This window comes from Acetobacter cibinongensis (assembly GCF_000963925.1).
GTDB classification, from domain to species: Bacteria; Pseudomonadota; Alphaproteobacteria; order Acetobacterales; family Acetobacteraceae; genus Acetobacter; species Acetobacter cibinongensis.
In genome coordinates, this window is the sequence record NZ_BAMV01000016.1 from 57,672 (window position 1) to 173,014 (window position 115,343).

General features: G+C 54.7%; 104 protein-coding genes and 3 tRNA genes (2 of these 107 cut by a window edge). 78 read left to right on the plus strand and 29 right to left on the minus strand.

The features are described from left to right. The 4 genes from leuC to Abci_RS08670 form a co-directional block, all read left to right on the plus strand. On the plus strand, positions 1–323 hold the 3' portion of the coding sequence (gene leuC / locus Abci_RS08655) for a 3-isopropylmalate dehydratase large subunit (RefSeq protein WP_048838766.1). The gene continues 1,081 nt to the left of window position 1, outside the view; only the last 323 of its 1,404 coding nucleotides appear in the window; its start codon lies beyond the left edge, outside the window; its stop codon occupies positions 321–323. Next, the gene (leuD, locus tag Abci_RS08660; protein WP_048838767.1) at positions 323–946 is read left to right on the plus strand and encodes a 3-isopropylmalate dehydratase small subunit; all 624 of its coding nucleotides are present in this window, start codon (positions 323–325) and stop codon (positions 944–946) included. Before leuC ends, leuD begins: the two co-directional genes overlap by 1 nt. A 17-nt stretch (positions 947–963) precedes the next feature. Beyond that, entirely contained in the window at positions 964–2,082 is a 1,119-nt protein-coding gene (gene leuB, locus Abci_RS08665; RefSeq protein WP_048838768.1) for a 3-isopropylmalate dehydrogenase, read from the plus strand. Between the two features lie 204 nt (positions 2,083–2,286). Next, positions 2,287–4,407, plus strand: a complete 2,121-nt coding sequence (locus Abci_RS08670; protein WP_048838769.1) for a prolyl oligopeptidase family serine peptidase — start codon at positions 2,287–2,289, stop codon at positions 4,405–4,407. Between the two features lie 69 nt (positions 4,408–4,476). Here Abci_RS08670 and Abci_RS08675 read toward each other — a convergent pair whose 3' ends face one another. Continuing rightward, the gene (locus tag Abci_RS08675) at positions 4,477–4,941 is read right to left on the minus strand and encodes an Lrp/AsnC family transcriptional regulator (protein ID WP_048838770.1); all 465 of its coding nucleotides are present in this window, start codon (positions 4,939–4,941) and stop codon (positions 4,477–4,479) included. 134 nt (positions 4,942–5,075) lie between these two features. Between Abci_RS08675 and Abci_RS08680 the strand changes: the two genes are divergently transcribed. After that, positions 5,076–5,783, plus strand: a complete 708-nt coding sequence (locus Abci_RS08680; protein WP_244877632.1) for an AzlC family ABC transporter permease — start codon at positions 5,076–5,078, stop codon at positions 5,781–5,783. Next, positions 5,780–6,070 carry an AzlD family protein gene (locus tag Abci_RS08685; RefSeq protein ID WP_048838863.1) on the plus strand — a complete coding sequence of 97 codons (291 nt, stop codon included), beginning with the start codon at positions 5,780–5,782 and terminating at the stop codon, positions 6,068–6,070. Before Abci_RS08680 ends, Abci_RS08685 begins: the two co-directional genes overlap by 4 nt. Positions 6,071–6,147: 77 nt before the next feature. Here Abci_RS08685 and rpsU read toward each other — a convergent pair whose 3' ends face one another. Beyond that, a complete protein-coding gene (rpsU, locus tag Abci_RS08690; protein WP_006557524.1) occupies positions 6,148–6,351 on the minus strand; it encodes a 30S ribosomal protein S21 in 204 nt (67 codons plus the stop codon). Positions 6,352–6,553: 202 nt separating this feature from the next. Between rpsU and def the strand changes: the two genes are divergently transcribed. The 5 genes from def to Abci_RS08715 are packed head-to-tail and all read left to right on the plus strand — an operon-like array spanning position 6,554 to position 10,429. Beyond that, a complete protein-coding gene (gene def, locus Abci_RS08695; RefSeq protein WP_048838772.1) occupies positions 6,554–7,084 on the plus strand; it encodes a peptide deformylase in 531 nt (176 codons plus the stop codon). Next, positions 7,081–7,776 carry a ubiquinone biosynthesis protein COQ9 gene (locus tag Abci_RS08700; protein ID WP_048838773.1) on the plus strand — a complete coding sequence of 232 codons (696 nt, stop codon included), beginning with the start codon at positions 7,081–7,083 and terminating at the stop codon, positions 7,774–7,776. The genes def and Abci_RS08700 overlap by 4 nt, the downstream gene beginning before the upstream one ends. Before the next feature lie 16 nt (positions 7,777–7,792). Next, the gene (locus Abci_RS08705; protein ID WP_048838774.1) at positions 7,793–8,320 is read left to right on the plus strand and encodes a MarR family winged helix-turn-helix transcriptional regulator; all 528 of its coding nucleotides are present in this window, start codon (positions 7,793–7,795) and stop codon (positions 8,318–8,320) included. Then, a complete protein-coding gene (locus Abci_RS08710; protein WP_048838775.1) occupies positions 8,310–9,041 on the plus strand; it encodes a response regulator in 732 nt (243 codons plus the stop codon). Before Abci_RS08705 ends, Abci_RS08710 begins: the two co-directional genes overlap by 11 nt. Positions 9,042–9,046: 5 nt before the next feature. Then, positions 9,047–10,429: an ATP-binding protein gene (locus Abci_RS08715; protein ID WP_048838776.1), complete on the plus strand. Its 1,383-nt coding sequence runs from the start codon at positions 9,047–9,049 to the stop codon at positions 10,427–10,429. A 35-nt stretch (positions 10,430–10,464) separates the two neighbouring features. Here the strand turns inward: Abci_RS08715 and Abci_RS08720 are convergent, their stop codons facing one another. Next, on the minus strand, positions 10,465–11,022 hold the full coding sequence (locus Abci_RS08720) for an outer membrane protein assembly factor BamE (RefSeq protein ID WP_084597604.1): 558 nt from the start codon (positions 11,020–11,022) through the stop codon (positions 10,465–10,467). Positions 11,023–11,295: 273 nt separating this feature from the next. Between Abci_RS08720 and Abci_RS08725 the strand changes: the two genes are divergently transcribed. The 7 genes from Abci_RS08725 to Abci_RS08755 all read left to right on the plus strand — a co-directional run bounded on the left by Abci_RS08725 (position 11,296) and on the right by Abci_RS08755 (position 15,856). Then, positions 11,296–11,850, plus strand: a complete 555-nt coding sequence (locus Abci_RS08725) for a YceD family protein (protein ID WP_048838777.1) — start codon at positions 11,296–11,298, stop codon at positions 11,848–11,850. 161 nt (positions 11,851–12,011) lie between these two features. Beyond that, on the plus strand, positions 12,012–12,215 hold the full coding sequence (gene rpmF / locus Abci_RS08730) for a 50S ribosomal protein L32 (protein ID WP_048838778.1): 204 nt from the start codon (positions 12,012–12,014) through the stop codon (positions 12,213–12,215). Positions 12,216–12,308: 93 nt separating this feature from the next. After that, entirely contained in the window at positions 12,309–13,415 is a 1,107-nt protein-coding gene (gene plsX / locus Abci_RS08735) for a phosphate acyltransferase PlsX (protein WP_048838779.1), read from the plus strand. 69 nt (positions 13,416–13,484) lie between these two features. Beyond that, positions 13,485–14,450, plus strand: a complete 966-nt coding sequence (locus Abci_RS08740) for a beta-ketoacyl-ACP synthase III (protein WP_048838780.1) — start codon at positions 13,485–13,487, stop codon at positions 14,448–14,450. A gap of 38 nt (positions 14,451–14,488) precedes the next feature. After that, a complete protein-coding gene (locus Abci_RS08745; protein ID WP_261766338.1) occupies positions 14,489–14,845 on the plus strand; it encodes an integration host factor subunit alpha in 357 nt (118 codons plus the stop codon). Beyond that, positions 14,838–15,719: a MerR family transcriptional regulator gene (locus tag Abci_RS14165; RefSeq protein ID WP_244877633.1), complete on the plus strand. Its 882-nt coding sequence runs from the start codon at positions 14,838–14,840 to the stop codon at positions 15,717–15,719. The genes Abci_RS08745 and Abci_RS14165 overlap by 8 nt, the downstream gene beginning before the upstream one ends. 63 nt (positions 15,720–15,782) lie before the next feature. Beyond that, a tRNA-Pro gene (locus Abci_RS08755) sits at positions 15,783–15,856 on the plus strand. Positions 15,857–15,931: 75 nt separating this feature from the next. On the opposite strand, the gene Abci_RS08760 is transcribed toward Abci_RS08755, so the two are convergent. Then, complete coding sequence (locus Abci_RS08760) at positions 15,932–17,065, minus strand: AI-2E family transporter (protein ID WP_048838782.1); 1,134 nt, start codon at positions 17,063–17,065, stop codon at positions 15,932–15,934. Between the two features lie 214 nt (positions 17,066–17,279). Between Abci_RS08760 and murJ the strand changes: the two genes are divergently transcribed. After that, the gene (murJ, locus tag Abci_RS08765; RefSeq protein WP_048838783.1) at positions 17,280–18,821 is read left to right on the plus strand and encodes a murein biosynthesis integral membrane protein MurJ; all 1,542 of its coding nucleotides are present in this window, start codon (positions 17,280–17,282) and stop codon (positions 18,819–18,821) included. A gap of 9 nt (positions 18,822–18,830) precedes the next feature. Further along, entirely contained in the window at positions 18,831–20,102 is a 1,272-nt protein-coding gene (locus Abci_RS08770) for a UdgX family uracil-DNA binding protein (protein WP_048838784.1), read from the plus strand. A gap of 5 nt (positions 20,103–20,107) precedes the next feature. On the opposite strand, the gene Abci_RS08775 is transcribed toward Abci_RS08770, so the two are convergent. Next, the gene (locus Abci_RS08775) at positions 20,108–20,401 is read right to left on the minus strand and encodes an integration host factor subunit beta (RefSeq protein WP_048838785.1); all 294 of its coding nucleotides are present in this window, start codon (positions 20,399–20,401) and stop codon (positions 20,108–20,110) included. A gap of 216 nt (positions 20,402–20,617) precedes the next feature. Next, entirely contained in the window at positions 20,618–21,079 is a 462-nt protein-coding gene (locus Abci_RS08780) for a MucR family transcriptional regulator (protein ID WP_048838786.1), read from the minus strand. Between the two features lie 373 nt (positions 21,080–21,452). Here Abci_RS08780 and Abci_RS08785 point away from each other — a divergent pair, with 373 nt between their 5' ends. Continuing rightward, on the plus strand, positions 21,453–22,886 hold the full coding sequence (locus Abci_RS08785) for a mannose-1-phosphate guanylyltransferase/mannose-6-phosphate isomerase (protein ID WP_048838787.1): 1,434 nt from the start codon (positions 21,453–21,455) through the stop codon (positions 22,884–22,886). An 82-nt stretch (positions 22,887–22,968) separates the two neighbouring features. Here Abci_RS08785 and Abci_RS08790 read toward each other — a convergent pair whose 3' ends face one another. Continuing rightward, complete coding sequence (locus Abci_RS08790) at positions 22,969–23,850, minus strand: LysR family transcriptional regulator (RefSeq protein ID WP_048838788.1); 882 nt, start codon at positions 23,848–23,850, stop codon at positions 22,969–22,971. A gap of 116 nt (positions 23,851–23,966) precedes the next feature. Next, positions 23,967–24,908 carry a thioredoxin-disulfide reductase gene (gene trxB, locus Abci_RS08795; RefSeq protein WP_048838789.1) on the minus strand — a complete coding sequence of 314 codons (942 nt, stop codon included), beginning with the start codon at positions 24,906–24,908 and terminating at the stop codon, positions 23,967–23,969. Between the two features lie 192 nt (positions 24,909–25,100). Here trxB and Abci_RS08800 point away from each other — a divergent pair, with 192 nt between their 5' ends. The 3 genes from Abci_RS08800 to gshB all read left to right on the plus strand — a co-directional run bounded on the left by Abci_RS08800 (position 25,101) and on the right by gshB (position 28,267). Further along, positions 25,101–25,586 carry an Lrp/AsnC family transcriptional regulator gene (locus Abci_RS08800; protein ID WP_048838790.1) on the plus strand — a complete coding sequence of 162 codons (486 nt, stop codon included), beginning with the start codon at positions 25,101–25,103 and terminating at the stop codon, positions 25,584–25,586. Positions 25,587–25,716: 130 nt separating this feature from the next. Then, positions 25,717–27,180 carry a glycosyltransferase family 39 protein gene (locus Abci_RS08805; RefSeq protein ID WP_084597605.1) on the plus strand — a complete coding sequence of 488 codons (1,464 nt, stop codon included), beginning with the start codon at positions 25,717–25,719 and terminating at the stop codon, positions 27,178–27,180. A gap of 94 nt (positions 27,181–27,274) precedes the next feature. Beyond that, entirely contained in the window at positions 27,275–28,267 is a 993-nt protein-coding gene (gene gshB / locus Abci_RS08810; protein WP_048838792.1) for a glutathione synthase, read from the plus strand. 7 nt (positions 28,268–28,274) lie between these two features. Here the strand turns inward: gshB and Abci_RS08815 are convergent, their stop codons facing one another. After that, complete coding sequence (locus tag Abci_RS08815; RefSeq protein WP_048838793.1) at positions 28,275–28,520, minus strand: hypothetical protein; 246 nt, start codon at positions 28,518–28,520, stop codon at positions 28,275–28,277. 153 nt (positions 28,521–28,673) lie between these two features. Between Abci_RS08815 and Abci_RS08820 the strand changes: the two genes are divergently transcribed. The 4 genes from Abci_RS08820 (at position 28,674) to Abci_RS14300 (ending at position 31,914) form a co-directional block, all read left to right on the plus strand. Continuing rightward, positions 28,674–29,360 (plus strand): class I SAM-dependent methyltransferase, encoded by a 687-nt coding sequence (locus Abci_RS08820; RefSeq protein WP_048838866.1) that lies wholly within the window; start codon positions 28,674–28,676, stop codon positions 29,358–29,360. A gap of 206 nt (positions 29,361–29,566) precedes the next feature. Then, positions 29,567–30,817 (plus strand): heme-copper oxidase family protein, encoded by a 1,251-nt coding sequence (locus Abci_RS08825; protein WP_048838794.1) that lies wholly within the window; start codon positions 29,567–29,569, stop codon positions 30,815–30,817. Continuing rightward, positions 30,814–31,779: a heme o synthase gene (locus tag Abci_RS08830; protein WP_048838795.1), complete on the plus strand. Its 966-nt coding sequence runs from the start codon at positions 30,814–30,816 to the stop codon at positions 31,777–31,779. The genes Abci_RS08825 and Abci_RS08830 overlap by 4 nt, the downstream gene beginning before the upstream one ends. 3 nt (positions 31,780–31,782) lie before the next feature. Beyond that, positions 31,783–31,914 carry a hypothetical protein gene (locus tag Abci_RS14300; protein WP_261766327.1) on the plus strand — a complete coding sequence of 44 codons (132 nt, stop codon included), beginning with the start codon at positions 31,783–31,785 and terminating at the stop codon, positions 31,912–31,914. A 91-nt stretch (positions 31,915–32,005) separates the two neighbouring features. Here the strand turns inward: Abci_RS14300 and Abci_RS08835 are convergent, their stop codons facing one another. From Abci_RS08835 to Abci_RS08865, 7 genes are all read right to left on the minus strand, one after another. Beyond that, on the minus strand, positions 32,006–32,206 hold the full coding sequence (locus Abci_RS08835; protein WP_048838796.1) for a hypothetical protein: 201 nt from the start codon (positions 32,204–32,206) through the stop codon (positions 32,006–32,008). 88 nt (positions 32,207–32,294) lie between these two features. Beyond that, positions 32,295–33,266, minus strand: coding sequence for a Tim44 domain-containing protein (locus tag Abci_RS08840; RefSeq protein ID WP_048838867.1), 972 nt, complete (start codon positions 33,264–33,266; stop codon positions 32,295–32,297). A 22-nt stretch (positions 33,267–33,288) separates the two neighbouring features. Next, positions 33,289–34,629 (minus strand): TldD/PmbA family protein, encoded by a 1,341-nt coding sequence (locus tag Abci_RS08845; protein ID WP_048838797.1) that lies wholly within the window; start codon positions 34,627–34,629, stop codon positions 33,289–33,291. Beyond that, positions 34,626–35,894, minus strand: a complete 1,269-nt coding sequence (locus Abci_RS08850) for a M16 family metallopeptidase (RefSeq protein WP_048838798.1) — start codon at positions 35,892–35,894, stop codon at positions 34,626–34,628. The genes Abci_RS08845 and Abci_RS08850 overlap by 4 nt, the downstream gene beginning before the upstream one ends. Before the next feature lie 56 nt (positions 35,895–35,950). Further along, positions 35,951–37,351, minus strand: a complete 1,401-nt coding sequence (gene thrC, locus Abci_RS08855; RefSeq protein WP_048838799.1) for a threonine synthase — start codon at positions 37,349–37,351, stop codon at positions 35,951–35,953. Between the two features lie 125 nt (positions 37,352–37,476). After that, a complete protein-coding gene (locus Abci_RS08860) occupies positions 37,477–38,625 on the minus strand; it encodes an L-dopachrome tautomerase-related protein (protein ID WP_052944809.1) in 1,149 nt (382 codons plus the stop codon). Positions 38,626–38,755: 130 nt separating this feature from the next. Further along, positions 38,756–40,264: a carboxypeptidase M32 gene (locus Abci_RS08865; RefSeq protein ID WP_048838869.1), complete on the minus strand. Its 1,509-nt coding sequence runs from the start codon at positions 40,262–40,264 to the stop codon at positions 38,756–38,758. Positions 40,265–40,402: 138 nt separating this feature from the next. Between Abci_RS08865 and Abci_RS08870 the strand changes: the two genes are divergently transcribed. From Abci_RS08870 to Abci_RS08880, 3 genes are read left to right on the plus strand one after another with little or no spacing between them, the layout of a single operon-like run. Beyond that, complete coding sequence (locus Abci_RS08870) at positions 40,403–42,280, plus strand: tetratricopeptide repeat protein (protein ID WP_048838800.1); 1,878 nt, start codon at positions 40,403–40,405, stop codon at positions 42,278–42,280. A 41-nt stretch (positions 42,281–42,321) separates the two neighbouring features. Continuing rightward, on the plus strand, positions 42,322–44,973 hold the full coding sequence (gene mutS, locus Abci_RS08875) for a DNA mismatch repair protein MutS (protein WP_048838870.1): 2,652 nt from the start codon (positions 42,322–42,324) through the stop codon (positions 44,971–44,973). Between the two features lie 60 nt (positions 44,974–45,033). Then, positions 45,034–47,985, plus strand: coding sequence for a [protein-PII] uridylyltransferase (locus Abci_RS08880; RefSeq protein ID WP_048838801.1), 2,952 nt, complete (start codon positions 45,034–45,036; stop codon positions 47,983–47,985). A gap of 70 nt (positions 47,986–48,055) precedes the next feature. Here Abci_RS08880 and Abci_RS08885 read toward each other — a convergent pair whose 3' ends face one another. Next, positions 48,056–48,916, minus strand: a complete 861-nt coding sequence (locus tag Abci_RS08885) for an NUDIX hydrolase (RefSeq protein ID WP_048838802.1) — start codon at positions 48,914–48,916, stop codon at positions 48,056–48,058. 185 nt (positions 48,917–49,101) lie between these two features. Between Abci_RS08885 and Abci_RS08890 the strand changes: the two genes are divergently transcribed. The 4 genes from Abci_RS08890 (at position 49,102) to fusA (ending at position 53,978) form a co-directional block, all read left to right on the plus strand. Then, on the plus strand, positions 49,102–50,883 hold the full coding sequence (locus Abci_RS08890) for an ABCB family ABC transporter ATP-binding protein/permease (RefSeq protein WP_181015839.1): 1,782 nt from the start codon (positions 49,102–49,104) through the stop codon (positions 50,881–50,883). A gap of 74 nt (positions 50,884–50,957) precedes the next feature. After that, a complete protein-coding gene (locus Abci_RS08895) occupies positions 50,958–51,251 on the plus strand; it encodes a hypothetical protein (protein ID WP_048838804.1) in 294 nt (97 codons plus the stop codon). A 112-nt stretch (positions 51,252–51,363) separates the two neighbouring features. Then, positions 51,364–51,669 (plus strand): 50S ribosomal protein L28, encoded by a 306-nt coding sequence (gene rpmB, locus Abci_RS08900; RefSeq protein WP_048838805.1) that lies wholly within the window; start codon positions 51,364–51,366, stop codon positions 51,667–51,669. A 221-nt stretch (positions 51,670–51,890) separates the two neighbouring features. Beyond that, the gene (gene fusA, locus Abci_RS08905) at positions 51,891–53,978 is read left to right on the plus strand and encodes an elongation factor G (protein ID WP_048838871.1); all 2,088 of its coding nucleotides are present in this window, start codon (positions 51,891–51,893) and stop codon (positions 53,976–53,978) included. 128 nt (positions 53,979–54,106) lie between these two features. Here fusA and Abci_RS08910 read toward each other — a convergent pair whose 3' ends face one another. Together Abci_RS08910 and Abci_RS08915 are read right to left on the minus strand one after the other, a co-directional pair. Beyond that, positions 54,107–56,254 (minus strand): AsmA family protein, encoded by a 2,148-nt coding sequence (locus tag Abci_RS08910; RefSeq protein ID WP_048838806.1) that lies wholly within the window; start codon positions 56,252–56,254, stop codon positions 54,107–54,109. A gap of 218 nt (positions 56,255–56,472) precedes the next feature. Further along, the gene (locus Abci_RS08915; protein WP_052944810.1) at positions 56,473–59,262 is read right to left on the minus strand and encodes a phosphoenolpyruvate carboxylase; all 2,790 of its coding nucleotides are present in this window, start codon (positions 59,260–59,262) and stop codon (positions 56,473–56,475) included. A 135-nt stretch (positions 59,263–59,397) separates the two neighbouring features. Between Abci_RS08915 and Abci_RS08920 the strand changes: the two genes are divergently transcribed. The 9 genes from Abci_RS08920 to Abci_RS08960 all read left to right on the plus strand — a co-directional run bounded on the left by Abci_RS08920 (position 59,398) and on the right by Abci_RS08960 (position 67,400). Next, positions 59,398–60,696 carry a DUF445 domain-containing protein gene (locus Abci_RS08920; protein ID WP_048838807.1) on the plus strand — a complete coding sequence of 433 codons (1,299 nt, stop codon included), beginning with the start codon at positions 59,398–59,400 and terminating at the stop codon, positions 60,694–60,696. Between the two features lie 142 nt (positions 60,697–60,838). Then, a complete protein-coding gene (locus Abci_RS08925; protein WP_048838808.1) occupies positions 60,839–61,303 on the plus strand; it encodes an SUF system Fe-S cluster assembly regulator in 465 nt (154 codons plus the stop codon). Positions 61,304–61,306: 3 nt separating this feature from the next. Continuing rightward, entirely contained in the window at positions 61,307–62,797 is a 1,491-nt protein-coding gene (gene sufB, locus Abci_RS08930; protein WP_048838809.1) for a Fe-S cluster assembly protein SufB, read from the plus strand. A 13-nt stretch (positions 62,798–62,810) separates the two neighbouring features. Then, complete coding sequence (gene sufC / locus Abci_RS08935) at positions 62,811–63,581, plus strand: Fe-S cluster assembly ATPase SufC (protein WP_048838810.1); 771 nt, start codon at positions 62,811–62,813, stop codon at positions 63,579–63,581. Then, on the plus strand, positions 63,578–64,855 hold the full coding sequence (gene sufD / locus Abci_RS08940) for a Fe-S cluster assembly protein SufD (RefSeq protein ID WP_048838811.1): 1,278 nt from the start codon (positions 63,578–63,580) through the stop codon (positions 64,853–64,855). The genes sufC and sufD overlap by 4 nt, the downstream gene beginning before the upstream one ends. Then, entirely contained in the window at positions 64,855–66,096 is a 1,242-nt protein-coding gene (locus Abci_RS08945; RefSeq protein ID WP_048838812.1) for an aminotransferase class V-fold PLP-dependent enzyme, read from the plus strand. The genes sufD and Abci_RS08945 overlap by 1 nt, the downstream gene beginning before the upstream one ends. Further along, positions 66,093–66,557 carry a Fe-S cluster assembly sulfur transfer protein SufU gene (gene sufU, locus Abci_RS08950; protein WP_048838813.1) on the plus strand — a complete coding sequence of 155 codons (465 nt, stop codon included), beginning with the start codon at positions 66,093–66,095 and terminating at the stop codon, positions 66,555–66,557. The genes Abci_RS08945 and sufU overlap by 4 nt, the downstream gene beginning before the upstream one ends. Beyond that, a complete protein-coding gene (locus tag Abci_RS08955; protein WP_052944811.1) occupies positions 66,544–67,014 on the plus strand; it encodes an SUF system Fe-S cluster assembly protein in 471 nt (156 codons plus the stop codon). Before sufU ends, Abci_RS08955 begins: the two co-directional genes overlap by 14 nt. A 17-nt stretch (positions 67,015–67,031) precedes the next feature. Beyond that, complete coding sequence (locus tag Abci_RS08960) at positions 67,032–67,400, plus strand: HesB/IscA family protein (RefSeq protein WP_048838814.1); 369 nt, start codon at positions 67,032–67,034, stop codon at positions 67,398–67,400. On the opposite strand, the gene Abci_RS08965 is transcribed toward Abci_RS08960, so the two are convergent. The 3 genes from Abci_RS08965 to Abci_RS08975 all read right to left on the minus strand — a co-directional run bounded on the left by Abci_RS08965 (position 67,345) and on the right by Abci_RS08975 (position 71,388). Next, positions 67,345–68,676 carry a class I SAM-dependent RNA methyltransferase gene (locus Abci_RS08965; RefSeq protein ID WP_261766331.1) on the minus strand — a complete coding sequence of 444 codons (1,332 nt, stop codon included), beginning with the start codon at positions 68,674–68,676 and terminating at the stop codon, positions 67,345–67,347. The two genes, Abci_RS08960 and Abci_RS08965, sit on opposite strands and share 56 nt — an antisense overlap. A 2-nt stretch (positions 68,677–68,678) precedes the next feature. After that, a complete protein-coding gene (locus tag Abci_RS08970; RefSeq protein ID WP_371861394.1) occupies positions 68,679–70,652 on the minus strand; it encodes a DEAD/DEAH box helicase in 1,974 nt (657 codons plus the stop codon). 280 nt (positions 70,653–70,932) lie between these two features. Next, on the minus strand, positions 70,933–71,388 hold the full coding sequence (locus Abci_RS08975) for a membrane protein (RefSeq protein ID WP_048838817.1): 456 nt from the start codon (positions 71,386–71,388) through the stop codon (positions 70,933–70,935). A 206-nt stretch (positions 71,389–71,594) separates the two neighbouring features. Between Abci_RS08975 and Abci_RS08980 the strand changes: the two genes are divergently transcribed. The 31 genes from Abci_RS08980 (at position 71,595) to Abci_RS09130 (ending at position 104,057) form a co-directional block, all read left to right on the plus strand. Beyond that, entirely contained in the window at positions 71,595–72,989 is a 1,395-nt protein-coding gene (locus Abci_RS08980; protein ID WP_048838874.1) for a bifunctional ADP-dependent NAD(P)H-hydrate dehydratase/NAD(P)H-hydrate epimerase, read from the plus strand. 81 nt (positions 72,990–73,070) lie between these two features. After that, positions 73,071–73,155: transfer RNA gene (locus Abci_RS08985), tRNA-Leu, on the plus strand. Between the two features lie 88 nt (positions 73,156–73,243). Further along, positions 73,244–74,575 (plus strand): trigger factor, encoded by a 1,332-nt coding sequence (tig, locus tag Abci_RS08990; protein ID WP_048838818.1) that lies wholly within the window; start codon positions 73,244–73,246, stop codon positions 74,573–74,575. Positions 74,576–74,743: 168 nt separating this feature from the next. After that, positions 74,744–75,409 carry an ATP-dependent Clp endopeptidase proteolytic subunit ClpP gene (clpP, locus tag Abci_RS08995; protein WP_181015836.1) on the plus strand — a complete coding sequence of 222 codons (666 nt, stop codon included), beginning with the start codon at positions 74,744–74,746 and terminating at the stop codon, positions 75,407–75,409. Between the two features lie 117 nt (positions 75,410–75,526). After that, positions 75,527–76,792 carry an ATP-dependent Clp protease ATP-binding subunit ClpX gene (gene clpX, locus Abci_RS09000; protein WP_048838820.1) on the plus strand — a complete coding sequence of 422 codons (1,266 nt, stop codon included), beginning with the start codon at positions 75,527–75,529 and terminating at the stop codon, positions 76,790–76,792. Positions 76,793–76,978: 186 nt separating this feature from the next. After that, positions 76,979–79,498 carry an endopeptidase La gene (gene lon / locus Abci_RS09005; RefSeq protein WP_084597606.1) on the plus strand — a complete coding sequence of 840 codons (2,520 nt, stop codon included), beginning with the start codon at positions 76,979–76,981 and terminating at the stop codon, positions 79,496–79,498. A 143-nt stretch (positions 79,499–79,641) separates the two neighbouring features. Beyond that, on the plus strand, positions 79,642–79,926 hold the full coding sequence (locus Abci_RS09010; RefSeq protein WP_048838822.1) for an HU family DNA-binding protein: 285 nt from the start codon (positions 79,642–79,644) through the stop codon (positions 79,924–79,926). A 94-nt stretch (positions 79,927–80,020) separates the two neighbouring features. Further along, positions 80,021–80,095 (plus strand) — tRNA-Val (locus Abci_RS09015). A 227-nt stretch (positions 80,096–80,322) separates the two neighbouring features. Then, the gene (locus tag Abci_RS09020) at positions 80,323–80,688 is read left to right on the plus strand and encodes an NADH-quinone oxidoreductase subunit A (RefSeq protein ID WP_048838823.1); all 366 of its coding nucleotides are present in this window, start codon (positions 80,323–80,325) and stop codon (positions 80,686–80,688) included. A 17-nt stretch (positions 80,689–80,705) separates the two neighbouring features. Beyond that, positions 80,706–81,269: a NuoB/complex I 20 kDa subunit family protein gene (locus Abci_RS09025; protein WP_048838824.1), complete on the plus strand. Its 564-nt coding sequence runs from the start codon at positions 80,706–80,708 to the stop codon at positions 81,267–81,269. Between the two features lie 28 nt (positions 81,270–81,297). Continuing rightward, positions 81,298–81,924 carry an NADH-quinone oxidoreductase subunit C gene (locus tag Abci_RS09030; protein WP_048838875.1) on the plus strand — a complete coding sequence of 209 codons (627 nt, stop codon included), beginning with the start codon at positions 81,298–81,300 and terminating at the stop codon, positions 81,922–81,924. Further along, a complete protein-coding gene (locus Abci_RS09035) occupies positions 81,921–83,204 on the plus strand; it encodes an NADH-quinone oxidoreductase subunit D (RefSeq protein WP_048838825.1) in 1,284 nt (427 codons plus the stop codon). The genes Abci_RS09030 and Abci_RS09035 overlap by 4 nt, the downstream gene beginning before the upstream one ends. Beyond that, positions 83,201–83,845: a complex I 24 kDa subunit family protein gene (locus tag Abci_RS09040; RefSeq protein ID WP_048838826.1), complete on the plus strand. Its 645-nt coding sequence runs from the start codon at positions 83,201–83,203 to the stop codon at positions 83,843–83,845. Before Abci_RS09035 ends, Abci_RS09040 begins: the two co-directional genes overlap by 4 nt. Positions 83,846–83,856: 11 nt before the next feature. Then, positions 83,857–85,185 (plus strand): NADH-quinone oxidoreductase subunit NuoF, encoded by a 1,329-nt coding sequence (gene nuoF / locus Abci_RS09045; protein WP_048838827.1) that lies wholly within the window; start codon positions 83,857–83,859, stop codon positions 85,183–85,185. A gap of 4 nt (positions 85,186–85,189) precedes the next feature. Next, positions 85,190–87,265 (plus strand): NADH-quinone oxidoreductase subunit NuoG, encoded by a 2,076-nt coding sequence (gene nuoG / locus Abci_RS09050; RefSeq protein WP_048838828.1) that lies wholly within the window; start codon positions 85,190–85,192, stop codon positions 87,263–87,265. 6 nt (positions 87,266–87,271) lie between these two features. Beyond that, the gene (gene nuoH / locus Abci_RS09055) at positions 87,272–88,297 is read left to right on the plus strand and encodes an NADH-quinone oxidoreductase subunit NuoH (RefSeq protein WP_048838829.1); all 1,026 of its coding nucleotides are present in this window, start codon (positions 87,272–87,274) and stop codon (positions 88,295–88,297) included. A 2-nt stretch (positions 88,298–88,299) separates the two neighbouring features. After that, the gene (nuoI, locus tag Abci_RS09060) at positions 88,300–88,788 is read left to right on the plus strand and encodes an NADH-quinone oxidoreductase subunit NuoI (RefSeq protein WP_048838830.1); all 489 of its coding nucleotides are present in this window, start codon (positions 88,300–88,302) and stop codon (positions 88,786–88,788) included. A 37-nt stretch (positions 88,789–88,825) separates the two neighbouring features. Further along, complete coding sequence (locus Abci_RS09065) at positions 88,826–89,539, plus strand: NADH-quinone oxidoreductase subunit J (RefSeq protein ID WP_048838831.1); 714 nt, start codon at positions 88,826–88,828, stop codon at positions 89,537–89,539. Next, positions 89,536–89,859, plus strand: a complete 324-nt coding sequence (nuoK, locus tag Abci_RS09070; RefSeq protein WP_048838832.1) for an NADH-quinone oxidoreductase subunit NuoK — start codon at positions 89,536–89,538, stop codon at positions 89,857–89,859. The genes Abci_RS09065 and nuoK overlap by 4 nt, the downstream gene beginning before the upstream one ends. 8 nt (positions 89,860–89,867) lie before the next feature. Beyond that, complete coding sequence (gene nuoL / locus Abci_RS09075) at positions 89,868–91,808, plus strand: NADH-quinone oxidoreductase subunit L (RefSeq protein ID WP_048838833.1); 1,941 nt, start codon at positions 89,868–89,870, stop codon at positions 91,806–91,808. A 61-nt stretch (positions 91,809–91,869) separates the two neighbouring features. Then, entirely contained in the window at positions 91,870–93,321 is a 1,452-nt protein-coding gene (nuoN, locus tag Abci_RS09080) for an NADH-quinone oxidoreductase subunit NuoN (RefSeq protein ID WP_048838834.1), read from the plus strand. Between the two features lie 9 nt (positions 93,322–93,330). Beyond that, the gene (locus Abci_RS09085) at positions 93,331–94,092 is read left to right on the plus strand and encodes a biotin--[acetyl-CoA-carboxylase] ligase (RefSeq protein WP_048838835.1); all 762 of its coding nucleotides are present in this window, start codon (positions 93,331–93,333) and stop codon (positions 94,090–94,092) included. Further along, positions 94,076–94,888, plus strand: a complete 813-nt coding sequence (locus Abci_RS09090) for a type III pantothenate kinase (RefSeq protein ID WP_048838836.1) — start codon at positions 94,076–94,078, stop codon at positions 94,886–94,888. The genes Abci_RS09085 and Abci_RS09090 overlap by 17 nt, the downstream gene beginning before the upstream one ends. A gap of 8 nt (positions 94,889–94,896) precedes the next feature. After that, a complete protein-coding gene (locus Abci_RS09095; protein WP_048838837.1) occupies positions 94,897–96,543 on the plus strand; it encodes a ribonuclease J in 1,647 nt (548 codons plus the stop codon). Between the two features lie 153 nt (positions 96,544–96,696). Next, positions 96,697–98,013, plus strand: coding sequence for a proline--tRNA ligase (proS, locus tag Abci_RS09100; RefSeq protein WP_048838838.1), 1,317 nt, complete (start codon positions 96,697–96,699; stop codon positions 98,011–98,013). Between the two features lie 2 nt (positions 98,014–98,015). Next, entirely contained in the window at positions 98,016–99,263 is a 1,248-nt protein-coding gene (locus tag Abci_RS09105) for a lipoprotein-releasing ABC transporter permease subunit (RefSeq protein ID WP_048838839.1), read from the plus strand. Continuing rightward, positions 99,256–99,939, plus strand: a complete 684-nt coding sequence (locus Abci_RS09110; protein WP_048838840.1) for an ABC transporter ATP-binding protein — start codon at positions 99,256–99,258, stop codon at positions 99,937–99,939. The genes Abci_RS09105 and Abci_RS09110 overlap by 8 nt, the downstream gene beginning before the upstream one ends. A gap of 203 nt (positions 99,940–100,142) precedes the next feature. Next, positions 100,143–100,905, plus strand: a protein-coding gene (locus Abci_RS09115) for an IS5 family transposase (protein ID WP_146806837.1) whose coding sequence is annotated in 2 segments (ribosomal slippage) — positions 100,143–100,477 and positions 100,476–100,905 — 765 coding nt in all. Because the reading frame shifts where the segments join, the coding sequence is not laid out codon by codon here. A 1,584-nt stretch (positions 100,906–102,489) separates the two neighbouring features. Further along, positions 102,490–102,639 (plus strand): hypothetical protein, encoded by a 150-nt coding sequence (locus Abci_RS09120; RefSeq protein ID WP_158319790.1) that lies wholly within the window; start codon positions 102,490–102,492, stop codon positions 102,637–102,639. 486 nt (positions 102,640–103,125) lie between these two features. Continuing rightward, positions 103,126–103,353, plus strand: coding sequence for a hypothetical protein (locus Abci_RS09125; protein ID WP_146806839.1), 228 nt, complete (start codon positions 103,126–103,128; stop codon positions 103,351–103,353). A 14-nt stretch (positions 103,354–103,367) separates the two neighbouring features. Then, positions 103,368–104,057, plus strand: coding sequence for a hypothetical protein (locus Abci_RS09130; RefSeq protein ID WP_146806842.1), 690 nt, complete (start codon positions 103,368–103,370; stop codon positions 104,055–104,057). 958 nt (positions 104,058–105,015) lie between these two features. On the opposite strand, the gene Abci_RS09135 is transcribed toward Abci_RS09130, so the two are convergent. Then, positions 105,016–105,501, minus strand: a complete 486-nt coding sequence (locus Abci_RS09135; RefSeq protein ID WP_048838843.1) for a glutathione peroxidase — start codon at positions 105,499–105,501, stop codon at positions 105,016–105,018. A 251-nt stretch (positions 105,502–105,752) separates the two neighbouring features. Between Abci_RS09135 and Abci_RS09140 the strand changes: the two genes are divergently transcribed. After that, a complete protein-coding gene (locus Abci_RS09140) occupies positions 105,753–106,559 on the plus strand; it encodes an IclR family transcriptional regulator (RefSeq protein ID WP_048838844.1) in 807 nt (268 codons plus the stop codon). Between the two features lie 63 nt (positions 106,560–106,622). Then, on the plus strand, positions 106,623–107,450 hold the full coding sequence (locus Abci_RS09145; protein WP_048838845.1) for a DUF3108 domain-containing protein: 828 nt from the start codon (positions 106,623–106,625) through the stop codon (positions 107,448–107,450). Positions 107,451–107,550: 100 nt separating this feature from the next. Here Abci_RS09145 and glmS read toward each other — a convergent pair whose 3' ends face one another. Next, positions 107,551–109,374, minus strand: a complete 1,824-nt coding sequence (glmS, locus tag Abci_RS09150) for a glutamine--fructose-6-phosphate transaminase (isomerizing) (RefSeq protein ID WP_048838846.1) — start codon at positions 109,372–109,374, stop codon at positions 107,551–107,553. Next, positions 109,374–110,720 carry a bifunctional UDP-N-acetylglucosamine diphosphorylase/glucosamine-1-phosphate N-acetyltransferase GlmU gene (gene glmU / locus Abci_RS09155; protein WP_048838847.1) on the minus strand — a complete coding sequence of 449 codons (1,347 nt, stop codon included), beginning with the start codon at positions 110,718–110,720 and terminating at the stop codon, positions 109,374–109,376. The genes glmS and glmU overlap by 1 nt, the downstream gene beginning before the upstream one ends. Before the next feature lie 113 nt (positions 110,721–110,833). On the opposite strand from glmU, the gene Abci_RS09160 reads away from it, so the two are divergent. Beyond that, complete coding sequence (locus tag Abci_RS09160; protein WP_084597603.1) at positions 110,834–111,523, plus strand: HAD-IA family hydrolase; 690 nt, start codon at positions 110,834–110,836, stop codon at positions 111,521–111,523. 5 nt (positions 111,524–111,528) lie between these two features. Here Abci_RS09160 and Abci_RS09165 read toward each other — a convergent pair whose 3' ends face one another. The 4 genes in view from Abci_RS09165 to Abci_RS09180 are tightly spaced (each overlapping or abutting the next) and all read right to left on the minus strand, a layout consistent with a single transcriptional unit that may run on beyond the window. Further along, complete coding sequence (locus Abci_RS09165; RefSeq protein ID WP_048838848.1) at positions 111,529–112,302, minus strand: nucleotidyltransferase family protein; 774 nt, start codon at positions 112,300–112,302, stop codon at positions 111,529–111,531. Next, the gene (locus Abci_RS09170; RefSeq protein WP_048838849.1) at positions 112,299–113,102 is read right to left on the minus strand and encodes a sterol desaturase family protein; all 804 of its coding nucleotides are present in this window, start codon (positions 113,100–113,102) and stop codon (positions 112,299–112,301) included. The genes Abci_RS09165 and Abci_RS09170 overlap by 4 nt, the downstream gene beginning before the upstream one ends. Next, entirely contained in the window at positions 113,099–114,193 is a 1,095-nt protein-coding gene (locus Abci_RS09175; protein ID WP_048838850.1) for an LptF/LptG family permease, read from the minus strand. Before Abci_RS09175 ends, Abci_RS09170 begins: the two co-directional genes overlap by 4 nt. Next, positions 114,190–115,343 carry the 3' portion of an LptF/LptG family permease gene (locus Abci_RS09180; RefSeq protein ID WP_048838851.1) on the minus strand. Its footprint extends 61 nt past the window's final position, so 1,154 of the gene's 1,215 nt are visible here — the last part of the coding sequence; the start codon falls outside the window, past its right edge; its stop codon occupies positions 114,190–114,192. The genes Abci_RS09175 and Abci_RS09180 overlap by 4 nt, the downstream gene beginning before the upstream one ends.

Below are 115,343 nucleotides of genomic sequence, written 5' to 3' on the forward strand. Positions count from 1 at the left end.
ATATTGCAGCGGGCCGCAAAGTGGCTGAAGGCGTGCGCGCCATGATTGTTCCTGGCTCTGGTCTGGTCAAACGTCAGGCGGAAGAGGAAGGTCTGGACAAGATCTTTCTGGATGCCGGGTTTGAGTGGCGTGAGGCTGGATGCTCCATGTGCCTGGGCATGAATCCGGACCGTCTGACACCGGGGCAGCGTTGTGCCTCAACGTCCAACCGCAACTTTGAAGGCCGGCAGGGGCCGGGGGGGCGTACTCACTTGCTCTCTCCTGCCATGGCTGCTGCTGCTGCTGTAACTGGCTGCCTGACAGATGTAAGGGAACTGGCATAATGGATAAATTTACGGTTCTGTCTGCTGTGGCTGCGGCGCTGCCGGAAGCCAATATTGATACAGACAAAATTATCCCGGCACGTTTCCTGAAAACCACCCAGCGCACAGGCTTGGGCAAACATGCGTTTGATAGCATGCGCTATCGTCCGGATGGCTCTGAAAACCCGGATTTTGTGCTGAACCAGGTGCCGTGGCGTAAAGCTGAAATCCTGATCACGCATGAGAACCTTGGGTGTGGTTCCTCACGCGAGCATGCTCCATGGGCGCTGCTCGACTTTGGCATCCGCTGCGTTATTGCGCCGTCTTTTGCAGATATCTTTTTCAATAACTGCTTTAAGAACGGTATTTTGCCGGTATGTCTGCCGCGGGATGTGTGCGACGCCCTGATGGGTGATGCAGCAATGGGCAGCAATGCTCGCCTGACGGTTGATCTGCCGCGTCAGGTCGTTATCCGTCCTGATGGTGAAGAAGTGCCGTTTGAGATTGACCCTTTCCGTAAGCACATGTTGCTGGAAGGTCTGGATGATATTGGCCAGACTCTCCAGCATGAAGGGGAGATCAAAACGTTTGAAAGCCAGGTTGCGCAAGAACGCCCCTGGATGCCTGCAATTTCCATTGATTAATCTGTTTGGAGAGTTCCATGTCCAGCCAGCCTACTAAAAAGCTGCTTATTCTGCCGGGTGACGGTATTGGCCCGGAAGTTATGCAGGAAGTGCGCCATATTATTTCCTGGTTGGAAGCAAACCGCGGGCTTTCCTTTGATATCAGTGAGGACCTGGTGGGCGGAGCCTCTCTGGCGCAATACGGTGAGCCACTGCGTGATGAGGTGGTTGAAAAAGCCCGTGCGGCCGATGCTGTTCTGTTTGGCTCCGTCGGTGACCCGCGCTGGAACCATGTGGGTTTTGACAAACGCCCTGAGCTTGCCATCTTGAAACTGCGTCAGGAACTGGCGCTGTTTGCCAATCTGCGTCCGGCAAAAGTTTTTGATGCTCTGGTTGATGCCAGCACGCTGAAGCCTGATGTGGTGCGCGGTCTGGATATCATGATCGTGCGTGAGACCGTGGGCGGGATCTATTTTGGTAACCCACGCGGGATTGAAACCCTGCCAGATGGCAGCAAGCGCGGTATCAACACAGAAGTTTACACCACCGCAGAAATTGAGCGCGTAGCTCGCGTGGCATTTGATCTGGCGCGTAAACGGTCCAACCGTGTCTGTTCCGTTGAAAAATGCAACGTGATGGAAAGCGGCCTGCTGTGGAAAGAGGTTGTGACAGACCTGCATGCCCGTGAGTATCGGGACGTTGAACTCTCTCACATGCTGGCGGATAACTGCGCCATGCAGCTGGTGCGTAACCCGCGCCAGTTTGACGTTCTGGTAACAGGCAACCTGTTTGGTGACCTGCTGTCAGACCTTGCATCCATGCTGACGGGCAGCCTCGGCATGCTGCCTTCCGCGACCCTGGGTGCGGTTGATAATGAAGGCCGTTGTCCTGCTCTGTATGAGCCCATTCATGGTAGTGCACCCGACATTGCTGGGCAGGGCATTGCCAACCCGATTGCCCAGATACTCTCTTTCGCCATGTTGCTGCGTTATTCCCTGAACATGCAGGCCGAAGCAGTGCTGGTGGAAGACGCGGTGTCTGCCGTGCTGGCCAAAGGCTTGCGGACTGCGGATATCATGAGTGACGGGAAAACACGTGTCAGTACCTCGGAAATGGGTGCGGCAATTGTGAACGAACTTGGTAACGTGCAGGCCTAAGGCCTGCATAACTCCTTCTCCTTTCCACAGTGACGTGGGGAGGGGGGGGCATGGCGGTCAGGGTCAAGGCCGCCATTTCAAACGGTTTTTCCAAGAATTAGCTAAAAATATGCATAGTTTCAGATGAGCAACGACATCGTGGGGTCTTTGCGGTAGAGTTCTGAAATTATTGCGACACTATGCACAGAATAAGGAGCATTCTTAATGCGTCTGGGACGTTGGATACTGACGTGCGCGGCATCAGCGCTGGTTATGGCGGGTGCGGCTGCTCATGCTGAAACTCAAACAGGCGGGGCGCAGAAAGACACTTCTTTTCTGAACGATATTCACGGTAAGCAGGCGCTGGACTGGGTAAGGGCACAAAACCGCCATACCACCTCCACGCTGGAAAAAGACAAGCGTTATGAAGGGTTCTACAAAAGCACTCTAGCAGTGCTTCAGGCGCCAGACCGGCTTGCCGTACCGCAACTGCTGGCGGGTGGTATCTGGAATTTCTGGCAGGATGCCCAGCATCCCCATGGTATCTGGCGTACGGCGTCTGAGCAGTCTTACCTCTCCACCACACCGGCCTGGCAGATCAAGCTCGACATTGATGCGCTTGCAGCCAAAGACCACGCAAATTGGGTTTTTAAAGGCGCAGACTGTCTGGCGCCAGCAGACGAAAAATGCCTGGTCATTCTCTCCAATGGAGGAGAGGACGCAGATACGCTTCGTGAGTACAATACGCGCACCGGCGAGTTCGTGCCTAACGGCTTTACCTTTTCCCGCTCCAAACAGCAGGAAGCCTGGGTGGATGAGAACACGGTTCTGCTGGCGCGGGAGTGGGATGATAAAGGCGCAAGCCTGACGCCGTCCGGTTACCCCTTCATTGTGAAAAAAATGGTGCGTGGGGCAGCACCGGGGCAGGAAAAGGAAGTGTATCGCGGCGCACCATCAGACATGATGGTTGCCCCCATGACACTGACGGACGGGGATGGAGGCAAGCTGGTTCTGATACAGCGGAGCCAGACGTTTTTTGAGTCACACTATGCTGTAGTGGAAGGTGACACGCTGCGTTGGCTGAAACTGCCAGCAAAAAGTGAAATTCACGGTCTGCTTAAAGGTCGTCTAGTGCTCTCTGTGCAGGAAGACTGGCAGCCCGAAGGGATGCCTTTGGTACCTGCTGGTAGCCTTGTTTCTGTAGATCCAAAAAATACGGAACGTGGGGTGGAGGTTATCTTCACGCCAGATCCATCCCAATCCATTGATCAGGTTGGCGTTACCAAAAATACTGTTCTGGTCAGTCTGTTTGACAATGTGCGTGGTCGTGCAATGCGCTTTACAGCCGTGCAGCCAGGGCGGCCCTGGAGCGGCCAGGTTTTGGACCTGCCGGATATGGCATCCATTCATATTGTTGATACTGACAAACAGTCCGACAAGGCTTTCCTGAGCGTTGAAAGCTACCTTGAGCCAGAACAGCTTTGGCTGTTAGGAGAGGACGGGCAGCCGCATAAAGTTAAGAGTGCGCCTGCACGCTTCAAGTCGGCTAACCTTCAGACGGAGCAGTTCTGGGCTCAGTCTCCAGATGGTACACGGATACCGTACTTTGTTGTTCATAAACGCAACATGAAGTTGAATGGCGCCAACCCAACCTTGCTGACAGCTTATGGTGGTTTTCAGGTTTCTTACACACCCACCTATGCGCCGGAAATCGGTAAGCTCTGGCTGGAGCGCGGGGGGGTGTATGTTGTTGCCAATATTCGTGGCGGGGGCGAATTTGGCCCGCAATGGCACGAAGCAGGGCGCAAGTCTGGCCGCCAGAAAGTGTATGATGATTTTGCAGCCGTTGGTCAGGATCTGGTGGCCCGCAAAATTACCAGCACGGCGCATTTGGGTATTCGGGGCCGCTCTAACGGGGGACTGCTGGCTGGCGCTGAAATGGTGCAGCATCCGGACCTCTGGAACGCAGTTATTATAGGCGTGCCTTTGCTGGATATGGAAAATTTTGAAACCATGTCTGCTGGTGCATCGTGGGCGGATGAGTACGGATCAATGTCTGTGCCGAAAGAAGCAGACTTCCTGAAAAAGATTTCCCCGCTGCATCACCTCAAGGCTGATGTCACCTACCCAACGCCTTTCATCTTTACCGCGACAAGCGATGATAGGGTGGGGCCGGTGCATGCCCGGCGGTTTGCCGCGAAGCTGGACGCGTTCAAAAAGCCATTTTTCTATTATGAAGATATAGAAGGTGGGCATTCCGGTACTGTAAACGCACCAGAAGTGGCGCATGAGAGAGCACTGGAAGCAGTGTATCTGTCTCACCGTTTAATGGACAAACAACACTAAACCCGAACGCACGCTACGCGTTGAATTAGCCCCCTTTCACAAGAAGGGGGCTTTTTTTGTGACGTGATTTTACAATGGAATTTCCCACGATAGTTTGACTTTTTGCATGGGAATATCGGTTTTTAAACTGCGCACCCCTTTAACGCGAGCAAGATGCTCCGCCTGAAACTGGCGGTAGGTCTCAATATTTTTTGCAACAACGCGCAACAGAAAATCACAGTCACCTGCCATTAAATGACACTCTACAACCTCTGGTGACGCCTGAATGGCTTTCACAAAGTGGCTGACGGTATCTTCATCCTGCCCTTCCAGCCAGACGCGCACAAATACGGTGGTTGTCACACCCAGTTTTGTCGGGTTGAGCAAGGCAACATAGCGGTCGATAATGCCAGCGTCTTCCAGCATTCGGACACGCCTCAGGCATGGGGTAGGGGAGAGCCCAACCTCTTTTGCCAGTTCCACATTGCTCATACGGCCGTTTCGCTGCAACGCGGCCAAAATACGTTTATCTATTCTGTCCAAGACTGATGGCATAAAATTTCTTTCTAAAAAGAGTTATTAGCATATTACTCTAATAATTCAGAGTTTTGGAGATGATTTTGCACACACCTGCTTTGGGGTGTTTGCTATAAACAGGTCTCCTTTTTCTCCTGTCTGGAAACCCTATCGTGCAGGTTGCCTCTGCTTCCCACTGTCCTCCGTCTACGCGCATGGAGGTCTTACGCGGTCTGCGTTCTGCTTTGCCTATTATGCTGGGCTTTATTCCGTTTGGTCTTGTGCTTGGTGCGCAAGCCCGGATGCGTGGTTTTGCCCTCTTTGAAGTGCCTATGATGACAGGGCTGAATTTTGGAGGTGGCTCGGAATTTGCCGCTGTGGGGTTGTGGACATCTCCCCCACATATCCTGCTCATTGTGGGCGTCACGTTTCTTGTAAACAGCCGTCATCTGCTTATGGGTGCGGCACTGGCACCGTATTTGCGTGCTATCCCACGCAACAAAATGCTCTTTTGCCTGTTTTTCATGTGTGATGAAACATGGGCCTTAAGCCTGACGGATGCCCGTAAAACAGGGTTTAGCCTGCCTTATTATATGAGTGTTTCCCTCTGCCTGTATATGAGTTGGGTCATTGGTACCGCAATAGGGGCGGTTGCCGGACCGATTATGGGAGACGTGAGCCGATACGGTTTTGATATGGCTTTTCCAGCAGTATTTTTTGTATTGCTGCGCGGTATGTGGAAAGGCATGGCTTCGGCTTTGCCGTGGGGTGTCAGTCTTGGCGTGGCCGTTGCCGCTTATATGGTTTTACCTAAAGGCTGGTACGTCCCGCTGGGAGCAGTGTCAGGCGGAGCGGTTGCATGGGTGCAGGCACGGTCATGACTGTTCTCACCCTGTTATTGATGGCTCTTGCCACATATTGCACGCGTATTGGCGGCTATCTCTTGTTAAACCGGCAGCATATTGCGCCCCGCACAGCCAAAGTAATGGAAGCAGCGCCCGGCTGCGTGTTGATAGCCGTACTCGCGCCTGATTTTGCCTCAGGCCGGATGGCAGATTTACTGGCGCTGACCGTGACACTCGTAGCGGCTATGCGTTGCTCGTTACTGGTTACCGTTTTGGTAGGGATTGGGAGCGGCTGGTTCTTCCGTATGATACTGCCAAGTTAAGGTTGGCAGCTAGACAAAGAAAAAGGCCGGACACCATGTGGTGGTCCGGCCCTTTTTTTGATCCCTGAAGGGAAGGCTTAGAAGCCTTCGCGTTCCAGGCGCTTGCGTTCCATCTTGCGAGCGCGACGAACTGCCTCAGCAGACTCACGAGCTTTACGCTCAGACGGCTTTTCAAAGTGGCGGCGCAGCTTCATTTCGCGGAAAATGCCTTCGCGCTGCATTTTCTTTTTGAGTGCCTTTAGAGCCTGATCGACATTGTTGTCACGGACGAGAACGTGCACTTGGTCACTAACCCCTGTTTCAGAAAACCCGGTTACCCCGGTTTTGAAGTGATATAAAAAAAGGAGCAGGCAGCACGCAAGGCACATGCCGATTCCTCTATTGGCGGCCTCTATAACACGGGCTTGCGGAAAGACACAATTCGTTCTTGCTTCTTATCAACAAACTCTTGTGACAGAGTGCGGCTGCAAGAAGGAGAGAAACATGGCCATTCTTAAAATTGCACGTATGGGTCACCCGGTTCTACTCCAACGGGCGACCCAAATTGAGGACGTTACGGCACCGGACATCCAGCGCCTTATCTCTGATATGAGAGAGACATTGGCGGATGCAGGTGGTGTTGGGCTTGCGGGGCCACAAGTGCATGTTTCAAAAAGGCTTTTTCTCTACTCCGTGCCGCAGGCCCGTAGTGAGGGAGAAGATGATCCGGCCCTTGATGTCCAGATTATTCTCAACCCTGAGCTTGAGCCGGTGGATGATGAGATGATCCCAAGGGTGGAAGGGTGCCTGTCTATTCCCGGTTTGCGCGGGCAAGTGCCGCGTTACAAGCGGGTCCGTTATGCGGGCTATGACGAGGCTGGCAAACGCATTAACGGTGTGGCTTCTGGTTTCCGGGCGCACGTTATGCAGCATGAAATGGACCATTTGGACGGGATTCTCTATCCCATGCGCATGACAGATTTAGGCCGTCTTGGTTTTGAGGCGGAAATGGTACGGTACGGGGTAAGGGCATGAATGTTTCGGCTGGGCTGAAAATACAGCAGGCAATTTCTTTTGCAGTCGCAGGACTGGCAGCAAGCAGTATGCCAGCCCCGCTGGAGCGGGATGCTGTGCGGGATGAAGCCCTGCGTAAAGTGGCCGCTGTTGCAGGGGAACGCGGGTGGCGGATGGCCACATTGCGGGACGTTGCCGGACCGGAGGCTGACCTGCTGTTTCCCGGTGGGCCGGTAGAGATGGTTGAATCCTGGTCTGACCTGTGTGACCGGGACATGCTTTCCGCCATGCTGAGTTGTGAGGAAGAGCGCTTGAGCCAGCGGGTTAAGCAGGCGCTCCTGCTACGTCTGCCGGTTGATAGAGCCATGCGTACTGGAGCCAGAAGCGGTTTTGGCGTGCTGGCAGCCCCCTGCGCCGGGGGGGCTTTGCGGCGCAGCATGTTGCGGACCGTTAACGCCATCTGGCAGGCCGCGCAGGATGAGTCTTCCGGCGTCACCTACGTGACCAAGCGCCTGACGTTGGGAAGCGTATATGCGGCAACCCTTCTGTTCTGGCTGGCCAGAGGGCAGAACGAGGCTGATATGGCGCGGTTTGTTGAGCACCGGCTTGCTGGCGTTCTGCGGATAGGCAAACTCAAAACGCGCCTGTTGGGCGTGTTTATGCGGCCTGAGCCTAGCTCTGTTCATACCGCCACCTCTGCTGAAGCAGCCTAAAAAACTGGATCTGAGCATGAGCGGGTATCGCCCAACGGATGAAGCTGGTGCAGGGCTGCTCTTTTTACGGGAAGAGCAGATTCGTCTTGCTCAAACCATGATGTTTCTGGCCGGGCGCGATATGGCGGAAGCCGTATCTCCGATTCTGGAAGAGCATGGCATTGGCCGGGCGCATTATAGGGTATTGCAGGTGTTGGCCTTCAGCCCCCGCATTCCTGTCAGCCGCCTGCAGGACATTTTAGGCGTAACCAAGCAAAGCCTTGGCCGTACGTTGGGGGAAATGCAGGAGCGCGGCTACCTTGAAAGCGAGTCCTGCCTGCGTGACCGGAGGCAAAAGCTTTTACGTTTGAGCAAAGCAGGCCAGACTGTTGAGGCTGAGCTTTTTGCTGCGGCAAAGCACCGTTTGATGGGCGCTTACCGGGAGGCAGGTGGCGCTGCTGTTGAGGGGTTCCGTCGCGTCATGTGGGGGATGCTCTCGGAAAGCAGTCGTGCTCTGGTGGCTGATGAAGGTACAGCGCGAAAGAAGGGACGTCATGGCGCATAATCCGCACGATTTTACATACGAAGAAGGTACAGCCCCTCACGTTATCGTTGTGGATGATGATGCACGGCTCAGGCGGCTGTTGCAGCGCTATCTTTCCGAAAACGGGCTGAGAGTCAGTGTTGCCGCCAATGCTGCGGAAGCCCGGAAAGCTCTGGGTGGGATCCAGCCAGACGCTATGGTGCTGGATGTGACCATGCCGGGAGAAGATGGGTTGGAATTAACCCGTGCCCTGCGTGAAGCGCGGCAGGAATTTCCGGTTATTCTGCTGACAGCCCGTGGCGAACCGGAAGACCGCATCTCTGGTCTGGAGGCAGGGGCAGATGATTATCTGGGCAAACCATTTGAGCCACGCGAGCTGCTGTTACGGCTAAAAGCTCACCTGCGGCGGCTTGCTCCTGCTCCCGCAGCCGATAATCTGCGTATTATTCGGCTGGGGGATAAAGAGTTTGACCCGGTGAGAGCTCTTTTATCCGGCCCGGAAGGTAATATTCACCTTACTGGCGGGGAGGCGGCACTTTTGTCCGTGCTGGCCCGCAGACCCAATGACGTTTTCACGCGGGATGAAATTGCTCGTGCCCTTGATATGGCGGAAATTGGAGAACGCGCCGTGGACGTACAGGTCACACGGCTCCGCCGTCGTATAGAACCTGACCCGCGCGAACCACGCTTTCTTCACACCATTCGGGGCCGGGGTTATGTGCTCAAGCCCGGTGTGCAGTAACCCCCATGGGGTGGCAGACGTTCCATTATTTTCCCCGCAAGGTTCTCCAGTCCCGCAGGGTGGAAAAATCCGTGCGTCGGGTTTTGCCGCGCTCCCTGCTGGGACGCTCCTTGCTGATCGTCTTCATACCTTTGCTGATTACGCAGGCCATTTCTCTCGAACTTTTTTACGGTAATTTTCTTAAGGTTGCCTCCCGCCGCCTTTCCAGTGCTGTGGCGGCCGAAATAGTTCTGTCCCTCAATGCGTTGGAAAAACTGCAAAAACAGAGCGACAAACAATGGTTTGTGGCGCAGGCGCGGGACCATTTGCTGCTTGTTGAGACATGGAAGCCCAATGCACGACTGCGGCGGACAGGGTTCAATCATGTTCTAGGCCCGATGGATGAAGACCTGGCGCATGCTCTGCAAGAAACAATCGACAAACCGTTTTTCATAAACTGGCATAATGACCCGCATACGGTGCTGATCTCCATTCAGCTCAGTGACGGTGTGCTGGAGGTGGAGGCCCCTCGTAAACGGTTGGATATGGGCCAGATCTGGCTTTTTGTGGCGTGGGCGCTGGGCAGTTCCTTACTGCTTTTCACCATTGCCAGCCTGTTTATGCGTAATCAGGTGCGGGCTATCCGCCGGCTGGCCCATGCTGCGGAGCAATTTGGTTTGGGGCGGGATATAGGGCCAATCAAGCCAGAAGGGGCGCAGGAGGTTCGGAAGGCAGCGATAGCCTTTAACCGGATGCAGGACCGGATTTTCCGCTTTGTGTCCCAGCGTACCGGGGTTCTTGCTGGTGTCTCGCATGATTTGAGAACACCTTTGACCCGCATTCGTCTGTCTTTGGCCATGATACCACAGAGGGGAACCGTACAGGCGGAGGCCCTCAAGGAAGACGTGGAGGACATGATTGGCGATGTGGTCGAGATGGAACACATGATCGACAGTTACCTCTCCTTCGCGCGCGGGGAAGGGGCGGAAACACCCGTGCCGGTTGAAGTAGCCCCTTTCCTGCATGATGTAGTGTTTGCTGCACGGCGGGCGGGGGCGACCGTTTATGCTGTCAGTGTCCAGAAGGACTTGCAGGCCGTCATGCGGCCAGATGCCATGCGCCGTGCACTCATGAATTTGCTGGATAACGCCCGCAGGCATGGGGGCGGCATTACGCTTAAGGCGCGTGTCATCCCGGAAGGGATATGTCTGCTGGTGGATGATGACGGACCCGGCATACGGGCGGAGCAGCACGCTGCTGTTTTCAGGGCTTTTGAGAGCGGCGGTAGAAGCGGTGGGACAGGGCTTGGCCTGACCATTGCGCGAGACATCGTGCGGGCCCATGGCGGGGAGATGGAGCTCTCGACCTCGCCGCAGGGCGGTTTGCGTGTAAGAATTATTCTGCCGTAAACGCAGCGGGGCTGCGCTTACGGTCTCAGGATATTTTAGAGAGAGTTACCGGAACCAAAGTGGCCGGGGCCGGAGTTCTGCCCCATCATGCCTGTGCCCGTGGTGCTGCCAGCGCCCATAAGGTTCTGCATGGGGTTGTAACGGCCCACGTTACCCAGAATTTGCTGAAGAATATTGATGCTGGTGCCCGGTGTGGGGGTAACCTGACTGATCATGGCAACCGGGCGTGCATCTTTCCGGCTCAGGGTGCGCAGGCTGTCCAGCGTACCGGCCTGATTGAACTTAAGCACAACAACCTGCTGTTTCTTCACGCCCGGAAAATCCATGGGGCGGAGATAGGTTGTCATGGAAATATAAATCCATGTGTTGTCATCAAACGCGCCACGCGTTGTGGATGACCCTAGAAGGTCAACGGCATCCGCCCGCGTGCTGGTGCCCGGAATAAGCTGGTTGTAGTCATCTGCTTCAACCAGCGAGCCACGCGGAATGGGTGTGGGACGGAAGACTGCACAGCCAGACAGAACGCCAAGGGCAGCAAGAAGGCTGCCAGCTTTACGAAGACGCGCCATTGTGTGTGAGCGTTGCTGCATCATGGTCTGTCGGGCACCCCGGGTTGTGCGGTCATTGGTCATCAAACGCATGGCTGTACCCTCTTGCAAAAAGGTATAGCTCCCTTGTCGGATGCCCCAACGGGCGCGGTGCGTCAATTACTGAATACCACATGCCTTCGTTTTTGCCGCAAAAATGCACATCAAGGTCTTACGGTACCCTTACTTTATGATACGGCATGAACCGTGCCTTACCTGTTCGTGAGGTGTGACGTATGCCGCGCCGTCTCTCATGCTGGTGTTTTTCAGGAGGTTTACATGGCTCCTAAGTCCGAATTTTCCCGCCCTACCGCAGTACGCCGAATCGGAGTTGGCGGTCTTTCTATTACAGTGGAAGCCACGGCTGAAGAGTGCGTGCAGATTGCCGCCCGCTTGAATTTGCCTGAAGTCAGCCTGCTGCGTTGCAAATACCAGTTGCAGGTAGGCCGGCGGAATGTGGTGACAGCTCAGGGCGCTCTGGCAGCACGCTTCAAGCAGAACTGCGTTGTGACCCTTGAACCTTTTGAGGACGTGCTGGCAGGCTCCTTTACGGTAGAATTTGTGCCTGAAGAACATTTTGAGGAGAGCGGAGAGCCTGATCTGGAGGCCATCGACCAGATCCCCTACGAAGGAGACTCCGTTGATCTTGGTGAAGCTGCGATTGAACAGTTTGCCCTGGATTTGCCTCTCTATCCGCATGCTCCAGATGCCAAACTACCCAAAGGGGTTGTCATGAAGGAAGAAGAGGTAGAAAAAAGAGCGCGTGAAGAAGCGCAGGCAGAGCGCGTTAATCCGTTTGCTCAACTTGAACGGTTGCGCCGTAAAGATAGCTAATGTGCAAACACGGGTTTTCTTGAGCTGTTGCTTGCGAAAGCAACAGCTCTCTGCTACAGCCCGCGCTCAATCTGGTTAATAAACCTGTTTTGTTTGTCTGCTGCACGGCATTCTGTGCTGTGTGCAGTCGCTAAAGAATTGTTTTGGAGGGGCTCGGGCCCATGGCTGTACCTAAAAGAAAAACCTCGCCTTCACGCCGTGGCATGCGTCGCAGCCATCAGGCTCTGACTGCTGAAGCTTTCGCTGAATGCTCAAACTGCGGTGAACTGAAGCGCCCGCACAACATCTGCAGCCACTGCGGCCACTATGATGGTCGTGAAGTGATTGCCGCAGGCAAAGCACTGAAAGTTGCTGTTCGCGCCTGATTTCAGGTGAGTGCCTTTGATCTGTTGTCATGACTGTTAAGGGCGCATAGCACGTATAGGAGTGGGCATCTGCGGCATGGCAGAGAAGCAGGCATGAGCAATAGAGAGATTCCAGAAACTTCCCCTTCAGAGCAAAGCGAGGCTTTCAGCCTGGCTGTGGACGGAATGGGTGGGGACGGGGCTCCCGATGTGGTCGTTGCCGGACTCGCCATCGCTGCTGATCGTCACCCCGGTATGCGTGTGCTTCTGACGGGCGATGAAGCAAAGCTTCGCCCGCTGCTTGCCAGGCACCCGAAAGCAGAAGCCATCTGCACCATCTGGCATACAGATGAGTCCATCCCCATGGACATGAAGCCAACTGCGGCCCTGCGGGTCCGGAAGTCTTCCATGCGTCTGGGGATGGATGCTGTTGCAAGCGGTAAGGCTCGTGGCGTTGTTTCTGCCGGCAATAGTGGTGCCATGCTTGCCTTGGCCAAAATAGTGGTCAAAACCCTGCCTGGCATTTCACGCCCTGCCATGGCAGCTATCAGTCCTACCATTAAAGGCGATGTGGTCATGCTCGACCTCGGGGCCAATGTGGTCTGTGACTGGCGTAATCTCGTAGAATTTGCGGTTATGGGAGAGGCGTTTGCAAAAGCCGTACTAGGCTTGCCCGCCCCCCGTATCGGCCTTCTTAACATCGGTTCTGAAGAACTGAAGGGTGACGAGAAGCTGCGCATTGCTTCCGAAGTCCTGCGTGAAAGCCCTCTGGCATCCCAGTTTCATGGGTTTGTTGAAGGGCATGATATTACCGCAGGCACCACCGATGTGGTGGTGACAGACGGTTTTACAGGCAATGTTGCGCTCAAGACGGGTGAGGGTGCGCTGAAAATGGCCACCACGCTCCTGCGTCAGGTCTTTAGTCGCAGCCTGGTGGCCAAGCTTGGCTACCTTCTGGTTCGCCCCGGTTTGGAGCGAATGAAGGAGTGGCTAGACCCGCGCCGCTATAACGGCGCTGTATTCGTTGGTTTAAATGGTGTTGTTGTAAAATCTCACGGTGGCACAGACGCCGAAGGTTTTGCCGCTGCCGTTGATGTCGCCATGGACATGGTAACGCATGGTTTCAACGATGGTATTCGTGAGCGTTTGTCCCACATGGGGGCGCTTCTTTCCCATCAGCAGAGTGTTGCAGAGCGCGAACCAGCAGTTATAGCGTCCTGAGGCACACGTACGCAGAGCTTCGCCCATAACTGGTGTTGGCGTAAGCGGCTGGATAATGAAAGAACAGAGATGGCGAGACGTTCGCTCCTGGTAGGGTTTGGCAGCTTTCTGCCGGATCGGGTCGTAACTAACGATGAACTGGCAGCCCGGCTTGAGACCTCTGACGAATGGATAAAAACCCGTACCGGTATCTCCCGCCGTCATATTGCTGGCCCTGACGATACGGCAGCCAGCATGGGGGCAAAAGCGGCCAGCCGTGCGCTGGAGTATGCCGGTCTGGCTGCCACAGATATTGATGCGGTTATCGTTGGAACCTCCACGCCAGATCAGGCTTTCCCAGCCACTGCTGTCCGCATTCAGGCTGAACTGGGTATGACGCAGGGCTTCGGCTTTGATATTGCCGCGGCCTGTTCCGGCTTCATTTTTGCGCTTTCTACAGCCGATTCTTTTATTCGCTCCGGTTTGGCCCGCAACGTGCTGGTCATTGGCAGCGAGGTCTATTCTCGTATTGTTGACTGGTCAGACCGCGGGACCTGTGTGCTGTTTGGTGACGGCGCAGGCGCGGTTGTTCTGTCTGGTACAGATCAGGCTGGTGAGGCTGGTATTCTGTCAACACATCTTCATTCTGACGGTACGGCAGGGGACCTGCTGTATGTTGATGGCGCAGTCGGCCGCCCAGAGATGAGTGGTCACTTAAAAATGAACGGGCGTGATGTGTTTCGGCACGCCGTAGCTAAACTTTCTTCTTCAGTGGATGAAGCGCTGGAGGCTGAAGGCCTGTCCTACAGTGATGTTTCTTGGCTGGTGCCGCATCAAGCCAACATCCGTATTATTGAAGGCGTTGGTAAAAAGCTTGGTTTGCCGCCAGAACAGGTGGTGGTGACCGTTGATCGTCATGCCAATACTTCCGCCGCATCGATTCCCTTGGCGCTTGATGAAGCAGTGCGTGATGGCCGCATCAAAAAGGGAGATCTGGTGCTGATGGAAGCATTGGGTGGCGGCTTGACGTGGGGCTCTGCCCTCGCGCGGATGTAATTTTTCTGGCGTGATGGCCTACTTGTCACACGGAGTGAATTGACGGCCCTTTTTTACATGCTAGGCTCAGGGCTATGGAAACTGTCACGCGTGCGTCTCTGGTAGAAACTATCTATCAGCAGGTTGGGCTGTCCCGGAAAGATTCAGCCGTTTTTCTGGAAGATATTCTGGAAACGGTGATGCTCGCCCTTGAAGAGGGGGAGAGTGTGAAAATCAGTGGTTTCGGGACGTTCTCTGTTCGCCAGAAAGGCCAACGGAGTGGGCGTAATCCCAAAACGGGGGAGGAAGTGCCAATATTGCCCCGTTCTGTGCTGGTCTTTCGACCAAGTCAGCTTCTCCGTGCACAAGTAAACCATGAGTCTGTTGATGCAGGCTTTGAAGATGATAATGACTGACCCTAATTTACAGCCGATTGAAGCCGAGAACGTGCCTTCGGTCGAAGAAGAATTTCTGCACTCGGAAAAAGGTCCGAACGCTTTTCGGACCATTAGCGAAGTCGCTGATGAGTTGCATGTCCCTCAGCACGTTTTACGGTTTTGGGAAACGCGTTTTGAACAGGTCCGTCCGCTTAAACGGGGCGGTGGGCGGCGTTATTATCGTCCGTCCGACATTGATCTCCTGAAATACATAGCCGATCTTTTGTATCAAAAAGGCTACACCGTTAAAGGCGTTCAACGCCTTTTGCGAGAGGGCGAACAGCCTCTGGTCAGTGCAGAGCCAGAGATGCCTGATGCAACGGCTGAACATCCCATTTCTTCGGGCGCATCGGATGATTTTTCTGTCGGTGAGGTCGTGGATGGTGGCCGCATTGCGCAGCCGGAAAATGATATTGCAGAAGAAGCCTCTCTTTCTGCTTGGGACGTGACAGATACTCAGGCAGAGCAGGGCGATCGTGCGGCAAGCGAAGATACGCTCGTTCATGCAGGCGCTCATTATGTTGAAGATAGCACAACTGAGCACACGCTTGGGCATTACGGAGAGGGTGCAGTCGTTACTGATGCGCCCCCTGTAGCAGAGCAGGACGATACATCATCTTCATCAGAAGATTCTCTTCCCGTTTTGTCTGAGGCAACGGTAGAATCCTTGCAGTCCGAAGAGGATTCTTCTGCCGAGGAAGCGCAGGCAGAACCTCACGCAGTGTCTTCGTCTGTTAATGAGACGCAGGCTGTAGAGGTTGCGGAACTGAAGCAAGCAAATCAGCGTTTGCGCGAGGATCTTGAGGATATTCTGGTTGAGTTGCAGTCTTTAAGGCAGCGTCTTTCTGCATAAAAAAGAGAAAGGGTGACTTGTGCCTTTCTGGAGAGGCTGCTAAAGACCTCTTCACCAAGCAAACGGGCAGTAGCGCAGTCTGGTAGCGCATCAGTCTGGGGGACTGGGGGTCGTGGGTTCGAATCCCGCCTGCCCGATATCTTGTTTGCTTGAGACTTTCCTTACAATAAGAAAGTGCTGTGGGTGTTCTTAATGAACACCCTTTTTTGTTGTCAGGTCTCTATCTGGTTTTGGCGGCGGGAACTCCCAACAGTCCAGCGGCGCCATACAAGGTCGAGCGCAGCCATGGCGGCGGGGCCAACAAATAGCCCCAACAGCCCCCACGTTTCAGCTCCTCCCAGAATACCCAAAAGCACCCATAGGAAGGGCAGTTTCGTGCTGCCGCCAATCAGGACGGGGCGGATAAAGTGATCTGCGACAAAAATGACAATTGCACCAATGCAGAATGCAATAATGCCCGCCATTGATGCGCCTTGCGCCAGAATGAGCAGAGAGACAAACCCTATGGCGATCATGGCGCAAAAGGGGATCATGGCAGCAACACCGGTAATAACCCCGAACAAGGCCGGATGCGGGGCGCCGCACAGAAAATAGACAAAACCCATGAGTACGCCTTCGGCAATACCCACCAGAACAAGGCCTTGCACCGTGCCATGTATGGACGCAACAATCTGGCGGGCAACAATTTCACCTCTGCGGCCAAAAGCGCGGCGTGACGCAATGCGGCACTGGTGGACCACCGAAGAGCCGTCCTTGTAGAGGAAAAACAAAGTCACGATAGAAAAGCAGAACAAGGTACCTCTGTGCGCAACCTGTGCGCCAACCGCCTTGGTAACGGCCATGCCTTTACTATCAAGTGCACCGACAAGGCCGGAAACGTCTTTAGGGTTGGCAAGGTGGGCCTGCCACCATTGCGTCAAGGTTTGGCGACCGAAGGGCAGGTGAGAGATGGCTTCGGGAACAGGCACACCGGTTTGTCGTGCTTTTTCCAGCCAGCTCAAGGCGCTCTGGGCCTCTCCCACGGCTTCCAGTGTAATAAGCAGAAGCGGAATGACAAAAATAAGGGTCATGGCAGCGGTAAACAGGAACGGAAGTAATAAGCCTTTTGCTGCTTTGGGCCAGAAGAGCTGCGCCCGCGTGTAAAGCGGCCACGTGGCAACCGCAAAAACACATCCCCACATGAGTGCCGGCATAAAACCGCGAATGGTGTAGAGAGCAATGGCCAGGATGAAAAACGCCAGAACATTGCGCGCAATCTCTTGCCCCCTGCGGGAGCGGTGGCTGGCCTTGACAAGAGTGCAGCGCGGCGGCCCGGAAATCTTGGCCTGTGGCGTGGTGTCTTGCATTCCTGATGAAACTCCCTTTGGCCTGAGCGATGACTTATTTTGTGTCAGTGTTTTGTGCTTTTCCAGAGTGGAGGACCAGCACGAATAGAGATAGGCATTCTGTATTAGATAGCATAGTTACGTCCTGATGCAGGCATAAGAACCAGAACAGACGTTTTGCGTATCCGCCTCTCCCCTTCCATGCGGGCTTTGGCTCTTTTTCTATACAGGTCTCATGTTCAGAAGTTTCCTTACTGTTGGCGGTTGGACCATGCTCAGCCGTATTCTCGGGTTGGTGCGTGACCAGCTTCTGGCGGCGTTCATGGGTGCCGGTGCGCTCCAGGATGCGTATCTGGTAGCGTTCAGACTCCCCAACATGTTCCGAAGGTTATTTGGGGAAGGGGCATTTAATGCGGCTTTCGTGCCGCTTTTTTCTTCAATCCTTGCCAAGGAAGGGGAAAGCGAGGCGCGTTTTTTTGCACGCCGTGCCTTAGGGCTCATGCTTGTCTGGCTGACCGCTCTCTGTGTGCTGGGCGAAGTGTTCATGCCGCAGATCTTGCCAGTTATCGCCCCCGGCTTCCTGAGGGAGGGGCAGCAATATGCTCTTGCCGTTAGCCTGAGCCGTATTACGTTTCCGTATCTGGTCCTTATCTGCGCGGCGGCTTTGGTGGCAGGTGTGCTCAATGGCCTGCATAAATTCAGTATGGCAGCGGCCGCCTATCTGGCTTTCAACGTTGTGGGCATTATCGCCATTCTGTTTGTGTCCCCCTATATGCCCAATGTGGCTTACGCCGCGGCATGGGGGGTTACGGCGTCAGGGGTGGTTCAGTTAGGGCTGTTACTCTGGTCGTGTCACAAGGCCGGTTTTGGTCTGATGCCTCTGGTTCCCAAATTTACGCCGCGTATGCACTTGTTGCTCAAACGCATGGTGCCAGGCCTTATAGGAAGTGGTGTCGGGCAGATAAACCTGACCATTGATACCATTATTGCAACGTTACTGCCTTCCGGCAGTGTTTCACTGATGTATTTTGCTGACCGTATCAATCAGTTGCCGCTCGGCGTTCTGGGGGCTGCTGCTGGCACAACGCTTTTGCCAGTTCTGACGCGCCATTTGGCCGCCGGAGAGCATGAGGCCGCTCGTGCCGCCCAGAACAGATCAATTGATTATGTTCTACTCCTGACCTTGCCAGCTGTTGCCGGGTTGCTGGTGTTGGCCGGGCCTATCATGATTGTTCTGTTTGGCCACGGCTCCTTTACCGAGCAGGATGCCTTGCTCTCAGCGCGTGCGTTATGTGCCTATGCTTTGGGTCTTCCCGCCTTTGTCATGGTGAAAGTGCTTTCTCCTGCATTTTTTGCGCGGGGGGATACACGAACGCCTGTGTACGTGGGCATAGGCATTCTGGTTTTAAATCTGGTTTTGAACCTGCTGCTCATGAAACCGTTGGTTTATGTGGGGCCTCCATTAGCCAGCAGTCTGGCTGCATGTCTAAACGTTGCATGTCTGGCGTTTTTGCTGAGCAGACGGAATGCGCTGGAGTTGGAAGCACAAACAAAACGGCGGTTGCTGTTAACCTGTGTGGCATCTGGGGTGATGGGGGGCGGGCTATGGGCCCTCACGGCTGTCATTACTTTCCCCCATGGTTTGTTTCTGCGGGGCTTATGGCTGGGGGCCATGGTGCTGGCAGGAGCTATGCTCTACGCCGTGCTGTTGCATCTTTTTGGTTTGACGGATTTTGCCAGTTTGGTGGCGCGCGTCCGGCGAAAACTACGGAAGTAAGGTAAGCTGATGGAGCGTGAAGAAGGCGTCACACACATTGTTCTGGCGCATGAGGTAGATTTTGCCACATGGCGGCAGGCAGTACGCTATCACGTTTCCAGAGGAACAAGGCCAGAAGAGCTTTCATGGTCGGTCCTGAAATCCGCCGATATTTTTGGTCAGAACGTCTCCCACCCTGTTTGGAAAGCACCTGAAGCGGGTGGCGCACTGACCCTGCCGCGGAGTTTGGTGGAGCGTTTGGTTCTTGCCATTCAAGTACAGGATCCAGACCGTTTTTCACGGCTTTACAAGCTTGTCTATCGGGTTGTTCATGAGGGATTAGACCTCCAACAGGACAACATAGACTCTGACAGGCTACTGGTTGACCAGTGGGTCACGAGTATAAAGCAGGAGAGCGCTGCGTTTCGTCAGGCATTTGCAGCGCACTACCGGAACGGTGGCCGGGATGCTTGGTACTATGAGCCTCATAATTATATTCTGGAAGCCAACGCCGCATTTTGTCGCGCTCGTGTCGCGGAAAGATGGGCGGTCCACACGCCCTATCGCAGTATGCAATGGGATGGGCGTGCACTCTTTTTTGGTGAGGGAGGCCGTGCATCATCCCTATGGCAGCCTGATGCAGCTTGGCCTTGGGAGGGTTACCCCAATACTGTCTTGATCCCGACAGAGACGGAGCGCCAGCAGGCGGAAACTCTTGATCAACTCGGTGCAGAGGCAATGGACTGTCGGTCTTGCGCGCTGTGGAAGCCTGCTCAACGTACCGTTTTTGGTGAAGGGCCGGGGACGGCACGGATTATGGTGGTGGGCGAACAACCGGGAGATCAGGAAGATAAAGCTGGTCACCCCTTTGTCGGGCCAGCAGGTCAGGTGTTTGATAGCGCTTTGCGGGACGCAGCGCTTACGCGCTCAGATGTGTATGTGACAAATGCCGTTAAACACTTTCGGTTTACATGGCGCGGCTCCCATAGGCTGCATCAGAAGCCTGAGCAGGAGAATATTACTGCCTGTCGCCCATGGCTGGACGCTGAGCGCCGTCTTGTTAAGCCGGAGCTTATTGTGATGATGGGGGTTACGGCAGCGCAAAGTCTGCTTGGTCGCCCAGTCACTATTTCGCGGGAGAGATCACGGATTTTTGATCTTGGGCCTAGCGTACAAGGCCTCGTAACTGTCCATCCGTCTTATCTATTGCGCCTGCCTAATCAGGAAGACAAGCAACGGGAATATGCCAGATTTGTTGAAGACCTAAAGCTGGCACAGCACTGTGTGACGGTTAAACTGTAAATAGTTTATGGAATGTCACGGTCCTTATTGAGCCGTGCATGAAGTTCCTTGCCTGTTTTAAAGAAGGGAATGAACTTCTTTGACACCTCAACCTGCTCGCCAGTTTTTGGGTTGCGGCCAATGCGAGGGTCTCGCTCCTTGACTGAGAAAGCGCCAAAGCCCCGCAGTTCAACGCGGTTTGCGTCGGCCAGACTATCAGAAATAGCACCAAAAACGGTATTCACGATTAACGTGACATCTTTGAGTTGTAGGTGAGGGTGCTTTCTCATTAAAGCGGCGATGAGTTCAGATTTGGTCATGTTTACCTTCCAGGCTCGTACAATCTGACACAATAAGACAGAGAAAACGGGCGCGCAGGAAAAGTGGAAAGACGCGCTTTGCAAGAGAACTGTGTAACTTACCGCTATGTGAGAGATAGCGTTATCTGACTTTCGCTATACCTGTGGGTTTCGTCAATATGTAAGATGCCGGTGTGCGGGAACCAGAGCAATACACACCGGCTTTTTCAGAAAAATTTAGCCAGCCTGCTTCTTGCTGCGGCGGCCACGGCCTACTGTTTCTTCCCCTTCGGTCGTGGCGTGAATTTTGCGGCCAAGGCCAATTTCACGAGCAAGGGTAGAGCGGCGTTCAGCGTAGTTTGGTGCAACCATTGGGTAGTCGGTCGGCAGGCTCCAGCGTTCACGGTACTGTTCCGGAGTCATGCCATAGGCGCTTTGCAGGTGGCGCTTAAGCATTTTCAGCTTTTTGCCATCTTCAAGGCAGACAATGTAGTCAGGAAAAACCGAACGTTTTACGGGAACAGCAGGCTGAAGCTTTTCCGGTTCGCTCTGTGGCAGGTCAGCTGTTTTAAGGGCCTGATAGACATCCTTGATCAGCGCAGGAATTGTTGCCGGGTCTGTCTGGTTGTTAGAAACATGTGCGGAAACAATCTCGGCAACCAAATCAAGAATGATGGGGTAGCTCTGGTTCTCAGTCATGGTGCATCCATTATATTTTGTTTTCTGAATGTTTCACTCATATATGTCCTATTCTTTCTTGTGAATAGAGAATGTTCAATTTTGACTGAACAACTTAGTTTTTTATCTAGGAGAGTGGTCTTTTTTTATGCGGAGAAGAGGCTGAACAAGTAAAAAAATAAAACTCTCGTAATGTTTTCTTCTTGATTCTCCTGAAAACAGCCTTAAGCGCATGTGTTCTGCTTATGGTTCCGTAATCAGGATGATTGCTTGTTCTGCTGGAAGAGAGCTTCTTTCTTGAGAAAACGCCTAGGCGACGAAATGCCACAAAGCTGGCATAAGTGGGTCAGAATTCTACAACATGACTTTATAAAGAAACGAGAAAGCTCTTGGTATGACAGAAAGCCCGACCTCATTAGCACCGATCATACCCGTCGTTTTGTCTGGCGGGACAGGGAGCAGATTATGGCCCATGTCCCGTGCCAGTTTTCCCAAGCAGCTTTGGCCGTTGATCAGCCATCGCAGTATGCTGCAAGAGACATTGCTGCGCGGGCAGCGTTATCTTGCGCCTATTATTGTTTGTAATGAGGAGCATAGGTTCCTTATTGCAGAGCAGGTCAGGGAGGTTCTCTCAGAAAAAGCCCAGATTGTTCTGGAGCCTGTGGGCCGTAACTCAGCGCCTGCTATCACCGCTGCGGCATTATTGGCGGCCCAAACTAATCCGCAGGCTATATTATGGATGATGCCTGCCGATGCTGAGATTACCGAGCAGCAGGTTTTGATGCAGGTAATGGATAAAGCCATCAAAGCGGCGGCGCTAGGGCGCATTGTAACCTTTGGTATGACCCCAACCCGGCCAGAAACCGGCTACGGGTATATAGAGCAGGGCGAACCTCTTTCTGATGTAGAAGGGGCGTATGTTATTCGGTCTTTTCGTGAAAAACCGGATGAAAAAACAGCCGAATTTTTCCTGAACGAAGGAAATTATTTCTGGAATTCAGGTATGTTTGTGTTCCGAGCAGACGTATTGCTGTCGGAAATGCAGGCCCATGCTCCCGCAGTGCTTGCGGCTGTTCAGAAAGCCTTTGAGCACAGGAAGGATGATCTGGACTTCATACGCTTGCAGCGTGAGGCTTTTGAGCAGGCGCCAGATATTTCCATTGACTATGCCATTGCGGAAAAAACCAAGCTCTCCGCTGTTATCCCTGCCAATCTTGGTTGGTCAGATGTCGGCAGTTGGGATGCGTTGTGGGAGATCAGCCCAAAGGATGACCATCATAATGTCTTGGTGGGAGACGTTTTGGTTGAGGACGCGCAAGGATGTTACGTGCGTTCTGAGGGGGCACTTACCGCGGTATCCGGCCTTGAAGACGTAATTGTGGTTGTGACGCCAGATGCTGTGCTGGTAACCCATAAAAGTCAGGCGCAAAACGTCAAAAAAATTGTTGATCGTTTGAAGAAAGAAGAGCGCGCAGAAGCCTCATCACATCGTAAATGCCACCGACCTTGGGGGTTTTACGAAGGGTTGATCTGTAATGACCGCTTCCAGGTAAAGCGTATTGTTGTTGATCCCGGTGGTAAACTTTCACTGCAAAAGCATTTTCACCGCTCAGAACACTGGGTTGTGGTTGGCGGCGTTGCTCTTGTAACCCGTGATGACGAAGAACTGCTGGTGCGGGAGAATGAGAGTGTGTACCTGCCGCAGGGCTGCAAACATCGTCTGGAAAACCCGGGGAAAATTCCATTAACCCTGATTGAAGTGCAATCGGGCGCGTATCTCGGAGAAGATGATATTATAAGACTAGAAGACAGTTATAATAGAAATTGATAAATAAAACGGACTTAATACCAAAAAAGCTCCCCGGAATGGGGAGCTTTTTTGTAAGAGCAACCGAGTCTGGTAACGTCTGTTACCGTATGCCCAGCTCACTCATCAGGAAGTCACGGAATACCGCCACGCGCTTTGAGCTGCGGAGTTCTTCCGGGTAAACAAAATAGGCATCCACTGTCGGGGTCGTAATTTCCGGCAGAATTTGCACCAGATCAGGAAATTCCTTGGCGGCATATGTTGGGATGGACCCGATGCCAAGGCCTGAAGAGATAGCATAGGCCATTGCAGCCATACTGTTTACTTCCAGCCGTGCAGCCTGTTTCACACCGCTTGCGCGTGTAGCGTCGGCCAGCCAGTTGATGTGCGCAACCGGTGGATGATGTTCCCCGAACAGAACAAGCTGATGCGTGGAAAGGTCTTCCAGCGTCTTAGGTGTGCCGTATTTCTCAATATAAAGCGGGGCTGCAAAAATTGGCAGGTGGAAGTCCGCCAGATGCCGCTGAATAAGGTCTGGCTGCCGTGGGGCGTGCATACGCACGGCAACATCAGCTTCCCGCATCCCCAGATCGAGGTCGTTATCTTCCAGAATAAGGCAGATATCGATGTCAGGGTTTGCTGACATAAACTTATGCAGTCTGGGCATAAGCCAGCAATTGCCAAAACCTGTTGTGGTTGTAACGCGCAGCCGTCCAGCGGCCTTTTCCTTGCTTTCGGTTAAAAGCGTTTGTGTCATTTCAAGTTTTGAAAAGACCTCACGCACCGTCTTATGCAACGTCTCGCCCTGTTCTGTGAGAATAAGCCCACGGGCATGGCGATGAAAAAGAGGAACCTGTAGAACGTCCTCAAGCGCTGAAATCTGGCGGGAAACCGCAGATTGGCTAAGATTGAGAACGTCCCCAGCGTGGGTAAAGGAACCCGCTTCGGCTACAGCATGGAAAACCCGGAGTTTGTCCCAGTCCACGCACGCCTCCTGCAATGATTGAATGAAGTGTTTTCAGAGTATCATTATGTAACTCTGAAATCATTACGTGCAGTAATTGTAACTCCGGGTCAAGGGACTACGCGTTGTGAAGAAGCTCACTCCGCCAGATAGCGTTCAGCATCGAGTGCAGCCATGCATCCGCTTCCAGCCGCCGTTACCGCTTGGCGATAGATCTTGTCCTGCACATCACCTGCAGCAAAAACTCCGGGTACGGAAGTATGGGTGGAACCGGGTTTGGTCACAATATAATTGTCAGCATCCAGTGTGAGCTGATTTTTGAAAATTGCCGTGTTGGGAGCGTGGCCGATCGCAACAAACACGCCATCTGTTGGTAGCGTGGTCAGGGTCCCATCCTGCGTGTTCCGGAGCCGGATGGCAGACACCACAGCGGGCTCGCCTTCGGCTAGAATTTCATCAACAGCAGTGTTCCAGAGAATAGACGTTTTGGGATGATTGAAGAAACGATCCTGAAGGATTTTTTCAGCGCGCAAGCTGTCTCTGCGGTGGATCAGGGTTACGTGTGCTGCATGGTGGGTGAGGTAAAGGGCTTCTTCCACAGCGGTATTGCCGCCACCAACAACGACAACATTTTTACCCCGGTAGAAAAATCCATCACAGGTAGCGCAGGCGGACACACCAGCCCCTTGCAGTTTCTGTTCGCTTGGCAGGCCAAGCCATTTGGCCTGAGCACCTGTCGCGATAATGACTGAGCGGGCGACATACTGCGTGCCGGAATCTCCCACCAGACGGAAAGGCGCGCCAGACTGAAAATCCACAGAAGTAATGATATCGTGCTCAATCCGGGTGCCAACATGCGCAGCTTGCGCGGCCATTTGTTCCATCAGCCAGGGGCCTTGCACAGCTTCAGCAAAGCCGGGGTAGTTTTCAACGTCCGTTGTAATCATCAACTGCCCGCCAGGCTGAAGGCCTGCAACCAGCACGGGTTTGAGATTTGCACGGGCAGCATAAATGGCAGCCGTGTAGCCCGCAGGACCCGCACCTATAACAAGCAGGTCTGTCGTGATGGTTTCGGTCATATATAGCTAGCCTTTCGTGACGTGGAGCCGCTCATGGTGGTGGGAGCGCGGAGACTGACGACTTATAGGCGATATGGCGGGTGCGCCCCGATAGAGCAAGAGTGTAGCGTTTGCGGGCACACGCTGTGCATGGCATATACAGGGCACATAATTTGTTAAAACAAGGCTGCGGCGCATAATGGAACAAACAAGGTGACGGAACTGGACGCTGTTGACCTACGAATTGTAGCAGAACTGCAAGAAGATGGGCGTATGACCAATGTTGAATTGGCGCGCCGGGTTGGTATTTCTGCTCCTCCCTGTCTTCGTCGTGTCAGACGGTTGGAAGAGCTTGGGGTTATTCACGGCTATCATGCCCGCCCCGATGCTGCCACGCTGGGGTGGCCAATCACGTTTTTTGCGCTGATCGGGTTGGATAGTCAGAAAGAGGCGGTGCTGTCCGCGTTTGAACATCATCTCGCTGAATGGCCGGAAGTGCGGGAGTGCCACATGATTCGCGGTGGTGGGGACTTTCTGGTGCGCCTGATTGCCAAAGATGCGGCGCATGAAAACCTTCTGACCCGCCATCTCACGGAAGCCCCGCATGTTATTCGGGTTCAGACACTCCAGACAATTCGGACTAGCCTGGAGCGCAGTGGTGTGCCCTTGCCTGTGGATGGTGAGACACGCTCAAAGTGAAGCCTCCGCCCTCAGATGTTGCCCTGTGGTTTTTTGTTGAATCACGGTGGGATCGCATAGAAAAACGCGGTGATGGGCACGGCAGCATCTGTGCGATTCTACAGTTATCTTGCACTCGGATTTTTGGTCAGTGAATAAGGTGCCATACTGGGGCTGGTTATGTGCGCTGGCTGCCCTGACAGTGCTGCGTATAGGTGTCAGCGCATGGCTCCCCTTAACACCTGATGAAGCTTATTACCGGGTGTGGGCACTGGCGCCTGCTACAGGATATCTTGATCACCCTCCCATGGTTGCGGTGTTCATAGGGTTTGGTATGGCTTTGGCCGGTGATACGGCCTGTGGCGTGCGTCTGCTTGGCCCTGTGAGTGCGGCTCTGGGTAGCCTTTTTCTGGTTCTGGCGACACGCCGATGGGGACTGTCCCGTGGCCTGGCCCCCTCACAGTCAACAAAGGCCGGTATTCAGGCTGCTGTTCTGCTCAATGGCACCCTTGCTTTGGGTGTGGGGACAATCCTGATAACCCCAGACACGCCTCTTCTTTTTTTTATGGCACTTTTTTTATGGAGTCTGAGTGGTCTGCTCCAGTCACGGCAAGGGTGGTGGTGGCTGGTGGTAGGTGCCAGCGCGGGTTTAGGCTGTGCCAGCAAATATACCGCCATATTGCCTGTCGCAGGCCTCTGTGTGTGGTTGTTGGTTTTTGCTTCTGGCCGGATGTGGCTGAGAACTCTCTGGCCGTGGCTAGGTGGCCTTTTCGCAGCCCTTTGTCTGGCTCCCGTGGTTTGGTGGAATGCCCACCATGGTTGGGCCAGCTTTTTAAAGCAGGGCGGCCGTGCAGGGGATTGGCATCCCAATAAAATAATCACTTATTTTGGAGAGTTGCTCGGAGGGCAGATAGGCTTGGCAACACCAGGCATCTTCCTGTTCTTTGTTGTGGGTGCTGTGGTGCTGTTTCGGCAGAAGGATGCCATTTCTCGGGTCTATACCTGCATGGTTGCCGTGTCTGCTGCGGTTTTTATTCAGCATGCTTTTGGGGCGCGGGTGCAGGCAAACTGGCCGGTTGTTTTATATCCCATCCTCTGCATGGCCGCGACGCTGCCAGCGTGGCGTTGGTGGAAAGCCGCGAGCGGCTTGGGTATGGCCCTGGTAGTTCTGGTTATAGGGCAGGCCCTTGCAACGCCTTTAAAGCTGTCCCCGCATTTTGACATGACCTTACGGCAAATGGGCGGATGGGCAGAACTGGCACCAAAGCTTGATGGTCAGCTACCCGAACATGAGCCCCTGATTGCCGATGAATACGGGCTGGCAGCAGAATTGGCATTTTATGCTCCAGCCTCACGTCCTGTTATTGCAGTTGAGCCGCGCTGGGCGCTGTTTGCACTCCAGCCCTCGGCCTGCACAGAAGGGTATCTGGTCAGAAGCCACCGGCGGCATGACGCGCCAGATCCTGCCGTTTTTACTGTTTTGGAGCGCCTGCCAGATGTGGTGCGTGCCCGCCGTGGCGTCGTGGCCGACACCTATTCCGTTTATAAAGTGCGGTTGCAGTGTACTGCGCTGGGGCGGGGGCAAGATGCCGTTCTTCTCCCTCGGCATGGTTGAAACTGCACTTTGCGTGCTGCGCGGGTTTGGACAGCGGCGCGGAACAGCGATACGGTACCTCCTACTTACGTGATACTAAGGGAAAGCACAGGGCATGGCAGTGACACTCAATGTGGCCGTCCAGATGGATCCGCTGGAACATATCAATATTGATGGGGATTCAACTTTTGCCTTGATGCTGGAAGCACAGGCACGCGGGCACTCTCTTTTCGTTTATGAAGTGCCGTCTCTGGCGCTTGGGGAAGGGGTTGTCACACCCGGGCAGGCGTCTGCGACACAGGTTACAGCTTGGTTGCGCCCGGTGACGGTCCAGCGCAAAAAAGGCGACCACGCTACATTTGGTGAGGGAGCCCGGCGTTCCCTGCGGGATATGGATGTCGTCCTGATGCGTCAGGATCCGCCGTTTGACATGGCATATATCACCGCCACGCATCTTCTGGACCATGTACATGGCATTGGGCCAGACAAGGCTCTGGTTGTGAACGACCCGCGTTGGGTACGGGATTCGCCGGAAAAATTGCTGGTAACGCACTTTCCACATTTGATGCCGCCAACCCTCGTGACATGGGATGCCGAGCAGATCCGCGCTTTTCGCGCTAAATGGCGTGATATCATTGTTAAGCCGCTTTTCGGGAATGGCGGCAGTGGCATTTTTCGGATCAAGGAAGATGACCAGAACCTTAACGCCCTCCTTGAAATGCATTTTGCCCGCTCCCGTGAACCGTTGATGATCCAGCGTTACGAGCCAGCCGTGAAGGCAGGTGACAAGCGCATTATTCTGGTGGATGGCAAACCGGTTGGGGCGATCAACCGTGTGCCTTCCGGAGATGATCATAGGTCCAACATGCATGTGGGTGGGGTTGCCCAGAAAGTTGCTCTGACTCCACGGGATGAGGAAATCTGCGCTGCAATTGGACCGTTCTTAAAAGAACATGGTCTGATTTTTGTGGGGATTGACGTGATTGGCGATTATCTGACCGAGATTAACGTGACCTCTCCCACAGGTTTACAGGAACTGGAGCGGTTTGATGGCGTCAATGCAGCAGCCACAATATGGGATTGCATTGAAACCAAACTGAGAGGCTGACAGAACTTTACTGCGGTGTGCTGGTGGTGTGCGCCGTAGTGTCCTCTGGTTTTGGTGCGCCTTCTTCCGTTTTCTTGGGAGACGCAAATAGCTCAGCAGCGTGACCAATACCGTCTTCATCATCGGGATATTTCAATGCTGGGTCTTTTCCAAAACGGTTGTCTAACCAGCTGAATATTGCGCCGCGCCAGAAGTAGCTAAACGTTGCAACCCAGGCGCAAAGGGCAAACAGGATAAGGATGAATTGCAGCATGTTTCCCTACAGGTAAAATAACGGTGTTGCGGGTGAAGGTAAGGGCATTATGGGGCCTGAGACAAGGGCGCTTTTATGGCGCGTTTTATTTAAAACAAAGGAAGAAGCGTAGTGGCTCTTGAAGAAATCAGCGCCAGCGGGCAGAGAGAGAGCATGAGTGAAGTTTTGCACAAATGCGCACCCGGCGGTCAGGGTGAAGATCCGGCACCTTCTCGGTCTGCCTTGGATGCTGAAGCCGTAAAGGCTGCTTATCGTCGGTGGGCAGGTGTGTATGACACCGTGTTCGGCAGCGTTTCCGGCTTTGGCCGCCGTAGAGCGGTTGAGGCAGTCAATAGCCTGTCTGGTACGAAAGTGCTGGAAGTTGGCGTTGGAACGGGGCTTGCGCTTCCGTTTTATACCAAAGACAAGCAGATCACCGGTATCGATCTATCGGGTGACATGCTTGCCCGTGCGCGGGAGCGCGTGCAGCGCGAGAAGTTGGGCAATGTTGATGCCCTGCTGGAAATGGACGCTGAAGAAACCTGTTTTGATGATGCGTCTTTCGACATCGCTGTGGCCATGTTTGTCGCCTCTGTGGTGCCGCACCCACGCAAGTTGCTGCGTGAGCTGAAGCGTGTAGTCAAACCGGGCGGCCATATCCTGTTTGTAAACCACTTTCTGGCTCCCAATGGCGTGCGTGGTGCGGTGGAGCGCGGTATGGCGCGTGCGTCCCGCTCACTGGGGTGGCATCCTGACTTTGCTATGGAATCCCTGCTTCCGCCGGAAGATCTGGTGCGTGCACGCATCCAGCCAGTTCCGCCTGTGGGGCTGTTTACACTGGTAACACTAGACAACATTTAACCCGCTTCACGTTCTGTCGCCCTGTTTACACACAGCAGGGCCGACCGACGTGCGCGGCTGAAACGCTCGTTTCCTTATAAAAAATCCGTTATAGGGATGGCTTCTTAAGGTGCAGGTGAAAGCCAAGCACGAAACTGGAAGTATGTGGGGTGCACAGCATGGCCTCTGCTCAAGCGGACCAAAGCCAGAATAAAAGGCAGGACACTATGGAACAGCGCACTTTATCCATGAACGGGGTAGGGATGGGTTATCTGGTGTTGGCAGTGATTGCGGCCTTGCTTGGTGGCGGTAGTTCTGCGCTGCAAAGTGCCGGGCTGGTTCCTGCATCAGGTTTCTGGATGGCGCTAGAACAGAACCACGCCTCACTCATGCTTCTGTTTGTAGTTATTCCTGCCTTTATTGGTGGTTTCGGGACGCTCTGGCTTCCTACAGCCCTTGGTCGTGCTGGCATGGTCCTGCCTCGTCTTAACGCTGTGGCCCTCGGGTGTCTGGCAGTAGCGGGCGGGCTTATGGTTGGTGCTCCAGCCCACCAGTATGCAGCGCTCTTCCTCTGGTGCGCCGGTACATTACTTGCGGCCATGACAGTGCTGGCAACACTCTTTGATAGCCGCGCGGATGGCGCAGCACGTGTTACTTTCTCTCCCTTTATATGGGGGGAAATGCTGGCTTCTGCTGTTCTCTTGCTTACTGTGCCTGTACTGGCGGCTTTGGCTACGCATCAGCAGAGCGCTGGTCTGGCATTCAGCACAGCTCTGGTGGAATTTTTTGCCAAACCCGTGACGTTGGTCACCTTGCTGGTTGGGTTCGGTATTGTGTTTGAGACGGTTTCTGGCACCGTGCGTTTCCCCATGCGTTGGGTTGTCAGCCTTATGACGGGAGCAGCAACAATCTGCACGGTCCTCTGGGTCAAGGCAGCTTTTGCTCAGGGCTCCGGTAGTGACATTGCAGGTCTGTCGCCTTTAGTGGTGGAGTCTTGGGTGCTGGGTGCCACAACACTGGTATCTGTTCTTTTGGCGTTTGTCTGGATGGTTGGGACATGGCGGACATATTTATCTGCTCGTGTGCCGGTTCTGTGGGGGCTGGGCTTTCTTCTGGTCGTGTCTACCGGCTGGGTCAGCCAGTTTACGCAGGGTGGCGGGCTTCATTCCGCACTTCAGTTCGGCATGCTGTATGCTGTGTTCTGCGGTGTTTATTTCTGGCGCGGTGAGCTCTGCGGGCGCTGGTACTCCACAAAATTGGCCACTGTGCAGTTTGGCATGATGTGTGTAGCGACCGTTCTGGCGGTTCCCAGTCTGTCTGCCGCCACTCAGGTTGTGAGCAGCACTCTGTTTGCACTCTCTGGTCTGTGCTTCCTTCTTACAATGGGCCTCAGCTTTTTTAAGGATGAACCTATGCCGCAAAAGCTGGGCGGGGCACGTGCAATACTACAGAACAACGCTGGGATGGTCCGCTCATGAGCGATACAGTAGCCGCGTCAACAGGGACTTCTACCCGTATTCGTTTTAAGGCGGATCGGGTTGGTACCACGGCCAAGGACTGGGTCCAGCTTCTCAAGCCGCGTGTTATTTCTCTGGTGGTTTTCACGGGCGCTGCGGGCATGATTGTTGCCCCAGGCCATATTTCCCTTTTTGAATCCGTTGTGTCCATTATCTGTATCTGTTTGGCATCTGGTGCAGCAGGTGCGATCAACATGTGGTATGACCGCGACATAGATGCCGTCATGCAGCGTACGATTACACGCCCTATTCCCGGTGGCCGCATTCCGGAGCAGGAAGCGCTGGCTTACGGTGTTGGTCTATCCTGCCTGTCTGTCTGTCTCATGTGGATAGCGACAAACGCTTTGGCAGCGGGAATTCTGGCTTTTTCCATCTTTTTTTATGCTGTCATTTATACAATGTGGCTTAAGCGCTCCACACCGCAGAATATTGTAATTGGTGGTGCAGCAGGGGCATTTCCGCCCATGATTGGCTGGGCGGCAGCAACCGGGCATATGGCGGTTCTGCCGCTGGTTATGTTCGGTATTGTCTTTTTCTGGACCCCACCGCACTTTTGGTCCCTGTCTCTTTATGCCTGTAAGGATTATGGGCGTGCAGGCATTCCCATGTTGCCCGTTGTTAAAGGGGCGCGGCACACCAGGTGGCAAATTCTGGCCTACACTTTTGTCTTGCTGGCAGTGTCTCTGGTGCCTTCCGTCATGCATTTGTGCGGCTGGCTTTATACAGCAACAGCGCTCATTCTAGGGCTTGGGTTTATTGCCTGCGCGGTTGCTGTGCTGCGTGAACCGCAGGACGCAAATGGTGTCAGCCTTAAAGGTGATAAAGCGGCAAGAATATCGTTCCGGTTTTCTCTGGCGTACCTGTTTCTGCTGTTCTGCGGTCTTCTGGCAGATCATGCCTTGCAAAGCTTTATGGGGAGCTAATCAATGAGCACTCTTCTCACACAGCAGGAAAATGCGGAAAAACAGAAACGGCAGAAAGGCCGTCTGACGGCTATGCTTGCCTTCATGCTGCTGTTGGCCGGTATCATGTATGGGCTTACGTTAGGCCATCTATAATCCGGCATCCTGACAACAGAGCACTACAAAAGCCCTGCTTCTTACGAAGTTCAGGGCTTTTTTTAATAGGGAAAGAGGCGGCTGTTACAAATTATGCCCGTGATGCAGGGCCAGATTTTTTACCAGATGCCGCCAATACATTATCCAGATCAATCGGCACACCATGCTCTTGAAGTTTGATAACTTCTGCTTTCAGGTCCGCCATCTGCCGCTTACCCCAATAATGCATAAACACGCCAAAGGCTGAGGCTGAACTGGCGAGAACGAGCGCTGCAATTTCAAGGTAAAGCATGGAAACAGCCTGTTTGGATCATAAAAAAACTCCCGACCACTAAAGGCCGGGAGTTTCCAAAAAGCAAGAGATGCTGGCTGTGAAAGGCTTAAGAGCCGGAAGCCTGCTGAATGGCGGACAACAGCCAGCGACCACCACGGGATGGGCGCGTGAAGGTCCACAGTTCGGTAACTGTCACCGGCTCAGTGGAACTGCCTTCAATAACCTGGCCAGTTGCGTTTGTAGTCAGGTCAATCAGGCTGTAGCGCATAGCCACAGTGGCGTAATCCATACCGTTTTCGCGCCATGCCTCAGCCAGATCTCCCTGAATGAAGTGCACGTTGGATACAACATTGCGTGCCCCTTGCGCCGCCAGAGCAGAAAGCTGCTGGTTGAAGTAGGAGACCATTTCCGGCGTTGCCATTTGCTGCATTGCCGTAATGTTCTGCTGGTTCCACGCATTCTGAATATCAAGCAGAGTTTGCTGAAAAGCCTGATAGTCACTGGCTACGATAGGCAGTGCGCTGGATTGAGGCGCCGTCGCGCCCGATGGGGCAAAAGACCCTGTAGAGCCCTGTGACAGGTTGAACCCGTTGGCGCCTGCGCCGCCAGTAGTCCGGTTTTTGGAAAAACGACGGACCAGCCACATGACAACCCATACAACCAGCATAATCTGAAGCAACAGGCCGATCAGGCTGAAAAAGCTGCCAATACCACCAAAGAAGCCATGCCCGCTGAGGAGGCCAAATAGTCCGGCCCCCAACAGCCCGCCAGCCAGCCCGGTCAGGAATGGGTGCCGTGGCCGCATGCCCTGCATACCCATGCCCTGCCGATAAGGGGCCTGTGCCCCAAACCCGCTATTAGGCATGGGGTCTGTACGCGGTGTGATGGAGCGATCCATGGGGGATGCACTGTAAGGGGTAGTGCGGGTGGCGGGCGGCGCGCTCCATGTCCGGCTGCCACGGCTGCCCATGGAGCTGCCTTGGCCGGGGCGGGCATCAGCCTGATAGGCCAAAGGTGCCCCCAGCAGGCTCACGGTCAGCAAGGCTGTGAGAGCAGAAGAAAGGTAGCGCTTTTTCACGGTAGCGGGTGTCTCCACAAAGTTAGGCCCCAGCAACACTTAGGGCATCTGACCTTAATGTGGGGGCGTCAGTGCCAAAACGGAACACTAAATCGTTGGCTACTACCAAAGACGCGAAAATATCAAGCAAGTTCCCGGCCAGCGTGAACTCGGCTACGGCTTCGGCAATCTGGCCATCACGGATCATGAAGCCAGAAGCACCCCGGCTGTAATCTCCTGTCAGGCCATTAATGGAGGAGCCCATCATTTCTGTAATGAACAGGCCTTCCTTTATGTCCGCCATCAAGTCGGACGGGCTGAGATGGCCTGCGGCAAAAGCCAGATTGGTGGCAGATGGGCCGGGAGGGCTGGATGCGCCACGGGCCGCACGGCCGTTGCTGGTTAGCCCAAGCTGGCGGGCGCTACGGGTATCCAGCACCCAGCTTTTCAGCGTACCGTTTTCCACCAGAGTAAGGGGTGCTGCCTGCGTACCCTCACCATCAAACGGACGGGAGCGCAGGCCGCGGGGACGGGTGGGGTCATCCGTTACCGTAATGCCATCAGCAAAAATCTTCTGGCCCATTTTGTCTTTCAGGAAAGACGTACCCCGTGCAATGGCCGAGCCATTAATGGCTCCCACAAAATGCCGCAGAAAGCTGTTGGCAATACGGGGATGAAACACCACCGGATACCGGCCTGTACGCGGGCGGGTAGGGTTTAAGCGGGCGACTGCATTTTCGCCTGCCTGTATGCCCAGAGTGGTTGGGTTCGTCAGGTCAGAGAGATAGACAGCGCTGCTATAATCGTAGTCGCGCTGCATGGTCTCACCTTGACCTGCCAGCACGCAGACAGAGGTTGAGTGGCTGGTGCGCGCATACGACCCCAGAAATCCCTGCGATGTTGCAAGAATAACTTCCGTTCGCCCAAAGGAGGCACTGCTGCCCGCGCTGTTGGTCACACCCTTGATGGCCAGAGCAGCATGCTCGCCCTCGGTTGCACGCGCCAGTAGAGCGTTGGCATCTGGTTCAGCCGTGTCTGCCAGATCAAGCGTGTTGGTGGTGTGGGTGCCGGTCAGGCTATGCTCAGCCAGCCCGGCAAACTGGTCATCTGGCAGAACCTGCGCCATGGCAAGCGCTTGTTCAACAAGTCCGTCAAACCGTGCCGTGTCCAGAGTGGTGGTGGACACGATAGCGGATTTCTTGCCGGAAAATACACGCAGGCCGAGGTCTGTGGTCTCAGATCGTTCAAGCTCTTCCGTCACGCCGTTCCGCACACCCGCACCAATAGCTGTGCTGGATACAAAAACAGCATCGGCTGCATCTGCGCCAGCAGAGCGGGCGCGGCGCAGAAGGTCAGAGATTTTATCGAGCGTGTTTTCACTCATGCGACAAGTTTCTCCGTAATATCGCTCAGGGATGGCACATGGCTGATGGGGCCAAGGGCTGCCAGTGTTGGCTGCTGCCGGAAAATGCGCGCTGCAACACGGCAGATATCAGCCTGCGTAACAGCTTCTACACGCGCAACTGTTTCAGCAACCGGCACAATGCGGCCAAAAAGCTGAAGCTGGCGGGCAATCTGTTCACACCGGCTTCCCGTGCTCTCCAGTGACATCAAAAGCGAGGCCTTGAGCTGTGCATGGGCACGGTTCAATTCTTCCTGCCCTACGGACAACTGAACCTTGCGCAGTTCTTCCAGTGTTACAGGCACCAGTTCAGCACATTGTTTTTCGCCTGTGCCTGCATAAATGCCAAACAGCCCGCCATCTAGGAAAGGTGCGTTAAAGGAATAGACGGAATAGACCAGCCCGCGCTTTTCCCGGATTTCCTGAAACAGCCGGGAAGACATGCCCCCACCCAGCAGCATGGAAAGCAGCAGAGCAGCATAATAGTCTGGGTCGTTAAACCCTACGGACGGGAAGCCCATAACCACATGGGCCTGATCCAGGTCTTTCTCCTGACGGAATTCACTTCCTGCATAGAGGGCAGGTGGTGTGGGGATTTGCGGTGTGGTGGGCAGGTCAGCAAAATGTTGCTGCACGCGCTGCACCACATCATCGTGATGCAGGTTGCCCGCAGCGGCCACAACCATGTTGCTGGTGGTGTAATGGGTGCGCATGTAACGCATGAGCGTATCGCGGCTCATGGTTTCAATCAGCGCTTCCGTGCCCAGTGTGGGGCGGCCCATAGGCTGGTTCGGGAAAGCAGCCGCCTGGAAATGGTCAAACACCACATCGTCAGGCGTATCATTGGCCTGCCCGATTTCCTGAAGAATAACGCCGCGCTCACGCTCTATTTCGGCCGGGTCAAAGGTGGAGTGCGTGAGAATATCGCCAATGATATCAACACCCAGGTCCAGATTTTCCTTGAGCAGCTTGACGTAAAAAGCAGTCTGTTCACGCGCGGTGTAGGCGTTGATATGGCCGCCTACATTTTCGATTTCCTCAGCAATCTGAAGCGCTGAACGGCTTTCTGTGCCTTTGAAGGCCATATGTTCCAGAAAATGGGACACACCGTTTTCTTCAGCAGTCTCGTCTCGTGTGCCTGTGGCCACATAGGCCCCGAAGGAGACGGTTTCAACACGCTCCATACGCTCGGTTACAACGGTCAGGCCGGAGGGAAGGCGGGTCAGATTGATGGGGTCGGTCGTCATTCTTGTCCTGAAAGAAAAGGCCGCACAGGGCGGCCTGAAAAAAGAAAAAATAAAGCTTAGTGAGTGTTCGATAAGACTGCGGCGCGTACCGCATCTTTTATGGCGTCTGGCGTGGCAGGTACCGTGCGATATCGTTCCTCACGAGAGAACAGGTCTTCCAGATGCACGGGCAGCGCAGGATGAATGCCTGTTGCCGCCACCATGGCATCCGGGAACTTGGCCGGGTGTGCTGTTGCCATGGCAATCATGGGCACGCCTGCCTCACGGAATTTTCGTCCTGCGGCAATGCCGATAGCGCTGTGCGGGTCTGCCAGATAATTGGAGTTCTGGTGCAGTGCCTTGATTTCGGCTTCCGTCTCGCCATCGTCAAGGGCCAGCCCGGAAAAGACCGTGCGTGCTTTTTCCCACGTCTGTGCGGGCACATCCATGTGACCGGTACTACGGAAGCCGGTCATGATGCGGGCACAGGCTTCTGCATCGCGGTCGAGCAACTCAAACAGCAGCCGCTCAAAGTTTGAGGAGACCTGAATGTCCATGGACGGAGAGAGGCTGGGGATAACCTCTTTCATGGTCATGTCATTGGCATTCAGGAAGCGGGTCAGAATGTCATTGCGGTTGGAGCCAACGCACAGGCGGCGGATAGGCAGCCCCATCTTGCGGGCGGCCCATGCGGCCAGAATATTCCCGAAGTTGCCGGTTGGAACGGCAAAGGAAACCTCACGGTCCGGCGCGCCAAAGTTCAGGGCAGCATACACATAGTAAGGGATTTGGGCGGCAATACGCGCCCAGTTGATGGAGTTGACGGCGGACAGATGCATATCCGTACGGAACGGCATGTCAGCAAAGCAGGCTTTAACCAGATCCTGACAGTCATCAAACGTGCCTTCAACCGCCAGGTTGGTCACGTTGGGTTCCAGCACTGTGGTCATCTGCCGGCGTTGCACTTCTGAAGTACGGCCTTTGGGGTGCAGAATAACAACCGACAGGCGGTCACGGCCACGGCAGGCTTCAATAGCGGCGGACCCGGTATCTCCAGATGTTGCGCCAACAATGGTAACGTGGCTGTTCCGCTCTGCCAGAACATGCTCAAACAACTGGCCCAGCACCTGCATGGCCATGTCTTTGAAGGCCAGTGTGGGGCCGTGGAACAGTTCCTGCACAAACAGGCCATCTTCAACCTGCGTCAGCGGGACAATGGCCGGGTGATCAAAGCCTGTATAGGCCTGTGCGCACAGGCGGCGCAGGGTCGCGCCCTCAATATCACTGCCTACAAAAGGGGCCAGCACGCGGGCGGCAAGTTCCGGGTAAGGGAGGCCGCGCAGGGCTTTCCACTCATCTTTGGAAAAAGAGGGCCATGTTTCCGGCAGATACAGGCCGCCATCTTCGGCCAGACCAGTCAGCAGGACATCGGAAAACGAGAGAGCGGGAGCCTTCCCCCGGGTCGAGATATAGCGCATGTGCGGGTTATACCCTGAATAGAGAGTGGCGCGAAGTGGGCTTGTGCACCGTTTATGGTCAGATGGCCAAGACCAGTCCACGCCGCCCGTGAAAACTACTATGAGAGAGGGAAAGTTGCCGCACCTCAGGGGGCGAGCGGTGCCGGAGGCAGTGTCAGTTTATACACTGTAACCGGCCAGGACACTGTAGGCGCTGCGTGCGTAAACGCTGCCGTATGGTCAAGCTGCGCTGCTGGCACATACAGATGCCCCGCATTATCCAGCCCCGGCGTGGCAGGCCATTGCAGGCGCGGGTCGGTAATCAGGCGGCGGGGGACACGCCCGACCGTGTAACTGAGGATACTGCCCGTTGTAATATCAGACCAGTATAGCGTGCCGTCCGGCGCAATCGTCATGCCGCCCAGAGAAGGCGTTTTAAACCACTGGGTTACACTTTCTTCAAACGCTGCCGCCGTAACGTCAGGGTCCGTGAAAATACTGGTCTCAACGCGTGATAGATAACCACCGGGCGGTTGCACCACAATCCATTTACCATCGGGGCTCACAGCAATCATGCTGGCATCAATGGCCAGCAAGTGCCCTTCAGCCGTTTTAACCGGCCCGGTTGGCGTAACAATGGGGCGCGTTGCCATGAGCGACGGGTGCCGATCAAGGAAGCGGCGTGTGGTGCCGTTTTTCAGGTCAATAACCAGAATGCCCGCCACACCGGAATCTGCCACATAGGCCGTATCATCATGCACGGCCACCCCGGACAGGATGCTCTCTTTGTGTAAAGCCGTACTGTCTACAACAACTGTGCGCACAACTTTGTTCTGCTTAGTATCAATCTGTATGAGTTTGGCAGGAGCGACTGCGGTGGCTTTATGATCCGGCACGCCGCTATCCAGTACCCACAATGTGCCATCTTCCCGCAGGAACATACCGGCAGCGGAAACAATGCGCTGGCTTGCGTCACCATCCAACGCGTTCCAGCTTTCTGACGGATAAGGGCTGAACGTGCCGTCCTGTGCCCGCACGGACAGTTGGGGAGGTGTATTGCCAACCCAGATAGGCGCTTCAAAAATAAATCGGCCATCCGGTAGCGGTACGATGGCATCCCATACCTGTTTGTCTGATTTTATGGCCGGTGTCAGGGCAGATGCAGACAGTTCCGGCACCTTTGGCATGTGCAATGCAAAGGCTGGCTGGGTACCCGCCAGCAGGCAAATGCCCGCAGTTGCAAGGGCAACCCGCAGAGCAGACTGGTGAGGAAATACAGAAGAACGGAAAAGCATAGGGCAGAGGGCCTTATGGCGGAGCGGCGGAAACATGAAGTGTAGTTTCCGCCGCTTTGGAAGTGGAGGCAACCGCATTCTGCGCATGGCGCACGGGTGTGGCGGGCGGGTTGAAACCCAGCCGCCCGGCTTAAGCGCCCGCAGAGCGGCTCAGATAACGGTTGCGAATATGGGCAAGGTAGGCGTCTGCTTTAAGGGGGAAGCCGGTGGCAGTCTGTAAAATTTCTGGCATTGAGGCACTGCTGGCGCGGCTATGCACGTTGGTGCGCAGCCAGTGCATTAGGGGTGAAAAATCGCCCTGCGCAACAGCGGGTGCAATGTCGGGAGACTGTTCGTAGGCGGCCGTACGCAGTTGCGCAGCCGCCATAGCCCCCAGCGCATAACAGGGGAAGTAGCCAAACAGGCCCTCCGGCCAATGGATATCCTGCAAGCAGCCGCGCCGGTCATCCGGTACGTCCAGCCCCAGCAGCGCCTTTATGCCGTCGTTAAAGGCACCGGGCAGGTCTGCCAAAGACAGGTCGCCGCTTACCATTGCTTTTTCCAGCTTATAGCGCACCAGAATATGCGCCGGGTAAGTGACCTCATCAGCGTCTACCCGGATAAAGCCGGGCTGGACATGAATAAGGTGACGATGCAGGTTTTCGGCCTGCCACGCGGGGGTTTGAGATGCTCCAAAAGCCTCGCGCACATGCGGAGTCACCCAGTCCACAAATGCACGGGAGCGACAAACCTGCATTTCCACCATAAGGGACTGGCTTTCATGCAGCGTCATGCCGCCAGCTTTGCCTACGGGCTGTGAGACCCATTCTGCTGGCAACCCCTGCTCATATAAGGCATGGCCGGTTTCATGCAGCACACCCATCATGGCGGGAATAAAATCGTCTTCCACATAACGGGTTGTCAGGCGCACATCATAAGTGGCCCCACCGCAGAAGGGATGCGTGCTGACGTCCAGTCTGCCTCGGCTCATGTCAAAGCCAAGCTGTTGCATGAGTCTTCGCCCCAGAGCTTCCTGCTGCGGGACGGGGAAAGGACCGGTCAGGGGCAGCGCGGGTGGCAAACTGGCCTGTTTTTCCAGCACAGCACTGATCAGGCCGGGTAGGTCTGCTTCCAGCTTGGTGAAAATAGGGTCGATATGGCTTTGGCGGGTGCCGGGGTCGAACGAATCCAGCAGCGCATCATACGGAGAGAGGCCCATGGCCTGCCCTTTGGCGGTTGCGGTCTGGCGCGTCAGGTTCAGCACCTCAGTCAGGTGCGGCAGAAAGCCTGCATAGTCGCTCTGTGCCCGGGCTTCGCGCCATGCCATCTCACTGCGGGTTATGGCCTGTGTCAGCGCTTCAACCAGATCACCCGGAAGGGCCGTGGCATGAGCATGGCTACGGCGCATTTCTGCCAGATTGGCCTTTTGCCATGCTGTCAGGGTGGTGCCTGCTTCTGCATCGGCCAGAAGGTCCGTCATTGCAGGGGCGGTCAGAATATCATGGCGCAGCCCGGCAAGGGTCGCCAAGGTATCGGCCCGCCGGTCAGCAGCGCCGTGCGGCATGATAACTTCCTTGTCCCAGGACAAAATGCCTAAGGCATCATTCAAGGAGGAAAGGCGGGCGAAATGGCGCTCTAGCGTCTGATAGGCTTTGCTCATGCCGCCATCATAATGCAGGACACCAGCCAACGGAATGTGCAGCGCTGGCATAAAAAGCCCTAAAGAGGGATAAATATCGTAGAGGGCTGGGCCATTTGGCATACGGACCTTCCCGACCATGAAACTTAGGACGTGACGATGCAGCAGGTTCCAACAGACTCCGAGCATGCATCGGTTAACGCGGCGCTGGAGTTGCTGGCGCACGGCAATGCGGAACTGGCAGCCGAGCGCTTGACGGCCCTTGTACGAGCCGCACCTGAGAATGCCGAGGCATGGCACGGTCTGGCCTGTGTTGCCCGCGCCAACGGCAGCGCGGACTCCGCCTTAAAGCTTGCCGCCAAGGCCATTACACTCAGCCCACAGGCCCATTTTCATATTACCATGGGGTTGGCGCTCCTTATGCTCGGTCATACGGAACCGGCGCGAGCTGCTGTGAATGTTGCCGTCATGCAAACCCCCCGTGACCCGCGCGCCCATCAGGCTATGGCAGATGTGCTGGAGGCACAGGGGCGGGTGGAGGATGCAGCGCAGGCACTTAAAAACGCACTACGTCTGCGCCCATTGGAAACAGACCGGCATTTGGCGCTTGCCGCCTTTCTGGCGCGGCATGGCCGGGTGGCGGAGGGCATTCGTGCGTCCCAAAAGGCTGTGGCATTGGAGCCGAATAATATTTTTGTGCACAATCAGCACGCGCTCTTGCTGGAGAGAGCCGGGAGAATGCGTGATGCAGCGCCACATTTTGCGCAGGTTGCCGCTGCTCTGCCGAAGAATGCCGCGGCTCTTGCAAACTATGGGGCGGCTCTGTTTGCTCAAGGAGCCTTTGAGGAAGCACAGCAGGTTCTCACCCAATCTGTGCACAAACAGCCAGACGCAACAGAAACACACAGCAATCTGGGGCTGGTGCACATGGCGCTCGGTGCTCTGCCAGAGGCGGTGGAGCATTTGCAGGCTGCCTGCACCCGGTGTCCGGACGATGCTCGGCTGGCTACAAATTACGGCACAGCGTTAGCCGAGAGTGGCCGGACGGCAGAAGCAGAAGCGTTGTTCCGCCGTGCAATGGCTCTTCCCAGTGCGTCAGAGCAGGATAGGGCACGCGCACGCTTTAATCTGGGACCACTTTTGCTGGGTGAGGGACGGTTTGAGGACGGCTGGCGCTATTTTGAGGCGCGCAAAGACCTCTTGCCCCAGGGTCACACGCAAGGGCTACCAGACTGGAAGGGGCAGGCACAAACCACCCCTGTCTTGCTGTATGCTGAACAGGGGTTGGGGGATACACTCCAGTTTTCAAGATACATCACTTATGCCGCGTCACGTGCTCCAGTGCTGCTGGTCGTGCCCTCCGCCGTGCGAGGTTTAATGATGCGCCTTGATTGGGGAGATGCGGTGACCGTATTGCCCGAGGGGGCACATGCGGCAGAGTACGGTGCCACGGCGGCCTGCTCCCTGTTAAGTCTGCCTTATGTTTTGGGCATGGCTGAACCGTTTGCATGGCAACCGCAAGTTGATCTGCCCTGTCTTGCTCCGGCTGTAACAGAGCAGATACGGGTGGGGCTGTGCTGGGCTGGTAATCCTACCTATCGTTTTGACCGCAGGCGCTCTTTGAACCCAGTGTGTCTTGAGCCTCTGGCACGGGTGGAAGGGGTGTCTTTTTACTCATTGCAACAAAACCCGGAAAACCTGCTGCCCTTTGCTTTGGCTCCGCTACCGGAGGGGGATCTGGTGCAGACTGCCAGCATCATACAGGGTTTGGATGCCGTGGTGACGGTTGATACCGGCATGGCGCATCTTGCTGGCCTGTTGGGAAAACCGACATGGCTGCTCAATCGTTTTGGCGGAGACTGGCGGTGGGCCCAGGGGGCTATAATGCATCAGACGACAGGGGAAGAACGCAGCCTCTGGTACCCGAGTGTCAGAGTGGTAACCCAGCCGCAGGCAGGCGAGGGCATGGCCCCATGGCATGAGCCGGTGGCACGGGTTGCGGCCGCTTTACAGGCTTTGGTGCAAAAGCCTGCCTGAAGGCGGTTGCCCCCGCCACGCAGGCCCTTATGATAAGCGGTATGACGCGTTATTCTCCCGAGGGTGCCACCCCTGCCATGGCGCAATGGTTTGCGCTGAAAGCAGAAAATCCAGAAGCCTTGCTGTTTTTCCGCATGGGCGATTTCTACGAACTGTTTTTTGACGATGCCACAGCCGCAGCAGCGGCGCTGGACATCGCCCTGACAGCGCGTGGCAACCATGCCGGGGAGCCCATACCCATGTGTGGTGTGCCGGTAGCTGCGGCCTCAGCCTATCTGGCACGGTTAATCCGGCGTGGGTTCCGTGTTGCCGTGGCAGAACAGACAGAGGCACCACGTAAGGGAAAAGGGGCCAGTAAAGGCCCTCTGGCGCGCGCTGTGGTGCGGGTTATTACTCCCGGCACCCTGACAGAGGACGAATTGCTGGAGCCGGGGCGCTCCAACCTGTTGCTGGCCTTGGTAGAGTCTACGGCTTCCACTGGACGGGGCCGTAAGAGCAAAAATGCTGAAGCCGCACAGCCGGAGGCTCCTCTTGGTGCAGCGTGGATTGATGTGTCCACCGGCCTGTTTGAGACAGCGCACATCACGCAAAAAAATCTGGCTGGACTGCTTGGGCGTCTCGATCCCGCCGAAATTCTTGTGCCGCCGGGTTTTCCATTAGGGGATTTTGAAAGCTGCCGTGCGCCAGATGTGCTGGTGCCCGGTGTAGAGGCCGCCCGCCAACGGTTGGCCTCCGCTTTCAGCGTTGCCAGTGTAGATGCGTTTGGCACATTTTCAGACGAGGAAGCGGTAGCTGCGGCTCTGGCGGTTGAATATGTGCAACGCAGCCAGGCCGGGAAGCTGCCTCGCCTGGCACATCCCAGCCCCCAAACCGATGGTGGTATTCTGGGCATAGACCCAGCTACGCGGGCTAGTCTGGATATTTTGCGGGCGCGTGATGGCGGGATGGAGCATACGCTTTTTTCTGCTGTTAATCGGGCTGTGACCGCTGCCGGTGCGCGCCTTCTGGCAGAATGGCTGGCAGCACCTCTGACCGATACAGGGCGTATTGCAGCACGACAGGAGGGGTGGGTGTGGCTGCGTGATGCCGGAACCTGCCGTGACAGCCTGCGCGATGCGCTGAAGAAAGCGCCCGATATTGCCCGTGCCCTCGGGCGTCTTTCATTGGGACGGGGCCAACCACGAGACCTTGCCAGCATACGGGACGGTCTGGCCGCTGCAAGAGAGGCTGCATCTGCCTTAGGCGGTAGCAAGGCGGACCTTCCACCTTATCTGGACAAGGCTGTAAGCCGTCTTGGTGTGGCAACAGACCTTCAGGCAGAACTGACGCGCGCACTGGCCGAAAACTTGCCTGCCCGACTGGAAGATGGTGGCGTTATTGCCGCCGGTTATGATGGTGAACTGGATGGCTACAGGGGGCTGCGGGATAACTCCCGCCGCATTGTAGCCGGGTTGCAGACAGATTATGCCGCCCGATTCGGTGTGGCCAGTCTGAAGATCAAGCACCACGCCCAGCTTGGCTATGTGATTGAGGTTCCAGTTTCTGCCAGTAGCCGCATGAAAGATCAGGACGGGCTGATGTTCCGTCAGGGTACGGCCAGTAATGCCCGTTTCTCCACGGAAGAACTCTCTGGTCTGGATGCCAAGATTGCGGAAGCCGGTGAACGTGCGGCTGCGCGGGAAAAAGGCTTGTTTACGGCCTTGGCTGAGGCCGTGCTGGCGGAGCAGGATGTGCCCGTTCTGGCCAAGGCACTGGCTGTATTGGATGTCTTGCAGTCCTGCGCGGCCCTTGCTGCGGGTGGTAGCTGGTGCAGACCTGTGGTGACGGATGATGGCGCATTTGACCTGCACGGTTGCCGCCACCCGGTTGTTGAAGCCGCTCTGCCAAAAGGCACACGCTTTACCCCCAACGGCTGTGACCTTTCGCCAAAACGGCGCGTCATGTTGCTGACCGGGCCTAACATGGCGGGGAAATCCACCTTCCTGCGGCAGACCGCTCTCGCCATTATTCTGGCACAGGGTGGTTTTCCTGTGGCGGCGGACAAGGCGCATATTGGAGTGGTGGATCAGCTTTTCTCCCGCGTTGGCGCGTCGGACGATCTGGCGCGGGGTCGCTCCACTTTCATGGTGGAAATGACCGAGACCGCAGCGATTCTCAATCAGGCCGGTCCACGCTCTCTGGTTGTGGTGGATGAAATCGGGCGCGGAACAGCTACATTGGATGGCTTGGCCATTGCGTGGTCTGTTTTGGAAGCCTTGCATTCAACGGTAAGATGCCGTGCAATTTTTGCAACGCACTTCCACGAACTCTCAGGTTTGGTTGATACCCTGCCCAGGCTGTCCCCCCACACAATGGCGGTGCGGGAGTGGCGTGGGCAAATTGTGTTCCTGCACGAAGTTTTGGCCGGTTCAGCTAAAAAAAGCTGGGGTGTGCATGTTGCACGGCTGGCAGGCGTCCCTACGTCAGTTGTAGAGCGGGCAGGGCGTTTGCTGCGGGAGCTGGAAAAAGACCACGCAACAGGCCCCAAACCTCTGCCACTGTTCGACACGCAGAAGACTATACCGCAAGAGGACGAAACTACGTTAAGAAAGCGTCTGGTGGATCTGGACGTGGACGCCCTGACACCTCGTGCAGCACTGGATATGCTCTATGAGCTTCACAAGGAAGCCATGCACGATACCAAGAGCGCTTAGGCGTGCTAGACTAACCTCACTTATCTCAAGACCTGTCTTTTGGAGCAGAACTCGACCGCAATGCCGCACGCCCCTGTAAATGCCGCCCCCGGGCAGCCTGATGTCGCCGCATTGGCCCTTCTTACTCCGGAAGGGCTGGCAGTCTGCCTTGCCCGGGAACTGAGGGATGCAACCCCGCCAAGTGCTACCATCCCGCCGCGTGATGAAGCCGTGGCTATCTTTCGGCGCTATCTTGGCCGTTATCAGGCAGATGTACGCGCACGGTTTGAGCGGCATGACCTCAAGGGGGCTGCTGCCGCAAAGCTTATTGCTGCGTTTACCGATGTGCTGCTGCGCGGGATAGTTGACCTTGCTCTCCGCGCTACTGGTTCCGCCAGCGGTGTGGAGGAAATCGGCTCAGAAGGGTGTTCCAGTGGGCGGCTGGTTGTGGCTGCTACTGGTGGTTATGGCCGTGGGCTGCTTGCACCGTTCAGTGACATTGACCTCCTGTTTCTGACAGAAGAGGGCAATGTTAGTGATGCCCACCGACTGGTGGAATATGTCCTCTATTTCCTGTGGGACTTGGGCGTGAAGGTCGGCCACGCCACCCGCACCATTACCGAATGTATTGAAGAAGCCCGCAAGGACACCACTGTTCGCACAGCCTTGCTGGATGCCCGCCTTCTGGCGGGTGATGCCGCGCTGTTTGCCATGCTGGAAGCGCGTTACATTGTCGCCTGCGTGGAAGCCGGAGCCTCTGGTTTTATTCATGACAAGCGGCGTGAGCGGCTGGAGCGGCATCGCCGTTTTGGGGATAGCCCGTATCTTGTTGAGCCCAATATCAAGGAAGGCCGGGGCGGCCTGCGTGACCTGCAAACGCTGTACTGGATGTGCCGCAACACCTTTGGCACCCGGCATGTTACGGACCTGCTGGCACCAGACTTTATCTGGATGGGCATACTCACCGCGCAGGAAGCGGCCCGTGCCCGCCGCTCGTGGGACTTTTTATGGACCGTCCGGCTTCACCTCCACTACGTGGCTGGTCGGGCGGAAGAGCGCCTGACATTTGACATGCAGCCCGTTATTGGCGCGCGGATGGGGTACACCCGTCATGGTCGCCAGAATGGCGTTGAGCGCTTTATGCGGCATTACTTCCTGACAGCGCGTGAAGTTATGCGCCTGACCCATGTACTGGAACCCGCCGTACTCAGGCAGGCGCAAGGGCCTGTGGCCACGGCCGCCAAACCGGATGATGCCATGCGGGAAGCAGGCTTTACCCTGCTTGATGGGCAAATCCTGCCAGAGCGCGGTATCTCGTTTGACCATGAACCTATCAAGATGATGCAGTTGCTGGACTGGGCGCGTAACCGCCGCAGGCCGCTGCACCCCATGGCGCGGCATCAGCTTATCCGGTGGGAACGGCGGGCTATGGCCTTGCGCGAAGACCCGGAAGCAGCCCGTATTTTTCTGGACCTGCTGTGTGGGGATTCGCCCAGCCCTGAGCCATCCGGCCGCCGCCGCCGGGAAGTGGCCATGCCGTCCGATTCCGAAGCGCAGGTTATGACCAGCTATGAGCAACATGCGCCTCCGGGTCATGCCCACTGGCTGCATATTCTGAACGAGACGGGTATTTTTGGCCGGCTTATTCCTGACTGGGCACGCATCGTCGGCCAGATGCAGTTTGATACCTATCATGTGTTCACAGTGGATGAGCATACGATAGAGGCCGTCCGCATTATGGACGAAGTGGCCGCAGGCCGCATGGCCGATGAAATTCCGGTTGCGTATGAACTGGTCAAGGGCCTGCATTCCCGCCGGGCGCTGTACATGGCCGTCCTGCTTCATGATGTGGCCAAGGGGCGCGGGGGCGATCATTCGGAAATCGGGTCGGAAATTGCGGCTGAACTCTGCCCCAAGCTTGGCATGTCCGGGGAAGAGACAGAGACAGTTTCCTGGCTGGTCCTGCATCATCTGCTATTGAGCCATACCGCCTTCCAGCGGGATATTGATGATCCCAAAACCATTCTGGATGTGGCGGATATCGTGCAGTCTCCAGAGCGCCTGCGTCTGCTGTTGCTGCTGACTATTGTGGACATGCGTGCCGTCAGTTCCCGCGTCTGGAATGCATGGAAGGCCACCTTGCTGCGCGAGCTTTATGTACGCGTGGCGGAAGTTCTGGCGGGTGGTCTGGCAACGACCGAGCGCGATGTGCGCGTACGTCATGCCAAAGACATAACAGCCGAAATTCTGGCAGAAGATGGTGTGGCCCAGCCGGATATTGAGCGCTTTCTAGAGCTTGGTTATGCAGGATACTGGCTGTCGTTCGACCACGAAACCCATAAGCGCCATGCCCGCCTGATCCGGGAAGCTGATGCACGGGAAGCGCCGTTGACGGTCGAAGTTCTGCCTCTGCCTGCACGTGGCGTCACGGAAGTGACCGTATATTCCGTGGACGTACCGGGACTGTTCTCCAAAATAGCAGGGGCTCTTGCTCTGGCCGGTGCGTCCATTGTGGATGCGCGTATTCATACCATGATGCATGGCATGGCGCTGGATACCTTCTGGATTCAGGATACGGCAGGCAGCGCGTATGAAGAAACACACCGGCTGGTGCGCCTCTCTTCCTTGATAGAGCAGGCATTGAGCGGCCAGATTGATATTAAGGCTGATATTGCCCGGGCAGGCTTTGGCCATATGCCGCTGCGTATGCGGGCCATTCATGTGCCGCCCCGCGTGGTGATTGATAACGGGGCGTCAAATACCTACACGGTTATCGAAATCAACGGGCGTGACCGGCCCGGCTTGCTGCATGATGTGACTGCCACCATGAGCGATGAAAGTCTGCAAATCGCCTCAGCCCATATTACCACCTACGGGGTGCGGGCTGTGGACGTTTTCTACGTGAAAGATCTGTTCGGCCTGAAAATTACCGACAAAAAGCGGCTGGATGAAATACGGGAAAACCTGCTTGCATGCATGAAGGCAGCCGAAGCAGAAGCCAAAGCCTTGCTGGATGCCAAGATGTCTGCCTGATGGGCGGCAGAGGCACTTAAAAACAGTAAAAGCGGCAGGCCGGGGTCATCCGGCCTGCCGCTTTTTTATCCTACCGTTTGCCTGGGCTTGCCGGGGAGAGGCCTTTATCCAACCCCTGACGCAGCGCTACCCCGACATCTGAATGTGGGTCGATCAAGCCGTGGCGCAGGAAAAGGTCAATCAGCACAAGGTTGACGTTAAACTTGAACTCATCCGTATCCCGCACGAGCGTAAAGGCTTCGGTCAGGGGCATGAGTGTAAAGGATTCAACCTCACCGTCAGCGGCAACCGGCTCAAAACTTTCCGGCAACAGCAGGTCGTAGCAATACAGAATATCGCGCCTCAACCCTTCCGGCCTGTTCAAGGCATATAAAATGCGCCCTTTGTTTTGCGCCTGACCTGCCAAGTCAGGTCCAATGCTGGCTTCTTCTTCTGCTTCCTTTAACAAGGCGGCGTGGGGGGCATAGCCTGCGGGTACGCCGCCAGCCACCAAGTGGTCGAGTTTGCCGGGGTCGAGCCGCTTATTACGGGCACGGCGGCCTGTCCATAAATGCAGGCCATTTGCTTTGTGAACCAGTCCGTTCATATGCACGCCGATGGCGACAAACCCGAACAAGGGCAACGCACCACGGTCAATCCGGCCCACAACCGGTGTATCCAGGTCAGGCATGACATCAAAAAGTTCATGATGGGAGCGGTAAAAGCCTTCCTGCGCCAAAGTCTCGCCCCGCGCTTCCAGTTCGGTCGGGTTGGCCAGAGCAAAGCCTTGCGTGCGTGAGCCAAGGCCTGCCTGCTCCAGCCGGTCAGCAATGGCAGGATCTATCCAGCCTGCCTGTTTGCCTCCCAACCGGAAAGGGAAGCGCGCGCCGGGTATCTCCGCTGTGTTGCATTCCCTGAGGTGGCGTAGAAAAGGCGTATCGTCTGACGGCATGAAAAATCCTGTCATGCTGATGCTAAAAATGAAGTATCAGCCTTTTATCTGGCTTGTGTGGGCCAGAGGCAAGGTGTGGCGGGGTTGCAAAATGTAAAAGGCGTGGCACATCCGTCTGTATGTCCCCACGTCAACGGCGGGTTTCCGGTCCGCCTAAACAACCGGCTTCCGTTACGTTGTCCCGTTTGCTCCCCTACCTTTGGCCGCGTGAAAACAGCAGCCTGCGGTGGCGGGTGGTGCTTGTACTGTGCGTCATGGTGGGAGGAGAGTTGGCAACGCTGGCTGTGCCATTGGTTTACAGTCAGGTGGTTGACCGGCTTTCCCATCCGCTGAGTCTGGCCTTGGCTCCGGCTGCCATTATCATCGGTTATGGTGCGGTGCGTCTTCTGTCTGCGGGGCTGACCAACCTGCGGGACGCACTTTTTGCGCCGGTACGGTTCCGGGTGGCGCGTAAGGCGGCCTTCCGCAGTTTCAAGCATATGCATCAGCTCTCTCTGCGCTTTCATCTAGACCGGAATACAGGTGGTGTAACCCGGGCTATTGAGCGGGGGACGGAGGGCGTTGAAACCCTTTTGCGTATGGGGATGTCACTGTCTCCCACCATATTGCAGGCGGTTTTGGTCGCTGTTGTCATCTGGCGGCTGTTCGACTGGAAATATGTTGCCCTGATTGCTTTGATGATTGCGGCCTATATTGGTTTTACCATGAAGTTCACCTCATGGCGGTTGGGGATCCGCCGTCAGATGAACGAAACCAATACCGAGGCTACCGGCAAAGCGCTGGATAGCCTTTTGAATTATGAGACAGTCAAATATTTCGGCAATGAACGGCATGAGGCCCAGCGGTACGATAACGCCCAGGCCCGGTATGAAACAGCCGCCCGTAAAACCCAGTATTCTCTGGGTGTGCTCAACTTCGGGCAGGCAGCCATTATTGCCATAGCACTCACCCTTATCATGCTACTGGCAGGGCGGGATGTTGAACTGGGTCGGATAACCGTGGGCCAGTTTGTCATGGTGAATACCTATCTGTTGCAGCTTTACGGACCGCTCAACTTTTTAGGGTCAGTCTACTCCGCCATTCGCACCGCTATGGTTGATTTGGAACATATGTTCGGTCTGATGGAGGAGGATATTGAGGTGGCAGACCCTGCCAATCCTTTTCCCATAGAAGCGCATCTGCAAGGCCATCAGGCTGCGGAAGTTGCGTTTGAGGATGTCCGGTTTGGCTACAGCCCGGAGCGCGAAATTCTACATGGTGTGAGCTTTACGGCCAGACCCGGTATGAAGGTGGCTATTGTTGGCTCAACAGGTGCTGGGAAATCGACCATAAGCAGGCTGCTATTCCGGTTTTACGACACATGGTCCGGTACCGTGCTGGTGGATGGTCATGATGTGCGGAGTTACCGTCAGGCTGACCTCAGAGCGGCTATAGGCGTGGTGCCGCAGGATACCGTGCTGTTTAACGATACAATAGGCTACAACATCGCCTATGGCCGTCTGGGGGCTACTCCAGCGGAGGTAGAGCAGGCCGCGCGGTTGGCCCAGATACACGATTTTATTGCCTCCCTGCCTGACGGCTATGACACACAGGTAGGGGAGCGGGGCCTGAAGCTTTCCGGCGGTGAAAAGCAGCGTGTGGCCATTGCACGCACAATTTTGAAAGACCCACGCGTTCTTGTGCTTGACGAGGCGACAAGTGCGTTGGACACCCATACCGAACAGGAGATTCAGGCAGCCCTGAAAACTGTCTCGGCACAGCGCACCACGCTTGTTATCGCGCATCGCCTCTCCACGATTGTGGATGCAGACGAAATTCTGGTGATGGGGCAGGGGCGTGTGCTGGAGCGGGGCACCCATGAGGCCTTGCTGGCGGATGGTGGTGCTTATGCAGGGATGTGGGCGGCCCAAAGTGCCGAGACCATCACGCCTGCCCCGGCAGGTGAAAAAGCAGACGTACAGGTTTAGGCTGGTATTGTAGCGAATCGCGCAGGCATGGGTGCCTTAACCGCCTGTGTTGAAAAGAAAGAGGACAAGATTTTATGACGGACACAGCAGCTACCCCTTCCGTTGCGGAGCACGCTCAGGACGTACCGGAAGATCTGGCACGGTGCGCCATGGTGATAGAAAGCGCGGTAGACCATCTGCTTAAGGAAAAGCACCCGCCATTGGCTGTAGCCTCGGCTCTGCTGGGTGGCTCACTGAGTCTTCTGGCGCGCACAATGGATAAGGAAACCATTTTGCGCATTCTCGACTCAGCAGCCAATAGCGTGCGCTCAGGGGAAGTTCATGCATCCATGACAGCAGAAAACGGCGCTGAAAACGAGAAAGCCTGAGGTCAACCCTTGACGGAAGGTGGTTGCTAAGCCATAAGCCGCGCCAATCCTGAATGTGGTCGCCGGGCGCTCGTCTCGGCCCTCTGTTTCTAATTTAGACAAGGATGAGACAATGTCCCGTCGCTGCCAAATCACCGGCAAAGGCGTGCTGACCGGCAATAACGTCAGCCATGCCAACAACAAGTCCCGCCGTCGTTTCCTGCCTAACCTGCAGGAAGCGTCCCTGATCTCTGAAACGCTGAACGCACCTGTGCGTATGCGCGTCACAGCTCGCGGTCTGCGTACCATTGAACACAATGGTGGTCTGGATTCCTTCCTGACCAGCACGCCTAACCGCAAGCTGCCTGAAGAAGCCCAGGTCATTAAGCGCCGCGTTCTGCGCGCTCAGGCCAAAAAGCAGGCAGCTGCTGGCGCCTGATTCAGGGGTTCTGCCTTAATACCGCCAGTTCCGGACCTGCTATTATCTAGCTGGCCCGGTTTCTGCGGTTCTGGTGCCCAACAAGGTGTTGGGCATCTTTACGTCTATCGGCCGGTTTCCGGCAGCCGGGCTACCTGACACACTCAGGTGCCAGCACGGTGTTGGCGGCCACAGGCGCGAAGGTTGTTCCATCGCGCCTGACCTGTTTTCTGGAGGTTTTCGTGTCCGCCAAATCCGAACTCTCAAAGATCCGTAATATCGGGATCACCGCGCATATCGACGCGGGCAAGACAACCACGACTGAGCGTATTCTGTACTACACCGGTGTGTCTCACAAAATTGGTGAAGTGCACGAAGGTAACACCACCACTGACTACATGGCGCAGGAACGTGAACGCGGTATCACGATTACCTCCGCTGCCGTGACCTGTGAGTGGAACGACCACCGCATCAACATCATCGACACCCCCGGACATATTGACTTCAACATTGAAGTTAACCGCTCCCTGCGCGTGCTCGATGGCGCGGTGTTCATCATTGAAGGTGTTGCTGGTGTTCAGCCGCAGTCTGAAACCAACTGGCGTCTGGCTGACCGCTACAAGGTTCCACGCATCATCTTCATCAACAAGCTGGACCGTACCGGCGCAGACTTCTACCGTGCATTCGACACGCTGAAAGAAAAGCTGGATATCGTTGCTATCCCGCTGCAGTTGCCGATTGGCGCAGAAGACCAGTTCCTCGGTGTGGTCGATCTCGTTGAGATGAAGGCCATCGTCTGGGAAGGTGGTGAACTGGGTGCAAAATTCCACGACGAAGAAATTCCGGCAGACCTGAAAGAAAAAGCTGCTGAAGCACGCCAGAACCTGATCGACACGGCTCTGTCCGTTGATGAAAAGGCAATGGAAGAATACTTCGAGAACGGTGACGTCTCCAAAGAAACACTGAAGCGCTGCATCAAAAAAGGTGCACTCACCGGTGAATTCCGTCCGGTTCTGTGTGGTACGGCGTTCAAGAACAAGGGCGTTCAGCCTCTGCTTGATGCCATTATTGACTACCTGCCAGCTCCTGATGATGTTGAAGGCATTCGTTGCGCTCCTCCGGAAGGTCAGGAAGACGACGAAACAGCACAGCCCATCATTCCGGTTGACCCGAATGGCAAGTTTGCTGGTCTGGCATTCAAAATCATCAACGACAAATACGGTACGCTTACCTTTGTGCGTGTCTACCGTGGCGTTCTGAAAACGGGTGATACCGTTCTCAACACCACAAAAGGCCACAAGGAACGTATTGGCCGTATCTACCAGATGCATGCTGACAAGCGTGAAGAACTGAGCGAAGTTCATGCTGGTGATATTGCTGCATTCGTTGGCCTGAAAGACAGCCAGACGGGTGATACGCTGGCTGATGCATCCGATCCGGTTGTTCTGGAACGTATGACCTTCCCGGTTCCGGTTATCGACATTTCTGTTGAACCGAAAACCAAAGACGCTGTGGAAAAAATGACACTGGCTCTGCAGAAGCTCGCTTCTGAAGATCCTTCCCTGCAGCTGAAAACCGACCAGGAAACAGGTCAGACCATTCTGTCCGGCATGGGCGAACTGCACCTCGACATCATCATCGACCGTCTGCGTCGTGAATATGGCGTGGATGCAAATGTTGGTGCTCCGCAGGTTGCTTACCGTGAAACCATCACGAAGCCACACACGGAAATCTACACCCACAAAAAGCAGTCTGGTGGTTCTGGTCAGTACGCTGAAGTCAAGATCTGCTTTGAACCGCTTGAGCGGAACGAAGACATCCAGTTCGAAAACAAGATTGTTGGTGGTACCGTGCCGAAGGAATATATTCCTGCGGTTGAAAAAGGTATTCGCGTTCAGTCTTCTACCGGTGTTCTGGCAGGCTTCCAGACCGTGGACTTCAAGTTCACACTGCTCGACGGTAAGTACCATGACGTTGACTCGTCCGCTCTGGCGTTCGAAATCGCGGCAAAGGCTTGCTTCCGTGAAGGTATGAAGCAGGCTGGTCCTGTTATTCTGGAACCGATCATGGACGTGGAAGTTACCACCCCGAACGATCACGTTGGTGACGTTGTGGGTGACCTTAACCGCCGCCGTGGTATGATCCAGAGCCAGGAAACATCCGGTTCTACAGTTATGGTTCGCGCTCATGTTCCGCTGAAAGAAATGTTTGGTTACATTTCTCATCTGCGTTCCATGACGAAGGGTCGTGCATCCTTCACCATGCAGTTCCACCACTACGATCCGGTGCCACGCAACGTGGCTGAAGAAATTGTGTCTCAGTCTAAATAATTTCTTCCCAGTTCGCTGGACCAAAAAGAAGCCGCTCCATTTTGGGGCGGCTTTTTTTATGCTTGCATAAGAGGGTAGTGACCCTCAGTGCTCAGGCTTGAAGCTGCTTTTTACAGCAGCCTCATAACTCAGTTTTTCTTTTTCAGCTTTGCATTCCATGCGGCCCGGATTTCCGCAGGAGTCATTTGTTTTTGCGAGGCTTTTCCTTTCTGCGTGGTGGCATTTGACCGGGATTTTGATTTTGCAGGAGTAGCCTGCGGCACCACGCTGCCCTTTGTGCCACGCGCATGGGACAAGCTGCCGGGCGCTATCCCCGCAGCCGGGTGAGCATTCACTTCCTGCACAGCGCGGCTGCATATGGATTTGTCACCTACGCCAAACTGGATGGTAGGCAGAAGGGCCAGTGGTGGGAAAACAAAACCCAGCCCTGTAGCAGCCGCTGCACGGCCCAGAATTTCAGCTCCTGGCAACACGGTGGGAGACTTGATGTGCCCCGTAATATGAAAAGCACCGGGGAGGGACGCAATGGTTACGCCCTGAGACCGCGTGGTGAGCGCGTAGTTCAGCGTGTTATCCCGGAAATTAATGCTGCCACTGCCAAGAGTTCTGGCCTCGCCTGTTTCGAGCAGAAGCGTGTTGGTCGACACAATGCCATTGCGTAATGGCATGTCGGCAATAAAGCATTTTATGTCCGTATGAGACGGCAGGCCAAGAGCGCTCAGCACGGCATTGCCAAGCTGCAGGCCAAGTACGTTTGGCAGGATAGCGGTAATATCCCCACCCTGATCCAGCACCAGCGTCAAGCCACCGTTGCCTGCTGCCATCAGGCTGGCCACGGAGTTACCCTTTGCCTTCAGGGTCATGTGCCCACCAATAATCCCTTTGGCTTTTGAATCGGTTGTCGCCTGCATGATGCGTGACAGATCGATGCGGGAAAAATCGACCTGTGCGGTGGTATCAAACACTTTGCCATCCGGCTTCAGCGTTGCAGAGCTGGCGAGCGTACCGCTGCCTACCGCAAAATTCAGTCGTTTGAGGTCAATGGCCCCATCAGTCACAAAAAACTCTGTGTCGATGTTATCAAGCGGCAGTTGCTTATTTTGAATATGCGCACCGTGGTAGGTTACATGCGCATTAACAGCATTGAGCTTGGGAATGTTGATGGGCGTGTCCGGCAGAACGGTATTGCTCTTTGTGTCTGCTTTCTTCTGCCCATCGGTTTTGTTGGGTTTCGCGCCAATAAAACCACCCAGGTCCACAAGGTCTACATGCTTTGACGCCAGATTAGCTTCAATTAACGGCGGTTTTTTATGAGGGTCTACAGCAATGGTGCCACCAATATCGCTCTGCCCCATTTTGCCTTCAAAATTTTTGAACAAAATGTGGGTAGGCGTGTAGTCCAGATTACCCGTCACGCTGTAGGCAGGGGTCTGAGGAATAGGCACACCAGTCAGCGGGTAAAGCAGGGACATATCAGGCCCGGCAAAATGCAGCTTAAGCTGCGCGCCTCCCAAAACCAGCGGATGGACTATGCTGCCTTGTAAGGTTGCTGTTGTGGGGCCGTTTTGTATGCGTAGGTCAACAGGGTAGGGCGCTTTGTCCGCAACAAAGGACAGAATGGCCCCCCCGATAAAGCGTGCCGTAATGGGCTGCTGTGCATAGCGGCCCTTGGCATCAACCCGAATAGTGCCGCGACTGTCCCCTTCTGGTGGGGTGGTGTTAACCGCCATGGTCATGTCGGCTCGCATGGGGGCATGCAGAACATGGAGCGCTCCAGAGGTAATGCGCAGTTCACCAATATCCGGAAGAGAAATGGAAGTTGCATCGGATTGTTTGTTATCGCCGGGAGCGGGTTTTCCATCTTCGGTGAAGGTGTAGTTATTCACACCATCTTTGCGGGCGAGAATGTCGAGTTTGGGTTCGTCCAGCGCGATAAGCGGAATATGCACCGCGCGGTGCCAGAGATAGGACCAGATATCAAAAGATGCGGTAACGCTTTTAGCTTCGGCAAACAGGCTTTTTTCCTGAGCAAAAGTCTTGGGCTGCTCAACTTTCAGGCCGTCTACGCTAACGGTGATAACCCGGCCCAGCCCAACATGCAGATGCTCAATGCTGGTTTTACGGTGCAAGGCCGCAGTAGCCCGAGAGTTGACCATTGGAACAAACCAGTCCCACGACCAGAAAACAATCAGCAGCACAATGGCAAGCCCAAAGCACGCCAACCCCGTTAGAACAGGATGTCTTCTGGCAACGGATACAGAGGGTGTCTGGGTCATGAAAGCCCCCCACCGAGAGTGAACACAGGTTCTGGGGGGCTGGAGTTGTAAGTTCTTTTGTTCATAGCCTGACCGTATTTGATAAAAGGATTCAGGCTATAAAAACGTGTGACAGTAAAAATTGGTTCCGGAGAGGAGAGGCGCTGAGTCAAAAGGTTAGGTGTGATGGCACTTCACACCATGCTGGATGAGCCACGCGATATCCTTTTGATTTCCCTTTATCCAAAAGCACCAATTTCATGCATAATCGCCACGCTGATCTCGTGCATCAGGTCGTAGCAGTGTTTCATGGGAATAAAGATCTGCTGACGTTCCCGCCCATAAAGGTTCTCGTCACGCAGGCCTGCCGGTTCATGAAAATCCAGTGTTGATACGGCTGTTCCGGCAGAAAAAATATGGTCCAGTTCTTCCAGTACGCCCGGAATATCAAGGCATAGGATCTGTTGCATCATGGCTTCGCGGTTAAAGCCTCCGCGCGGCATAAAGAACGGAATGTCACAGGCCAGAAGCCAGATACGTTCAATCAGCGCGATGCGTATGGCGTGGAGCGCACGCAGGCGCTCAGAGCCGTGGGGTGCGTCTTCCCACGCTTCACGCAGTGCCAGATGGTCTGCCTGTACCCGGCGGAACAGGGCGTGGAGGTCGGATGAGAAGTCGAGTTTCTCCAAGTCTCGCATCAGGGACAGGAAAGCGGCTCTGCGCTGGCGCTGAGGGTCCCGTGTTGCGCGGTCCAGCCAGAAGCCGGGGTCCAGCAGATGGATGACGGATTTTAGAACCCGGTCATCCGAGCAGGCGAGGGCATGGCGGGCAAAGTCCAGCGCACAATGAAAACGTGGGCTGGACGTGTTGAAGGTTTCAAATGTCTCGGGGTGGCGCAGTACGGCGGTACCCAGCCCCTGCAACGTGTTGGCGCACCAGCCTAACTGCTGAAGGATGGCATTGTTGGGAATGGCCCGGAGCTGGCTTGGGTGGCTGATACGGGTGCGATTAGCCGATTCCGCGCTTTGCCGTGCAGGCGGCCGTGAGCCTGTACGGTCAATCAGGGCGGGGCCAAAGGCCCCCAGCAGTGCGGCGTAACCGGGGTCTTCCACCAGCCGGGTCATACCCTCCGCAATGCTGGAGAAGAAGTCTGCGGAGAAGTCAGGTTGATCATAAACGGGGTCAGATTCGGCCTGAAGGGGTGTGAACAGGTAGTCAGCAATTGTTGCTATTGTGGCCCCGGCAAGTAGCGGCGTGCCGAAGAGCAGATAGCCGTCCCCGCCCTGAAAAGCGGTTTCTTCCCGGCAAACAATGCCAGACGATGCAAATTTGGACCGGGCATGATGCGGTGACAGATAGTTGAAGCGGTCAGCGAGCCGGAAAGGGTGTGCGCCCCGTCCAATACTCTCGCCATGGGTATCAAAGAAAATCACGGTAACGTCTGTCAGTCCCCACCGGGCCAACAGGTCATGAATTTTAAGGCGCAGACGTTCAATCAGGTTTGTTGCAGCCAACTGGCCCACATAACGCCCGGAATCGGAGTAGCCAAACTGGAAGCAGATGCGCCCCGTGCGCTGCACATAAGCCCGCCAGGCAGGGGAGCGGAGTGCTTCTTCTACAATCCGGTCACCGTTGGTCAGCGCTTCTTCCGTTTCAAAAAGGGGGGAAATTTCCAGTTTGTCGGCAACACCAAAATATGTGGCGGCCCATAAGGCGGCCAGCAAGGTGTAGCCGCTTTCTGTTTCGGCAATCAGGAAGCGGACAGGCGTGTCTGAATCAATATGTTTGAGAATCTGGGCCACGGTCATCATCAGACGCCCGGCGGTAGAGGGGTCCCCCATCAGGGACCCGAAATCGACCGGCACGGGCTGCACCTGTTCCAGAGCCTCGTTAATGCGGGCCAACAGGGTACGACGATGAGCCGGGTTGCCCGGCATATCCAGAATATCCAGTTTCTGCCGGACAAAGTTATGCACCTGCGCGGCGTTAAGACGGACATGGGTATGCGCCAAGGCTAAGCCATGTGCTAGAAAACCGGCACGGGCTACGGCAAGCTGTTCCTGTTGGTCTGTCGGCGCGTTTTTAATGGCGTCCAGCAGGTCTTCATCCAGCTCTCGTGCGGAGGTCAGGGCCTGCGCATGGTGATTCACCATAACATCAGCAAAGGCCGCTACAGTGTGCGGGTCAGGTTGTGTGGGGGTGTTGGCTAATTGCTGTTCAACACAGCTTATGGCTTTGGTAAGGCGCGTTGATAAATGCGGTATGGCGTCACGGTAGTCCGCCAGTTGCTCTTGTAGGCGCTCAAGTTGCAGCAGCTTCATGCGGAGCCGTAGGCGTAGCGTATCCCACCAGCCAATGTCCGTTCGTCCGTCCGTATCGTACCCCACCCAACTAGTCGCAATAACAGGGTGCGGAGCAAGGTGCTGCCAGCTGTCAGGCCATGTTTTCCGGGCTGTGTGAATAAGCGTGGCGTTCAGGCTGTCCATGGCATCACGGGCGCGGGTGATGGCTTGTGTTGCCAGGGTAAATTCTTCGTTCAGAGTCGGGGGAGCGGCCCGGCGGTGCGTTTCAAAAAAAGGCGCGGTATCAGGCAAAACCGGATGGGAGGCACAGTCTGCCAGTGCGGCATACACGGTATTGTTCAACGCAAAAGTAGGGTGTGCGGTAAACACCGCCGCAAACCGTGTGGGAGCTACAGCCTGCATGAAGGCTTCAGGAGTCTGTTCTGGCAAAGCCTTGAAAAGCTGGTTCACACTTTCCTGTAGCCTGCGCTGTGTGTCGTGCGTATTTGCCCCGCCCACATAGCGGTGCAGGCGGCCCGCACGGCGCAAGAAGGCGCTGTCTCTCACAGCCTGAATTTGCAGGGACACATCCTCTACCGACAGCGCTCCATCGGCCAGGGCGCTGGCAATAACCTGTGCGGCGGCTGTAACCGGGTTGGAGGTATCGGTCGCACGCGGGCCATAAGGCGCTGTGAGCAGCGGCGTTAGGAAAGACTGGAACTCTTCAGGAAAAGAGGAAAGGTCCATGATGTGTCGTACCCGCAAGTTGTCATTTTTATTGTTAGGCCAGTGCCGGGGGAAACAGTTTCATGTCTTGGCGCGGGCGGCAACAACCTTCACGCACTCTTGGGGAGAGCGCTGTGGGGTGCTATCTAGTGAACCATGATAGTGTACCCTGAGAGTGACGCAGAAAAAGCGGCCCGCAAAACCCTTAAACGCTACCAACGGGCAGCAACGGGGTTACTTGTGTTTATGGGAGGGCTGACTGTTGCGGGGTATGCCGCACCTGCCGCGGGCTGGGTAAAAGACGGCTTCGGGCTTGAGATGCTGCGCGCCGGCGCGCGTGCTGGCGTGGTGGGCGGTTTGGCAGACTGGTTTGCGGTTGTGGCCCTGTTCCGTCACCCCATGGGCCTGCCGATCCCACATACCGCGATTCTGCCTGCGCAGAAGGAACGACTTGGGCGTGCTTTGGGGCGTTTTGTATCCGGGCAGGTTTTTACGGAAAAAGAGGTAACACGCGTTCTGGAGCGCGTAGATATTCCCAGTTTTCTGGCCAATATGCTGGATGAGCCAGGCACTCGGGAGACAATAACGCGCTCACTGCTCTCCTCCATGCCGCAAATGCTGGACCGGTTGGAAGATGGGCGTGCCAGCGCGGCTATCAGTAAGGCGCTGCCCCATCTGGTGGGCGGAAACAGTCTTGCCCCCATAGTGGCAAAGGCATTGCGCAGCCTTGTGGATGATGACCGGCATCAGGAAGTGCTCTCGTATTTCCTCAGCCAGATCAAAGATGGATTGCAAGCCAAGGAAGGTGCCCTACGCGGCATTATTGAAGACCGCGTGCGGGAGCAGGGGGGACGCTTGCTTGGCTGGGCGATTGGCGGATCTATCGCGACCCGTGTGCTGCTGGCTGCCAGCAAGGAGCTAGAGCGTGTGGACCCTCAAAATTCTACCTTGCGAGAAGGATTTACCGCATGGGTGCGCGGTCAGATTGACCGTATAGAAACAGACCCTGAACGTGGGTCGGAAATTTCCCAGACCATCATGAGCGTCCTGTCGCATGAAAGCGTTGTGGTGTGGTGGGGCGATATCTGGCAGCGTTTCCGCCGTTTGGTGGAAGAAGATATTGAAGACCCGAACGGTCGCATAGCGTCTGTTATTCAGGAGGCAGTGGACCGTATGGCCATACAGGCCAGGCAGGACCCCGCCTTGCGTCAGAAAATTATGGATGGCGTGAGCAAGGCAACTTTCAAGGCTCTTCCTTTTATCCGTGAACAGATGGCGGATTTTATTGCCAAGGTCGTTGCCGGGTGGGACGCCGTGCAAATTGCTGAAAAACTGGAATTGCGGGTTGGGAAAGAGCTGCAATTTGTAAGGTTTAACGGCACACTTGTTGGATTCGGTGTGGGGGCGGCATTGTTTGCCGTGCTGCGGCTGCTCTTTGGCGTTAACGCACAATAGGGGCTGGTATGCCCTTCCGGCCAGGCAGATCACGTTTGCGCGGCATGCGGGAAAGGTGTCGTTTTCGGTTGACGTTTGGTCCGCTTAGTCTCATGTGTCTGAAACAGGACCTCTCAGGTCTCCAATCAGGTAATGCAGGATAATGCTGAAACTTTCCCGGCTGGCTGACTATGCGGTCGTTATTCTTGTTAATCTTGGCGAGCAGGACGGAGTGGTCACATCCCCCGCTCTGGCCACGGAAACAGGCGTGCCAGAACCCACTGTCGCTAAAATTCTTAAAGTGCTCTCTGCCAATAAATTCGTGCTGTCTCAGCGCGGGGCCAAAGGCGGTTACCGTCTGGCGCGCCCATTGGCGGAGATCTCGGTTGCCAGCGTTATATCTGCAATGGACGGTCGGATTGCCCTGACAGCCTGCGTGGATGGCGGAGAGTGTGATGCCGGCGTATCCTGCGGCATGTGCGGCAGTTGGGACACGATCAACAAAGCCATACGGGATACGCTTGAAGCGATCTCACTGGAGACCATGCGGCAGAACAGTACATGCGGTTCTGCCTTCATGAAGAAAAACGTCCTGACCAGTGGCAACACACAATGTGAAGGGGCTTGAGCCATGCCAGCAGTGACAGAAACCCGTGAAGCGGTCGAAAAACTGGGTCAATCCTCCTACAAATGGGGGTTTGAAACCGAAATTGACATGGATCTTGCCCCAAAAGGGCTGAATGAAGATACCATCCGCCTGATCTCCGCCCGGAAAGAAGAGCCTGAATGGCTTCTGGAATGGCGGTTGAGCGCCTATCGGGCCTGGCTGACAATGGCGGAACCCAAATGGGCCAAGGTGTCTTATCCTCCCATTGATTATCAAGATCTCCACTACTACGCCGCACCTAAAAAGAAGCCCGGCCCCAAGTCCCTTGAAGAAGTGGACCCTGAACTGCTGCGGACCTATGAAAAACTGGGTATTCCGCTGCATGAACAGGCTTTGCTGGCCGGGGTGGAATTGCCGGAAGGCGAGGTTGCGCGCACCCCTGTTGCTGTGGATGCGGTGTTTGACAGTGTGTCTGTTGTCACCACCTTCCGCAAAACGCTGGAAGAAGCAGGCGTTATTTTCTGCCCCATTTCCGAAGCAGTGAAAGACCACCCGGAACTGGTGCGGAAGTATCTGGGCACCGTTGTGCCTGCCGGAGATAACTTCTACGCAGCACTCAACTCGGCCGTGTTTACGGATGGCTCATTTGTCTATGTGCCCAAGGGCGTGCGCTGCCCCATGGAGCTTTCCACCTACTTCCGCATCAACGCCCGCAATACCGGGCAGTTTGAGCGCACGCTGATTGTGGTGGAAGATGGTGCCTATGTGTCCTACCTGGAGGGCTGTACGGCCCCCATGCGGGACGAAAACCAGCTTCACGCCGCAGTGGTTGAACTGGTGGCGATGGAAGATGCGTCCATCAAATATTCTACGGTCCAGAACTGGTATCCCGGTGATGAAAACGGGCGTGGGGGTATTTACAACTTCGTGACCAAGCGCGGTGCCTGCCGTGGTGCCCGCTCCAAAATTTCATGGACACAGGTTGAGACCGGCTCGGCTATTACGTGGAAGTATCCGTCCTGCATATTGCAGGGGGAAGGCTCCGTAGGGGAATTCTATTCCGTTGCCGTGACCAACAACCATCAGCAGGCGGACACCGGCACGAAGATGATTCATATTGGGCGCAATACGCGCTCAACCATCATTGCCAAAACAATTAGTGCGGGCCAGTCAGACAGCACATATCGTGGGTTGGTGCGCGTGCTGCCCAAGGCATCCGGCGCACGTAACTTTACACAGTGCGATAGCCTTCTGATTGGGGACCAGTGCGGGGCACATACCGTGCCTTACATTGAAAACCGGAATATGGCCGCCCGTATTGAACATGAAGCCACCACGTCCAAAATATCAGAAGACCAGCTTTTCTACTGCCGCCAGCGTGGCTTGTCGGAGGAAGATGCTGTGGGCCTGATAGTCAACGGCTTCTGCCGGGATGTGTTGAAGGAGTTGCCCATGGAATTTGCCGTGGAAGCTCAGAAATTGTTGCAGATCAGCCTTGAAGGCAGCGTAGGGTAAGGAAGGGCAGAACATGACCCAGTTTTTGGAAATTTCCGGTCTGTGTGCCCGGATTGATGCGGACGGGCAGGAAAAAGAAATCCTGCGTGGGGTGGATCTGACCATTCCACCGGGTGAGGTCCATGCCATCATGGGGCCGAATGGCTGCGGTAAGTCCACCCTGTCCTACGTTCTGGCTGGACGGGAAGAGTATGAAGTAACTGCCGGGTCTGTGCAGTTTCATGGTCAGGATCTGCTGGCCATGGAGCCGGAAGAACGCGCTGCGGCAGGTTTGTTTCTGGCCTTCCAGTCTCCTATTGAGTTGCCCGGCGTTAACAATGCTAACTTCCTGCGTACAGCCGTCAATGCTGTGCGGCGCGCCCGTGGGCAGGAGGAGCTTGATGCCGTTGCCTTCCTGAAGGCCGCGCGTGAGGCTGCAAAGTCCCTCTCCATGGCGCCGGATATGCTCAAGCGTAACGTCAATGTCGGCTTCTCCGGTGGGGAAAAGAAGCGGAATGAAGTGTTGCAGATGACACTGCTTCAGCCCTCTTTTGCCATCCTGGACGAAACAGATAGTGGCCTGGACGTGGACGCCCTGCGGATTGTTGCCGAAGGTGTGAACCGCATGCGTTCCCCTGAGTTTTCTGCGCTGGTCATCACCCATCACAAACGTCTGCTCGACTACCTGAAGCCAGACCGTATTCACGTTATGGCAAAAGGGCGCATCATTCATTCTGGCGGGCCGGAACTGGCTGAGCAGATTGATACAGAAGGTTACACCCGCTTTCTTGCGGAGGCCGCGTGAACGCCATAACGAAAAATCCAAAAGCAACCTTGCAGTCGTTTGAAGCCCGTTTTGACACAATAACGGACCAGACACGCAAGGCTGCTCTGGGGGCTCTGCACCGGGTGGGTCTGCCTGACCGCCGCGTGGAAGAGTGGAAATACACTGGCCTGCGTTTCCTGACCGAAACGCCGTTTGCTGCTCCTGCACAAACGTATGATGCTGCACAGGTGCAGGCTGAACTTGATCGGCTTGGCGTTACACACGGTCCGGCAGAGGCGCTGCCGCGTCTGGTGTTTGTGAACGGCCTGTATTCTGCGGAATTTTCTCGGAAGCCCGCTTCGGCCGAGGTGTCTTTCTTTGCGCAAACCAAGTCTTTTGGTGTGCAGGCGTGCCCTGACCGGGATCCGCTGACAGCGCTGAATACCACTTTGGCGCAGGATGGTGTGACCTTATCCGTGCCGGAAAATGGGGATGCAGGGCATGTGCTGCTCATCTCCATAGGGCAGGCTGACGCTCCTGTGTCCTTCCATCCTCGCCATGCTGTTGCTCTGGCCGAAGGGGCTAAACTGTCCCTTACCTGTATTCAGGCGGGGCAGGGCCGGTATCTGCATAATCCCGTTCTGGAAGTTTCCGTTGCTGCCCGTGCAGAGTTGCAGCATGTAACGGTGCAGGCAGAAAGTGATGATGCCGCCAGCCTTGCAACACTCTACGCGCAGGTGGATGAGCACGGCAGCTATAATAGCTTTGTTCTTGGCTTGGGTGCAGCGCTGGCGCGGCACGAGGTTCATGCCACACTGGCTGCGTCTCATGCACAGGTTCACGTTAACGGTGCCCAGCGCTTGCGTGCGCGTCAGCATGGTGACCTGACCAGTGTTATCACCCATGCAGCACCGGATTGTATCTCCCGTCAGACCGTGCGCAACGTGTTGGATGGTCAGTCTCGCGGCGTGTTTCAGGGCAAGGTTCTGGTCGAACGGATTGCCCAGAAGACCGATGGCTACCAGATGAATCAGGCTCTGCTTTTGTCTGAGCAGGCTGAGATTGATGCCAAGCCCGAGCTGGAAATCTACGCGGATGACGTCAAATGCAGCCACGGGGCAACCGTAGGCGCGTTGGATGAAGACCAGATGTTCTATCTGCGTAGCCGCGGCGTGCCGTATGCGGAAGCCCGGCAAATCCTCATTCATGCCTTTCTGGAAGAAGCGCTGGCGTTGATTCCGGATGAGACGGCGCGGGCTCTTTGCAGCCACATTATGGCCCAACGGTTTCCCGTAAGTGGGGAGGAGGCATAATGTCCGTTCTGCAGCACAAAAACACGCTGGATAGTGCCGCAATCCGTGCCCAGTTCCCCATTCTTGGGGAAAAGGTGCATGACCGGCCTCTAGTCTTTCTGGACAGCGCGGCTTCAGCACAGAAGCCCGTTGCAGTCATTGATGCCATGGCCAACACCATGCGCACACAATATGCCAACATCCATCGCGGCCTGCATTGGATGAGCGAACGCACGACCGAGGCCTATGAAGGTGTGCGTGATCTGGTGGCTGCATTTCTCAATGCGCCGTCCCGCAATGAAATTGTATTCACGCGGAACAGCACAGAAGCCATTAATCTGGTCGCACATTCTTTTGGCGCATTGCTCAAGCCGGGGCAGGCTGTGGTTATTTCCGAAATGGAACACCACGCCAACCTGGTGCCGTGGCAAATGCTGCGCGACCGCGCAGGCATAGAACTTCGGATTGCCCCGATTACAGACGCGGGTGACCTAGATCTGGAGGCCCTGCAAACTCTGTTGGCAGACGGCAAGGTCGGGTTAGTCGCTGTTACGCATATGTCCAACGTGCTTGGCACGGTCACGCCTGCCAAAGCCATTGCAGATATGGCCCATGCAGCCGGTGCGCAGGTTCTGTTTGATGGCAGCCAGTCCGTTGTGCATCGGAAAACCGATGTGCAGGCGCTTGGGGCAGATTTTTATACCTTTACCGGGCACAAACTGTACGGGCCAACAGGCATTGGGGTGTTGTGGGCGCGTAAAGAACTGCTGGACGCCATGCCACCCTTTATGGGTGGCGGGGACATGATCTCCACCGTCACGTTTGAGCGCTCAACATGGGCCAACGTGCCGCATAAGTTTGAAGCGGGAACGCCCGCCATTATCGAGACGATCGCTCTCGGGGCTGCCATTACATGGGTGGAAAGCATTGGTATGGACGCCATTGCCGCGCATGAGGCATATCTGACAGCGTATGCCTTGAACCGTCTGCAAGATGTGCCGGGGCTAAACATTGTTGGTCAGCCGCAGGACCGTGGTGGCGTTATTTCTTTCACAATGGCTGACGTGCATCCGCACGATATTGCCACCCTGCTGGACCGCAACGGGATTGCAATACGGGCAGGCCACCACTGTGCGGAGCCCCTCATGCGCAGGCTGGGGCTGACTGCCACTGCGCGGGCCAGTTTTGGGCTCTACACCGTTAAGGAAGAAATTGATGTGCTGGCAGATACGCTGGTGCGCATCCGGGATTTCTTTGTGTGACGCAGGTGCTCGACGGTTCAGCACTCTATGACCAACTGATTGTTGCACGCTCTCGTACCCCGCTCTTTGCAGGACGGCTGGAGCAGGCAGAAAAAGTTGGTAACGGCAAAAATCCGCTCTGTGGTGACAAAACACGGGTGGAACTTGCGCTGGACCACAACCATATCAGTCAGGTGCGCCATCAGACACGAGGATGTGCCATTTGCCTGGCCGCAGCGGACCTGATGGCCGAGCGTATTCTTGGCCTCAGCCCGGACCAGGCGTTAAAAGTCGGGCAACGTTTTTCTGCTTTACTGGTGGAAGATACGGTGCCCGCCACCCATGAGGGTGAGTTTGAAGAAAATGCCGCATTGGGGCCACTTATGGCGTTTGCCCCATTGCGTGCGCACCGTTCCCGTATTCGGTGTGCAGAATTGCCGTGGGTCGCTTTAAAGGAGGCGCTTTCTCATGACGACGTTTGAAAAGGTGCACGCTCCTGACACGCAGCAGGAAAATGCACCGACTGATCATCCGGTTCTGAAGACAGACGGAACAGAGGTCCATGCAGAGCAGGCCAAGGTGGAAAGCTGGCAACCTGATGATGCTGAGGTAACTGCTACGCCAGAAGCCTCAGGCCCGGTTGATGAAGATGCCATTATCGGTGCCATTGCTACGGTGCATGACCCTGAAATACCGGTCAATATCTACGAGCTTGGTCTGATTTACGCGATCGATCTGTACGATGATGGCCGTGTAAAAATTGAAATGACCCTGACTGCCCCAAACTGTCCCAGTGCGCAGGAACTGCCGTTGCAGGTTAAAGAGGCAGTTGAGAAAGTGCCCGGTGTAGTTGCCGCAACGGTTGATGTCGTGTGGGATCCACCGTGGGATATGTCCCGCATGAGCGATGAAGCCCGCCTTGCACTGAACATGTTTTAACGGGAAAGGACGGAACAATGTCACAGACCATAGTTGCGCCACCTGCAAAAAGAGAATTGCCCCCCCTTATGCGTCTGACAGATGCAGCAGCGCACCAGTTGGAGCAGCTTTATAAAACGGCACATGCCGGGCAGACGCTCCGCATTGCCGTGACAACCAAAGGTTGCTCCGGCAAAGCGTATGATATGCAGTTTGTTGAAGCGGCATCTGCCGGTGATGAAATTGTAAGAGATAAAGGCCTGACCCTTTTTGTGGACAGCAAAGCCGTACTGTTTCTTATCGGGTCAGAAATGGACTTTCAGCAGACAGACCTCTCGGAAGGGTTCGTGTTTATAAACCCAAACGAGAAGGGCCGCTGCGGCTGCGGCGAGAGCTTTCATGTGTGAAGCCGCAAACGGCTTCCACTTCTGCTGACCACAGGAACTGGTCAATCACCTGCACGCTTGTCAGACTGTATCCGGCAGCATGCAGGGCCTCAGCATCTTTTGCCAACGCTGCCGGATTACAACTGACATAAACGACGTGCTTTGGTTTACCCAAAGTCAGTTGTTTCATCTGTAATCTGGCACCCGCATGGGGCGGGTCGAGCACAACGGCTGCAGCCTCCCCCAGTTCACGGGCCATAATGGGCTGACGGTTCAGGTCCCGAAGAGAGACATCCAGCTTATAGCCGCTCGCAGCCGTTTTCAGGCATGTCGCAGCCGGTGGATAACCCTCATACGCCACCACTCTGGCTAACGTGCTGAGTGGGAAGCTTAACGTTCCACATCCTGCATATAGCTCAATAATCGAGTCTCGTTTGGCAAGTTTGGCCGGTAAGGCAGCCAATACAGCGTCCTGAATCCAGCGTTCACTTTCCTGCGTTGCCTGCAAAAAAGCCCCTGGCGGTGGGGCAACAGAAGCAGCGGCCAAGCTATGAAACACGGAGCCTCTTTGGGCAACGGTCTCATACGTATCCGAACCACGCTGATACCAGTTGATGCGTGGGATAGACAACGAATCGGCAAAAGCTGCCAGCCGGATTCTGTCAGCCGCAGTTAATGGCCCGTCAGTGCTGAAAAGAATATCCAGTCCCGAATCGAGCAGATTGATTTGTATTTCCCCAGCCTGCCGCAGGCCTTCCAAGCTTCGGAGGACCTGCCGCAGGGGCTGAAGCGCCGCAAACAGGGTTGGGTGCATGATCTCGCAGGTTGTTAAATCAACGATCTGCGCACTTCCTCGGGCATGCAGGCCTAAAAGCAGTTCTTTCCCGTTCCGACGAATCGCAAGATCTGCACGCCGGCGGGAGTGCGGGGGAACCTGATGCTGCACAACCTCAGGTAGAGTTTTAAAGCCTGCTTTCTTGAGAGCAAAAAGAACCCGATCCGTTTTCCAGCTTAGCAAGGCGGAGGGCGCAACATGCTGTAACGCACAGCCGCCACAGGTCTCAAAAAGGGAGCAGGGAGGGGTAACCCGATCTGGTGAGGGCGTATCAATGCGCTCCACATGCCAGTCTTTTCCACCACGGGATGTAATGGTGACGGTATCACCCGGTACTGTGTTCGGAAGATGGATGACTGTTCCATCATTCAGACGGGCCATTCCGTCGCCTTGTGCGCCCAGATACCCAATAGTAACGGTCCGCTCTGTGGGAGCGGACCGTATTACGTCATTTTGTGTCACAGTCAGGAGTGCTCTACCGTGCCGTCATCCGTGACCGACATATCGGATGTCGGGGTGGGAAGGTCTGCCAGAATGGTGGTGCGGCGTGGCAGAAGCATGAAAGAAGGCACATCCTTGCCAAAACCAACAAATTCTCCGGCAGGCATGGGCGGCGCTTCGTCGCGCATCCGCTCACGGTAAGGCTTCTGCTGGCCGTTCCGGGGTGGTGCCGTGTGGGGGGCTGGTGCTCCCCTGTTGCGGCCACGCGTCTGCTGCTGCGTATCTGCTGCTGCTTGTGGTGCCGCAACAGGTGCTTCCTGCACAGGTGCGGCGTCTTTTGGTTTATTGTGCTGCGCAGGTTTGCCTTGCCCGTCCCGGCGAGGCCGGTCGCGGTTGGCAGCATGACGGGACGGCCGTTTTTCGTCTGTCCAATCCAGCTGGTTAACGCCCTCAACCGTCAGGCGGTTGATCGGTTTACCTGTCAGGGTCTCAATAGCCTCGGCTAACGCTTTGTCGTACGGAGTAGCCAGACTGTAGGCATGGCCTGTCCGTCCTGCCCGCCCTGTGCGACCAATGCGGTGCACGTAATCTTCTGCATGGAATGGCAGATCAAAATTGAAAACGTGCGACAGGCCGCCAATATCAATGCCGCGGGCTGCAACATCAGAGCAAACCAGCACCTTGAGTTCGCCGTTCTTGAATTTTTCAAGCGTGGCGAAACGCGCAGACTGGGGTAGGTCACCGTGCAATGCGCCAACGGCAAAACCATGCTTGGTCAGGGAGCGTGTCAGAACGTCCACATCGCGTTTGCGGTTACAGAAGACAATGGCATTCTGCATGGCTGGGTCACGCAGCATGCGGCGCAGCGTGTCACGCTTGTTAAACTCATCAACGACCACAAGCCCGGTTTCAATCGTCGTTGCGACAGACGATTCGCGGCTGACTGTAATTTCCTTGGGAGAGTGCAGGAAGGCATCAGCCAGCTTCCGGATGGGCGGAGCCATGGTCGCGGAGAAGAAGAGAGTTTGCCGGTTTGCCGGCAGGAAACTCACGATTTTTTCAATATCGGGGATGAAGCCCATATCCAGCATACGGTCAGCTTCATCAATAACCAGAATACGGGTCTGGGTGAGCAGCAGGCCACCGCGTTCAAAAAGGTCCAGTAAGCGGCCTGGGGTGGCAATCAGAACGTCCACACCACGGTTCAACACCTCTTTCTGGTCCGCCATGCTTTCTCCGCCAATCAGCAGAGCATGGGTCAGTTTGAGGTATTTGCCGTAATTTACAAAGTTTTCGGCAACCTGAAGAGCCAGTTCACGCGTTGGCTCCAGAATAAGGGACCGTGGCATGCGGGCCCGAGCGCGAGAATCGGACAGAATTTCCAGCATCGGCAACGTGAAAGAAGCCGTTTTGCCGGTACCTGTCTGAGCAACGCCCAGGACGTCTTTCGCCATCAGAATGGCTGGAATAGCCTGCGCCTGAATGGGGGTGGGGTGCACATACCCCATGTCCTCAATGGCACGCAAAATGGGTTCGGAAAGTTCCAGATCCTTAAAGAGGGGTTTGTCCTCTTTGGCTGGTTCCTGCGCCGTTTCTGTAGCCGAATGCTCAGGTGCGGCCTCTGTGTCCGCAACTGGGGCTGCCTGAGTGGCAGCGTCTACAGCCTCCGGCTCAACCTCCGGGGTTGGTGTTTCTGCAGGAGCCGTATCGACTTCTTCTACAGCTTCTGGAGCCTCTTTTTTTGCTGCAGCGGCAGGCTTTTTCCGGACTGCGGTTTTCCGCACAGGCGTTTTGCGTGCCCGTGTGGTTTTGGCAGGGGCTTTTGCAGGGGCAGCGTCCGCTGTCTCAACACTCTCAGTGGTCTCTGTAGCGGGTTGATCTACGGACTCAACAACGGCCTCAGCAGTCGCTGCTGCTTTCGCTTTTGGCGCGGCGCGGCGGGTCCGTGTCGTTTTTTTGACAGGTTTGGCCTCTACACTACCGTCAACAGGCTCCACCGCCACACTTTCCGTATCGGCTTTTACCGAAACGTCAGAGGCGGCCACGTCCGTTTTTTTACGGGTGCGGGTTGTGGTTTTGCGGGGGCGTGCAGGTGTTTTGGCTGTCAATATACTCTCGGGAGTAGTCAGTCATTATGAAGCATGGACCGACAGGCCCTTGGTTTTCCCCCGCGCCAAAAAATTGGCGCAAGGTCATAAACTGAAGCCGGTCAGGCGAATGTTCCGATAAAGGGAAACGCTGTTAGAATCAAGTTTTCCAGTAAACTCTCTCCCGCGCTCATACGAACGGGTGGCCCATGGCTGCGACCAGAACGGCAAGAACACCCATTGCTACAATTATAAGAATTTGAGAGCGAATGGAGTCGAAGGTTGCAGGCTGCGGGCGGATGGCCCGACGGGCTTTCTGGTAAGGGCCGCTCACAATGCGGACAAACAACAGCGCCATGATAACACCCAAACCCTGCATTGCGTTGGTTGTCCATGGAACATGCGCAAACCCGCCTTCATGCAGGATAAGCAGCCAGCCGGTGATCAGTGCTGTGGGAATAACGTGTGTCAGCATTTTGAAAAAACGGCCAAGCGTTTGTAAATGCACAGAATTACGCTGCGTATTATCAAGCAGGCTTAGGCTTGGGCGCAAAATTGCGGTGGCATAAACAGCCCCACCAATCCAGACGACAATGCAAAGAATATGAAGTGCGAGAACAAGGCTCCACACAATGGAATGAGACATGCAGACTCCGCTTTAACAAGAAACCGAAAAGACCCTTAAAGGGTTAGAACTGCGCGCCACAGTTAGGGTTCAATAGGGGCGTAGCACACTTAATCTGCCTGATTGCCAAGGCAAGGCCTTGGGTGCAAGTCAGTTTGCAGGATGTCAGGAGAGAGAATTTGCCAGCTTCCCCTTATTCTGCCCTTGCGCTCTACACCCCGGAGGAAATGGGGCGGATAGACCAGATGGCAGCCCAAAGCGTATCCGTGTCAGTGTTGATGGAGGCCGCAGGCCGCGCTGTTGCGCGCGCGCTCTGTCAGCATTTCAGGCCATGTCGTGTGCTGGTTTTGTGTGGCCCGGGCAATAATGGCGGAGACGGCTATGTTGCGGCGCGTTACCTGGCCCAGGCTGGTTGGCCAGTTAGTGTTGCCGCCTATGGTGAGCCAAAGGCTGGAAGCGTTTCAGCGCTCGCTGCGGCCCGTTTTAAAGGGCCGCGTCAGCCATTCACGCCGGAAGAAGCCCAGAGAGCGGACCTTGTGGTGGATGCTGTGTTCGGTGCTGGGTTAAGTCGCGATCTTGATAAGGGTGTGAGTGCCGTGCTCGGCGCAGCCAGCAGACGTGTGGCGATTGATATGCCGTCAGGCATTGACGGTGGCACAGGTCAGCCTCGTGGCAGGGTGAGCAAAGCGCTCATGACCGTGACTTTTGTGCGTCCCAAGCCAGGGCACTTACTGTATCCGGGGCGAGAGGATGTGGGTGAACTTGTGGTGGCAGATATCGGCATGCCATCGGCCGCATTGGCGAGTGTTCCTCCGCGCGCATGGCGTAATCACCCCGGATTGTGGCACCTTCCCGTGTTGAGTGCTGAAAGCCACAAATATACGCGCGGTGTGGTGAGTATCTGCGCTGGGCAGTCTATGCCCGGAGCGGCCCGCTTGTGTGCTGGCGGTGCGCGATCCGCCGGAGCCGGGCTTGTGCGGATAGCAGCAGAGCAGGGGGCTGATCTGTTCCGCTCAGGTCCTCCGGGACTGGTGGTGGATGACGCACCGCTCCCCGATCTGCTGGAGGATGCGCGCCGCAAAGTCTGGGTGTGTGGTCCTGGCCTCACCGAACGTGAAGTCGAGGGGGCGCTCCCACTGCTCCTTGCCGCACAAAAAACTGTTTTGGCGGATGCGGGGGCATTGTCAGCTTATGCTGGTGCGCCGGAAAAACTGCGGGGCGTTGCGGTCATCACGCCTCATATGGGTGAGTTCACCAAACTCTTTGGTCCTGTGGGTCAGGATTTGCCGACTGCGGTGCGTAAGGCGGCAAAGGATCTCAACGCGGTTGTGGTGCTCAAAGGGCCAACAACGCTTATTGCTGCGCCGGATGGACGACTTGCCGTAAATACACATGCCAGTCCGGCTTTAGGGACTGCCGGGTCGGGTGATACTCTGTCTGGCGTCATTGCGGCTTTACTGGCTGCGGGGATGGCTGCGTGGGATGCGGCAGGCGCGGGTGTCTGGCTGCATGGGGAGGCTGGCCTTCAGGCTGGCGCATGGCCTTTGGCGGAAGATCTGGACCGTTATCTGGGGCCTGCGCGGGAAAAAGCGACTAAAATGCAGGGTGGCGCATTAATCTGAAAGATAATGCAAAAGAGTATCTTGCCCCCACCCCCACACTAGGCTACATGCTCCCACCTTGTGACGGGGCATTTTAACCGTGCGGGCGTGGTGGAATTGGTAGACACGCCAGATTTAGGTTCTGGTGACGCAAGTCGTGGGGGTTCAAGTCCCTCCGCCCGTACCAATTTTAGATTGGTAGCCCCGTCCTTCCGCAGCAGCCTTTCGGCACGATGCGGGTTTTTTAAGTTTGTACCGAAAGGAAGGCCTGGCCGATGCAGGTTACCGAGACCCTTTCCGAAGGGCTGAAGCGTGGTTTCACCATTACCATTCCGGCAGCAGATCTTCAGACGAAGCAGGATGCTCGTCTCAAAGAAGTTGCCGCAGGTCTGACTCTTCCTGGGTTTCGTCCGGGCAAAGTGCCTGTTTCCGTAGCACGTCAGCGCTACAGCGCAGCCGTGCGCGCAGAGGTTCTTGAGCAGACCGTCTCCGAATCCCTGCAGTCAGCTCTCGAAGAGCGCGGTTTCCGCCCTGCTGGTCAGCCTCAGGTTGATCTGGTTTCCGGTCAGGAAGACGGTAGCGATCTTGTTTTCAAGGTTGAAACTGAAATTCTGCCAGAAATCACAGTCCCTGACCTGTCCGACCTTTCCCTGACGCGCCTTAAAGCCGTTGCCAGCGATGAAGCGGTTGACAAGGTTGTAGCTGATATTGCCAAGCGCCAGCGCAACTTCGAAAAAGTTGAAGAAGTTCGCCCCGCTGCAAAAGGCGACATTCTGACGGTTGATTTCGTTGGTAAGCGCGATGGCGTTCCCTTCGACGGCGGTACGGCTGACGATGTGAATGTGGAAATTGGTGGTGAAGGCTTCATCCCCGGTTTTGCAGAACAGATCGAAGGCATGACGCCTGGTGAAGAAAAAATCATCACCGTCACGTTCCCTGAAAACTACGGTGCAGAAGAGCTTGCTGGTAAAGAAGCAACCTTCGACATCAAGGCTAAAGAACTGAAAAAAGCCGTTGATGCACCAGTGGATGATGAACTGGCTAAAAAGCTCGGTTTTGAAACCCTTGAACAGCTGCGTGATCTGGTCCGCAAGCAGGTTGAAGGTGAGTACGAACAGCTTACACGTCTGCGTATCAAGCGCGATCTGCTGGATGCTCTGGCAGCCAAGACAGTTTTTGCTGCACCTGAAGGTATGGTTGATGCTGAATTCAACCAGATCTGGCAGCGCGTCGAATCTGATCGTAAAGCTGATCAGCTTGACGACGAAGACAAAGGTAAGGACGAAGAAACCCTTCGTGCTGATTACCGCAAAATTGCAGAACGCCGCGTGAAGCTGGGTCTGCTGCTTGCTGAAATCGGTCGTAAGAACGCCATTACCGTAACGCAGGATGAACTTGGCCGCGCCATGCGGGCAGAAGCCATGCGCTATCAGGGTCAGGAACAGCAGGTGTTCCAGTTCTTCCAGAACAACCCGCAGGCGGTTGAATCGCTCCGTGGACCGATCTTTGAAAACAAGGTCGTGGATTATCTGATAGAACTGGCCAAGGTGGAGGACAAAGAAGTCACTCCCGAAGAGCTGTCGGACATTCCTCCAGCTAACATCTGAGGCCTTAGTGTCCCGCCAGTGTGAACTGGCGGGACACTCTTTTTCAGCCTGTTTTTCTTTTCCGGGGTGGCATATTGCCACTTTATCTCTATCTTGAATGAGAGTGCCCAACCAACGCCCGTATGCTTAACGGGTGCGGGGGTGGGTTTGTGCAGGTTTTTTACGGGAATGACTAACATGAGGGATCGTGATCCCGTTGAGATTTTCAGCAACGCTATGGTACCCATGGTGGTCGAACAGACCTCAAGGGGTGAGCGGGCATTCGATATTTATTCCCGCCTGCTTCAGGAGCGGATCATTTTTCTGACCGGCCCTGTCTATGACCAGGTGGCCTCTCTGATCTCTGCTCAGCTTCTTTATCTTGAAAGCGTAAACCCCACGAAGGAAATTTCCTTCTACATCAATAGCCCTGGTGGCGTGGTGTCTGCGGGGCTGGCTATCTACGACACTATGCAATATATCCGCAGCCCGGTGAGTACCGTGTGTATCGGTCAGGCTGCCTCCATGGGGTCTCTGCTGCTTGCAGGCGGAGAGAAGGGGCGGCGTTTTGCGCTGCCTAATGCTCGCGTCATGGTGCATCAGCCTTCTGGTGGTGCGCAGGGGCAGGCAAGTGATATTGAAATTCAGGCCAAAGAAATTCTTATCATTCGTCAGCGTCTGAATGAGATCTATCGTGAGCATACGGGTCAGACTCTGGAAGATATTGAACAGAAGCTGGAACGCGATAGTTATATGTCAGCAGAGGAAGCTCAGGCTTTCGGTATTGTTGACACAGTCATCACGCACCATAAGGCGACTGAAGACACGGCAAAAAAGGATAAAGACCATCCTTAATATGGTGTACAGCAACACTCCTGTTACAATGCAGGGGTGGTCCACCTTTCGGGTGGATAAGCCTAACAACGCGGCCCTCGGTTATCTGAGGCCTGGGATGATCGAGGGAGTGGGCTCATGAACGCGAAGTCCGGTGATTCCAAGAATACGCTTTACTGCTCTTTCTGCGGTAAATCACAGCATGAAGTGCGGAAGCTGATCGCTGGTCCGACCGTGTTCATCTGTGACGAATGCGTCGAGCTCTGCATGGATATTATCCGTGAAGAGCACAAGACGACATTGGTCAAATCCCGCGAGGGTGTGCCAACACCTAAAGAGATCTGCAAGGTTCTGGATGACTATGTCATTGGGCAGTTTGAGGCTAAAAAGGTTCTCTCTGTCGCGGTGCATAATCATTACAAACGCCTGACACAGGCCACCAAAAGCAATGATGTCGAGATTGCAAAATCCAACATCATGCTTATTGGTCCTACGGGTTCAGGCAAGACGCTGCTTGCACAGACGCTGGCACGTATCCTTGATGTTCCCTTTACGATGGCAGACGCCACCACGTTGACAGAGGCTGGCTATGTTGGGGAGGATGTTGAAAACATCATCCTCAAATTGCTTCAGGCTTCTGACTACAATGTGGAGCGTGCACAGCGCGGTATTGTCTATATCGATGAAATCGACAAGATTTCACGTAAGGCAGAAAACCCGTCCATCACGCGTGATGTCAGCGGCGAGGGTGTGCAGCAGGCGCTGCTCAAACTGATGGAAGGTACGGTAGCTTCTGTTCCGCCACAGGGTGGGCGCAAGCATCCGCAGCAGGAGTTTCTTCAGGTTGATACTACCAACATGCTGTTCATCTGCGGTGGTGCGTTTGCCGGTCTGGACAAGATCATCTCTGCACGTGGCAAGGGGTCAGGTATCGGCTTTGGTGCTGATGTCCGTTCTTCTGATGAGCGCCGCACGGGTGAAATTCTTCAGGATGTTGAACCAGAAGATCTGATGAAATTTGGGTTGATCCCGGAATTTATCGGCCGTCTTCCGGTCCTGGCCACGCTGGGCGACCTTGATGAGGCAGCGCTGATCAAGATCTTGAGCGAACCTAAAAATGCTCTGATCAAACAGTATCAGCGTCTGTTCCAGATGGAAGACGTCAAGCTGACCTTCACTGATGATGCCATGAAGGCCATCGCGGATCGTGCCATTAAGCGGAAAACCGGCGCACGTGGGTTGCGGTCCATTATGGAAAGCATCCTGATGTCCACCATGTTTGACCTGCCGGGCCTGAACACGGTGGAAGAAGTGGTTGTAAACCGGGACGTGGCGGAAGAAAAAACTAGTCCTGTCTATGTTTACGGTAAAAACAAGGAAGCCCCTGCTGAGCAATCAGCCTGAGGGGTGAGGTACAAAAGCCAGTAGAGAGTAAATTTCTACTGGCTTGGTTTTTCTATAAGCCCATTGCTAAATGGGTCATTCGTAACGACATGTAGAGGCGGAGGCCTTTTTGGTGCCTCTACGGGCCTGGGGGCATGCCGCAAGCGGGTGCCTTGGCCTGGATCGTCCTTGAAGGAGGTCATGGTTATGGCTGAAGAAAAGAAACCAGCAGTCAAGCGCAAGCGTAAGGCTCCGGCCAAAGAGCAGACCCCTCAGGTCGTGTCTGCCACGCCCGTATCAGATGAATCCGTAGCCGAAACTGTAGCAACAGCGGTTCCCCCCAAAAACAATCGTGTCGCAGTGCTTCCGCTGCGGGATATTGTGGTTTTCCCCCACATGATTGTTCCGCTCTTTGTTGGGCGTGAAAAATCCGTCAAAGCTCTGGAATCTGTGACGCGTGAAGACCGTCAGATTCTGCTGGTCGCCCAGAAAGATGCGGCACAGGATGATCCGGGCGTAGACGATGTGTATCGTTTTGGTACCGTGTCCACCATTCTCCAGTTGCTTAAACTGCCAGATGGCACCGTAAAAGTGCTGGTGGAAGGCGTGCGTCGTGCCAAGGTGAAAGAACTGCACGATATTGACGGGCATTTTGAAGCGGAAATTGAGGAAATTTCCGAACAACCGGCTGCTGGGCCGGAAGCGGAAGCCCTTGGGCGTTCCATTATTTCCCAGTTTGAAGACTACATTAAGCTCAACAAGAAAATTGCCTCTGAAGTTCTGGTCTCTCTCAACCAGATCACGGACCTTTCCAAACTTGTTGATACGGTTGCCAGCCATCTGAACCTCAAGATTTCCGAAAAGCAGGAAATTCTTGAAGCACCAACCGTCATGCAGCAGATGGAAAAGGTTTTCGCTCATATTGAAGCGGAAATTGGGGTGCTTCAGGTTGAGAAAAAAATTCGCAACCGTGTCAAACGCCAGATGGAGAAGACCCAGCGCGAGTACTATCTGAACGAACAGCTCAAAGCTATTCAGAAGGAACTGGGTGAAGGCGAAGACGGCAAAGACGAAACCAGCGAGATAGAAGAGCGGATCGCTAAAACCAAGCTTTCCAAGGAAGCGCGGGAAAAAGCGATTGCCGAACTGAAGAAGCTGCGTGGCATGAGCGCCATGTCTGCCGAATCAACAGTGGTACGGAACTATCTGGACTGGATTCTGGGTATCCCTTGGAAAAAGCGGACCAAGGTTCGGCACGATCTGGCGGAAGCTGAGACCATTCTGGATACCGATCACTACGCGCTGGACAAAGTGAAAGAGCGTATTCTTGAGTATCTGGCGGTCCAGAGCCGTTCCCAGAAACTCAAAGGGCCGATTCTGTGTCTGGTGGGACCACCCGGTGTTGGTAAGACGTCTCTGGCTCGGTCTATTGCTAAGGCTACGGGCCGCCAGTACGTGCGGATGTCACTGGGTGGTGTGCGTGATGAAGCCGAGATTCGGGGGCATCGCCGCACATATATTGGCTCCATGCCCGGAAAAATCGTGCAGGGTATGAAAAAAGCCAAGGTGTCCAACCCGCTCTTCCTGCTGGATGAAATTGATAAACTGGGCGCTGACTGGCGCGGAGACCCGGCTTCTGCGCTGCTGGAAGTGCTGGATCCGGAGCAGAACAGCACCTTTGCCGATCATTATCTGGAAGTAGATTATGATTTGTCAGACGTGATGTTCGTGACAACTGCCAACAGCCTGAACATGCCGCAGCCTCTGCTGGACCGTATGGAAATCATCCGCCTGTCTGGCTACACGGAAGACGAGAAGGTTGAAATCTGCCGTCGTCACCTTATTGCCAAGCAGGCAGACGCCCATAACCTCAAGGCAAGCGAATGGTCGATCAGTGATGACGCTTTGCGTGACCTGATTCGCTATTACACGCGGGAAGCCGGGGTGCGTAGCCTTGAGCGTGAGATCGCTAATCTTGCCCGTAAGGTTGTGAAAGAGATTGTGACGGGTAAAGCCAAAAAAGTGGCCATTACCGTGCGTAATCTTGAAAAACTGGCCGGGGTCAAGCGCTTCCGTTACGGAGAGACCGAGGCGGAAGACATGGTGGGTATTGTCACCGGCTTGGCGTGGACCGAGGTTGGCGGCGAAATTCTGACTATTGAAAGCGTCATGGTTCCCGGTAAAGGCGGAATCGTCGAAACCGGGAAACTGGGCGATGTGATGAAGGAGAGTGTGTCTGCTGCGTTCTCTTATGTTCGTAGCCGCGCCACAACTTTTGGTATCGTCCCGACTCTCTTCGATAAGCGCAGTTTTCACGTTCATGTGCCCGAAGGTGCGACTCCTAAAGACGGGCCATCAGCCGGCGTTGCTATGGCAACATCTCTGGTTAGTGTTCTGACAGGCATACCCATTCGGCGCGATGTTGCCATGACAGGTGAGATCACACTGCGTGGGCGTGTGCTGGCAATTGGCGGATTGAAAGAGAAGCTTCTTGCCGCAGTCAGGGCAGGGATCAAGACGGTCTTTATTCCCAAGGATAACGAAAAAGACCTGACGGAAATTCCTGATTCTGTGAAGAAAGATCTGGAAGTTGTGCCTGTCTCCCATGTGGATGAGGTGCTGGCGCGTGCGCTGGTGCGGCAACCAAAACCCATCCACTGGGAAGAAGTATCGGAACCTGTTCCGGGGGCGGAAGGAGTTAAGCCCGCTGCGGTCCTGCCGCACTGACAGGAAACAGCACTATGACGTCGATCTTTGCGCTTGATCGGTTGACGTAGCGAAAAACGGCTTCATAGTGCGACCGGGAAGCGGACAGGCGGAACCAAGCCGCCCGCCGCGCCAGCAATTGTGATACTTAAGAAAGGCGTAAAATGGATAAGCCGCTCAACAAGCAGGAACTCGTTGCGGCAGTAGCCGATGAGGCTGCTCTGCCAAAGGCGAAGGCTGGAGAAGTGGTCGACGCCGTATTCGGTGCTATCGAGAAAGCCCTTTCTGGTGGGCAGGAAGTTCGTCTTGTTGGTTTCGGTACGTTTGTGACCGCTACCCGTAAGGCAGCCAAAGGGCGTAACCCACGCACCGGCGAGGAAATTGATATTCCTGCTTCTACCTCTGTCCGTTTCAAGCCGGGCAAGGCACTGAAAGACGCCGTGAGCTAATTTCTTCAAAGAAAATAGTTTTTTTGGCGAACGGGCGGCAAAACCTTAAAAAAAGGGGTTGCCGCCCGTTTTCATTTGTGGCACATACTGCGGCGGGCGGTTAGCTCAGCGGTAGAGCGTCTCGTTTACACCGAGATGGCCGGGGGTTCGATCCCCTCACCGCCCACCATTCCACTTTTTAAGTGGAATTATGCAAGTAAGAGCTTCGGCTCTTACCTTCCATAAAAAAGTAAAAATCTGGTTATTAAGCCTTAATAATCAGAGAGATATCCCAAGTAATCACGGGAAAGTTCCCGCTAATACTGCGCTGAGGCATGGTTGTTCTGTGCGTCAGGGAGTAGTCTTGCCTGCAACACGTTTGGTTTCATAACCTTAACGAAAGCAGGAGCGCCCCCAATGCAATCTGTTTTAGGTGACTACGCGCCAGTTCTCATATTTGGTGCCATTTCGGTAGTCATCGCAGCCGCCATGTTAGGTATGGCGTTGGTGAGTGGGCATCAGAAGCCCTACCCAGAAAAAACCACGGCCTATGAATGCGGCTTTGAGGCTTTTGATGATGCCCGTCGCCGCTTTGATGTGCGGTTTTATCTGGTGGCTATTCTGTTCATTATTTTCGACCTTGAGGTCGCCTTCCTTTTTCCATGGGCGGTAAGTCTGTCTCGCATCGGGCTATTTGGTTTCTTGTCCATGCTGGGGTTCCTCAGCGTGCTGGGTATCGGCTTCCTGTATGAGTGGCGCAAAGGCGCGCTGGATTGGGATTGAAAGGGGAGACGCTGCCTATGTCTGAATCTTCACATGATGATGTCGTGCTGTGGAACCGTGAAGCACTGCCGCCCGGCCCAGAGCAGGACGCAGTGGTGCGCGGTATAACCGGCGCTATTGCCGAGAAAGGCTTTGTTGTTGCCAATCTCGACAAACTGGTAAACTGGGGCCGCACAGGTAGCCTGTGGCCAATGTCTTTTGGTCTGGCATGCTGCGCTGTGGAGATGATCCACGCCTACATGCCACGCTATGACCTTGACCGTATGGGCATTATTCCGCGCGGCTCGCCTCGTCAGTCTGATGTCATGATTGTCGCGGGCACACTTACCAACAAAATGGCCCCGGTGCTGCGCCGCCTGTATGAGCAGATGGCAGAGCCCCGTTGGGTTATTTCCATGGGTTCCTGCGCTAACGGGGGCGGGTATTACCACTACTCTTATTCCGTGGTGCGTGGCTGTGACCGTATTGTACCGGTTGACGTCTATGTGCCTGGCTGCCCGCCTACGGCAGAGGCGCTGATCTACGGTATCATGCTGCTTCAAAAGAAGATCCGTCGGACGGGGACAATCCTGCGTGGCTGAGCATTCCCTTACACTGCAGGCGTCCCGCATGCAGGGGCAGGTTGGTGCCATGGCGTTTACGCTGGCAACATCCTTGCCCGACATCCATATGGCGGCAGTAGAAAAAGGCGAATTGGTTGTAAAAACCACGCGTGAGCGGTTGCTTACTCTCCTGACCCAACTGCGGGATGACCCACGCTACCGGTTTGAGCAGCTTATGGACCTATGCGGTGTAGATTATCTCAGCAGGCCAGAGCGGTTTGATGTGGTTTATAATCTGCTCTCGGTCACGCATAACCACCGTATTCGCGTTATCGTCACAACGGATGAGACCACGCCCGTGCCATCAGTTCACCATCTGTGGCCAAGTGCTACATGGTGGGAGCGTGAATGCTATGATCTGTTCGGCGTGGTGTTTTCTGGTCAGCCAGATATGCGCCGTATTCTAACAGATGACGGTTTTGAAGATTTCCCTCTCCGCAAAGACTTCCCTCTGACTGGGTATGAGGAAGTGCGGTACGATGTTGAGAAACGTCAGGTCGTAAAAGAACCTGTTTCTCTGACACAGGATTTCAGAGATTTTGATTTCGTGTCGCCGTGGGAGGGAATGCTCACGCTGCCGGGTGATGAAAAAGCCCATGAGGTCAGGCAAGGTATCAAGAGGGCCCGTGGATGACAGAGTTTCAGAACGCCCCTGACAGGTCCGTTGAGACACTCCTGAAGCAGGATATTCCTGAAACCCTTTTGCCTGATCAGCAGGTTGAAGGGGGTGCGCCTAGGCGGATTGTGGAGTTTGACTCGCATAAACTCAACTTTGGTCCGCAACATCCGTCAGCGCACGGGGTGCTCCGGCTTGTGCTGGAACTGGAAGGCGAGGTGGTAGCCCGCGCAGACCCGCATATCGGGCTGCTCCATCGGGGTACGGAAAAGCTGATAGAATATAAAAGCTATCAGAAAGCCCTGCCATATTTTGACCGGCTGGATTATGCCTCCCCGATGTGTGAAGAGCAGGCTTTTGCTCTGGCTACAGAAAAACTCCTGGGGATTGATATTCCGGAACGCGCTAAATGGCTGCGGGTGCTCTTTGCGGAAATCACCCGTATTCTCAACCATATTCTCAATATTACCGCGATGGGCCTGGACTGTGGTGCAGTCACCCCCGCTTTGTGGGGATATGAAGAGCGCGAGAAGTTGCTGGAGTTTTATGAAGCCGCTTCAGGGGCTCGGTTCCATGCCAATTACTTCCGGCCTGGTGGCGTTGCGCGTGATATTCCGACGGAACTGGAAGACCGCATTGGCATCTGGTCCAGAGAATTTCCGGCCTGGATTGATGAGCTGGAAGGCTTGCTGACAGAAAACCGTATCTGGAAACAGCGTACAGTCGGTATTGGGATTTTTACGTCAGAACAGGCTTTGGCATGGGGGTTCAGTGGCCCATGTTTGCGTGCTTCCGGTGTGCCATGGGACCTGCGGCGCAGTCAGCCTTACGACAATTACCATAAGGTTGATTTTAAAGTGCCAGTAACCCGGCAAGGTGACTGTTATGACCGCTATCTGGTGCGCATTCAGGAAATGCGAGAAAGCGTCAAGATTATTACGCAGTGCCTTGCCATGATGCGTCCGGGTGCGGTGAAGGTGCAGGACCCCAAATTTGCACCACCACCGCGTGCGGAAATGAAGCGCTCAATGGAAGCGCTCATCCATCACTTCAAATTGTATAGCGAGGGCTATCACGTGCCGCCCGGAGCAACCTATACAGCAGTGGAAAGTCCGAAAGGCGAGTTTGGGGTGTATCTGGTAGCTGATGGCAGCAATAGGCCTTACCGCTGTAAAATACGCCCAACAGGCTTTGCTCATTTGCAAGCGCTGGATGAGTTGTCCCGCCGCGCCATGCTGGCGGATATGGTAGCTGTTCTTGGCTCGCTCGATCTTGTGTTCGGGGAGGTTGACCGTTGACATCATCTTGGAAACCGGCTGAGCAGCCGGAGAGTTTTTCTTTTGATGCGGCGTCAGAAGCTGAAATTCAAACGGTTCTGGCCAAATATCCCCCCGCACGCAAAGCTAGTGCCGTCATGCCTTTGCTCTACATTGCGCAAAGGCAGATGGGCCGGATGACCGGAAGCGCCTGGATACCACTCGTTGCGATGGACGAGATAGCACAGAGGCTGGAGATGGCAGCCATCCGTGTTTATGAAGTTGCGTCCTTTTACACCATGTTCAACACGCAACCGATCGGCCGCTATCATTTGCAGGTCTGCACCACCACACCATGCTGGTTACGTGGTTCTGATGATGTGACGCAGGCTTGCAAAAAAGCAACTGGTATCACCAGTTTTGGCGAAACCAGTCAGGATGGACTGTTTACCCTGACGCAGGTTGAGTGTCTGGGGGCATGCTCGAATGCGCCCATTTTGCAAGTTGATGATGATTTCTATGAAGATATGGATGCGTCCAGCACTGAAGCTCTGATTGCTGCGTTGCGGGACGGAACCAGACCGCCGCCTGGGCCAGCCATAAACCGTAATGGCTCCGCGCCGGAAGGTGGGCGCAAAACCCTGCTGGAAACAGCAGGCCCAACACCTTCAGTCACGCAGTAGGAGGGACGGGTATGTTGCAGGACAAAGACCGTATTTTTACAAATCTATACGGTCAAAATGACTGGAAACTGGCCGGTGCCCGCCAGCGTGGGGATTGGCACGACACCGCAGCTATTCTTGCCAAAGGGCGGGATGCCATTTTGGCGGAAATGAAAGCTTCCGGCTTGCGCGGGCGTGGTGGCGCAGGGTTTCCCACCGGGCTTAAATGGTCTTTTATGCCAAAGCAGTCGGATGGCCGCCCAAGTTATCTGGTCATTAATGGGGACGAATCAGAACCCGGCACCTGCAAAGACCGTGAGGTCATGCGGCACGAGCCTCATAAGTTAATAGAAAGCGCTCTTATCGCGTCTTTTGCTATGGGGGCGCACGCAGCCTATATTTATATTCGTGGCGAGTTTTTCCGTGAAGCAGAGCATCTGCAATATGCGGTGGATGAAGCCTACGCAGCAGGACTTCTTGGTCCCAATGCTGCTGATACCGGCTGGGATTTTGATTTCTATATCCATCGTGGTGCCGGTGCCTATATTTGTGGCGAAGAGACAGCGTTGCTGGAAAGCCTTGAAGGTAAAAAAGGCCAACCCCGCATGAAGCCACCATTCCCTGCGGGTGTCGGGCTTTATGGGTGCCCCACTACCGTCAATAACGTGGAAAGTATTGCGGTTGCCTCAACCATTTTGCGGCGTGGCGGGGCGTGGTTTTCCAGTTTGGGGCGTCCCAATAACGCTGGAACCAAGCTCATGGCTATTTCCGGGCATGTAAATACACCATGCGTGTTTGAGGAAGAGCTAGGCGTTCCGCTCAAAGAGATTGTCGAAAAACACGGTGGCGGTGTGCGCGGTGGATGGGACAATCTTCTGGCTGTTATTCCGGGCGGGTGTTCCGTGCCGGTGCTTCCAAAATCGGTCTGTGAAACTGTTTTGATGGACTACGACAGCCTGCGTGCCGAACGCTCCGGGTTGGGCACTGCCTGCATGATTGTGATGGATCGTTCGACCGATATCATTGAGGCAATTGCCCGCTTCTCCCGCTTTTTCAAACACGAAAGCTGTGGCCAGTGCACACCCTGCCGGGAAGGGACCGGGTGGATGATGCGCATGATGGACCGCATGGTGCAGGGGCGCGCAGAGTTGGAGGAAATTGACCTGTTAGAGCAGGTCACCCGGCAGGTGGAAGGCAATACCATCTGTGCGCTGGGGGATGCTGCGGCATGGCCTATTCAAGGGCTTATCCGGCATTTCAGGCCTGAAATGGAAGCCCGTATCCAGCACTATAAGGCTGCTTTGGGCAGCACCGGACTTGTTCAGGTGCCAGCCCAGACCATGCCCGTAGCAGCGGAGTAAAATTATGGTCAGGGTCATTGTTGATGGCACGCCAGTTGATGTGCCGCCCGGTTCAAGCGCTCTCCAGGCCTGTGAAGCCGCAGGTAAGGAAATACCTCGCTTCTGCTACCATGAGCGGCTGTCTGTTGCGGGTAACTGCCGTATGTGCCTTGTGCAGGTCGTACGCGCCCCCAAGCCCGTTGCGTCCTGCGGTTTTCCGGTTGCGGACGGTATGGAAATCCTGACGGATACCGAGGTTGTACGCCGTGCCCGCAGAGCGGTCATGGAGTTCCTGCTTATCAATCACCCGCTGGATTGCCCCATTTGCGATCAGGGCGGCGAGTGTGACTTGCAGGACCAGGCTTACGGCTATGGCACTGGTGTGTCCCGGTATCAGGAAGCCAAGCGTGCTGTAACGGACAAAGACCTGGGGCCACTGGTTAAAACGGTCATGACGCGCTGCATTCAATGCACACGCTGCGTCCGTTTCACGACCGAGGTGGCTGGCACACCAGAACTTGGCATGGTCTCGCGTGGGGAAAATGCGGAGATCACAACCTATGTCGAAAAAGCCCTGACGTCTGAGCTTTCCGGCAATCTTATTGATATTTGCCCCGTGGGTGCGTTGACCGCCAAACCATCGGCTTTCCGGGCCCGCTCATGGGAATATAAAAAGACAGATAGCATAGATGTCATGGATGCTGTGGGCACAAACATCCAGATACAGGCCCGTGGCGGCGAGGTGATGCGGATTGTCCCGCGTGTCAATGATGCTGTGAATGAAGAGTGGCTGTCAGATAAAGGCCGTTTCTCTATTGATGGTCTTAAACGCAGACGGCTCGATCACCCTTGGGTGCGCGTGCATGGCAAGTTACACAAGGCCTCCTGGCAGGAAGCATTTGTTTCTCTTGCCCGCAGGCTGGAAGGCGTGCCGGGTGAGCGCATTGGTGCTCTTGCGGGAGACCTTTGTGACGCAGAAAGTTTGTGCGCCCTTAAAGACCTCATGACCGCACTTGGCTCTGCCAATATAGACTGCCGTCAGGATGGCGCGTGGTATGACACCTCGCAGCGCTCCGGTTACCTGTTTAATAGCGATATTAGCGGTATTGACGATGCCGATGCCCTGTTGCTGATCGGGACAAACCCACGGCATGAGGCTCCTGTGCTCAATGCGCGTATTCGTAAACGGTTTTTACGGAGCGGGCGCGGCAAATTTCCAGTTGCTACACTCGGTGTGCCGACAAGTGATCTGACCTATCCGGTGGAAACACTGGGAGACGGGCCAGAAGGCCTGAAAACTCTTCTGGATGGATCACATGCTTTTGCGGACGTGCTTAAAAACGCCAAACGACCCATGATTATTGTAGGGCACGGCGCTTTAACCCGTCCGGATGCAAAAGCTATTTATACAGCCGCTTATAGTTTGGCGCAGCAGGTGGGTGCCTGTGCGGAGGGCTGGAACGGTTTTAACATTCTGCATACGGCAGCATCGCGTGTAGCGGGTCTGGACCTCGGTTTTTTGCCGGGCCAGCGTGGCTTGGCGGGCACCAACATGCTCCGTAACGGCGTGGAAGTGCTCTGGCTGCTCGGTGCCGATGATTTTCCGTTAGAGAAAATAGGGCCAGAAACTTTTGTGGTCTATCAAGGCCATCATGGTGACGCTGCTGCTGCGCGGGCGGATGTAATCCTTCCAGGCGCGGCTTATACCGAAAAACCCGGCACATACGTTAACACCGCAGGGCGTGTGCAGCGGGCCTTCAGGGCTATTTTCCCGCCGGGTCAGGCCAAGGAAGACTGGCGCATTATACGTGCCTTTTCTGAAGTGGTTGGGCACACGTTGCCTTATGACACTCAGGACGGGGTGCGGGCGCGAATGGCAGAGTTGAACCCCATCTTTGCAACTGGGGGCGGAGCAACATCCGACCGCCTGTTAGGGCGGGTTGGTGTAGACAATCCGATATTATCGGATCTGACGGGCTATCCCTTCCGGGCCGTGATTGCGGACTATTATCAGACCAACCCGATAAGCCGTGCCAGTCCCACCATGGCGGAATGTTCCCGCGTGTACGGCTCGGCACACGCTGCCGTAGCAGCGGAGTAGAGGCCCATGGCGTATTTCTTTTATCACACGCTGGCTGGCCAGATTATCCTGATGGTGCTGGAAACGCTGGCCGTTCTGGTGCCGCTGCTTCTGGGCGTTGCGTATCTTACCCTTATGGAACGTAAGGTCATGGCGGCCATGCAGCGCCGCCGTGGTCCTAACGTGAATGGCCTGTTTGGTCTGTTGCAGGCGTTTGCAGACGCCATCAAGATGATTTTCAAGGAAACGGTTATTCCCGCCGGGGCTAATCGTGCCCTGTTCCTGTTTGCGCCGTTCCTGACCTTCTCTCTGGCCATGGTGGCTTGGGCGGTTATCCCTACGGGTAATGGGTTGGCTGTTGCCAATATCAATGTGGGTATTCTGTACCTGCTGGCAATTTCATCTCTGGGTGTTTACGGCATTATCATTGCCGGTTGGGCATCCAACTCCAAATACGCCTTTATGGGGGCCATGCGCTCGGCTGCGCAGATGGTCTCTTACGAAGTGTCCATAGGCCTGATTATCGTGTCAGTGTTGCTGGCTGTTGGTAGCCTGAATCTGAACGATATTGTGCTGGCGCAGCGCCATATCTGGTTCTGTCTGCCCATGTTTCCCATGTTTATCGTGTTCTTCATTTCAGCGTTGGCAGAAACGGGGCGCGCGCCATTCGACTTGCCAGAAGGCGAGAGCGAGTTAGTGGCCGGGTTTTTTGTTGAGTATTCGTCACTGGCATTCGGGCTGTTCTTCCTTGGCGAATACGCAAACATGATCCTTATGTCGTCCATGGTGAGTATTCTGTTTCTTGGTGGCTGGCTTCCTCCTCTGGGGCTTGCGCCTTTTACATGGGTGCCGGGGCCGCTTTGGCTGGTTTTCAAAATCCTGTTCTGCCTGTTCGTGTTTATCTGGGTGCGCGCCACATTCCCGCGCTTTCGGTATGACCAGTTGATGCGTCTTGGCTGGAAGGTGTTCCTGCCGTTGTCGCTCGTGTGGATGATCGCAACGGCTGCCTTTCTCATGGCCACAGGTTTGCTGCCGCAGGTTGGGGGTGTTTGATTATGAAGACTTTTAAAAACACTTTGCGCTCCTTCCTGCTGGTAGAGCTTGCCGCCGGTATGGCAGCCACATTCAAAATGATGTTTCAGCCGAAAGCCACCATCAACTACCCTTATGAAAAAGGGCCTCTCTCGCCCCGTTTCAGAGGGGAGCACGCTTTACGCCGCTATCCTAATGGAGAGGAGCGCTGCATTGCCTGCAAACTGTGTGAGGCAACATGCCCTGCCGAGGCCATAACCATTGACGCCGAAGAACGTGATGATGGTTCTCGCCGCACAACGCGCTACGACATTGACATGACCAAGTGCATTTACTGCGGTCTATGTGAGGAAGCGTGCCCGGTGGATGCCATTGTAGAAGGCCCAAACTACGAATTTGCGACCGAAACACGTGAAGAGCTGTTGTACGACAAGGACAAACTGCTCGCGAATGGAGACCGCTGGGAAGCCTTGCTGGCCCGGCGTCTGGAACTTGACGCGCCGTACCGCTGAAGGGTGCGCAGGTTATGGCAGGGCAGGAGAGAAATAGATGATACCGCAGCTTGTTTTTTACGTCTTTGCAACGGTGCTTCTGGTTTCAGCGGTTATGGTCATAAGTGCGCGAAACCCTGTGCATTCGGTGCTTTTTCTTATTCTGGCTTTTTTTAACGCAGCAGGTCTTTTTCTGGTCGCGGGCGCTGAGTTTCTGGCCATGTTGCTGGTCATCGTTTACGTGGGCGCGGTGGCAGTTCTCTTCCTGTTCGTCGTCATGATGCTGGATATAGACTTCACAAAAATGCGGGAAGGCTTGCAGCATTACGCGCCACTTGGCGCTTGCGTGGGGGGAGTTCTGTTTTTTGAACTCATCATGGCTTTCAGTGACTGGAAGATGGTGCCTGCTTCCACCATAGCGCCGCTGACCGGTGCGCCCGGCCTTACCAATACGGCCGCTTTGGGCACACTGATCTATACCCATTATGTGCTGCTGTTTCAGGCCTGCGGTCTGGTCCTGCTGGTTGCCATGGTCGGTGCAATCGTGCTCACCCTGCGGGATACCGGTATGGGCCGACGCCAGATTATTGACCGGCAACATGCCCGCACTCCGGCGGACACGCTTGAACTTGTAGATGCCCCCCTTGGGGCGAGTGTCTCGGCTCAGGGTGGTTTTCTGCGCCCGCATCAGTCGTATCATGAAACTTCAGTGCCCGGCTCCTACGCCTCAGGCGGGATGATAGAGGCAGAGAAAAGGGAGGAAGAGGTATGACCTCGGCAATCGCCCCCATCGGGCTTATGCCCTATCTTGTTGTGAGTGCTGCCATGCTGGTGCTGGGCGTGTTTGGGATTTTCCTGAACCGTAAAAACGTCATCATCATTCTCATGTCCATGGAACTTATCCTGCTGGCGGCCAATCTCAATTTTGTCGCGTTTTCGTCTGCGCATGGAGATTTGTCAGGTCAGGTCATGGTGCTTTTCGTTCTGACCATTGCCGCAGCAGAGGCCGCCATTGGTCTGGCTATCGTTACTGTCTATTTCCGCAACCGTGGCTCCATTCAGGTTGAAGACGCCACGATGATGAAGGGGTGAGCACCACCATGCAAACCGATCTTCACCTGTTTGCCGCGGCAATTTTTCTACCTCTTGCGGGGGCGGGTATTGCAGGGCTGGGCGGTCGCCTGATTGGCGATAGTCTGGCAAAGCTTGTCACGCTGGTCTGCATGGCGGTTGCTACCGTGTGCGGCATACTGGCTCTGTGTCACGGCTGGAGCTCAGGCTTTGCGCCTCATGCGCTGCTGGTCTCAGACTGGATCAACGCCGGTGGCTTTGAGGCACGCTGGATGCTGCGCTTTGATACATTGTCCGTTACCATGACGGCTATGGTACTGAGTGTCTCATTGCTCGTGCATTGCTACAGCCTTGGCTATATGAGCCATGAAACCATGCCGGTTTACCGGTTTTTTGCTTATCTTTCCCTGTTTACCTTCGCCATGCTCATGCTGGTCTCTTCCAACGACCTTGTGCAACTGTTTTTCGGTTGGGAAGGGGTGGGGTTGGCCAGTTATCTGCTCATCGGTTACTGGTACGACCGGCCTGCCGCTACGGCGGCTGCCATCAAGGCATTTGTAGTCAACCGTGTTGCTGATCTGTTTTTTCTGGTCGGTATCGGCCTGATTTACGTGCTCTTCCACACTGTGCAGTACGATGCCATTTTCGCGTCCATACCGCATGTTCTGGGCAGTGATTATACGGTGCTTGGCACGTCCGTCAGCTTGGTGGAACTTATCTCTCTCCTGCTGTTCATCGGGGCTATGGGTAAATCGGCCCAATTGTTTCTGCACACTTGGTTGCCAGATGCCATGGAAGGGCCGACCCCCGTATCCGCCCTTATTCATGCAGCAACAATGGTGACCGCCGGAGTGTTCCTCATGGCGCGGGTCTCTCCATTACTGGAATTTGCGCCGGTGACACGGAATTTCATTATTTTCATTGGCGCAACAACCTGCTTTTTTGCCGCAACCGTGGGTATGGTGCAGCCGGATATCAAACGCACCATTGCTTACTCCACCTGCTCGCAGCTTGGTTATATGTTTGCTGCCGTTGGCGTGGGGGCTTACCAGGCCTCAGTCTTTCATCTGACAACGCATGCCTTTTTCAAAGCCTTGCTGTTTCTGGGCGCAGGCTCGGTTATTCACGCCATGCATGATGAGCAGAACATGTTCCGTATGGGCGGGCTCTGGAAAAAACTGCCCCTGACATACGGTGCCATGTGGGTAGGTAGTCTGGCGTTGGCTGGTGTGTTTCCGTTCGCGGGCTACTGGTCAAAAGACGCCATTCTCAACGCTCTTTGGGCTACCCAGACCGGTATGAGTCATTACGCCTGGGTGCTGGGTACAGTCACAGCGTTTATCACCGCATTTTACAGCTGGCGCCTGCTTCTTCTGGTTTTTCATGGAAGCCCCGCCAATGTGGCTGCGCGAGACGCTGCGCACGAAAGCCCTCTTAGCATGAGCCTGCCTCTGGTTGTTCTCTCACTCGGTGCGGTGATTGCGGGTATTATTCTGGCACCCTTCTATATTGGGGAAGGGCAGGTATTGTTCTGGCATGGTGCAATTTTCAATGCGCCCGATAACCGGATCATGGAAAACTTTGAGCATGTTCCGTCCATTATCGGCCTTATGCCGTCTTTGGCCGGACTTGCTGGCATAGCTGTGGCCTACGTCTTCTACAGCATGGCACCACGCCTGCCTGCGCAAATGGCAAGTGCTTTCCGCCCACTTTATGTGTTTTTGCTCAACAAATGGTATTTTGACGAGCTTTACGGCTTTATTTTTGTCAGACCCTACAAAGCCATTGCACGGGCACTGTGGAAAAATGGTGAAGAAGGCGCAGTAGAGGGCCTCCCTCGGGATCTGGTTCGTCTGACGTCTCAAAGTGCGGCGCAGGCTGTCCGGATGCAAACCGGCTCAATAGCCATTTATGCGTTTACCATGCTGGCTGGCCTTGTGGTGCTTCTTACTGTGGCTTTGTGCGGTTAGGGAGGAAAATCATGCCTTCACAGTTTTCCTCTCATATCGGTTACGGACGGAGCGCTGCCCAATGACCCCCAATGCAGTAAACTGGTCTCTGGCAATTCCGGAAATTGGCCTGGCGCTGTCCGGCCTGCTTATTCTGGTCATTGGTGTGCTGCAAAAGCGCGGGGAGGGGTTTTTCTCCTGTGCCACGCTGACAATCGCGGCGTTTATAGGGTGCGGGTTTCTGGTCGCACTTTCACCCGATGGTGTGGCTTATGCGGGCACGTTTGTTAATGACAGCTTTGCGCGCTTCATGAAGGAGCTTGCCCTTGTCGGCGGATTGCTGGCAACGGTGGTAACGGTTGGCTACCAAGGGGAGGCACGCGGCACGCACGCTCCGCTGCCCTTTGAAACACCCATTCTCATGTTGTTCTCCACGCTGGGCGCCATGATCATGGCGTCTTCCGGCAACCTGATGACCTTGTTTGTGGGGCTGGAGTTGTCCTCACTCTCCATCTACATTCTGTGTGCGTTGGAGCGGGATAACGTCAGGTCTTCTGAAGCCGGGCTGAAATATTTTGTGCTTGGATCGCTGGCATCAGGCTTGCTGCTCTATGGCATGTCCCTGATTTACGGTTACGCTGGCACTATGGATTATGCTGGCCTGCTGACCGCTATTGGCAGTGAAGAAAGCCCTCCGCTTGGCCTGATGGTCGGGATAGTTTTTGTTGTTGTCGGGCTGTGCTTCAAGTTATCCGCTGTGCCTTTTCATATGTGGACGCCCGATGTGTATCAGGGCGCACCAACGCCCGTTACAGCTTACATGGCCAGTGCCCCCAAATTTGCGGCGTTTGCGCTGTTTCTGCGGGTTATGACAGGGCCATTCGGCACCATGGCGCCACGCTGGCAAATTCTGGTGGAAGTCGTCTCACTGCTGTCCATGGTTTATGGAGCGCTGGCGGCTATCCCTCAAACAGATATCAAACGGCTTATGGCGTATTCCTCCATTGGGCATATGGGCTACGCCATGATGGGGCTCGCCTCAGCCTCAGCGGCTGGGGTGCGCGCTACGCTCATTTATCTGGCGGCCTATCTGGTCATGAACGCAGGTGTTTTTGCCGTCATCGCCACCATGCAGCGTAAAGGGCATGAGGTGACAACAATAGCTGATCTGGCCGGGCTGGGGCGTAGGGAGCCTGGCCTTGCAGCGGCTTTGGCTATTTTCATGTTCAGTATGATCGGTGTGCCACCTCTTGCCGGTTTTTTTGGCAAGTTCATGGTGTTCGCCGCTGCTTGGCAGTCACATCTTTACGCGCTGGTTGCCATTGGCGCTCTGTCCAGCATTGTGGGAGCTTATTATTATCTGCGGATTGTCAAAGTGTTGTATTTTGAAGAGAGCGCAGAAGCATTTGACCCACCGGCCACCACTCTGTTGTTTGTAACCGGAGGTATGAGTGCAGCGACAGTGCTCTTTATTCTGGCGCTTGGTCCGCTTATGACTGTAGCCCAACACGCAGCACAGGCGCTGGTTGGGTAAGGAGAGGGAATGAAGGCAGTTTGTCCGCCATGGCGGTTGGAATGTTACGATGAACTGACTTCGACCTCGGATGTCTGTATGGAGCGTGTACGCGCTGGAGAGCCACCGGGCTTGGCGCTTCTGGCCCTCCGCCAGACCAAAGGGCGGGGTAGCCGCGGGCGTCAATGGGTTGACCCCGGCCAAAGCCTTGCTCTCTCCATGACGCTGGATGCCGGTTGTATTCCTGACAAAGCTCTTGGCGGGTGGCCTTTTGTTGCCTCCCTGGCGTTTTACGAGGGGCTGGCGGAAGTCGTTCCTACTGCCCGGGCTTGTCTGAGCATCAAATGGCCCAACGATATTTTGCTCAGTGGGCAGAAGCTGGGCGGTATTCTGATAGAGCAGGATGGGCAGTCCCTTGTTATCGGGATGGGGGCTAATCTGGCACAGGCACCGGATGCAGAAACTCTCGGTCGGCAAGCTGCCTCTCTGGCGCATTACGGCATCCCGGAACCCCGCTATGTGGCGGAGGCTATCTTACGCCAGATGTCCCATTGGTGTGCGGTCTGGGCAGAGCAGGGCTTCTCTGTTTTGTGTTCAGAATGGCTTTCAAGGGCACATCCTGTTGGCACGCCTCTTGTGGTAAAGGGCGGGACTACTTATGAACAGGGTCTCTTTGCAGGATTAGCCCCCGATGGGCGGCTCCTGCTTGAAACGGAAAATGGAATGAAAATGATAGCAACAGGGGACATCCTGCTATCATCACAGGAGGTCGGCGGTGCTGCTCGTCATTGATGCTGGAAACACCAATGTTGTGTTTGCTGTGTATGATGGCGCTAAATGGCTGGGTACATGGCGTATTACCATGCAGGCCCAACGCACGTCTGACGAATATGCGGTCTGGCTTCTGGCCCTGCTGAAAATGCAGGGTATTTCTGCCAATGATATTGAGGGCGCGGTTATAGGGACAGTTGTGCCAGCGGCGCTCTATCATTTGCGTACCCTATGCCGCCAGTGGTTTGCGGTTGAGCCGCTTCTGGCCTCAGCACGGTTGGACTGGGGTTTTGCCATCAAGATGGATAATCCTGACGAAGTTGGGGTGGACCGTCTTTTAAATGGACTTGCGTCACACCATCTCTATGGTGGGCGGTTGACGGTCATAGATTTCGGGACGGCTACGACCTTTGATGTGGTCGATGCAGAAGGGAATTATTGCGGCGGCGTTATTGCACCAGGCATCAATCTATCTGTTGAAGCCCTCCATCAGGCGGCAGCACGGCTGCCACGTATTGGTGTGGGGCGTCCAGTGGTTGATTCCGTTATCGGGCGTAACACTGTCACAGCCATGCGCTCAGGGGTTTTCTGGGGGTATGTTGGTTTGATTGAGGGGATCGTTGAGAGGATCAGGAAGGAGGTCGGGCAGGATATGAAAGTGCTCGCAACCGGTGGTCTGGCTCCGCTCTTCTCAGAAGGAACGACGGTCTTTGACCATGTGGATTCAATGCTGACCCTAAACGGGCTGCGGATATTGGCGGGGCGGAATCCCTTGCCGCGTCTCACACCAGAAAAAGATCTTTTGACAGAAGGATAGTTAAACGAATGACTGAACAGACCGGCGATTTCGCCTTTCTGCCCTTGGGTGGAACGGGCGAGATCGGCATGAATCTTAACCTCTATCGTCTGGGTGAAACCTGGCTGGCGATAGATTGTGGTATTGGTTTTAGTGGCAATGATACGCCCGAAGCTGAAATTCTGGTACCAGACCCCACCTTTATTGTTGAGCGCCGTGACCAGTTGGCCGGCTTGGTTATTACCCACGCGCATGAAGACCATATTGGGGCTGTAGCGCATATATGGCCACTCCTTCAGTGCCCGGTTTATGTCACCCCGTTTGCAGGCTCCGTCCTGCGGCGCAAGCTGGGTGAAGCCCGGTTGCTGAACGAGGTTCCTATTCATACCATCCCGTGTGGCGGGACGTTTGATGTCGGGCCGTTCAATCTGGAATTCATTCCCGTTACCCATTCTGTGCCGGAAGCACAGGCTGTTGTGCTGCGTACGCCCGCTGGCGTTGTGGTGCATACTGGTGACTGGAAGCTTGACCCTGACCCACTGGTAGGCCCGCCCACTGACACCAAACGCCTGAAAGAGGTGGGTGATGAAGGCGTGCTGGCGCTGGTGTGTGACAGCACCAACGTCATGAAATCTGGTCCGTCCCAGTCGGAAGCTGAAGTGCGCCGGAGCATGACGGACCTTATCAGCAGCCTTAAAGGGCGTATTGCCGTAACATGCTTTGCGTCCAACGTGGCGCGCGTGGAAAGCATTGCCATGGCGGCCCAGTCTGCGGGGCGCACGGTTGTTTTGGTCGGGCGTTCCCTGCGTAATCTGGACGTCTCAGCGCGCGAATGTGGGTATCTGTCCGGCGTACTGCCGTTCCTGACTGAGCAGGACGTGAATGACCTGCCAGACGATCAGATTGTAATGATCATCACCGGCAGCCAAGGTGAACCACGTTCTGCCCTGTCTCGTATCTCGCTCGATATTCACCCGAATATTTCCCTGGGTGAAGGTGATACCGTTATTTATTCCAGCCGTATGATTCCCGGTAACGAACGGGCCATCATGGCGGTGCAGGATAATTTGTCACGTCGCGGCGTGCGCGTTATTACCGATAAAGAGCATTTCGTGCATGTGTCCGGCCACGCGACCGGTGATGACGTACAGGCCATGTATGATCTGGTGCGTCCGCAGTTTGCCGTGCCGGTTCATGGTGAGTGGCGGCATCTGACGGCTCATGCGGCACTGGCGCAGGACAAGGGCATTACGCCTATTCTGCTGGAAGATGGCGATATTCTTCGCCTTGCTCCCGGCAAGGCAGAAGTGGTGGATACCGCCCCCAGTGGCCGTCTGGCGCTGGATGCAGGGCGTCTGCTGCCCATGAATGGTGGTGTGCTGGCTGCTCGCCGTAAAATGCTGTTCAATGGTGTGGTGATTGCCAGCTTTGCCGTGGATGACGAAGGCTTCGTGATTGGCGAACCCAAAATCAGCGCCCCCGGCCTGCTTGAGCCAGACGATCTGGAGAGTGTGCGCGTGCGCGAAGAGTTTGCGAACGCCATTGATGTCATTCCCGATGAATTGCGGGGCGATGATCAATCCTTCCGCGATGCAGCCAAAACGGCCCTGCGTCGTGCCTTAGGGCGTAAACTGCAAAAACGCCCGCTGGTGGACGTGCATGTGCTGCGCGTCTGACGCAGCCTCCACCCAACAGAAGACGCTGTAAAAAAGGAAGCCCGCTTTGCGCGGGTTTTCTTTATGGCTACAGTGTTTTAGAGCAGAACATTCCACATAGTATTTTTCTGCGGCTCTTTCCTGAGCCGCTTCCAGACAAGGCTGAGCATAACCATGCGTCTTTCGCGCAGTTTCCTTCCCACGCTTAAAGAAAATCCGGCAGAAGCCCAGATTGTCTCGCACCGCCTGATGTTGCGGGCTGGCCTTATCCGCCAGACAGCCTCTGGTATCTATGCGTGGTTGCCCGCAGGGCTCAGGGTTCTGCGCAATATCAGCCAGATCGTGCGGGAAGAGCAGGACCGTGTTGGCGCGCAGGAAGTGCTTATGCCTACGCTTCAGTCCGCTGATCTTTGGAAGCGTTCAGGCCGTTATGACGCCTACGGCCCGGAAATGCTGCGTATTCAGGACCGCCACAAGCGTGACTTGCTGTACGGACCAACCAACGAGGAAATGATCACAGACCTGTTCGGGCAGGGTGTGAAGTCTTACAAAGACCTGCCACAGGTTCTGTACCATATTCAGTGGAAATTTCGTGATGAAGTCCGCCCGCGCTTTGGTGTAATGCGGGGCCGCGAATTCCTGATGAAAGATGCCTACAGCTTTGATCTGGATTATAAGAGTGCCGTTGCAAGCTATCACCGCATGATGCTGGCTTACCTGCGCACCTTCCAGCGTCTGGGTGTGCGGGCTGTGCCTATGCGTGCCGATACCGGCCCAATCGGTGGTGAACTGAGCCACGAATTCCTGATTCTGGCCCCCACCGGGGAAAGCGGCGTGTTTTACGATGCCGCGCTTGAAGATCAGGATTGGCTGGACGCCCCCGTTGATGTGAACAGCCAGCGTGAGCTGGAAGCCTTTTACGAGCGTGTGACAACACCTTATGCCGCCACGGACGAAATGCACGATACCGCTGCATGGGATGCCGTGCCTGAAGACCGCCGCCGGGAAGGGCGCGGGGTTGAGGTCGGGCATATTTTCCACTTTGGTACCAAATATACCAAGGCAATGGATGTCAGCGTCGTCGGCCCAGACGGCACACAGGTTTACCCTGAAATGGGGTCTTACGGCATTGGGGTCTCCCGTCTGGCAGGTGCCCTTATTGAAGCCAGCCATGATGAAAACGGGATTATCTGGCCAGATGCGGTAGCGCCGTTCAAAGCTGCTATCCTGAACCTGAAAGTTGGTGATGAAACCTGTGATGCCCTGTGTGAGCAGATTTACAACACCAACACAGAAGCATTTCTGTACGATGACCGCACAGATCGTGCCGGTGCCAAGTTTGCTGATGCTGACCTGATGGGCCATCCTTGGCAAATTGTGGTTGGCCCACGGAGCGCTAAAGAAGGTCGCGTCGAACTGAAGCGCCGTGCCACAGGTGAGCGCCACGACCTGAGCGTGGATGATGCGCTGGCTCTGGTTCTGGCAGGCTGAACATGTTTGGCCCCTTTGAGCGCGCCATAGCAGGCCGCTACTTGCGGGCAAGGCGCGGGGAGCGCTTTGTCTCTGTTATTGCTATTTTCTCGCTGGTCGGGATTGCGCTCGGGGTGGCCACACTCATCATCGTCATGGCGGTGATGAACGGGTTTCAGGCAGACCTGATGGACCGCATCCTTGGTCTGAATGGAGACCTGAGCATTTACGGCGCGGGCCGTACCATCTCTCACTATGAGGAGGTGACGGACCGGGTAAAAAAGGTGCAGGGTGTCATCAGTGCTACGCCATTGGTTGAAGGTCAGGTTCTGCTCAGTGCAGGGTCGTTCAATTCCGGTGGGGTTGTGCATGGCATGACCAAGCAGGGGCTGCTGGACCTCAAGTCTGTCAGTTCTTCCCTTATTGCAGGCTCTCTAGATGATTTTCAGGGCGATGATGCTGTGGCTGTAGGCGTCACGCTGGCATCCCGCGCAGGGCTGAGCATTGGCTCACGTATTACTCTGGTCTCACCGGAGGGGGCCGCAACGGCATTTGGTACAGTGCCGCGTGTGCGCGCCTATCATATCGTGGCTATTTTTGACGCGGGTGTGAATGACTACAACGCAAGTTATGTCTTTCTGCCCATGCACGCGGCCCAAGTCTATTTCCAGATGCCTGATAAAGTGACCCAAATTCAGGTCATGGTGCAGGATGCCCAGAATATTCGCCCTGTCACCATGCGTATTGTAAACGCGGTGGGAGATCCCGGCCTGCGGGTGCTGGACTGGACCAATGCCAATAATGCCCTGTTTGGCGCGGTGCAGGTGGAACAGAATGTCATGTTTCTTATCCTGGCACTGATTATCCTTGTGGCAGCCTTTAACGTTATTTCGTCTCTCATCATGATGGTGAAGGACAAAACAGGCGATATTGCTGTTCTACGGACCATTGGTGCCAGCCGTGGTGCCATTATGCGTATTTTCCTGATGTGCGGTGCATCCGTAGGAGTAACGGGCACAGTTGCAGGCACGTTGCTGGGCGTTGTTTTTTGTCTCAATATTGAGCGTATTCGCCAAGTGCTTCAGTCTCTTACCGGTACCAACCTGTTCAATCCGGAAGTGTATTATCTGACACATCTGCCTGCCAAACTGGTTTGGACACAGGTGGGTGAAGTTATTGCAATGGCGCTCACGCTGTCTCTTCTGGCAACCCTTTATCCATCCTGGCGTGCTGCCCGCACGGACCCAGTGGAGGCCCTGCGTCATGAGTGATGTGGTCCTGCGCCTTTCAGGCGTAAAAAAAACCTACCAAAGCGGGGAGGATGGGTCGCTTCCCATTCTACAAGGGGCGGATTTTACCCTGCATGCGGGAGAGCTGGTTGCACTGGTTGCTCCCTCTGGTACCGGAAAATCCACACTGCTCCATTTGGCGGGTCTGCTCGATACGCCAGATGAGGGCACGGTGGAAATCTGCGGTCAGAATACGCACGGCATGGCCGATGCAGGCCGTACAGCGCTGCGGCGTGACCAGATAGGCTTTGTGTATCAATTTCATCATCTCCTGGCAGAATTCACAGCGCAGGAAAATGTGATGTTGCCGCAAATGATAGCCGGTGTGCGCAAGGCAGAGGCACGTAGCAAAGCTCAGGACCTGCTGGGCCTATTTGGTTTATCCCACCGCGTTAAACATTTACCGGGCAAGCTGTCTGGTGGGGAGCAACAGCGCGTGGCTATTGCCCGTGCGTTTGCCAATAATCCTGCCCTGCTGCTGGCGGATGAGCCAACGGGTAATCTGGACGTCCGTACGGCCGATGGCGTATTTGACGAACTGCTAGCAGCCGTACGTGGCAAGGGGCTGGCTGCGTTGGTGGCAACCCATAATGAAGAGCTACTGGCCCGTATGGATCGTGTCATCACTTTGCAGGATGGTTTGATCGTCTCGCGGTAAAAAACGATTCGGCCCTGTATCTTGTGCACACAGGCGTGAACAAGATGGGCTGGATTTTAGGTAACCTGAATACGTGGGCACCCAAAATAAGACGCAATAGTATTGCTATCGAAATCAAGAACATCGTTAGGTTCAGGACTTATTGATTCATTGAACTGAGCAGAGTGTTGTGATTCACAGGTTTACCGGTGGAGATTGAGCCTGTGAGTGACGTGTTTTTGCTTTCTGAGCAGCAGATGGAGAGGATCAAGCCGTTTTTCCCTCTTGCGCATGGTGTGCCACGAGTGGACGACCGTCGTGTTCTGAGCGGGATCGTTTATGTAATCCGCAACGGCCTTCAGTGGAAAGACGCTCCGAAAGCGTATGGTCCGCACAAGACTTTGTATAATCGCTTCATCCGGGGGAGCCGCCTCGGTGTCTTTGACCGGATCTTCGTCGGGCTGACAGAACAGGCAGGCCGTTCGAAACGCCTGATGATTGATGCAACACACCTCAAAGCGCATAGAACGGCAGCGTCCCTGCTCAAAAAGGGCTTTTCCCCGCCATATCGGGCGGACAAAAGGCGGACTGAACTCAAAACTCCATGCCATATGTGATGGACAGGGACGCCCTGTCCGCCTTCATCTGGCTGCTGGACAGGTCAGTGATTTCAAAGGCGCTAATTTTCTGCTCGCAGACCTGCCGGATGAGACAGAGGAAGTCATCGGTGATCGGGGATACGACAGCAATACAATCAGGCAATCTCTCGCAGACCGGAACATCACTGCCTGTATTCCGCCGAAGAAGAGCAGGAAATCAAAGCCACCTTACGACTGGCATCTGTATAAGAAGCGCCATCTGATCGACAACATGTTCGCAAAGCTGAACGACTGGCGACGTGTTGCGACCCGATATGACCGGTGCGCTCATACCTTCATGTCCGCAATCCACATCGCCGCATCCTTCATCTTCTATCTCAAAGAATGAGTCCTGAGCCTAGAGCTGTTCCGCTGAACTCTTAATCGAAAAGGTGACAGTAGAGGCGTGATGTGATTGACCGTTTTCGTTGATGGGGACAGTGGTGGCGCGCGCATTGAGTGACGATATTTGGAAGCGGGTTCTGGAGGCCGGAGTTAGGGGAGCGTCAGTTCGCTCGATTGCGGCGCGGTTCGATGTTGGGATTGCAACAACGATCCGGTCTCCGGCGTGAGGAGGATAGCGGTAGCTGACGCCCCGTCGCTTGAGCAAGCCGCGCAGGCCATGGCTGGACGAGCATGAAGCGTTCATTGTCGGCACGATCGAAGCGCAGAAAGACATCACGCTTCACGAAATGACGGCGCGTTTGAAAAGCGAACGGCTCATCGAGATGGGTCGCAGTATGCTTAGTGGCTGTGTGCGGCACCACGGAGAATATTCAAAAAACCGCTCATGCACTGGAGTAGGAGGACGTCATGAAACGACGAGAGGAGTGATTTGATTTCCAGCTTGACCGAGATCCGGAATGCCTAGTGTTCATTGACGAAACGAACCTTCGCGTGAAGATGATCCGGCTGTACGGACGTGCCTTGTGCGGGGAACGCTGCTGCACCCTTCGTGCATAGTGGTTTAGATACTCAGGCATGTTATGCTGAGCTCGTAAATAATTTGATGTCCGATATCAATATAGAAGCATCTTCTACGGCTATTTTTTTGACAGGTCGAGCTACAGTTCGTCAAAAAACTTTTAAAGTTTGGCTTAGGTTTTGTGAGGGAAAGTGGTGACAGCTATTCTATAAAATTGCAGGAAACAATGGTACTCGCGTTGGGCATTATTGACCTAAAAAAAGGGGGGGAGAATAAATATGAGACCATCAAACGTTTATATAATAAATGGTGGCCTTCAGTATGGAAATATATTTCTTAATAGAGAAAAAATGAGAACTAATTTTATCAATAATATTGATAAGATAAAAAAAGAAGAATGGGAAATATATCCTTGAAAAATAAGTAGAAACACTTACGATGTCGATGTATTTGTTTTTTTTGGGTCAAAATTTGTTGTCAGTGAGAAGGCAAAATCTATATTAGAGCCTTATTGTAAAAATGTTGCAGATTTTCTTCCTGTGCAGCTTGGTGAAAGAATTTACTGGTTTGTTAAAAGCTATGTCGGGTACGATTGTACTTTAGAAGATGAAATGAAAGGAGATAGAATTATAACACCAATGCTAACGTATTGGTCGGATATTAATAAGTTTATGTTTGATCCTGAAAAAATAGTAAAAGCTCCATTCATGTTTCGGTGTTCAGATGATCCAATCTTTATTTTCTGTACCGATCAGTTCAAGGATCTTGTCGAGGGGCTGGTATTGTTGGCTTTGAGTTCGAGCATCTTTGGAACTCGGAAACCGGTGGGATATGGCGTGAACGTGAACCAGTTTTTGGGCCGGAAGCAACTAAACTAAACAGAGAACTTGAAGAAAATTGGGAAATTAACAAAAAAAATATGGACTATTGAATCACGTCCTCAAACAGAAAATGGAAATTCTGAAGTAAATAAAGAGTGGAGATATTTTTTCATATAGGTCACGAAGAATGATTTCCTCTAAGGATATTTTGCGTTTTCAGAAAATCGATCAAACTAAAGCGGTTCCGCTGAATTCTGAATCGAAAGATGACAGCAGAGGCGCGATGTCATTCACCGTTTTCATTGATGGAGACGGTGATGGCGCGCGCATTGAATGACGATATTTGGAAGCGGATTCGGGAAGCCGGAGGTGGGGGAACGTAAGCCAGTTCGATTGCGCGCGGTTCGGCGTTGGGATTTCAAACAGCGATCCGGTCTCCGGAGTGAGCGTGAAAGCGGGAGCTGACGCCCCATCGTCAGGGCAAGCTGCGCGGGCATAAAGCGTTCATTGCCAGAATGATCGAAGAGCAGAAAGACATCACGCTGCACGAAATGGCGGCGCGTTTGAAAAGCAAACGGCCCGTCGGGATGGGGCGGAGGATGCTTAGTGGGTGCGTGCAGGACAAACGGAGGATATTTCAAAAAAACCGCTCATGCACTGGAGCAGGAGCGTGAGGACGTCCTCAAACAACGACAGGAGTGATTTGATCTCCAACCTGACCTCGATCCGGAACGCTTAGTGCTCATTGACGAAACGAACCTCGCCGCGAAAATGCCTCGTCCGCGAGGACGTGTCTTGTGCCGGGAACGCTGCCGCGCTCTTCGTGTATGGTGCGGTAGATTTTCAGGCGTATTATGCCGAACTGATAAATAATTTGATGTCCGATATCAATATAAAAGCATCTTCTGTTGCTAATTTTTTGAGAGGTCGAGCTATGGTTCATCAAAAATTTTTGAAATTTGGACTGGATTTAGCGAGAAGAAGTAGTGACAGTTATTCTATAAAATTACAGGAAAAAATGGCATTGGCTTTAGGAATGATCGGTCTGTAAAGGGGAGAGTAAACGTGAACCCACTAAATGTTTATAGAGTAACTGGCGATTTACAGTACGGCAATATATTTTTGAATTTGGAGAAAAAGGGGCCTAATTATATTCGCGATGTTGATGTTGTAAAAAAAGAAGAATGGAATATTTACCCTTGTCAAATTAGTAAGTATACTTACGATGTTGATGTAATAATTTTTGCTTCATCGTATTTTGTGGTCAACGAGAAAACAAAATCCATTCTAGAACCTTATTGTAAAAATATTGTAGATTTTCTGCCTGTTCAGCTTGGAGAAAGAACCTATTGGTTTATGAAAAGTTATGTTTTTTATGATTGTACTGTGAGAGAAAAAATGGAAGGAGATAAAAATACAGTTCCTCATTTTTACTGGTCTTATATTAATAGGTTTGCATTTGATTCTGAAAAAATAGAAAAATCACCTTTTATATTCCGGTGTTTAGAGAAAAAAACATATATACTTTGTACCGATCAATTCAAAGACCTTGTCGAAGGAGCTGGTATTGTTGGCTTTAAGTTCGAACATCTTTGGAACTCGGAGACTGGTGGGATATGGTGTGAACGTGAGCCAATTTTTGGGCCGGAAGGAGCTAAATTGAACAGAGAGCTCAAAGAAAATTGGGGAATTAACAAAAAAAAATATGGATTATTGAACCACGTTCTCAAACAGAAAGTTGAAATTCTGAAGTAATAAACGGTGAAGAGGCTTTTCTATATAGGTCAGGATGAGCGATTTTCCTTAAGGATATTTTGTGTTTTTAGAGAATCGTTCAAGTTTGTAATTATAGTATGAGGAAGACCGAGAACATATTCTGTTCACATGACGCTTTTTTAGAAAGCCATAAACTTCCAAAAGGGAGTAAACAGAGAAAATTTCGTCTTCCTGCTAGTAATGCTCAGTCAATTAGCTATTTTGAGCATTACTGGCTTGTTTGGAACGCTCTCTGTGCTGAATGTTGGTCTCAGGTGGCTTATGGCCTCTATAATGTTCGAGGTGTATCTTAATATATGCCCTATTTTGTATTCATTCAAAAAACAATGTTCCTTTGACGCTTTAAAAGGATGATAGTGTCTCAAGGTAATTGTCTGATGGAAAAGGTTTGAGATCTATTAATTCATTGAGTTAAGGGGCGGCTGTGAGACATAGCTAAGGCTGTGGAGTAAAGTGGTTTTTTCCTTTCCAAACGGTGGGTCGACCTGATTGGATCATGTATTTCACCCGTGTATGGCCTGACATAGCGGACGACAGACACGTTCTGACGAACGGAAGCCCTGCTGAACTCAAAGCTGTACGCCTTCTGCGATGGCGCAAAAGGCGGTCTGTCCAAGTGCAAGACTCATCAACGACAACAAGAGTGTGGATATTCTGCTATTTTGCATTTCGCAAAAGAAAAGCGGAAACTAAAACAGCCTTACGGCAGGCATCAGCATAACACGGTTATCTCATCGAACGCATGTTCGCCAAACTTAGAGGTTGGCGATATGTCGCAACATAATGTGCTCGCTACGCGTACACTTTCATTTCTGCTGCCTACATCGTAGCAAGCATCATCTTCTCTCAAAAAAATGAGATCTGAATTAAGCTACCTGAAATACTATCAGGTAGCAGCGTTTCCCTCTCTCCCATCAGAACTACGTAGCCAATCGCTTTAGCCGTTCAGCAGCACGCGCTCGATGGCATCGCGCACACGTGGGGAGGTGGGTGATGTCACACTACTAAACCAAGCCACAGGTTTGCCGTGCTTGTTAATAAGATACTTGTAAAAGTTCCACCGAGGGCGCGCCAGAAACCCGCATTCCGTGTTCAGCCACTGGAACAGAGGTACGGCATTGCTGCCCTTAACCGGGCAACGGGCCGCCATGGGGAAGCTTACCCCGTAATTACGATGGCAAAAGCTGGCAATGTCAGTAGCTGTACCGGGTTCCTGCTGCCCGAAGTCATTGCTCGGCACACCAATAACCATCACTCCGGCTTTTTTAAACTGCGACCAGACTGACTGTAGCCCCTCATATTGAGGGGTAAAACCGCATTTTGATGCTGTGTTGACAATAAGCAGAGGGTGACCGCGATACGCGCTCAGATCCAGCGTGCCACCTTCAAGACCGGGAAGGGTGAAGTCATAAGCTGTTGTCATGGAGATATTGCCCTCTTTTGTTACCAGGCCCGTAAGGGTAGACCCTGCATACCGTAAGAAAAGAGGTTGAGCGAGTGGCAGGGGGCAATCGGGGGGAAGCCTGCTGCCCTTTTATGGGTTCTTGTCAGGCTTCCACCGAATGTTGCTAAAAGATCGGTTCATTGTTATTGTTCATTATATTGAACTCGATCCCGTATTTGGAATAATGGGGGTATTGGCCTGTCTTGTCAACAAGGAAAATAAGAAACGACATGAGCAAACCAGCAGATTCCGTTCCTGCATTGCGCCGTGCAGTACGCGTGCTCGATATGGTGAAGGCAGAATCGCGCCCACCATTGGCAGCAGACATAGCCAGACAACTGGAATTACCCCGCAGCACCGTGCATGGGCTGCTGGCGGTCATGGTTGAACTGGGCTTGTTGGAAAAAACAGCAACACAAGGTCACAGGCTCGGCACCCGGTTGTTAGACTGGGTAGGCGGCGTGACCGAAAAGCGCGATCTGGTGACAGAATTTTATCAGACTCTGGATAGTTTTTCAGACCTGAACGCCTTTACGGTCACCCTGACTTTGCTGGAAGGCATGGAGGTAGTCTATGTGGCATGCCGTAATAGTGCGACCGTGCTGGGGGCTTCGTTCCGTGTAGGCATGCGCTTGCCTGCCATATTTACAGCCACAGGCAACGCCATGCTGGCTGAAATGGATGATACATCTTTCCGGGAATGGCTGACCTTGCACCCGCCCTCAACATGGCCTGAACCCCTTACCCCCAACGGCATCCGGTCTGTCACGACACTGGTGCGGGAAATTGCTGACATCCGCCAGCGTGGCTACGCAGTGGATGATGAGCAGGTTCATGACGGACTGTGGTGTTTCGGCGCAGGGGTTAAAGACTATTCCGGCCGCATGGTGGCAGGGGTTGGAATCAGTCTGCCGCAGTCTGAACTAAGCCGGTATGACGTAGCTGAACTGGGCCGGAGAGCGACCGCTCTGGCGCAGGCTGTTTCAGCCCGTCTAGGCTACAGGCTTCCAACGGGCGATGCAGAATCGCCCCGCTAAGCTATTCACACAGGCCTATCCAGATTATTTCATAACGCCATTGAGTGAATGATAGAGAGAAGCATGTTGTTTCCGGGGCTTAAATTTTTCGCCGTGCGGCGTATTGCCTGTGCTCTTGGCATTGGCATAGTGACAGCGGTTGTACCGGCTAGCCAGTCTTACGGGCAAAGCACTTCACCCCAGACAGCGGTGCGCTACCGCGTTTTTGTGCATAGCCTGCATGTTATGGATATTCAGGCTTCCTACCGCCTGAGTGACCAGCAATATGGCGTGGCCGCCCACGTTAAAACAACACCACTCTTCGGTCTGTTCATGAAAACAGACCTGTCCATGCAGGCGCAAGGACGGTTTGAGGGGCAGGAAATAAACCCGGACCATTTTGAAACAGAAGGCTGGTCCCGCCGCCAACAGCGCCACGCCCGTATTGTGTATAAGGATCAGACACCGGACGTAACGCTGCTGGACCCGCCCGAAACAGACCGCGAGCCTGTAACGCAGGAAGAGCGAAAAGGCGCTGTGGATGTGCTGTCCATGCTTATGGGGTTATTGCACCAGGCACGCTTAACCCAGACCTGTCAGGGGCAGGAGAAGATTTTCGATGGCTTGCGGCTCACCACTCTGTCCATCCAGTCTGTTGGAGAGCAGAAGCTGCCTTCCAGCGGTCCGCTGGACTGGGGCGAGGCTGGTTTACGCTGCAATTTTGTCGGGCAGCAGATTAAAGGCTTCAAATTTACAAGCGATAAAAGCAAGCTGCATAACCCGCAGCCGGGCCGCGTCTGGTTTGAAAAAATAGGGGCAGCCGGTCTGGTTGCGGTGCGGATTGAGCTGGACCACCCCAAATTGGGTCGTATCAGCGTTCTTCTGGATGGGGCACCAAATCAATATCCCTGACTTTTGGCCATGTTACCAAAATTACTTGGTAACACTCAGAGCATAAAAAAAAGCCCGGTGAACCGTGGACGGTTCACCGGGCTTTTTCAAGCCTGACTGCTTATTCTACGGTTACCGACTTGGCCAGATTACGCGGCTGGTCAACATCCGTTCCTTTCAGAACAGCGACCTCGTAAGCCAGCATCTGCACAGGAATTGTTTGCAGGATCGGGGCTGCAAATTCATGCACATGCGGCAGAACGACCATATCTTCCGCAATGGCGGAAACGCGCTCAGCACCTTTGGTATCCGTAAACACCAGTAGGCGACCACCGCGTGCTTTGGCTTCCTGTAGGTTGGAGAGTGTTTTATCGAACAACGGCGTGAACGGCACGCTGGCGACGATAGGAACAGTCCGGTCTATCAGGGAAATCGGGCCATGCTTCATTTCCCCGGCAGCGTAGGCTTCAGCGTGAATGTAGGAAATTTCCTTCAGTTTCAACGCCCCTTCCATAGCAACGGGGAACATGCTGCCACGGCCCAGGTACAAGACATCGCGTGCTTCAGCTACAATAGCTGCCATGCGGCGTATGGCGTCACCTTGAGCAAAGACGTCTCCGGCACGGCTAGGCAGGTCGAGCAGGGCAGAAACCAGGTCATCCTCGCCTTGTTCATCAAGCACGCCCCGAGCACGGGCCGTTGCAATGCTCAGGCAAGCCAGAACGGTCAACTGGGCCGTAAAGGCCTTGGTGGATGCAACGGAAATTTCCGGGCCTGCTACGGTACCCAGTACCATGTCGCTTTCACGGGCCATCGTGCTGTGCTCAACATTCAGCACTGACAGGACATGGGCCGCATTCTGGCGCAAGGTACGCAGGGCTGCCAGCGTATCTGCCGTTTCACCAGACTGCGAAATAAGAAGCCCAAGAGAGCCAGCAGTCAGGGGTGGATTGCGGTAGCGGAGTTCACTGGCCACATCAATATCCACGGGCAGGCGCGCTATGGCTTCCAGCCAGTAACGTCCCACCATGCCCGCATAGAAGGCCGACCCACAGGCCGTAATAACGGCGCGTGGCACGGTTGCCAGATCGAACGGCAGGTCCGGCAGAACAATCTTGCGGGTTGCCGGATCTACCATCCGTTGCAGGGTCTGCCCGATGACTAGCGGGTGCTCATGGAGTTCTTTCTCCATGTAGTGGCGGTAGCCGTCCTTGCCGATTGCGCCAGCCGCCAGAGAGGTAACCTGCTCTTTGCGCTGAACCGGCGTGCCGTCAAATGTCATGAATTCGGCACCTGCGGGTGTAATTACCACGCAGTCTCCGTCTTCCATATAGGTGATACGGCGTGTGAGGGGGGCCAGGGCGAGAGAGTCAGAACCAAGAAACATCTCACCGTCTCCGTAGCCAACGGCTAGTGGAGCACTATGGCAAGCGCCAATCATCAGGCCTTCATGACCAGCAAAGATCATGGCGATGGCGTATGCGCCTTCAAGCCGTTGCAGTGCCTTGAGTGCGGCGTCTTTCGGGGCCATGCCCTGAACCAGATAGTAGTCAACCAGTTGTGCTATGGTTTCACTATCGGTTTCGGTTTCAAAAACCTGCCCGGCAGCTTCCAGTTCGTGCCGGAGGGCCTCGAAGTTTTCAACAATGCCATTATGGACAATGGCCACACGCTCTGTGCCGTGGGGGTGTGCATTGCATGTGGTAGGGGCCCCGTGTGTTGCCCACCGTGTGTGACCAATGCCAGTGGTACCAGAGAGCGGGTTTTCCTCCAGCACCACGCCCAGATTGTTCAGCTTGCCTGCAGCGCGGCGGCGCTCGACACGGCCATCCACCAACGTTGCAATGCCAGCGGAATCGTAACCCCGATATTCAAGCCGCCGTAAGCCTTCAAAAACAATAGGTGTTGCATGGCGTAGACCTACAACGCCGCAAATTCCACACATCAGCTTTTATCCTTTCGGGCTTTAAGCGTTTCCTTGAAGTGGCGGCCCAATTCAGGTTTGTTGACCTGACGGGAACGGCCAAATGCCAGAGCATCCGCCGGAACGTCCTTGGTAACGGTACTGCCTGCGGCGATCATGGCGTTGGTGCCTATGCTCACAGGTGCCACCAGAATGGCGTTGGAACCTACAAACACGTTGTCACCAATAGCGGTGTGGTGTTTGAAGTAGCCGTCATAATTACAGGTAATGGTACCAGCGCCCACGTTGGTGCGGGCTCCAATGGTGGCGTCACCCAGATAGGTCAGATGATTGGCCTTGGCGCCTTCTCCAACCGTTGTGTTCTTGACCTCAACAAAGTTGCCAATATGGGCCTTGGCACCAATGGCAGATCCTGGGCGGAGGCGTGCATAAGGGCCAATGATGGCAGCTTCACCCACAGTGCAGTTTTCAAGGTGGCTGAAGGCCCTAATTTCTGCGCCACTCTGTACGGTAACGCCGGGACCAAACACCACATTCGGTTCTATCAGTACGTCGGCCTCAAGCACGGTGTCGGCACACAGGAAAACCGTTTCAGGTGCGACCAGTGTCACGCCGTTCAGCATGGCTTGGGTACGTAAACGTTGCTGCAAGGCGGCTTCTGCCTGAGCCAACTCAACGCGGGAATTAATGCCGCGCAATTCATCTTCTGCTGCTTCTACGGCCCGTACGGTCAGCCCTTCTGCAACGGCCATGTCCACCACGTCCGTCAGATAGAACTCACCCTTGCTGTTGTCATTTTTCACAGCTTGTAACCAGCGGCGGAAAGTGGCTGCATCAGCACATAAAACCCCGGCATTGCAGAGGTCTATGGCGCGCTCATCCGGCGTTGCATCGGCCCATTCCACGATTCGCTGCACATTTGCACCGGATGTCACAACGCGGCCATAGCGGCCTGGCTCAGCTGGGCGCATGGCCAGCAGGGCTAACCCCACATCAGGCTGCCGCCGTTCTGTTAGCAGGTTGTTGAGGGTTTCAGCGGAGATCAGCGGATTATCCGCATAAAGAACAGCAACATCACCATCCCCAAAATAGGCTTCGGCCTGGAGTGCTGCGTGGGCCGTGCCCAAGCGGTCATGTTGAATGACAACAGGGTAGGGGGCCGCCAGTTCAGCCACATCAGCCATCTCTGGCCCGACTACCACCACAAGGCGGTCAAATATTTCCGCCGCGTTGGCAATCAGATGTGCCAGCATGGGGCGGCCAGCAAGCCGTTGCATGGCTTTGGGGCGGGAGGATTTCATGCGTGTGCCCAGCCCGGCGGCCAATAGAACCGCAGTAGCAGGACGGGATGGGAGTGAGTTTGTCATGTCTAGACTGCGGTAAGCCAACCTCCAGCCCCTGTCAAACCTCGTGCTATAAGAATAGAGCTTAGTCGATATCATAAAGTTTTTCAGGAATTTACCAAAAGGGCCAAGTGGTGATGAAGCAGAAACTCGCTGTGTTTGATATGGATGGCACCTTGCTTGATTCTCTGCCGGATCTGGCTGAGTCGGGCCGTGCCCTGATGGCGCAGTATGACTTGCCCAGCGTGTCAGATACCGAAGTGCGGCGTATGATTGGCAATGGCGTTCCCCTTCTTGTGGAGCGCTTGCTGCATTCCGCCAGTGGCAAGGGGGCAGAAGTGGCTGAGCGCCTTGCCAAGATTGACCACGCGCAGGCATGTCAGGCGTTCATGGCGCTATACACCCCAAGGGCCACGCGCCTCTCGCGCCTGTTTCCCGGCACGAACGAGGCTTTGCGGACTCTAAAGGAGCAAGGCTGGGCCTTGGCTGTTTGCACCAACAAACCGGAAGTTGCTGCTCTGGCTATTCTTGAAAAATTTGATTTGCTGCCCTTGTTTGCCTGTGTTGGGGGCGGGGATAGTTTTTCAGCGCGTAAGCCTGACCCTGTGCATTTGCTGGGTACAATTGAAAAAGCCGGTGGAACTCCGGCCCGGACTGTTATGATTGGCGATATGGTGCCTGATCTGGCTGCGGCAAAGGCAGCTGGCTGCCCCGCGTTGTTTGCAGCTTGGGGTTATGGTGACCCCGCCTTGGCGACACAGGCGCAGGGAGAGGCCGCCAGCATGGCGGACGTGCCGGAAGCCGCGGCCCGCCTGTTGGCAAATTAAGGCGGTTATTCCGCGCCCAGAAGTTGTTCTGTCAGTTCCAGGTCGGCTGGTTTGTCAACATCCACAGCCGCTCTGCCGTCAGACAGGCAGACAAGCTCTCCTTTTGCGCCCGTCAGCTTTTCTATGCGGGCGTAGAGAGCATTACGGCTGAGTGTTTTTGTAATAGCTTTCAGTAACACCAGCGGGCCAAGCAGCCACGCAACACGCAGCGGGTGCTTGCGGTTTTTTTCAACGCGTAACCAAAGTCTGGCAACGTTCAGAGACGCCGGGGTACGAAATAAAAACAGGTTGCAGCCTGAAAAAACCAGATCGGATAACTGCACAAAAGTACGTTTTGTGACAGGAACATCCCGCCGGACCACAGATTCAGGTGCAACGGCCGCCGCGACATCGACCTGCGGATTACTTGCGTTCAGAAACTCAGTCACCCACTCGGGTTTCAAGAGGGCATTGTCTGCTGTGGTCACCAGTAAAGGGGTGCCAAACTGCATTAACGCTGCCAACACACTGGCGCTCGGCCCTTCCGGGCGAGACGGTATGACTGTCACGTCTGGCGTTAACAGGCCATCAAGCACTGCCGGAGTGTCAATGCAGACAATAATTCGGCCTACGGCAGGCGTGTCCTGTAATGTTTTGAGCACACGCGTGATCATGGGAACGCCCGCAACCGGTAGAATAGCCTTATGCGAAACACCCGCAGCCTGTGCCATTGGGTCTGGCACACCGGGGCGTGTGCCAGCCAGAACAAGAACAGTCAGTGTGCCAGCAGGATAAGTCATGCAGCGTGCCGTGCAGAGTCTGGTGTTTTGCCAGCAGGAGCGCGCGCACCATCGGGCCGGTCACGTGGGGGAGAGCCAGTCAGGTCCATCACCCAGGGATAGGTGTTTGCTTCTTTTACGTCATAGCCAAGATTAAAGACGGTCGGGCTGCGGGGGCGGGCTTTGGCATCCCGATAATAGCTGCCAAATATCCGATCCACCAAGAAACTGGTGATACCAAAGTTACCGTCTTCGTCATGGAAATGATGCAGAACATGACGGGCCTTCATGCGCTGGATCCAGGAGGCACGCGGCTTGTAGTTCAGATGCTGGATGCAGTGAAAAAACTCATAGATGCAGGTGATCGTCACACCTGTACCAAACGCTGTTGCAGCGGCGCCCCACCCACCAATCAAATAGCCGATTGGCAGGGTGATGATGGCGATGGTCGGCAATGTTGTAGCAGGTGAGCCAAACAGCACATCCAGCAGGTGCGGGTCCTGATGGTGGTCAAAATGGATGCGCTTCCAGAGTGCGGAGGTCCATTTCATTTTATACAGCAGACGGCCATGCAGCACATAACGGTGCAGCAGATACCATGCGAGAGGATACACCAGAATAACAGCTACTATGGAAACCAGAGTAGCACCCCACCCGGCAAAAAAATGTGCAGCGGCCGCTACGCTGACAACAACCAATGCAAAATAAAGCAAAATGGTTGGATAAGTCAGGTAAGCAATCCACAGTTGTCTGAGGTTCATTTTACCCAGATCAAAGCTGCGGCCGGTTTTCAGGCTCGCGTTATTCAGCGTTCCACTCATTTTGCTTCATTCCTCAAAAGCACTGTCACGGCACCCAAAGTGAAAATCAGTAAGCCGGGTATTGTGGCAACAGGCGGCGGTAAAAGGCCGGCATTTCCCATTGCGCGCAACATACCTTGCACAATGATGAAAAGCAGACCGGCACCCAGACACCAGACAGGAGTCCAGCTTCGGGTACCCGTACGCGGAGGGATATAGATCACCGGCATGGCAATTAACAGTAGAACCAGAAGAGACGCCGGCCTTAGAAAGCGCTCCAGCAGGCCAGCTTGCAGAAAGCCAGGGCTGGAATCAGAGGGCAGGCGCCCGCGCAGCATCCCTAATATTGTGCCGGATGACAATGGCGGATTTTCCGCAGATAGCCGGATAAAATCCCATGGATGCAAGGACGTATGCCACGCTTTCTGGTCTTCCTGTGGTAACCGGTCAGCAGAGTTTTCCTTCACCTGAACCCGCTTCAGGTCGTGCAAAATCCATCCGTTCGCGCGCGTGTAATCTGCTCTGGCAGCATGAATCACGTCTTGTAACAAACCGTTCTGATCGCGTGAGTAGATGTCCAGACCGGACAACATGTTGCCGCCATCAGCAACATACGCCACGCGGGTCACCTCCTGCCCCTCGTGAAACCAGAAGGAATGTCCATTTTCCGGGCTGGGGTCTGTCCGGTTCCACCATGCTGCCAGCGCTTGCTCTGACCGCGGGGTGACCTGATCGTCCAGCACCACCCCCATTACCCCAACCAGCAGCGTGGCAGGGATAAGGTGTTTATAAAGCCGGGTGATGGACAGACCGGACGCCTGAAGAATGGCAGTCTCACTCCCCAGTGTCATTTGTGTCAGCATGACCAAGGCGCCAATCAGCAGGCTGAGGGGCAAGGCTCCCGCCAGTAGAAAGGGGAGGCGCATCCCGGCATAGGTCAGAATACCATGCAGCCCCAGATGGCGCTGCAAGATAGGGGTGGTCTGTTCCAGCAGGGCCAGAATTTCCAACAGGCCTACCAGGACTGCACCACATAATAGAACGCGGCTTAGCAACGCGCCTGACAGGTAACGCAGCAGAACAAACCGTGGAGGTTTGGCCGTTTTGCTCATGGGGACACCTCACCCTGGGCAAGTGTTTTACGGCGCGATGCAAGACGTTGTGCATGCAGGGCCTGAAAAGCCCCTGATTTGTAGAACAGTAGCGCGGAGCATAAGCCTATAAAAACAAAGGCAGGGACCCAGATAGCCATGAGAGAGGTATTCTTCGTCGCAACCATACTGTGTCCGAACTGAAGCACGTGGTCGAACCCGACCAGAGCCAGAAAGGCGATAACAAGTCCGGCACTTCCCTGCTGGCGTTTGCGCATAATGGCCAGAGCGACAGCCAGAACAGGAATGAAGGGAATGGTCATGCTCCGGGCCAGCCGGAAATGGACTTCCGAGCGCATATGCGGGCGCGAAATGGCGGCGTTATGATCAACCAGACGCCCGACCAGTTCTTTGGATGTCAGTTCCCGTTCATCATCTCCTCGTGCGCGGAAAGGGGAGATGTGAGACGCTTCTGTCAGAAGGCGGGTTGCATGCTCAAACCTGGTTAAGGTTGGCGCACCGACACCTGTATCCGTGACGATTGTGCCATTTTGCAGATCAATTTCCACCGCTGAACTATCGCTGGCAATCCGGATTTGGCCAGAGGCTGCCGTAATAACACGTTCGCGGTTGTTGGATGTGTCACGAATAAACACGTCCTTCAGCCGGGAGCCTGCGTGGTCCACATGGTCTGCAAGCAACGTCATATTGGCTGAAGGGCGGGCAAACATGCGGGATTGCAAACGTGGCGCCCAGCCTGTGTGGCTGGCCGTGTATAGCGCCTCACGGAAGTCATAGCGCGCGTGGGGCTGAATGAACCCATACAAAAAGAATGAAAGCAGGCCGAGTAAACACCCCATTAGCACGAACGGTCGCGCCACCCTTAATAAGGACAGCCCGCTACTGTTAATGGCGTCAATTTCCTCGTTCTGGCTCATGCGCCGGACTACGGTAAAGACACTCACGCACAGCGCAGCCGGAATGGCCAGGCCAAGATAGTGTGGCAGCAGGGTGAGTAACAAACCGATAAACGTGAAGAGATGGTTGTTACCGGCCGCCAACATATTGAACAGCACAAGGAGCCGTTCCAGCAGCAAAGCCGACATAACAACACAAAGGGCGACCAGAAAGGGAGGGAGAACCTGCGCTATCAGGTAACGGTCCAGCGTTC

Coding starts and splice junctions, on each gene's coding strand:
- leuD (WP_048838767.1), top strand. CDS start 323: ATGGATAAATTTACGGTTCTGTCTGCTGTGGCTGCGGCGCTGCCGGAA.
- leuB (WP_048838768.1), top strand. CDS start 964: ATGTCCAGCCAGCCTACTAAAAAGCTGCTTATTCTGCCGGGTGACGGT.
- Abci_RS08670 (WP_048838769.1), top strand. CDS start 2,287: ATGCGTCTGGGACGTTGGATACTGACGTGCGCGGCATCAGCGCTGGTT.
- Abci_RS08675 (WP_048838770.1), bottom strand. CDS start 4,941: ATGCCATCAGTCTTGGACAGAATAGATAAACGTATTTTGGCCGCGTTG.
- Abci_RS08685 (WP_048838863.1), top strand. CDS start 5,780: ATGACTGTTCTCACCCTGTTATTGATGGCTCTTGCCACATATTGCACG.
- def (WP_048838772.1), top strand. CDS start 6,554: ATGGCCATTCTTAAAATTGCACGTATGGGTCACCCGGTTCTACTCCAA.
- Abci_RS08700 (WP_048838773.1), top strand. CDS start 7,081: ATGAATGTTTCGGCTGGGCTGAAAATACAGCAGGCAATTTCTTTTGCA.
- Abci_RS08705 (WP_048838774.1), top strand. CDS start 7,793: ATGAGCGGGTATCGCCCAACGGATGAAGCTGGTGCAGGGCTGCTCTTT.
- Abci_RS08710 (WP_048838775.1), top strand. CDS start 8,310: ATGGCGCATAATCCGCACGATTTTACATACGAAGAAGGTACAGCCCCT.
- Abci_RS08715 (WP_048838776.1), top strand. CDS start 9,047: ATGGGGTGGCAGACGTTCCATTATTTTCCCCGCAAGGTTCTCCAGTCC.
- Abci_RS08720 (WP_084597604.1), bottom strand. CDS start 11,022: ATGATGCAGCAACGCTCACACACAATGGCGCGTCTTCGTAAAGCTGGC.
- Abci_RS08725 (WP_048838777.1), top strand. CDS start 11,296: ATGGCTCCTAAGTCCGAATTTTCCCGCCCTACCGCAGTACGCCGAATC.
- rpmF (WP_048838778.1), top strand. CDS start 12,012: ATGGCTGTACCTAAAAGAAAAACCTCGCCTTCACGCCGTGGCATGCGT.
- plsX (WP_048838779.1), top strand. CDS start 12,309: ATGAGCAATAGAGAGATTCCAGAAACTTCCCCTTCAGAGCAAAGCGAG.
- Abci_RS08740 (WP_048838780.1), top strand. CDS start 13,485: ATGGCGAGACGTTCGCTCCTGGTAGGGTTTGGCAGCTTTCTGCCGGAT.
- Abci_RS14165 (WP_244877633.1), top strand. CDS start 14,838: ATGACTGACCCTAATTTACAGCCGATTGAAGCCGAGAACGTGCCTTCG.
- Abci_RS08760 (WP_048838782.1), bottom strand. CDS start 17,065: ATGCAAGACACCACGCCACAGGCCAAGATTTCCGGGCCGCCGCGCTGC.
- murJ (WP_048838783.1), top strand. CDS start 17,280: ATGTTCAGAAGTTTCCTTACTGTTGGCGGTTGGACCATGCTCAGCCGT.
- Abci_RS08770 (WP_048838784.1), top strand. CDS start 18,831: ATGGAGCGTGAAGAAGGCGTCACACACATTGTTCTGGCGCATGAGGTA.
- Abci_RS08775 (WP_048838785.1), bottom strand. CDS start 20,401: ATGACCAAATCTGAACTCATCGCCGCTTTAATGAGAAAGCACCCTCAC.
- Abci_RS08780 (WP_048838786.1), bottom strand. CDS start 21,079: ATGACTGAGAACCAGAGCTACCCCATCATTCTTGATTTGGTTGCCGAG.
- Abci_RS08785 (WP_048838787.1), top strand. CDS start 21,453: ATGACAGAAAGCCCGACCTCATTAGCACCGATCATACCCGTCGTTTTG.
- trxB (WP_048838789.1), bottom strand. CDS start 24,908: ATGACCGAAACCATCACGACAGACCTGCTTGTTATAGGTGCGGGTCCT.
- gshB (WP_048838792.1), top strand. CDS start 27,275: ATGGCAGTGACACTCAATGTGGCCGTCCAGATGGATCCGCTGGAACAT.
- Abci_RS08815 (WP_048838793.1), bottom strand. CDS start 28,520: ATGCTGCAATTCATCCTTATCCTGTTTGCCCTTTGCGCCTGGGTTGCA.
- Abci_RS08820 (WP_048838866.1), top strand. CDS start 28,674: ATGAGTGAAGTTTTGCACAAATGCGCACCCGGCGGTCAGGGTGAAGAT.
- Abci_RS08825 (WP_048838794.1), top strand. CDS start 29,567: ATGGAACAGCGCACTTTATCCATGAACGGGGTAGGGATGGGTTATCTG.
- Abci_RS08830 (WP_048838795.1), top strand. CDS start 30,814: ATGAGCGATACAGTAGCCGCGTCAACAGGGACTTCTACCCGTATTCGT.
- Abci_RS14300 (WP_261766327.1), top strand. CDS start 31,783: ATGAGCACTCTTCTCACACAGCAGGAAAATGCGGAAAAACAGAAACGG.
- Abci_RS08835 (WP_048838796.1), bottom strand. CDS start 32,206: ATGCTTTACCTTGAAATTGCAGCGCTCGTTCTCGCCAGTTCAGCCTCA.
- Abci_RS08845 (WP_048838797.1), bottom strand. CDS start 34,629: ATGAGTGAAAACACGCTCGATAAAATCTCTGACCTTCTGCGCCGCGCC.
- Abci_RS08850 (WP_048838798.1), bottom strand. CDS start 35,894: ATGACGACCGACCCCATCAATCTGACCCGCCTTCCCTCCGGCCTGACC.
- thrC (WP_048838799.1), bottom strand. CDS start 37,351: ATGCGCTATATCTCGACCCGGGGGAAGGCTCCCGCTCTCTCGTTTTCC.
- Abci_RS08860 (WP_052944809.1), bottom strand. CDS start 38,625: ATGCTTTTCCGTTCTTCTGTATTTCCTCACCAGTCTGCTCTGCGGGTT.
- Abci_RS08865 (WP_048838869.1), bottom strand. CDS start 40,264: ATGAGCAAAGCCTATCAGACGCTAGAGCGCCATTTCGCCCGCCTTTCC.
- Abci_RS08870 (WP_048838800.1), top strand. CDS start 40,403: ATGCAGCAGGTTCCAACAGACTCCGAGCATGCATCGGTTAACGCGGCG.
- mutS (WP_048838870.1), top strand. CDS start 42,322: ATGACGCGTTATTCTCCCGAGGGTGCCACCCCTGCCATGGCGCAATGG.
- Abci_RS08880 (WP_048838801.1), top strand. CDS start 45,034: ATGCCGCACGCCCCTGTAAATGCCGCCCCCGGGCAGCCTGATGTCGCC.
- Abci_RS08885 (WP_048838802.1), bottom strand. CDS start 48,916: ATGCCGTCAGACGATACGCCTTTTCTACGCCACCTCAGGGAATGCAAC.
- Abci_RS08895 (WP_048838804.1), top strand. CDS start 50,958: ATGACGGACACAGCAGCTACCCCTTCCGTTGCGGAGCACGCTCAGGAC.
- rpmB (WP_048838805.1), top strand. CDS start 51,364: ATGTCCCGTCGCTGCCAAATCACCGGCAAAGGCGTGCTGACCGGCAAT.
- Abci_RS08910 (WP_048838806.1), bottom strand. CDS start 56,254: ATGACCCAGACACCCTCTGTATCCGTTGCCAGAAGACATCCTGTTCTA.
- Abci_RS08915 (WP_052944810.1), bottom strand. CDS start 59,262: ATGGACCTTTCCTCTTTTCCTGAAGAGTTCCAGTCTTTCCTAACGCCG.
- Abci_RS08920 (WP_048838807.1), top strand. CDS start 59,398: ATGATAGTGTACCCTGAGAGTGACGCAGAAAAAGCGGCCCGCAAAACC.
- Abci_RS08925 (WP_048838808.1), top strand. CDS start 60,839: ATGCTGAAACTTTCCCGGCTGGCTGACTATGCGGTCGTTATTCTTGTT.
- sufB (WP_048838809.1), top strand. CDS start 61,307: ATGCCAGCAGTGACAGAAACCCGTGAAGCGGTCGAAAAACTGGGTCAA.
- sufC (WP_048838810.1), top strand. CDS start 62,811: ATGACCCAGTTTTTGGAAATTTCCGGTCTGTGTGCCCGGATTGATGCG.
- Abci_RS08945 (WP_048838812.1), top strand. CDS start 64,855: ATGTCCGTTCTGCAGCACAAAAACACGCTGGATAGTGCCGCAATCCGT.
- Abci_RS08955 (WP_052944811.1), top strand. CDS start 66,544: ATGACGACGTTTGAAAAGGTGCACGCTCCTGACACGCAGCAGGAAAAT.
- Abci_RS08960 (WP_048838814.1), top strand. CDS start 67,032: ATGTCACAGACCATAGTTGCGCCACCTGCAAAAAGAGAATTGCCCCCC.
- Abci_RS08975 (WP_048838817.1), bottom strand. CDS start 71,388: ATGTCTCATTCCATTGTGTGGAGCCTTGTTCTCGCACTTCATATTCTT.
- Abci_RS08980 (WP_048838874.1), top strand. CDS start 71,595: ATGGGGCGGATAGACCAGATGGCAGCCCAAAGCGTATCCGTGTCAGTG.
- tig (WP_048838818.1), top strand. CDS start 73,244: ATGCAGGTTACCGAGACCCTTTCCGAAGGGCTGAAGCGTGGTTTCACC.
- clpP (WP_181015836.1), top strand. CDS start 74,744: ATGACTAACATGAGGGATCGTGATCCCGTTGAGATTTTCAGCAACGCT.
- clpX (WP_048838820.1), top strand. CDS start 75,527: ATGAACGCGAAGTCCGGTGATTCCAAGAATACGCTTTACTGCTCTTTC.
- lon (WP_084597606.1), top strand. CDS start 76,979: ATGGCTGAAGAAAAGAAACCAGCAGTCAAGCGCAAGCGTAAGGCTCCG.
- Abci_RS09010 (WP_048838822.1), top strand. CDS start 79,642: ATGGATAAGCCGCTCAACAAGCAGGAACTCGTTGCGGCAGTAGCCGAT.
- Abci_RS09020 (WP_048838823.1), top strand. CDS start 80,323: ATGCAATCTGTTTTAGGTGACTACGCGCCAGTTCTCATATTTGGTGCC.
- Abci_RS09025 (WP_048838824.1), top strand. CDS start 80,706: ATGTCTGAATCTTCACATGATGATGTCGTGCTGTGGAACCGTGAAGCA.
- Abci_RS09030 (WP_048838875.1), top strand. CDS start 81,298: ATGCAGGGGCAGGTTGGTGCCATGGCGTTTACGCTGGCAACATCCTTG.
- Abci_RS09035 (WP_048838825.1), top strand. CDS start 81,921: ATGACAGAGTTTCAGAACGCCCCTGACAGGTCCGTTGAGACACTCCTG.
- nuoF (WP_048838827.1), top strand. CDS start 83,857: ATGTTGCAGGACAAAGACCGTATTTTTACAAATCTATACGGTCAAAAT.
- nuoG (WP_048838828.1), top strand. CDS start 85,190: ATGGTCAGGGTCATTGTTGATGGCACGCCAGTTGATGTGCCGCCCGGT.
- nuoH (WP_048838829.1), top strand. CDS start 87,272: ATGGCGTATTTCTTTTATCACACGCTGGCTGGCCAGATTATCCTGATG.
- nuoI (WP_048838830.1), top strand. CDS start 88,300: ATGAAGACTTTTAAAAACACTTTGCGCTCCTTCCTGCTGGTAGAGCTT.
- Abci_RS09065 (WP_048838831.1), top strand. CDS start 88,826: ATGATACCGCAGCTTGTTTTTTACGTCTTTGCAACGGTGCTTCTGGTT.
- nuoK (WP_048838832.1), top strand. CDS start 89,536: ATGACCTCGGCAATCGCCCCCATCGGGCTTATGCCCTATCTTGTTGTG.
- nuoL (WP_048838833.1), top strand. CDS start 89,868: ATGCAAACCGATCTTCACCTGTTTGCCGCGGCAATTTTTCTACCTCTT.
- nuoN (WP_048838834.1), top strand. CDS start 91,870: ATGACCCCCAATGCAGTAAACTGGTCTCTGGCAATTCCGGAAATTGGC.
- Abci_RS09085 (WP_048838835.1), top strand. CDS start 93,331: ATGAAGGCAGTTTGTCCGCCATGGCGGTTGGAATGTTACGATGAACTG.
- Abci_RS09095 (WP_048838837.1), top strand. CDS start 94,897: ATGACTGAACAGACCGGCGATTTCGCCTTTCTGCCCTTGGGTGGAACG.
- proS (WP_048838838.1), top strand. CDS start 96,697: ATGCGTCTTTCGCGCAGTTTCCTTCCCACGCTTAAAGAAAATCCGGCA.
- Abci_RS09105 (WP_048838839.1), top strand. CDS start 98,016: ATGTTTGGCCCCTTTGAGCGCGCCATAGCAGGCCGCTACTTGCGGGCA.
- Abci_RS09110 (WP_048838840.1), top strand. CDS start 99,256: ATGAGTGATGTGGTCCTGCGCCTTTCAGGCGTAAAAAAAACCTACCAA.
- Abci_RS09120 (WP_158319790.1), top strand. CDS start 102,490: ATGATTTCCTCTAAGGATATTTTGCGTTTTCAGAAAATCGATCAAACT.
- Abci_RS09135 (WP_048838843.1), bottom strand. CDS start 105,501: ATGACAACAGCTTATGACTTCACCCTTCCCGGTCTTGAAGGTGGCACG.
- Abci_RS09140 (WP_048838844.1), top strand. CDS start 105,753: ATGAGCAAACCAGCAGATTCCGTTCCTGCATTGCGCCGTGCAGTACGC.
- Abci_RS09145 (WP_048838845.1), top strand. CDS start 106,623: ATGTTGTTTCCGGGGCTTAAATTTTTCGCCGTGCGGCGTATTGCCTGT.
- glmS (WP_048838846.1), bottom strand. CDS start 109,374: ATGTGTGGAATTTGCGGCGTTGTAGGTCTACGCCATGCAACACCTATT.
- glmU (WP_048838847.1), bottom strand. CDS start 110,720: ATGACAAACTCACTCCCATCCCGTCCTGCTACTGCGGTTCTATTGGCC.
- Abci_RS09160 (WP_084597603.1), top strand. CDS start 110,834: ATGAAGCAGAAACTCGCTGTGTTTGATATGGATGGCACCTTGCTTGAT.
- Abci_RS09165 (WP_048838848.1), bottom strand. CDS start 112,302: ATGACTTATCCTGCTGGCACACTGACTGTTCTTGTTCTGGCTGGCACA.
- Abci_RS09170 (WP_048838849.1), bottom strand. CDS start 113,102: ATGAGTGGAACGCTGAATAACGCGAGCCTGAAAACCGGCCGCAGCTTT.
- Abci_RS09175 (WP_048838850.1), bottom strand. CDS start 114,193: ATGAGCAAAACGGCCAAACCTCCACGGTTTGTTCTGCTGCGTTACCTG.